This is a genomic window from Enterobacter sp. fkY84-1 (genome assembly GCF_052974705.1).
Map to the genome: position 1 here is coordinate 3425741 of NZ_CP169393.1, position 115343 is coordinate 3541083.

Consider the following 115343-nt stretch of genomic DNA (forward strand, 5'->3'; position numbering starts at 1 on the left):
TTGCTGTGATTGTACCCTACGTCCTGCGGGGATTTATGATAAATATGAACGGAGAGCCCTCAATTTTTTGTGACGGCCAGCAATATTTTGAAATAACCCTACGAACGGGTGAGTTTTATTTTATTGGCTGAGTTTATTGGATTTTTAAAGTTAATGGACATCTATGCTTAAATGATGAAAGAATATTCAGCGTACAGTTGTGAGTCGATTTAAGAAGACGTATTAATCCAGACAATTCCTGAATGTGTTATATTCCACTTAAGGATATATCTTCGAATTTACTGAACATTTAATTATCAGAACATCAAAAGGATTCACCATGGTTGTGATGTACGGCATTAAAAATTGCGACACCATCAAAAAAGCCCGCCGCTGGCTGGACGCTAACAGCGTGGAGTACCGCTTCCACGATTACCGTGCCGACGGGCTCGATGCAGAATTTCTGCATAGCGCTATTCGCGAACTGGGTTGGGAAGCCCTGCTGAACACCCGCGGCACCACCTGGCGTAAACTGGACGACTCTCTGCGCGCCAGCATCACCGATGCCGACAGCGCGGCAAAACTGATGCTCGAGATGCCGGCAATTATCAAACGCCCATTGCTCTGCGCGCCAGGGCAGCCTATGCTGCTGGGTTTCAGTGAAACCCTTTATTCCGACTTTTTTCGTTGAGGTGTAGTTTATGTCATGCCCGGTCATTGAGCTGACTCAGCAGCTTATTCGCCGTCCTTCCCTTAGCCCGGACGACGCAGGTTGTCAGGCTCTTATGATTGAACGCCTGCGTGCCATCGGTTTTACCGTTGAACGCATGGATTTTGGCGATACCCAGAACTTCTGGGCGTGGCGCGGACAGGGCGAAACGCTGGCCTTCGCCGGGCATACTGACGTCGTTCCCGCCGGTGACGCGGATCGCTGGATTAACCCGCCGTTTGAGCCGACCATTCGCGATGGCATGCTGTTTGGTCGCGGCGCGGCAGACATGAAAGGCTCTCTGGCGGCGATGGTCGTGGCGGCAGAGCGCTTTGTGGCGCAGCATCCGAATCACAAAAACCGCCTCGCGTTTTTGATCACCTCCGACGAAGAAGCCAGCGCGCACAACGGCACCGTGAAGGTCGTCGAAGCGCTGATGGCCCGCAACGAGCGCCTCGACTACTGCCTGGTCGGTGAGCCGTCCAGTACCGAAGTGGTGGGTGACGTCGTCAAAAACGGACGCCGTGGCTCGCTGACCTGTAACCTGACCATTCACGGCGTTCAGGGCCACGTTGCGTATCCGCATCTCGCCGATAACCCGGTTCACCGCGCCGCGCCAATGCTGAGCGAGCTGGTGGCTATTGAGTGGGATAAGGGCAACGAGTTCTTCCCGCCGACCAGCATGCAGATAGCAAACGTCAAGGCCGGTACCGGCAGCAATAACGTGATCCCGGGGGATTACTTCGTCCAGTTCAACTTCCGCTTCAGCACGGAACTGACCGATGAGATGATCAAGGCGCGCGTTATCGCCCTGCTGGAAAAATATCAGCTGCGCTACACCGTGGAGTGGTGGCTTTCCGGCCAGCCGTTCCTGACGCAGCGTGGCAAACTGGTGGATGCGGTGGTGAACGCCATCGAGCACTATAATGAAATTAAGCCACAGCTGCTGACAACGGGTGGTACCTCAGACGGACGCTTTATCGCCCGTATGGGTGCTCAGGTTGTCGAACTGGGGCCAGTGAACGCAACCATTCATAAAATAAATGAGTGTGTCAATGCGGCAGATTTACAACTGCTGGCCCGTATGTATCAACGTATTATGGAGCAAATCGTCGCCTGACGAACGCTCTGAGAGGAATAGCGAATGGATTGGCTTTCAAAGTACTGGTGGGTTCTGGTGTTGGTTTTTCTGGTCGGCGTATTGCTGAACGTGATTAAAGACCTTAAGCGCGTGGACCATAAAAAATTTCTCGCCAACAAGCCGGATCTTCCCCCGCACCGTGATTTCAACGACAAGTGGGACGATGACGACGACTGGCCGAAGAAGGATCAGAAGAAGTAATCGATCCGATTCCCCCTCTCCATGGGAGAGGGGGAAGAATCACATAAACTCAACAATATCATCGTCATCCGGCTTACCGCCGCTGAGCGCTTCATCAAAGTAGTGCTTCGGTACGGTATAGCGCAGATGGTCAAGCGCAAACTGCATGCTGCGGTCGTCAATGGCGTGGCCCAGATCGTCAACGATATCCAGCGTCACATCCCCACCCTCACGAATCAGCGCTTCCTGGGCAGCAACCGCATGCGAGAGCTCAATCACCCGGTCTTCACCACCGTGGATTAAGTGGATCGTAGTCTTCGTGGTTGCGCTTGTCGGTAACGTCGCAAAACGGCCGTTAAACGCGATCACCCGTGAAACCAGACCCGGCTGTGCCTTTACGCTTTCCAGCGACATGATTGACCCCTGCGAGAAGCCAATCAGCGCGGTCGCATCGGCTCCTACGCCGCTCTGCTGCTGCCAGTAGCGGATGACGTCGATAAAGGTCGGCATGATGGCGTCGATACGCGCCTGACGGTTCTCTTCCGTCACGCCCTGAACCGAGAACCACTGGCGCCCGTTCGGGCCGCATGGCTCTACGCCGCCGATGCTGACAATCAGCGCTTCCGGGAAAACGGGCGCAAACCAGCTGCCAATCTGCCCCATATTGACGGCATTATCGCCAACCCCATGAAACAGAAGCAGTAACTGTTTAGCCGGTTTGTCAGGGCTTTGAACAACAAAATGGTCATGTTTCATGGTGGTCTCCTTAATAGATGACCTGGATTCTACGCCTCCCGGCGGGAATGACCATGCCACTTTACTGAAGAAGTCATTGAAAAAATTGCCATTGCAAAATGGCTTCCTTCAACTGCTGACAGCGGGGATAATCAAGGCTTTCAAGCGCTTGCGCGGTTTCAGAGCGCAGCTTTGCCAGCAACGCTTTTAGCCCGAGCTCATCCGTTTTCCCTGCTAGTTTCCCCCGCAGGGCCGGAAGCGGCATATCAACGGTAAGCAACAACCGCGTCAGCGCGGCAACCGAGGTTGAAAACGCGCGATGGGCAAAAGCAAACCCCGCCAGCTCCCACCAGTCATCACTATTAAGGGTAGCTTCCCAGCCGTCGTCCACCGGGATCTTTTCACCGTTCCAGGCCGACAGGACGCGCATATCCCGGCATAAACGGTGATGTTCCTGCGCGCACAGCCGACGCCCGGCCTCGCTCAGCGGCAGCAGCGCCATCGCCGTGTAGCAGCCGCTGCTGGCTTCCCGATGGCTCCCCATCCGCACCAGCACAAACCCGCACCGCTGCCAGAAACGCCACAGCTCGTCGGTATAACCAAAACTCACCGACAGATAATCTTCCCCGCTGGCGCTACGGATAAGCCGTTGCCCGATGCCTTCCCGCTGGCGCAGGGGGTGAATCGCAATGCGGCTAACCCGTCGACCTTTCAGCGTCGCCGCGAGCGGAGAGCCGCCGTGCGCCGCCAGCGACTGCGCCACGAGATTCCCGCGTGGACGCCGGTATCCCGCCCACACGGCGCGGCTAAGCTCCGGTGACAACCCGCCCTCTTCCACCAGCCAGAGCGCGCCTGCAATATCAGCCCCCGTCTCTGCAACAGCAAAGTGCTGGCCGGGCGCGTCCATCATCCGGCGTAAATCGAGTGGTGACGTGCGGTAATGAGCAGCACACAGCAGTTCATATACGCTTGCCGCGCGTGCCGGGTCGCTCTCCCACATCCGCGGCGCCAGCGGCGTTATACGAACCTCACCTTCCGGTTTGCGATCGATAAGCGAATCATCAAATAACAGAGCATTTGCCACGAACCGCTCAAGCGGACATCCGGCGGCCCAGCGAATGGGGGTCGATAAGGCATAATGCCGCAGTCCGCTGAAACGGGCGCAGAACTTCAGCAGGAAGCCCCTGCCCGTCCCTTCATAGCCCTGCACCGTGGTGGTTAATAATACGCGCGTAAAGCGCGTCACCAGCTTCTCCAGCAGCGGGCCCGGGATGGCAGCCGCTTCATCGACAATCAGCCAGTCGGCCTGCAGCGTGGAGGCCAGCAGCGCATCCGGGGCCATAAAGTGGAAATGCTCGCCCGCAAAGCGCGCAATGACATCCGTTGCCCCTTTAGCCGGTGCCGTGACCACCGCACTCCCCTGAATGCTATTGAGCAGCATCCCCGCCAGCGCTGACTTTCCGCGCCCGCGCGGTGCCGTTACGGCAGCGATGCCCGCAGGCATGGTCAGAAGCGCGTCGAGGATCTCCGCCTGCTCGCGCTGCGGTGCGCCGCTGGCAGGCTGCCAGTCGGGTAAATCCGGCGTAACGGGAACGGACAAAGGACGATGCTGCTGCCAGACAATCGCATCCGAATCGGCGGCAAGCGTCCGGCAGAAGTGGTGCACAAAGTATGGAGTGGCGATCGGCTCCGCGCTGTCGCTCCAGCGCAAAGAATCGCTGTCTGGCCTGTCGGCCCAGTCAGCAAGCGGAGGAACCAGCAGCACCAGGAGGCTTCCGGCGCGCAGCGTTCCGCTGAGCGCGGCGAAGGCTGAGACGTCAAACCCGGCGCGCGCGTCAAAAACGGCGTGAAGGTATTCGCGTCCCAGCAGTCCGCTGAGGGTTTTTGAGGGAATGTCATCCAGCCACAGCCAGTCTCCCGGCAGGGTATTACCCAGGTCAGCCGCCTGACTCAACGTCCACTGCGTCTCACCGCTGAGCACCACCAGCCGACGATGACCGGTGCGCTCAAGCTCGCGTATCAGCTGTTCAAACGCCAGCATTACATCGCTTTGCCGAAGGTATTACACTGCGCCGGGTCGCCGCTGTCAAAACCGCGTTTAAACCAGCTGTAGCGCTGCTGCGAAGTACCGTGAGTGAAGCTGTCCGGCACGACGCGCCCCTGGCTCTGCTGCTGAAGACGGTCGTCACCGATCGCCTGAGCGGCATTCAGCGCCTCCTCAAGATCGCCGGATTCCAGCACGCCCTGCTGCTGCATGCTGTGGCCCCAGACGCCCGCGAAGCAGTCCGCCTGCAGCTCCATTTTAACGGACAGGCGGTTCACGTCAGCCTGCGACGCATTTTGCTGCAGCTGGCGCACTTTTGGCTCAATTCCCAGCAGCTTTTGCACGTGATGGCCGACTTCATGCGCGATAACGTAACCCTGGGCAAAATCGCCGTCAGCGCCAAGCTTGCGTTTCATGTCATCGTAAAAGGTGAGATCGATATAGACGGTGCCGTCCGCCGGGCAGTAGAACGGCCCCATCACGGACTGTCCGGTGCCGCATCCGGTGCGGGTTGCGCCCCGGTACATCACCAGCTTCGGCTGCTGGTAGGTACGCCCCATCTTCTCAAACAGCTGACCCCAGGTGTCTTCCGTTGTGGCGAGGATCACGGAGGTAAATTTGGCCGCTTCATCTTCATTCGGGCTGATGGAGCGCTGAGAATGCTGCTGTTGCAGCGGCTGACCGGTCATTAACCCGGTGAGATCGACGCCGTAATAGCCCGCGACCAGCACCACTATCAGCAGAATGATACCGCCCTTGCCGCTGGGTAAGCGGAAGCCGGGTCCGCCCATGGAAGGACCGCCGCCGCCATCACTGCGTCTGTCTTCTACATTGTCACTTTCACGACGCCCTTGCCAGCGCATAACCACCTCTAACTATTCCATTTATAATAGCTATGATCGTAGGCGGTTAACGGCAAGATTACCATAGGAAACAAAGGTAAGACGCCAAAGGATGCGAACATCCTTTGGCAAGTGAGGGAGTTAGTCGAGCTTAACGCCTAAACGGTGAGCAACCGCTTCGTACGCTTCAATCAGGCCACCCAGGCTCTGACGGAAGCGGTCTTTGTCCATTTTATCCAGGGTTTCTTTGTCCCACAGGCGGCTACCGTCCGGTGAGAACTCATCGCCCAGCACCACTTCGCCTTTGAACAGACCAAACTCCAGCTTAAAGTCGACGAGGATCAGGCCCGCGTCATCAAACAATTTTTTCAGCACGTCGTTGGCTTTGTAGGTCAGCTCTTTCATGCGCGCCAGGTTCTCTTTGTTCACCCAGCCGAAGGTTTCGCAGTAGGAATCATTGACCATCGGGTCGTGCATGGCATCGTTTTTCAGGAACAGATCGAACAGCGGTGGATTCAGTTCGATACCTTCTTCAATGCCCAGACGCTTCACCAGGGAGCCCGCCGCACGGTTACGAATAACGCACTCAACCGGAACCATATCCAGTTTTTTCACCAGACATTCCGTATCGGACAGCAACGCTTCCATCTGAGTCGGGATACCCGCTTCGGCCAGTTTGGTCATAATGAAGTGGTTGAACTTGTTGTTCACCATGCCTTTACGATCGAACTGCTCAATGCGCGCGCCATCCCCTGCTGACGTATCATTGCGGAACTCGAGCACCAACAGATCCGGGTTTTCCGTGCTGTATACGGTCTTCGCTTTGCCACGATACAACTCAGCTTGCTTCTGCATCTTCATTACTCCTGGTGTGATGATTGTGTTCAAAACTGGGGATATTATGCCACGCACACGTTTGCGTAGCACGAAAATAAAAAGGGCTGGATTCACCAGCCCTCGTATTTATTTGCTGAATGCTGCCTGGAAGACAGCGACCAGCGCATCGTTCTGCGACTGGGTCAGCGTGTGACCTTTTGGATCGATAAACTGCAGGCTACTGCGGTTATCAAGGTCACCGACCTGAATCTTGTAGTCACCGGAGGCAAGCTGAGGATCTTTCGCGCCCAGTTCCTGCCACGCGCTGTCGGAGAGCGGCTTATAGGTTGCCGTTATGCTGCCGGTTGAGCGGGTGCTGTCGGTCACTTTCATGCCCACTTTTTCCAGCGTCGCTGGCAGACGCTGCCAGGTCTGGTTAAACGGTGCACGCACCACAAGCATTGGCAGGCCGGTGTCATCCGCGCCGCTCTGGACATCGAAGGTCACACCGTTGCGGCTCTGCGCGGCGTTGGCAGCATCGGTCGCGTTTTTATCCAGGCCTGCGGCAATCACGTTCAGCATTTCGGTGCTGTAACGCTGCAGGGATGCGGCATCCGCAACCGGTTTACCCGCCTGCTCCAGGTTCAACAGCTTAACGTTAACCGCCTGCTGATAACCCTGTGGTTTAACGGAGACTTGATAACGACCGCGGTACTGCTGGTCTTCATCCAGACGGTTCCATTCGATCCAGTCGGTGGTTAACGTCTGGCTGGCATCATCGCGTTTATCGATGGTGTAGTTCTTCGCCTGAATGACGCTGACAACCTGCGGCCACAGGGTGCTACCGCGCGCGCTCTCAACCATCAGAGACGCCGTATCACCGGTGAACTGGGTACGCGCCCCGCTCACCAGCGCCAGAGGCTGTGCTGGTGGACGAATATCAAGCGCTTTACCGACCAGGCCGCTGCCGTTGGTCACGGGAATATTATAATCGCCGTTCTGAATCGGCAGGATCATACCAGCCGGTGCGTGAAGTTCAGCAAGCGGGGTCGCATCCAGATAGGATTCATCACCGCTCACCTGGCGCTTGTAGCGCGAGTCTGAACTACAGGCAGCGAGCAGCATAACAAGCGAAACACTCGCAACCTTCGCCAGGCGCGACTTCTGTACTGAATAAGCCATCAAATCTCCCTAAACTTTACAGCAAACCGGCATGCTTCAGCGCTGCCCTGACGATATCACGACCGTGGTCGGTAATCGGTGTCATTGGCAGACGCAGCGTGTCGGTTGCTACAAGCCCCAACTCCTTACATGCCCATTTCACTGGGATCGGATTGGGTTCGACAAATAATTTATTGTGCAGCGGCATCAGACGCTGATTTATGACACGCGCTTCATCAAAGTGACCGGCCGCGGCCAGTTTGCACATTTCAGCCATATCGCGCGCCGCAACGTTTGCCGTTACGGAGATCACGCCATGGCCACCGAGCTGCATAAAGTCCAGCGCGGTCGCATCATCACCGCTCAACAGGATAAAGTCGTCTGAAACCAGCTCTTTGATCTGATGAACGCGGCTTAAGTTCCCTGTCGCCTCTTTAATACCGATAATATTTTTGACTTCCGAGAGACGACCAACGGTTTCCGGCAGCATATCGCAACCGGTACGGGACGGCACATTATACAGAATTTGTGGCAAGTCAGTATGTTCAGCGATGGCTTTGAAGTGCTGGAACAAACCTTCCTGAGTAGGACGGTTGTAGTAAGGGGTCACCGTCAGACAGCCGACAATGCCGCTGTCGTTAAAACGTTTAGTCAGGCTGATCGCTTCTGCGGTGGCATTCGCGCCTGTGCCCGCGATGACCGGAATACGTCCGTCAGCCAGTTCCAGGGTCAGCATAACCACATCGCCGTGCTCGTCGTGGCTCAGCGTTGCAGATTCACCGGTAGTCCCTACCGAAACGATCGCCGAGGTTCCATTGGCGACATGGTAATCAATCAGCTTCTTCATGCTAGACCGGCAGACGTTACCTTTTTCATCCATCGGTGTTACAAGCGCGACAATACTTCCCGTGAACATGAGCCATCCTCTGTGCGAACAAGAGTCTCAATGGTACGTTTGGAACTGTAATAAAAGCAAGCGACCTGAGGCCCTCAGGCGGTTGTATGCATGTTTTTTTTATGCTTTCCTTAGGAAGACTTAACCATGCAAAGGAAGAACAGGTTTGACAACCTCATCACAACATTACCTGGTTATCACTGCGCTGGGTGCCGACAGGCCGGGTATCGTGAACACCATCACCCGCCACGTAAGCAGTTGCGGCTGTAATATTGAAGACAGCCGTTTGGCCATGCTCGGCGAAGAGTTCACATTCATTATGTTGCTTTCAGGGACATGGAACGCCATCACGTTGATTGAATCGACCCTGCCGCTGAAAGGTGCCGAGCTGGACTTGCTGATCGTCATGAAGCGCACCACCGCGCGCCCTCGCCCGGCCATGCCTTCTACCGTCTGGGTGCAGGTTGAAGTGCCTGATTCTCCACATCTGATTGAGCGCTTCACCGCGCTGTTTGACAGCCATCAGATGAACATCGCCGAGCTCGTTTCCCGCACACAGCCGGGCGACGCAAGCACGGTTCCCACGCTCTTTATTCAAATTACCGCGCACAGTCCTGCGTCACAGGATGCGTCAAATATCGAGCAAGCGTTCAAAGCCCTCTGTACAGAATTAAACGCGCAGGGCAGTATAAGCGTCGTCAATTATTCGCAGCACGAACAGGATGGAGTTGAGTAATGAATCCACTGAAAGCCGGTGACATCGCACCGAAATTTAGCTTACCGGATCAAGACGGCGAGCAAGTAAATTTGACCGACTTCCAGGGACAGCGTGTTCTGGTCTATTTCTACCCGAAAGCCATGACCCCCGGCTGCACCGTACAGGCCTGCGGCTTACGCGATAACATGGATGAGTTGAAAAAAGTCGGCGTGGAAGTGCTGGGTATCAGCACCGATAAACCAGAAAAGCTGTCACGATTTGCTGAAAAAGAGCTGCTGAACTTCACGCTGCTTTCTGACGAAGATCATCAGGTATGCGAGCAGTTCGGCGTCTGGGGCGAGAAGACGTTTATGGGTAAAACCTACGACGGTATTCACCGCATCAGCTTCCTGATTGACGCCGACGGTAAAGTTGAACACGTGTTTGACGACTTCAAAACCAGCAACCACCACGACGTGGTGTTGAACTGGCTGAAAGAAAGTGCCTGAAAGTGAGTGTCGGGTGGCGGCTTCGCCTTACCCGACCTACAAGGATAAATAGGCCGGGTAAGCGCAGCGCCACCCGGCAAAACTTACTGCTCTTCTACCGCCGGCACATCCGGCCACGCGTGGACGACCGCTTTAATCAGCGTCGCCAGCGGAATGGCGAAGAACACGCCCCAGAATCCCCACAGCCCGCCGAAAATCACCACCGATAAGATAATCACCAGCGGATGCAGGTTCACCGCTTCGGAGAACAGCACCGGTACAAGCAGGTTACCGTCCAGCCCCTGAATAATCAGATACACCGCGAAGCAGCTCCAGAACTCGGTACCCAGCCCAAACTGGAACAACGCCACGCCAACCACCGGAATGGTCACCACAAACGCGCCGATGTAGGGGATCAAAACCGAAAATCCGACCAGCACGGCCAGCAGCAGCGAGTAGTTCAGGCCGAAAATCAGGAAGCCAATCCAGGTGGCGACCCCCACCACAATCATCTCCAGCACCTTGCCGCGAATGTAGTTGGTGATCTGCTGGTTCATCTCTTCCCAGACCTGCCCCGCCAGCCCGCGGTTGCGCGGCAGAATACGGCGTACGGCGTTGAGCATCTGGTCTTTATCTTTCACCAGGAAGAAGACCATCAGCGGCACGAGGACAAGGTAAACCGCCAGCGTCAGCAGTCCGACCAGGGACGCCAGAGAGTACTTCACCACCGAATCGCCCATCGTCATGATGCGGGCGCGCATATTTTCGGCCATCGCGTCGATAATCCCGGCATCCATCAGCGCAGGATAACGGCGCGGCAGCGTGGCGGCGAAATCAGAAAGCTTATTCAGCATGCCGGGCATATCGCGGATCAGGTTAATTCCCTGTTGCCAGGCTACCGGCATCACCACAAAGGCCATCAACAGGAGAATGCCGACAAACAGCACCAGCACGATGCTGGTCGCCCAGCGGCGGGAACAGCCGATATGTTCCAGGCGCGCCGTTGGCCACTCCAGCAGGTACGCCAGCACAATCGCTACCAGCAGAGGGGCGAGCAGGCCGCTGAAGAAGAACAGGATACCGAACCCGGCGACCAGAATAACCAACAAAGCAATGGCTTCCGGGTCGCTGAACCGACGCCGGTACCACTGCATTAACATTTCGAGCATACAACCCTTCCCTGAATCGAATGGCGGGAGTGAGACGGTGAATTGTATCTAACTGTCACAAAAAAGACTTTCGCTTTTTGTATCCCGATCGCAATCCGCAAAAGCCTGATGAATGGGATTTTCTTCATGCTACAACACGGCTACACTCCCAGGGCAGCAGAGATGAACGATATGCCGGTTCATCGGTCAAACTAGCACATCTAACATACAGGACAGTGGTTATGTTCAGGCAGTTGAGAAAAACACTGGTTGCAACACTGATTGCCGCGGTGACGGTCGGTCAGGTGTTGCCCGCTTTTGCTGACTCGTCCGATACATTGCCGGACATGGGCACCACGGCAGGAAGCACGCTCTCTATTGGGCAAGAGATGCAAATGGGCGACTATTATGTTCGCCAGCTGCGCGGCAGCGCCCCGCTGATTAACGACCCTTTGCTGGTACAGTACATAAACGGGCTGGGCATGCGTCTGGTGGCGCACGCCGACTCGGTAAAAACCCCCTTCCATTTCTATTTAATCAATAATGACGAAATCAACGCCTTCGCCTTCTTTGGCGGTAACGTGGTGCTGCATTCGGCGTTATTCCGTTATTCGGACAACGAAAGCCAGCTGGCCTCGGTCATGGCGCACGAAATTTCGCACGTCACCCAGCGGCACCTGGCGCGTGCGATGGAAGACCAGAAACGTAACGCTCCCCTCACCTGGGTGGGCGCACTGGGTTCCATTCTGCTGGCGATGGCCAGCCCGCAGGCCGGGATGGCGGCGCTGACCGGTACGCTGGCCGGGACGCGCCAGGGGATGATCAGCTTTACCCAACAAAATGAGCAGGAAGCGGATCGCATCGGCATTCAGGTGTTACAGCGCTCAGGCTTTGACCCGCAGGCCATGCCGAGCTTCCTCGAAAAACTGCTCGATCAGGCGCGTTATTCTTCCCGTCCACCGGAAATTTTGCTCACGCACCCGCTGCCTGAAAGCCGTCTGTCGGACGCGCGTAACCGTGCCAACCAGATGCGCCCGGTCGTGGTCCAGTCTTCGCAGGATTTCTACATGGCGAAAGTGAGAACGCTGGGGATGTACAATTCCGGGCGTAACCAGCTCACCAGCGACCTGCTGGATGCCCTGGCGAAAGGCAACGTGCGTGAGAAAAACGCCGCGCAGTATGGTCAGGCGCTCCAGGCGATGGAAGCCAGCAAATACGACGAGGCGCGTAAAGCGCTGCAACCGCTTCTGGCGGCCGACCCGAACAACCCGTGGTATCTCGATCTGTCGACGGATATCGATCTGGGGCAGAAGAAGCCTGCCGATGCGATTAACCGCCTGAAAGGGGCGAAAGACGTCCGCACCAACCCGGTGCTGCAGCTTAACCTGGCGAACGCTTACCTGCAGGGCGGCCAGCCGGGTGAAGCGGCGACCATCCTGAACCGTTACACCTTTAACAATAAAGACGATCAAAACGGCTGGGATCTGCTCGCTCAGGCGGAAGCCCAGCTTGGCAACCGCGACCAGGAGCTCGCGGCGCGTGCCGAAGGCTTTGCCCTGGTGGGCCGCCTCGATCAGGCCATTTCCGCGCTCAGCAGCGCCAGCTCGCAGGTCAAACTCGGCAGCCTCCAGCAGGCCCGATACGACGCGCGTATCGATCAGCTTCGCGGCCTGCAGCAGCGCTTCAAGCCGTACGAGAAGATGTAATCAAGGAGAATTCACGTCATGACAGACGCCGTAAAAATTTATCACAACCCGCGCTGCTCCAAGAGCCGCGATACCCTGAGCCTGCTGAAGTCTAACGGCGTGGAGCCGGAGGTGGTGCTGTACCTCGACACCCCACCGGACGCGCAAACCCTCCGCCAGCTGCTGCATATGCTGGGCATGGGCAGTGCGCGGGATCTGATGCGCAAGAAAGAAGATCTGTATACGTCGCTTAACCTGGATGACAGCCGTCTCTCCGAGGCTCAGCTGATACAGGCGATGGTTGAAAATCCAAAGCTGATTGAGCGCCCGATTGTCGTGGCGAACGGCCAGGCGCGCATTGGACGCCCGCCGGAAGACGTGCTCGAGATCCTCTGATGGTTTCGCCCGGTGGCGCTGCGCTTAGCGGGCCTACGGGTGCCATATGTAGGCCGGGTAAGGCGCAGCCGCCACCCGGCACAACTATAGCTTCAGAATATCTTTCACAAACGGAATGGTCAGCTTGCGCTGGGCGGTAATGGAGGCGCGATCGAGCTGATCCAGCGTGTCAAACAGCGTACGCATTTCGCGATCCAGCCGCTTCAGCAGGAAACGGCCCACGTCTTCCGGCAGCTCAAAGCCGCGCTGCTTTGCGCGCAGCTGTAGCGCCTGAAGCTTATCTTCGTCCGACAGCGGCTGAAGCTTATAGATTTGGCCCCAGTCCAGGCGAGACGCCAGATCCGGCAGCCCCAGATTCAGCTGGCGAGGCGGACGATCGCCGGTGATCAGCAGCCGGGTTTTGCCCGATTCCAGAATGCGGTTGTAGAGGTTAAAGATCGCCATTTCCCACGGCTCATCCCCCGCCACGCATTCGATGTTATCGATGCAGACCAGGGAGAGATGTTCCATCCCCTCCAGCACGTCAGGGACAAACCAGGTTCGTTTATCCAGCGGCACATAGCCTACCGCATCACCGCGCGCAGAGAGCTCCGCGCAGGCGGCATGCAGCAGGTGGCTGCGCCCCGCGCCTTCGCGTGACCAGATATAGATGTATCCGCTGTGTTCCTGACGCAGCACGTTTTGCAGTGCAGCCAGTAAAGAGGGGTTATCACCCGGCCAGAAACTTGCAAACGTTTCGTCGTCAGGGAGATAGAGTGGCAGAGAGAGCTGTGCCGGTCCGTTCAGAAGTACCTCAACCAGATCTGACATAAAATCGGCATGGAGTTTAACACGGAACCTGCAAGGAGAGAACCGGGCGGATCGTCCGCCCGGTTATAGGATCAGTGTGACGCTTTTTCGTTTTCGTCAGCGTCCAGCACCACCTCTTCCGGACGGATCACGGAGATCAGCTTGAAAATCAGGCTCAGGCCCACGCCGACGATGGTTGCCAGCGCCATGCCTTTCAGCTCGGCCGCGCCGATGTGCACCTTCGCGCCGCTCACGCCGATAATCAGGATCACCGACGTCAGGATCAGGTTCTGCGCTTTGCTGTAATCCACTTTAGATTCAATCAGCACGCGAATACCGGAGGCACCAATTACTCCGTACAGCAGCAGAGACACGCCGCCCATCACCGGAACCGGGATGATCTGAATCGCTGCCGCCAGCTTGCCGACGCAGGAGAGCAGAATGGCAATGATCGCCGCGCCGCCGATAACCCAGGTGCTGTAAACGCGGGTAATCGCCATCACGCCGATATTTTCACCGTAGGTGGTGTTTGGCGTAGACCCAAAGAAACCGGAGATGATGGTGGAGAAACCGTTCGCAAACATGGAGCGGTGCAGGCCCGGATCGCGGATTAAATCGCGCTTAACGATGTTCGCCGTTACCACCAGGTGGCCGACGTGCTCCGCAATCACCACCAGTGCCGCAGGCAGAATGGTGAAGATCGCAAACCATTCGAAGCGCGGCGTGTAGAAGGTTGGCAGCGCGAACCAGTGCGCCTCGGCAATCGGGGTAGTATCCACTACGCCCATCACGAAGGAGAGCGCATAGCCTGCCAGCACGCCGATCAGGATCGGGATAATCGCCATAAAGCCGCGGAACAGCACGGAACCAAAGACCGTTACGCCCAGGGTCACCAGCGAGATGATAATGGTTTTGGAATCCGGCGACTGACCGTCAGCAGGCAGCAGGCCGGCCATGTTCGCCGCCACGCCCGCAAGTTCGAGACCGATGACGGCCACGATGGCACCCATCGCCGCAGGTGGGAACATCACGTCCAGCCAGCCGGTACCGGCTTTCTTCACGATGAAGGAGACCAGGCAGAACAGCACGCCACACATGATAAAGCCGCCCAGCGCGACCTCATAACCCAGCGGCAGCAACAATAACACCGGAGAGATAAAGGCGAAGCTCGACCCGAGATACGCCGGGATTTTGCCTTTACAGATAAAGAGGTACAGCAGCGTACCAATGCCGTTGAACAGCAGCACGGTTGCCGGGTTAATGTGGAACAGGATTGGCACCAGCACGGTTGCGCCAAACATGGCGAACAGGTGCTGCAAACTAAGCGGGATAGTCTGTAAAAGCGGCGGTCTTTCACTCACCCCGATAGCACGGCGCGTCATAGTGTTTTCCTCTGAGTAGTATCGTTGTTGGTGTTTTATTCAAAAAAAAGCCGACTATCAAAGTCGGCTTATTTATCGTTATTCGATTATTTCGTACCAAAGATCTTATCGCCGGCATCGCCGAGCCCCGGGATGATGTACCCGTGCTCGTTCAGGCCCTGGTCGATAGAGGCGGTATACAGCTCAACGTCCGGGTGCGCTTTTTCCAGTGCCGCGATCCCTTCCGGTGCCGCAACCAGCACCAGCACTTTAATGCTGCTGCAGCCCGCTTTTTTCAGCAGGTCGATAGTGGCAATCATTGAACCGCCGGTTGCCAGCATCGGGTCAACCACCAGCGCCATACGCTCGTCGATGTTGGACACCAGCTTCTGGAAGTAAGGAACCGGCTCGAGGGTTTCTTCGTTACGGTAGATCCCCACCACGCTGATGCGCGCGCTTGGCACATGCTCCAGCACGCCTTCCATCATGCCGAGACCGGCACGCAGGATTGGCACAACGGTAATTTTCTTACCTTTGATCTGCTCAACCTGCACCGGGCCGTTCCAGCCTTCGATGGTGACTTTTTCTGTCTCCAGATCGGAGGTCGCTTCGTAAGTCAGCAGGCTGCCGACTTCAGAGGCCAGTTCGCGAAAACGCTTCGTGCTGATGTCATGCTCACGCATCAGGCCCAACTTGTGTTTAACGAGTGGGTGTTTCACTTCCACAATCTTCATTCTCTTTCTCCTCTGAATGGCATCCGCAAAAAAATCGCGGGATTATACCGCTTTTTTCGGATTGCGCCATACCCATGTTGCTTGACAGGGATCAAGCAAAGACAAAAAACCGGAGACTGGTCTCCGGCTTAAGTGCGAGGTTCTGCCCGGTGGCGCTACGCTTACGCGGGCCTACGTGTAGTGTAGGTCGGGTAAGCGTTAGCGCCACCCGACAATTACAGGTTATCGCCGTTGCTCGCAATCACCTGCTTATACCAGTCGAACGACTTTTTCTTGCTGCGGTTCAGCGTGCCGTTGCCTTCATTGTCTTTATCGACAAAGATAAAGCCGTAGCGTTTTTTCATTTCACCGGTACCGGCAGATACGAGGTCGATACAGCCCCACGGGGTGTAACCCATCAGGTCTACGCCGTCTTCCACCACGGCTTTTTTCATCTCGCGGATGTGGGCGGCCAGGTAGTCAATGCGGTACTGGTCGTTCACGGTGCCGTCGCTCTCCTGCACGTCGATTGCGCCAAAGCCGTTTTCAACGATAAACAGCGGCAGCTGGTAGTGATCCCAGAACCAGTTGAGGGAGTAGCGCAGCCCCACCGGGTCAATCTGCCAGCCCCAGTCGGATTTCTGCACGTACGGGTTAGAGACCAGGCTCTTGCTCTCGTCATAGTCCAGCTGCGGGTTGTCCGCCGTCGCCTTGGTGGCGAAGGACATATAATAGCTAAACCCGATGTAATCCACGCAGCCCTGCGTCAGCGCGACTTTATCTTCTTCGGTGATATCCAGCGCGAAGCCGCGACGTTCAAAGTAGTTGAGCAGATGCTGCGGATACTTGCCGCGCACATGGACGTCGGTGAACCAGTAGCGGCGGTGCATGGCGTTCATCGCCATCATCATGTCGTCCGGCGCGCAGGTCAGCGGGTAGATGGGGCACATGGCAATCATGCAGCCGATCTGCAGGGACGGGTTAATCTCGCGCCCCGCCTTCACCGCCAGGGCGCTGGCCACCAGTTCATAGTGCGCGGCCTGGAACATCACCGGCTCACGATCTTCACCCGGCGCGTACTTCAGCCCGGAGTTGGTAAACGGCGCAAAATCTTCATGGAAGTTGGCCTGGTTGTTGATCTCGTTAAAGGTCATCCAGTACTTCACTTTATGCTGATAGCGCTGGAAAACCACTTTTGCAAAACGCACAAAGAAGTCGATCAGCTTACGGTTGCGCCAGCCGCCGTATTCCGTGACCAGGTGGAAAGGCATCTCAAAGTGGGAAAGCGTAATAACCGGTTCGATGCCGTACTTCAGGCACTCGTCGAACAGATCGTCATAGAATTTCAGACCGGCCTCGTTCGGCTCAAGCTCGTCACCTTTCGGGAAGATACGCGTCCAGGCGATGGAGGTACGGAAGCATTTGAACCCCATCTCGGCAAAGAGTTTGATGTCTTCTTTATAGCGGTGGTAGAAATCGATGGCGTCATGGTTAGGGTAATTTTTCCCCTCAAGCACGCCGTTGGTGATTTCGCGCGGTACGCCGTGCGCACCCGCCGTCATCACATCGGCAACGCTAACGCCCTTGCCGCCCTCTTTCCAGCCGCCCTCAAGCTGATGCGCCGCAACGGCACCACCCCACAGAAAATCTGCTTTAAATCCTGACATTTGCTTTCCCTCATTCTGCGTTATTTTCTGCAAAAACAATTACAGAAACCGGTTTCAGTTCGATGATGTGCAAAGGGGATAGCCGTTGCAAGCAGAACACCGAAACCGGTTTCATTTTCGTGAACAGAGTCAAGTTTGTCGCCCTGCCTAAGCCAGAGAGAAAAAAAGATCCCCGCACCGAGAATAGGCTCGCAAACGTTTGCCTGGACTGTTAGAATTGCGCCGATTTTTCTTACTAGCTATGCAATCGCGTGGGGACTTGAGCCGTGACCAACAAAACTTCTCTCAGCTACAAAGATGCCGGTGTTGATATTGACGCAGGTAATGCGCTGGTTGACCGAATCAAAGGTGTGGTGAAAAAAACCCGCCGCCCGGAAGTGATGGGTGGTCTGGGTGGATTCGGCGCACTGTGCGCGCTGCCGCAAAAATATCGTGAACCTGTTCTGGTCTCGGGTACTGACGGTGTAGGCACCAAGCTGCGCCTGGCGATGGATTTAAAACGTCACGACACGATTGGTATCGATCTGGTCGCGATGTGTGTGAATGACCTTGTGGTTCAGGGCGCAGAGCCGCTGTTCTTCCTCGATTACTACGCGACCGGCAAACTGGACGTGGATACCGCGGCCAGCGTCATTAACGGTATCGCCGAAGGCTGTCTGCAGTCCGGCTGTGCGCTGGTCGGCGGCGAAACCGCTGAAATGCCGGGCATGTACCACGGCGAAGATTATGACGTCGCGGGCTTCTGCGTCGGCGTAGTAGAAAAATCAGAAATTATCGACGGCAGCAAAGTGGCGGATGGCGATGTGCTGATCGCGCTGGCCTCCAGCGGCCCGCACTCCAACGGCTACTCCCTGGTGCGTAAAATTCTCGAAGTGAGCGGCTGCGACCCGCTGACCACCGAGCTTGAAGGGAAACCGCTGGCAGACCATCTGCTGGCCCCAACCCGCATCTACGTGAAAAACGTGCTGGAACTGATTGAGAACGTTGACGTGCACGCTATCGCCCACCTGACCGGCGGCGGCTTCTGGGAGAACATCCCGCGCGTGCTGCCGGACAACACCCAGGCCGTAATCGACGAATCCTCATGGCAGTGGCCAGCCGTGTTTAACTGGCTGCAGACCGCAGGCAACGTGAGCTCTCACGAAATGTACCGCACCTTTAACTGCGGCGTGGGCATGGTTATCGCCCTGCCAGCAAGCGAAGCGGATAAAGCGGTTAAACTGCTGACCGAAAAAGGTGAAAACGCGTGGAAAATCGGTACGATTAAAGCCTCCGATTCCGAACAGCGTGTGGTCATTGAATGAAAAACATCGTGGTGCTCATTTCCGGCAACGGAAGCAATTTGCAGGCCATCATTGACGCCTGCAAACAGAAGAAAATCAACGGCACCATTCGGGCAGTATTCAGCAATAAGGCCGACGCGTTCGGCCTTGAGCGCGCGCGGGAAGCGAACATTCCCGCGCACGCGCTGGAAGCCAGCCAGTTCGCCGGGCGTGAAGCCTTTGACCGCGAGCTGGTTCAGGAGATTGATGCCTACGCACCGGACGTCGTGGTGCTGGCGGGCTATATGCGCATTCTGAGCCCGGCTTTTGTTGCGCACTACGCCGGACGTCTGCTGAATATTCACCCTTCTCTTCTGCCGAAATATCCCGGCCTGCACACCCATCGTCAGGTTCTGGAAAACGGCGATGAGGAGCACGGCACCTCCGTGCATTTCGTTACCGACGAGCTGGACGGCGGTCCGGTGATCCTGCAGGCCAAAGTCCCGGTCTTTGACGGCGACAGCGAAGAAGACGTGACCGAACGCGTGCAGACCCAGGAACACGCCATATACCCGCTGGTGGTAAGCTGGTTTGTCGACGGGCGCCTCGAAATGCGCGACGGCGCTGCCTGGCTGGATGGCGTGAAGTTACCCCCGCAGGGCTATGCGGCGGAAGAGTAGTTTGTTATGTCGGGTGGCGCCGCGCTTACCCGACATCTACCTTGCATTACCCGATATTCCCTTCTCCAACCTTCTAAATTCCCCAACAAAAAAAATAACTGTCATACTTTTCTGGCACTGTTGGACATATCGTGGAAATGCTCGCCATAATAAGGACGAGACGGATTTACCACGTCCTGTGATTGAACTGGAGTGTGAGCTGTAATGGGTCAGGAAAAGTTATATATCGAGAAAGAGCTAAGCTGGTTAGCATTTAACGAACGTGTACTCCAGGAAGCGGCTGACAAAAGTAACCCGCTGATCGAACGCATGCGTTTTTTGGGCATCTATTCCAACAACCTGGATGAGTTCTACAAGGTTCGCTTTGCCGAGCTGAAAAGACGGATCATCATCAGTGAAGAACAGGGCCTAAACTCTCACTCGCGGCATCTGCTGGGCAAAATCCAGTCCCGCGTGTTGAAAGCCGATCAGGAATTTGACGGCCTGTATAACGAACTGCTGCTGGAGATGGCGCGCAATCAAATCTTCCTGATTAACGAACGTCAGCTTTCCGTTAACCAACAAAACTGGCTGCGCCACTATTTTAAACAGTACCTGCGCCAGCACATTACCCCGATTCTCATCAACCGCGAAACCGATCTGGTGCAGTTCCTGAAAGATGACTACACCTATCTGGCCGTAGAAATTATTCGCGGTGAATCCATTCGCTACGCGCTGCTGGAGATCCCGTCCGACAAGGTCCCGCGCTTCGTGAACCTGCCGCCGGAAACCCCGCGCAGACGCAAGCCGATGATCCTGCTGGATAACATCCTGCGCTACTGTCTCGACGACATTTTCAAAGGCTTCTTCGATTACGATGCGTTAAACGCCTACTCGATGAAGATGACCCGTGACGCCGAATATGACCTGGTGCACGAGATGGAGGCCAGCCTGATGGAGCTGATGTCCTCCAGCCTGAAACAACGCCTGACGGCCGAGCCGGTGCGCTTTGTTTATCAGCGCGATATGCCGGACGCCATGGTAGAAATGCTGCGCGAGAAGCTGACCATTTCGCGCTATGACTCCATCGTGCCGGGCGGCCGTTACCACAACTTTAAAGACTTTATTGGCTTCCCGAACGTCGGCAAGGCCAATCTGGTGAACAAGCCGCTGCCGCGCCTGCGCCATCTGTGGTTTGATAAATTCCGCAACGGGTTCGACGCCATTCGCGAGCGCGATGTTCTGCTCTACTATCCGTATCACACGTTTGAACACGTGCTGGAGCTGCTGCGACAGGCCTCGTTCGACCCGAGCGTGCTGGCGATCAAAATCAACATCTACCGCGTGGCAAAAGATTCCCGCATCATCGATGCGATGATCCACGCCGCGCACAACGGCAAAAAAGTGACCGTGGTGGTTGAGCTGCAGGCGCGCTTCGACGAAGAGGCGAACATTCACTGGGCGCGCCGTCTGACGGAAGCGGGCGTGCACGTGATCTTCTCCGCGCCGGGTCTGAAAATTCACGCCAAGCTGTTCCTGATCTCCCGTAAAGAGGGCGACGACGTGGTGCGCTATGCCCACATCGGTACCGGGAACTTTAACGAGAAAACGGCGCGAATTTATACCGACTACTCGCTGCTGACCGCCGATGCGCGCATCACCAACGAGGTACGCCGGGTCTTTAACTTCATTGAGAACCCGTACCGCCCTGTCAGCTTCGACTATCTGCTGGTCTCGCCGCAGAACTCGCGCCGTCTGCTGTACGATATGATTGATAAAGAGATTGCCAATGCCCAGAAAGGGCTGTCGTCCGGCATCACCCTGAAGCTTAACAATCTGGTCGACAAAGGACTGGTTGACAGGCTGTACGCCGCGTCCAGCTCTGGCGTACCGGTTAACCTGCTGATCCGCGGCATGTGCTCGCTGATCCCGGAACTGGAAGGCATCAGCGATAATATTCGGGTGATCAGCATTGTTGACCGTTACCTGGAACACGATCGGGTCTATATTTTCGATAATGCAGGCGACAAACAGGTCTATCTCTCTTCGGCAGACTGGATGACGCGCAATATTGACTACCGAATTGAAGTCGCAACCCCGCTGCTGGATCCGCGTCTGAAACAGCGTATTCTCGACATTATCGAGATCCTGTTCAGCGATACGGTGAAGGCGCGCTATATCGACAAAGAACTCAGTAACCGCTATGTACCGCGCGGCAACCGCCGTAAAGTGCGGTCGCAACTGGCGATTTACGACTATATCAAATCACTCGAGCAACCCGATTAACCTATGCCGATAAATGATAAGACCCCACGCCCGCAGGAATTCGCCGCGGTCGATCTTGGCTCTAACAGTTTCCACATGGTCATCGCCCGTGAGGTGGATGGCGCGCTGCAGATCATCGGTCGTCTGAAGCAGCGCGTACACCTGGCGGATGGCCTTGATGAACGCAGCATGCTCAGCGAAGAGGCGATGGAGCGCGGGTTAAACTGCCTGTCGCTGTTTGCTGAACGCCTGCAGGGCTTCTCGCCCTCCAGCGTATGCATCGTGGGCACCCACACCCTGCGCCAGGCGCTGAATGCGCCAGAGTTTCTCAAGCGGGCCGAAAAGGTGATCCCCTACCCGATTGAGATCATCTCCGGTAACGAGGAAGCGCGTCTGATTTTCATGGGCGTCGAACACACCCAGCCGGAAAAAGGGCGCAAGCTGGTAATCGACATCGGCGGCGGTTCTACGGAGCTGGTGATCGGCGAAGACTTTGAGCCTCGCCTGGTGGAAAGCCGCCGTATGGGCTGCGTCAGCTTCGCGCAGATGTATTTCCCGGGGGGCACCATCACCCGCGAGAACTTCCAGCGTGCGCGTATGGCGGCTGTCCAGAAACTGGAAAACCTGGCCTGGCAGTACCGTATTCAGGGCTGGAACGTGGCGCTGGGCGCGTCAGGCACCATCAAAGCGGCGCATGAGGTGCTGCTGGCAATGGGTGAAAAAGACGGGTTCATCACGCCCGAACGCCTGACGCTGCTGACCGACGAAGTGCTGAAGCATAAAAGTTTTGACGCCTTAAGCCTGCCGGGGCTTTCCGACGAGCGTAAGGCGGTCTTCGTGCCGGGGCTGGCCATTCTCTGCGGCGTGTTTGATGCGCTGGCCATTAAAGAGCTGCGCCTGTCCGACGGCGCGCTGCGCGAAGGCGTGCTGTACGAAATGGAAGGCCGCTTCCGCCATCAGGATATTCGCAGCCGCACCGCGCAAAGCCTGGCCAACCAGTACAACATCGACCGCGAGCAGGCGAAGCGTGTGCTGGACACCACGGTGCAGATGTATGAACAGTGGGAAGAGCAGAATCCGAAGCTGGCGCACCCGCAGCTTGCCGCGCTGCTGAAATGGGCCGCGATGCTGCACGAGGTGGGGCTGAACATCAACCATAGCGGGATGCACCGCCATTCGGCCTATATTTTGCAAAACAGCGATCTGCCTGGCTTCAACCAGGAGCAGCAAACCATGATGGCGACCCTGGTGCGCTATCACCGCAAAGCCATCAAGCTCGACGACCTGCCGCGCTTCACGCTGTTTAAGAAAAAGCAGTTCCTGCCGCTCATTCAGCTGCTGCGTCTGGGCGTGCTGCTCAATAACCAGCGTCAGGCGACCACCACGCCGCCCACGCTGAAGCTGAAAACCGACGACCATCACTGGACGCTGAGCTTCCCGCACGACTGGTTCAGCCAGAACGCGCTGGTCCTGCTGGACCTGGAAAAGGAGCAGCAGTACTGGGAAGCGGTCACCGGCTGGCTGCTCAAAATCGAGGAAGAGAGCGCCGACGTCGCCGCGTAACGGTTCAGGCGTCCGCGCAGGACGCCTCTGTTTCCAGCAGTGACTCAAGCGGTGCCGGTCTGCCAATCAGATAGCCCTGCACATAATCGATACCTAGCGCGTGAACCGCGCTACGTATCTCTTCGGTCTCGACATATTCCGCCACCACCAGCATCTTTTTCATGCGCGCCAGATGGCAGATAGACGCCACAATCTGATAATCCAGGCTGTTGTTGACGATATTTCGGATGAAGTCGCCGTCGATTTTAAGAATATCCGCGTCCACGCTTTTTAGCCGCGCGTAGCTTGCATAGCCGGTACCAAAATCATCAATCGCAATGCGTACCCCCATTTTCTGCAGCTGACTGAGGATATGCTGCGCCTGCTCGGCGTTGCAGAAGTTGCTGCACTCCGTCACTTCAAAGATCAGCTGCCACGGCTCAATAGCGTATTTCGCCAGCACGCGGCTCACCTCAAGCGGGAACTGCACCCGGCACACTGTTGAAGGCGCCAGATTAATAGCAAAGCGCTGGCCGGGCAGTCTTTCCCGATGCGCGGCCAGGAAGCGCAGCGTATGCTCAAGCACCCACAGATCCACCCGGGAGGACAAACCAAACTCCTGCGCGACAGGCAGGAACTGATCGGGGGAGATCAGTATCCCATTGGTGTCCGGCATCCGCAGCAGGACTTCGTGATAGCAATCGCCACGCAGGCCGCGAACGGGTTGAACCAGCAGGATGAATTCGTCGTTGTCGAGCGCCTTCTGCAGGCGGCTCATCATCGCGACTTTATCCTTCAGGCTGCGCTGCAAATGGACGGCACCGCGCTGCTGAAGATTTTCCGGGTGATTAGAGGAGAGTGACAGATCGGCCACCACCGCCAGCTCCCCCAGCACCAGATAAAGATGGTTAACCGGGGACCGGACATAGCAGTAGCTTACGCCAACCTGCTGCTGCAGCGGCATGCCGTCCCAGACAAAGCGGAACTGCTTGATATGCTCGTCCAGGGCGTCAATCCGCTGCTGGTGCGATTCCGCGTTGAGCCGCACCGCCATGTCATATCCGGTGAGGTGATACACCTGCTCATTGGGCTGGAGCGTAGCGTTAACCCACTGCGCCAGCTGCTGTTTGTACTGAATACGCAGCTGCACGCCGTAATTTCGGCCCAGAATTTCCAGCTCCGGAATGCGCAGCAGGCATAGCGCCGACCACGGATTCTTCGCCAGATCGCGCGACAGCGCCCGCAGGTTAGGCATATGGACAACCGGATCGAGCAGTGCCAGCCTGCGGGCGTGTTTGTTCACCGCGCGCTGCCGGGTCGCCAGCATCGACATATAAATCACCACAAACGAAAAGACCAGGTAACTGGAAGAGGTGATCGCCAGCTGAATATCGTACCCCGCGTTCACTGGGATATAGCGGTAAAAATAGTGAATGGACACCAGCAGTATCGGGGTCCAGATCAGCGAAATCAGCTTATAGCCAAAACGCATCGCGCCCCAGAGCATCACCGGCATCAGCAGCGACAGGGTATAGTTAGTGGTGAAGATGGAGCTGTTTTCATTTATCGGGAGCAGCAGCAGCGACAGCAGCCCGCCAAGCGCAATCGCCCAAAGCAAAAACTCCGCGGCCGTCACCTTTTTATCTATCTGGAAACGGATCTGCGAGAGAAGACTTTTGATATAGCGCGGATGACGGATCAGGCGGATCAGCAGATAGCTCAACGGCACGCCCGTCAGCCCGCTGACCAGCAGCGCCTGGTAGTTAATGAGCGTACGAATGTTAAGAGGGTTCAACCCCGCGAGGCTCTGGCGACTCTCATACACGCCCAGATACACCGCAAACTGAAACAGCACCAGAAACAGCGTCGCGGGGCAGATAACCTGCCAGAAGATGCGCTGCGCCATCAGCCGGATGTCGCCGTACGCTGTCATATTGCGTCTGGGCGCAAACACCCGGTAGCCGCCCCAGCTGAGGACTAAAGGGACAATAAAATGGAGCACCCCGGCAACCGTTTCGAACATCCCGACCGACGGGTAATAGCGGATAAACAGCGACAACACGATCCCGGGAAGGGCTTCCAGGCCAAAGAACATCATTAGCGAGAGCAAAAAGGAGAGCGGTAAATAATAAAGCGCCGCGATACCGTCCCCCAGCTGCGTGAACGTATTTGCCACGCTCAGCACGGGAAGCAAAACCACCGGTAATAGTAGCGGCAATGCCCACCAACGGTATTTATTGTTTTTCAGGAAAGCGAAAATCTTCATAGATGCCCGGTTAAACCCCTTTTTCTCCAGAGGGAAAATAAAGACAGGCATCCAACCTGACCTGGCGCCACCCCGCGATGTGCAGAGTGAACAGTGTGGAGGAGGGATTTTAAATATCAGAGCCGGGAATCCGTTGACTTAAATCAAACTATTTCACGCAAATAAGCCTTGCAGAAGAATTTTGTGAAATAATTTTCTTCATATTATCAATATGGTAAATGCAATTATTAATTTCAATAACAATAGTTAATGCAAACGTTGACGGTTATTTACACATCACAGAATTGACCCCATCTTCCCGCTGTGCCTTAATATCCTTATCGCCCGGGAGGGCTTATCCAGGAAAAACAGAGTGAGTCAGGTCACGCGTATGCGCAAACGACATCGATTTAACACCCGAATGACCCGCATCATACTGCTTATCAGTTTCCTGTTTTTCTTTGGCCGCTTCGTTTACTCTTCGATTGGCGCCTGGTACCACCATCAGGACAAAACCCAGTCACAGCAATCCAGCCTGACCGTCGACACCGCTGACCGCTAACCCCCCGAAGGATGTTGTACGAGCCGAATAAGGGCCGCGATCCCTTTGCTGAGGATTTTATCCTGCCGCATCACCACCGCCAACTGCCGCTGCAGCATGGGCGTCAGCGACATCACGCATAGCCCCTCGCGATCGGCATCCTGTTCTACCGCCATTCGCGGCACGATGCTGTAGCCCAGCCCCGCGCGAACCATGCGTTTGATCGCCTCGATGCTGCCAAGCTGCATCACCGGCGCGATCGCTAAACCCTGGGCGGCAAACCAGCCGTCGATCAGCGCCCGGGTCCCACTGCATGATTCAAAGGCAATCAGCGGATGAACGTGCAGCGCGGCTGGGGTGAAGTCCCTGAATGCAGCCTGCTGTTCCCTTGAGGCGATAAAGACAAACTCTTCGTCCATCACCGGCATCACGTCCAGCGCTCTGCCACTCACCGGCAGCGTGACCAGCCCCATATCGAGACGGTTCTCTTCGATAGCTCTGACGATGTCGAGGGTGTTGCCCGTCGTGACCCCCACGCTCAGGAGCGGATAGTCGCGGCGTAGCTGCTCCAGCAGCGGCGGCAGAAGATGGATGCAGGCCGTTGCCCCCGTGCCAAGGGTAATGGTGCCGCTTACGTCGTGGCTAAACGCATTCACGGCCCGGATGGCGTCATCCACCACCTGCTGAATACGCTCCCCGTGCGCCAGCAAGGTTTCTCCGGCAGCCGTCGCCTTAATCCCTCGTCCGGTACGCTCCACCAGCCGCGTTTGCAGAAACTGCTCCAGCTGGCGTATTTGCAGGCTGACGGCGGGCTGGGAGAGGCCCAGCACGTCCGCTGCCGCTGAAAAACTGCCGCGCTGGATCACCAGACGGAAGGTGGCGAGATAGCCCAGATTAAGCGTCGTCATTCAAAGTTTCTCTTATACCGCGCATAAGGTTACGGCCCTGCCAGCACAATACCGCGCCCGTTATGCTCAGGACAACTGCATAGCGGAATGAAAAATAATGGAAACACCTGCCCTGCCACACCGCCTCGCCCTCACGGCCGGGTGTAATCAACTCATCAACTGGGGGATCTCGTTTTATATGCCCGGCACCTTTGCGCTGGCCATTTCAGCCGACCGGGGATGGTCATCACCGCAGATTTACCTCGGCCTGACGCTGGCGATGCTGGTGATGGCGGTAGTATCCCCTTTTGTCGCCCGCCTGCTGGCACGCTTTGGCGGTCAGAAGGTGGTGATGGGCGGAACGCTGCTGATCGCCGCAAGCTGTGCCTGTATGGCGTATACCCGGACGCTTTATGGATGGTACGGCGCCTGGCTGGTCGCAGGCGTGGGAATGCGCCTGTCGCTGTACGATGCGCTCTTCGCCGCGCTGGTCAACCTCTACGGACAACAGGCGCGAAGAACAATCTCGCGCGTCACGCTGGCGGGCGGGCTGGCCTCCGTCGTCTTCTGGCCGCTGGGCGATGCGCTGCTTCACGTGATGCGCTGGCAGGACGCATTACGCATTTATGCCCTGCTTGGCCTGCTGAGCGCGCTGCTGATCCGCACGCTTCCCCGGCAGCGGCTGACGGTGACGACGGAAATCGCCGCACCGCCGCTGAACAACGAGCGCCGAAACGGCTGGCTTTATGCCGCCTTCATTGCCCTCATCACCTTTGTCTCTAACGGCACCTCCACCCATCTGCCGGAGTTTATTGCCCACTACGGTCTGCCGGTCGCTATCGGCATGCTGTGGGGAATCGGCCAGACGGGCGCGCGCTCGCTGGAGGTGCTGGCGGGGGCTCGCTTAACGCCCTTCACGTTAACGCTTTTTACCGCTCTCGCCATGCCGCTCTGTTTTCTTGTTGGATTGAGCAGCGCCCTGTTTGTCTGGTGTGCGGCCGGTTTTGTGCTGGGCTATGGCGCCATCAACGGGCTGGTTACCCTTGTCAAAGCCACCCTCCCGCTGGAACTGTTTAGCGCGGAAAGCTATGCCCGCCGCACGGGCATGCTGCTTATCCCCGGTCAGCTTATGGCCGCAGCCTCACCGTATGCCTATGCGTGGCTAAATAAAATGCTGGGGATCGCGGGTGCAATGGGGGTGTCAACGGGGCTGACGCTGCTGATTGCCGGGCTGGCGATAGCCATTGTGCGCCGTCCCGGGAGGCAAACTGTATCGCACTGTATCCCGCGGGCCACGGTGACAAACGGGTACAAAACGCCCCCTCCGGCAAATATCTCCGATACATAAAAATGGTTTTCTTTCCCTGTCGCCATTGAGAACTGATGAGGAGAGAGAGCAATGATTCGTCGCTACGTAATTTTCCCCCTGCTTGTCCTGGCATCCGTCGCAGGTGCCCAGGCCACACCTCTGGACAATCTGAGCGCCGCGGACGTTAACGGCCCCGCCGCCGTTGCCCCGCTGGCGCAGCCGCAGCCGCCTGCAAAACTGATCGTCGATCCGCCGCTTGCCGGGCCGCTGAGCAAAGGCGCGGTGTTTATCCAGTACCGCGCCGAAAACCTTCGCATCGAGCCGGTATTCGGGCCCGACGCGCTCAAGGTCACCCCGCGCATCGGGCACATTCACGTGGTGGTGGATGACGCGCCGTGGCACTGGGCTGACACCAGCGGAGAGCCGGTGATCCTGGTGGGGCTGCCCGCCGGTAAACACAAGGTGACGATAATTCTGGCCGACCCGACGCACAAGCCGCTCGACCACAAAACCGTTGAATTCACCGTCCCGCCCCACGCGGCGGTCCACCATTTTTAAGGAGTCTGAAGATGAAAGCACTGTCTGTAGTCACGGCAGGCCTGCTGGCGCTTTCCGCCGGCGCCTTTGCACAGAGTAAAACCAGCGTCGTGCTGGTCCACGGCGCGTTTGCCGACGGCAGCAGCTGGAATAAGGTCATTACCCTGTTGCAGAAACAGCACGCAGAGGTCATTGCCGTCCAGCTGCCGCTCACGTCGCTAAAAGATGACGTTGCCGCCACAAAGCGGGCCATCGCCCGCGCGCAGGGTGACGTAGTGCTGGTGGGTCACTCCTGGGGCGGCACCGTGATTAGCGAAGCGGGCAACGATGCGCGGGTAAAATCGCTGGTGTATGTGGCGGCTTTCGCGCCGGACTCCGGCCAGTCGACGGCGGACCTGGCAGGAAGCTACCCTGCACCGCCGGGCAGCGCGGGCATTGCTAAAACGGCGGACAGCTATTTATACCTGCCGACGGAAGCCGTCAGGAAGGATTTCGAGCCTGACGTGAAGCCAGCCATTCAAGATACGATTGCAGCCACGCAGGGGCCAATTAAGGCCGAGGCGTTTGGTGAAAAGGTCGCCCACGCGGCGTGGCATGATAAACCGAGCTGGTATGTGGTGAGTCAGAATGACCGGATGATTAACCCGGCGCTTGAACGCGCGATGGCGAAGACGATCCACGCTAAAACCACCGAGGTGGCGGCGAGCCACGTGTCGATGGTGAGCCAGCCACAGATCGTTGCCCGGACGATTGAGCAGGCGATTGAAGCAAAGTAATTTTTTGCGAATTGTAGGCCGGGTAAGCGCAGCGCCACCCGGCAAAAAACAGCCTCAGCGCCCGCCATCCGCGGGATAATCCCGATTAATCCACGCGTGGTCCTCTTCCCAGGTGAACATCCATTTGCGCACCGGCCCGGCCATCACGTTGAGATAATAGCTGTCATACCCGGCCATCGTCGCCACCGGGTGGTATCCCTTCGGCACCATGACCACGTCACGGTTGTAGACCGCCATACACTCATCCAGCGCTCTGTCGTCGGTGTAAACCCGCTGCATGCAGAACCCCTGTTCCGGGTTGAGGCGATGGTAGTAGGTCTCCTCCAGGTAAGTCTCCCGGGGCGGGTTATCCGTGTCGTGCTTGTGGCTCGGGTACGAGCTGGTGCAGCCCTCGTTGGTCCAGACCTCCACCACCAGCAGGCTGTCGGCGGGCTTATCTTCCGGCAGAATGTTGTGCACGTAGCGCTGGTTGTGGCCCTTGCCGCGCGCCTCAGCGTCGATATCCTGCGGCGCAATCAGCCGCGTCGGATACGTGCCCTTGCCGGGGGCGGCGCAGACCGCCAGCTCGAGCCTCGTCAGCGCCTTCACCTGCACCGTCTCCTGCGGGGTAACGTACACCGCCCACGGCTTGATGCGCTCGAACGGGCTCATCCGCTCGCCGATGTCGTTAAACTGCGCGGAAGGCGTGCTGATGGAGGCGCGTCCGGCGACCAGCACCAGGCAACGCTCTTCGCTGACGGCGGGCAGCGTCAGCTGCTGCCCCTCATGTAGCTCATACGCCTCAAAGCCGACGTATCCCCACCCTGCGCGTTCCGGCGTGACGGACTGAGTGCGCCCCTCCGCGTTTGGCTGTTGCCAGCGTGATAACAGACGTGACATGTCACCTCCTCAAATCAGTCCGGCGTCGCGCGCCAGGCGGCTCAGGTTGTTATACCCCAGACGGGCGTAGGTCAGCGGATGGGCAACCGCCGGGTCCTGCTCCGCCTCCACCACCAGCCAGCCGTGATAGTCCTGCGCCTTCAGCAGCCGCATGATCGGCGGGTAATCCACGCAGCCGTCGCCCGGCACCGTAAACACGCCGCTCAGTACCGCATCAAGGAAGCTGGTTTTACGGTTTTTCACGTCCGCCAGCACGTCGGCACGCACGTCTTTGCAGTGAACGTGGTTGATACGCGACGCCCAGCGCTGCGCCACCGCCAGCGGATCGGCCCCGGCAAAGGTCAGGTGACCGGTGTCCAGCAGCAGTCCAACCTCTTCGCCGGTGTGGGTCATCAGGTTGTCCACGTCGTCAGCGGACTCAATCACCGTCCCCATATGGTGGTGATAGGCAATCTGCACCCCCTGCTGGTGGGTGTAGCGGGCAAATTCCGTGAGCTTCTCGCCATACTCCTTCCAGCGTGCCTGCGGGAAACGCGGGCGCAGATGCACCGGGGTCTGCTGCTCGCCGTGAATGCAGCCGCTCACTTCCGCAAACACCAGCACCTTTGCACCCAGCTCGCGCAACAGCGTCAGGTGGGACTGCACGGCGGCGATTTCCTCCTCCACGCTGCGCTCCAGCAGTCGGCCGGAGTACCAGCCGGAGACCAGCTGCAGGTCGTGGCGCTGCAGGATGGGGCCAAGCAGCCGCGCTTCGCGCGGGAATTTATTGCCCAGTTCGAACCCTGCAAAACCGGCCTCTTTACCTTCGCTCAGGCAGGTCTCCAGCGGCGTCTCTGCACCCAGAGAAGGCAGATCGTCGTTCGTCCACGTCAGCGGGTTAATGCCCAGTTGTACACTCATTGTCGTCTCCATTATGCGTGTCCGCGCTCGCGCCACCAGGCGATAAGCTGCAGGTAGTTGTCCCGGATGCGCGCCACCAGCTGCGCATCGTCAATATCGTGCTTCAGCCACGCGCGGGAGGCATCGCCGAACAGCGTGCGCCCTACGGCGAAGCCTTTAACCAGCGGCTGCCCCGCTGCGGCCCTGAAGTCGGCGCGCAGCTGTTCTGCAGGGGCATCCAGGCCGAGGATCACCACCCCGCGGCAGTGCGGGTCCCGGCGCTCGATAATCTCGCTCAGCGCCGTCCAGCCCTCCGCTGAGAGCGGCGGCAGCTTCCACCAGTCCGGGTAAATGCCGAGGTTGTAGAAGCGGGAGATGGCGCGCAGGTAGAGCTCGTCGCTGCGCGGCATGGTCGCAGGCAGGATCACCTCCAGCAGCAGCTCGTGCCCGGACTGACAGCAGGCGTGGTACACCTCAGCGATTTTCTGCTCCTGCTCCAGGCGCAGGCCGTGAGCATCTTCCGGGTGGAAAAAGACCAGGCACTTCACCACGTGCTCCTGCGGCCAGCTGATAAGCTGGGTGCCGATGTTGCCGTGCTCCATCTCCAGCGGACGCGAGCCCGGCAGCTCAATGGGGCGACCAATCCACCACCCCTCGCCGGTGATGGCGTTCAGCGCGTCCTGTCCAAAGGTGCCGTCGCACAGCAGGCCGGCTTTGCCCTCCAGCCCGGCCCGGCTCGCCGCCTCGCGGCTGGCCTGCAGGATCAGCTGCTTGAGGGCAGGAATACGTTTGAGCGACGCGCCGCACTGCAGCGCCATATCCTCAAGCTGGCTGCGGTGGTCGAACGCCATTACGCACAGCTCCGGCCATTCGCGGCGACGGGTGGTCACCCGGTGCAGATGGTTCAGACGCGGGTCGAGATCCGGGCGCGGCACATCCGCAGCGCGAGAGAGATAGTCATCCAGCTCGATTTTGCTCGGCATCGCCGGGGCGCAGCCGTGGCGCGAGACCACCAGCGCGCCGCAGGCGTTGGCATAGCGACACGCCTGCTCCCAGCCCTCGTCGTTCAGGTAGCCGCGCAGCAGGCCGGACATAAACGCATCCCCCGCGCCGAGGACGTTCAGCACCTCCACGCGCACGCCGGTCACCGTCAGGCCGTCGTCCAGCCGGGGCGGAATGGCGTCGGTATACACCGAGCAGCCGAGCGCACCGCGCTTGCAGACCAGCGTGGCCTGGCTCACCGCACGCACCTGCCCCAGCGCCTGCAGGGTCTCCGTGCTGCCGCCCGCGATATGGAACTCCTCCTCGGTGCCGACAATGACGTCGAAGAGGTGCAGCACCTCCTGCAGCTCGCGAGTGACCTTATCCGCGGCGATAAAGCGCGTTTCGCCGTCGCCTAAGGAGGTCAGCCCCCACAGCACCGGACGGTAGTCGATGTCCAGCACCGTGCGCACGCCGTGACGGCGGGCATAGCCCAGCGCCGTCAGCACCGCCTCGCGGGTCTGAGGATGAGAAAGGTGAGTCCCGGTGATGGCAAGACACCGTGCGGAGGCAATGTAGCTTTCGTCCACATCGCTGGCCGTAATGGCCATATCCGCGCAGTTATCGCGATAAAAAATCAGAGGAAAGGTGTCCCGGTCTTTAATGCCGAGTAGCACCAGCGCCGTGAGGCGGTCTTTATCGGTAATCAGATGGCTGGTATCGCAGCCCACCTGGCTGAGCTCTTCGCGCAGGAAGCGGCCCATATGCTCGTCGCCGACGCGCGCCAGCATCGACGAGCGCAGCCCCTGGCGCGCGGTGCCGTACGCCACGTTGCCGGACGAGCCGCCGAGGTATTTGGCGAAGCTCGACACATCCTCCAGACGGGCACCAATCTGCTGACTGTAGAGGTCTACCGCCACGCGGCCCATGCATATCACATCAAACTGCTTTTCCACGTTGATACCTCATCAGACAATATCGTTCACGTTCAGCCAGCGGCCTTCCCGGTGCGAGAGCGCGATCGCGTCCAGCACGCGCGACACCTTCCAGCCCTCTTCAAAGTCCGGCCACATCGGCACGTCGGCGGCAATCCCGTCCACCAGGTCGCGCACCTCCACCGTTTTTTGATCGTTAAAGCCTATCCCGTGGCCTGCGCCCATGCAGAACGCGGCGTAGTCGGGGTGTGCAGGGCCGACGAGTAAGGTGCGGAATCCCTGACGGTTAACCGGATCGTCATGCAGATAGAGCTTCAGCTCCGCCATGCGCTCCTGGGTGAAGCTGATGGCGCCTTTCGTCCCGGTAATGACGTACGACAGCCCCATCTTGCGGCCGCAGGCGACGCGGGAGGTTTCAATCACACCCTGCGCCCCGCCCGCGAAGCGCACCATCGCGTGGGCCTGATCCTCGTTTTCGACGGCAACCATGTCCGACGAGCCGGCCTTCGCCGGGCGTGCCGGGACCACGATCTTCAGGTCGCCGCAAACCTGCTCAATCTCCCCGACCAGGTACTGGGCCATATTGACGATATGCGCCGCGAGGTCGCCCAGCGCGCCCAGCCCGGCGGTCTCTTTAAAGCAGTGCCAGTGAATGGGCGAGCGCGGGTCGGCCATATAGTCTTCGTTGTGGGTGCCGTAGAAGTGGATCACCTCGCCAATCTCGCCGCGGGCGATAATCTCCTTCGCCAGCTGCGCCGTCGGGTTTTTCATGTAATTGAACCCCACCAGCGTTTTCACCCCGGCCCGCTTCGCGGCGTCGACCATCTCGCGCGCGTCGTGGGCGTTCAGCGCCAGCGGCTTCTCTGAGTAGACGTGCTTGCCGTGGCGGATCGCCTCCAGCGCCATCTCTTTATGCAGATGGTTGGGTGAGCAAATATCCACCACGTCGATCGCCGGGTCGGCCACCAGTGCCCGCCAGTCGCCAGTGGAGCGGTTGAAGCCAAACGCCTGCGCGCGCGCTGCCGCCAGCTCCGGCGTGACTTCCGCCACCATCTCGCGCACCAGCCTGCCGCGCAGGTTGAACACCGTCGGGGCCTGGGCATAGGCGATAGCGTGCGCCTTGCCGATATACCCGGTGCCAATCAATCCAATACGAACCTCTTTCATCGTGATCCTCACAGTGCGCCGCGACGGCTCTTGGCGTAGGTATCAAACGCCACCGCCAGAACGATAATTAATCCGGTGATAATCTGCTGGTAGTAGGCCGAGACGTTCATCAGCACCAGGCCGTTAATCAGAATCCCCATGATGATGGAGCCAATAATGGTTCCGCCGATGCGCCCGTAGCCGCCCATCAGCGAGGTGCCGCCAATCACCACAGAGGCGATGACGCGCAGCTCAAAGGAGATCCCGGCCACCGCCTCGGCGCTCCCCAGACGCGCGCTCAGAATGAAGCCCGCCAGCCCCGCCAGGCAGCCGATCAGCACGTAGACGCTGACCAGCACGCGCTTGACGTTCACCCCCGCCAGGCGCGCTGCCTCCGGGTTACCGCCGATGGCGTAGACGAAGCGGCCCCAGCGGGTTTTATGCAGCGCCAGATAGCCGCCGAGGGCGACGATGGCGAAGATCCAGATCGGAATGGAGATGCCGAGCAGCTCCCCGCGCCCCCACCAGCGGTAGCCCTGATCGAAACCGGCGATCGGCGCGCCGTCGTTGATCACCAGCGTCAGGCCGCGCCAGATGGTCATCCCGCCGAGGGTGACGATGAACGGCGGCAGGCGCAGGCGGGTCACGCCCAAACCGTGCAGGAAGCCAATCGCCGTGCCCATCGCCAGACAAATCCCCAGCCCAATCAGCCAGCTCATGCCGCCCCAGGCGTTCGGGTCGACGGTGGTGAAGTTGTCGCCCTTAATCACGTACGCCGCGGTCATGGCGCAGACCGCCAGAATGGAACCCACGGAGAGGTCAATCCCGGCGGTCAGGATGACGAAGGTCATCCCCACGGCCATGATCCCGTAGATGGAGACTTCGGTCAGGATGTTGAAAATATTGCGTTCAGAGAAAAAGTTGCTGTTCTGCGACTGGAAGAAGATCAGCAGCAGGATCATGAAAATCAGCACCCCGAAGCGCTCGAAGAAGGCGATGGGATCGATGCGTCCGGCGCGTTTGACCGGGGCCTGCGTTTTAGAAATCATCTGCGTCATGAGAAACTCCGTTATGCCGCGTTCAGGGCGTTGTGGTTGATGGCCATCATCGTCATCAGCCGTTCTTCGTTAGCGTCGTCACCGTGGATCTCGCCGGTCACTCGCCCTTCGCTCAGGGTAATGATCCGGTCTGACACCGCCATCACTTCAGGCAGATCGGAGGAGATCACGATCACCGCCACGCCCTTTTTTGCCATGTCAAACAGCACCTGGTGCACTTCCGATTTGGTCCCCACGTCGATGCCGCGCGTCGGCTCATCGACGATCAGCACCCGCGGGTTGAGCGCCATGCAGCGCGCGAGGATCACTTTTTGCTGGTTACCGCCGGAGAGCTTGCGCACCTCCTGCGCGCTGTTGACCATCTTGATCTGCAGCGCCTTGCGGTAGGACTCGATCAGATCGTCCTCTTTGCGGGTGTTCACGAACCAGCGCCACTGCAGCAGCGAGGAGAGGCACGAGAGCGACAGGTTGTCGCGAATCGACAGTCCCAGCACCGCCCCCTCTTTTTTGCGGTCTTCCGGCACCAGCGCCACGCCCTGGTCAAGGGCATAGAGCGGGTCGCGCGGCTGGTAGGGCACGCCGTCCAGCTCAAAGCTGCCCGAGGTAAACGCGTCCGCGCCAAAGAGGCAGCGGGCCACCTCGGTGCGCCCGGCGCCCACCAGTCCGGCAATGCCTAAGACCTCCCCGGCGTGGACGTGGAAGCTGATGTCGTGCAGGGCGATGCCGTGCGGATCCAGCGGCGGCTTTTCGCGGCTCAGCCCCTTCACCGCCAGGCGGACGGGTTTGTCCTCATGATGCGTTTCGCTGGCGGGACGGCGGTTAAAGGCCACGTCGCGCCCGACCATCAGGCGGATCAGCTGTTCGACGTTGGTCTCCGCCACCGCGCCGGTGCCAGTGAAGCGGCCGTCCTGGAAAACGGTGAAGCGGTCGCAGAGCTGGAAAACTTCGTGCAGACGGTGGGTAACGTAAATAATGCTCACGCCACGGTTTTTAAGCTCGCGCACCACGCGGTGCAGGCTTTCGACCTCGCTGTCGCTCAGCGCGGCGGAGGGTTCGTCCATAATGATGAGCCTGGCGTTGAGGGTCAGCGCCCGGGCGATCTCCACCATCTGCTGCTGGGCCACGCTCAGGCGGGCGACCGGGGTGGTCGGCGCAACGTTCAGCTGCAGATAGTCGAGAATGACCTGCGCCTCCTGATTGACCGCCTTTTCGTCGACGATCAGATTACGTTTACGCGGCTCGCGCCCGAGAAACATGTTTTCCGCGACGGTCATGTTGGGCAGCAGGTTGAATTCCTGATAGATGGTGATAATGCCCTTGTTCTGCCGTTCCACCGGGGAGTCGTCCACCGGCAGCGTTTCGCCGTTGAACCAGATCTCCCCGCGGGTTTGCGGCTGCGCCCCCGCGAGCGCCTTCAGCAGCGTGGATTTACCCGCCCCGTTTTCCCCCAGCAGAGCGTGGATCTCGCCCGCGCCGACGGTCAGCTGGGCGCTGCTTAACGCCCAGACGCCGGAAAAGCTTTTTGCCAGGTCGGTCACTTTCAGTAAGGGTTGCGACATCGGTCTGCTCCTCCTTTAGAGTGAGCCGCCGCGCCAGCGGCGGCTGCGGATAAATCAGTTACCGGCCTCACCGATACGCTCAGCCTGCTGCAGGTTCTCTTTGGTGATCAGCGTCGGCGGGTAGTCGGCCCCGGTGATGGCCTTCTTCTCGCGCACGTTGGCCACCAGCTGGCTCATCGCCGTCTGCACTGCAAAGCCCGGACGCTGATCCGCCGTCACCGCCAGCCAGCCATCGCGCACGCGGGCCAGCGCTTCCGGCACCGCATCAAACCCGGTGACCAGAATTTCACCCGGCTTCACGCCCTGGCTCTGCAGGGCTTCAATCGCCCCCAGCGCCATGTCGTCGTTGGCGGAGAGGATCACCTGCGGGCGTTTCGGCAGCGAGGGCAGCACGCTTTCCACGATGCGCATCCCTTCAGAACGCATCCAGTTGCCCGTCTGATCGGCGACGATCTTGTACTTATCCCCGCCCGCCTTCAGGCTGTCGCGGATCCCTTTGGTGCGTTCGATGTTGGAAGAGGAACCCGGCTGGCCGGTGAGCAGGATGATCTCTGCCCCGTCGGGGAATTTGGTTTTGACGAAGTCGCCAATCGCCTGACCGCCCTTGTAGTTGTTGGCGCCAAAGTGCGGCACCTTCTTCTGGCTGTCGACGGAGCGGTCAAGGGTGACCACCGGCAGCTTCGCATCCTGAATTTCATCCACCGCGCTGGAGACCGCGTTCACGTCGTTCGGGGAGACGATAAAGCCCTGCGCCCCGCGGGTGATGGCGTTTTCCAGGTCAGCCACCTGCTTCGGTGAACTGCCCTGCCCGTCCAGCACCTGAAGCTTCACGCCCATCTCTTTTGCGGCTTTTACCGCCGTGCGCTGCATGTGAACTTCAAACGGCATGGCCAGGTTTGGCGTACTGAACACAATTTGCTCGTTTTCGGCGAGGGCGGCCCCGGACGTCATGGCGATGAGGGCGGCTACGATCAGTTTTTTCATTATTATGTCTCTCTGTGTAGGGTGGTTGTGTTTAGAGGACGATCTCGCGCTGGCTGCGCAGCGATTCCAGCGCTTTATCCGCGAGGTACAGCGCACGTTCACCATCATCGCCGCTGCAGTCAGGCACCGCTTCGCCGCGCAGGACCGCAACAAAGTGTTCCCATTCCGCGGCGTAAGCGGATTTGTAGCGCTGCAGGAAGAAGTGTTCCGGCAGCGCGCTGGTGCAGCCCTGTTTGCCGTAGTGCTGCACCTGGTTTTCAAGAATGTTGCCCGCGCAAAGCAGCCCTTCGGAGCCGTGCAGTTCCAGGCGCTGGTCGTAGCCGTAAGATGAACGGCGGCTGTTAACGATGGTCGCCATCGCGCCGGAGGCATATTTCAGAACGATAAACGCGGTATCGATGTCGCCTGCCTCGCCAATCGCCGGATCCACCAGGTTGCTGCCCTGGGCATACACCGACACCGGCTCTTCGCCCATGATGAAGCGCGCCATGTCAAAGTCATGAATGGTCATATCGCGGAACATGCCGCCGGAGACGCGCACGTACTCCGCGGGCGGCGGAGACGGATCTCGGGAGATGATGAGCAGCGATTCCGGCTTGCCGATGCGCCCGGCCTGCGCGTCGGTTTTCACGCGGCGGAACTGCGGGTCAAAGCGGCGGTTAAAGCCGATAAACAGCGGCACGTCGTACTCTTTGACCACCTTCAGGCAGTCGCGCACGCGGGCGAGGTCGAGGTGTACCGGCTTTTCACAGAAGATGGCCTTGCCGTGGCGGGCGGCCATTTCAATCAGATCCGCGTGGGTATCGGTGGCAGAGGCGATCAGCACGGCGTGAACGTTAGGGTCGGTCATCGCTTCATCCAGGCTCTGCTGGCGGGCCTGATACTGCGTGGCGAGGCGGGTGGCAAATTCCTGATTCGGGTCAACCACGGACCAGAGCGTGGTCGCGCCGTGGCTGGCGATGTTAGCTGCATGTACCTGGCCAATTCGGCCAGCGCCCAGTAAAGCAATGTTAAACATAACGGCTCCCGGTGTTGGTGAATGCTGTGAACTAACGACTCTATAAATAAAACATTTATTTCATTTTTATAAATAGTGAAAATTATGTTTTTGAGTGCGGGTTAACACTTTTGAGATGAATGAGATAAATTTTGTTATCAATCTCACAACACAGGTGAACGTGCGGCACCTCCCCTCACCCCGGCCCTCTCCCTCAGGGAGAGGGAGTAAAAAACCACACCGAGCCGTCCCCTCTCCCTGAGGGAGAGGGTTAGGATGAGAGGAAAACAAAAATGAAATGAAAATTTCGTTACTTCGGGAAAACTCAATACTGACGGGCTTTTTTCACCTGCGACTGCGTTTGCTCCGCGGCCTCACGCACGGCAGACGACTCTGCCACCTGCGCATCACCGGTTCGCCACCAGGAGGCGTAGTCGTGGGTCATGGTCTTCGGCAGCACCTTGATGTCCAGCAGCGTCGGGCCAGGATGGGCGCGGGCCGCCTCCAGCGCCGCCAGCAGGCTTTGCTCATCGTTTACCCGCCACGCGCGGCAGCCGTAGCTTTCCGCATTTTGCGCAAAATCGACCTTCACCAGCGGCCCGTCAAGCCGTCCGGTTTCCGGGTTGCGATGGCGGTTTTCCGTGCCAAAGCTGCCCATGCCGTGCCCCATCTGCAGGTTGTTAATGCAGCCGAAGCTGGCGTTATCAAACAGCAGAACGGTGACCTTAATGCCCTCCTGAACGGCGGTTTGCAGCTCGGAGTGCAGCATCATGTAGGAGCCATCCCCCACCATGGCGTAAACCGGCTGCTCATGTCGGGCAAGCTTCGCGCCGATGGCCGCCGCAATCTCGTAGCCCATGCAGGAGTAGCCGTACTCCAGGTGATAGCTGTCCGGCGTTTTGACCTGCCAGAGGCGCTGTAAATCGCCCGGCAGCGAACCGGCCGCGCCCACCACGATGGCGTTATCTTCCACATGCTGGTTGATTAGCCCCAGCACCCGCGTCTGGGTCAGGCGGGTATTGAGCGTCTCGCCATACTCCGCCAGCTGCGCGTCCAGGTGCCCCGCCACTTCGGGCGCGTCGTCCGGACGCCACTGGCGATCCCACAGGCGACGGCACTCGTCGCGCCAGGCGGATTTCGCCTCAGCGATCGCCTCTCCCCAGCCGCTGCGGTAATCACCAAGCGCGTGGGTCAATGCCTCGAGCCCGGTTTGAGCGTCGGCAATCAGCGCCGTGGCGTCCAGCTTCAGGGCGTCAAACTCGGCCACGTTCAGCAGCAGGAATTCCACGTCCGGATGGGAAAAGAGCGCCTTGGAGCCGGTGGTAAAATCGGTCAGGCGCGTGCCGATGCCGATCACCAGGTCGGCCTGCGGCGCGAGCTGGTTGGCCGCCATCCCCCCCGTCACCCCTACGCCACCGAGGTTAAGTGGGTGGTCACTTACCAGCGCCCCCTTTCCGGCCTGGGTTTCGGCAAACGGCAGCTGCAGCGTCTCGACAAAGTCGCGAAACGCCTCATGCGCGCCGGAATAGCGCACGCCGCCGCCGCACACCACCAGCGGGCGACGCTTGCGGGCGATCAGCGCCCGCGCCTGCGCCAGACGCTGCGGATCGGGCGGACGGCGCTCGATGTGGTGCACACGACGCGCGAAGAAGCTCAGCGGGTAATCCCACGCTTCCCCCTGCACGTCCTGCGGGAGGCAAATCGTCACCGCACCGGTATCTGCCGGGTCAGTAAGCGTTCGCATCGCGCTGAGCATCGCGCTCATGAGTTGCTCCGGGCGGTTAATGCGGTCCCAGTAGCGGGAGACCGGACGGAAGCAGTCGTTGGTGCTGATGCTCAGATCGTGATACTGCTCGATCTGCTGCAGCACCGGGTCCGGCTGGCGGCTGGCGTAGATATCGCCCGGAAGCAGCAGCAGCGGGATGCGGTTCGCCGTGGCGGTTGCCGCCGCCGTAACCATATTGGCGGCACCCGGCCCGACGGAGGAGGTGACGGCAAAGATGCGCTGACGGCGGTGCTGTTTGGCGAATCCCGTCGCCATATGGGCAATGCCCTGCTCGTTGCAGCCCTGCATAACCTGCAGATGGCCCGGATCTTGTTCCAGCGCCTGGCCGATACCCAGCACGTTGCCGTGCCCAAAGATCGTCGCCACACCCTCCACGAAGGGCGTTTCGTTGCCGTCAACGCTGACGTACTGTTGATTCAGGAACCGGACCAGCGCCTGGGCCATGGTCATACGTTCGGTTTGCATAAAATCTCCTGTCAGCCCAGCGTCGGCATGGAGAACGCAGCGCCTGTCTCCTGCTGCATTTCCGGCCAGCGTGCGGTGATGGTTTTCATTCGGGTGTAGAAGCGCACGCCGTCATTGCCGTGGACGTTGAGCGCGCCGAAGATGGAACGCTTCCAGCCGCCGAAGCTGTGGAACGCCATCGGCACCGGGATCGGCACGTTGACCCCCACCATGCCCGCCTGCACCTCTTCGCAGAAGCGACGCGCGCAGCCGCCGTCGCGGGTGAAGATTGCCGAGCCATTACCATATTCATGGCGGTTAATCAGGTCCACCGCGCTGGCGTAATCTGCTACGCGCACCACAGAAAGCACCGGACCAAAAATCTCTTCTTTATAGATGGTCATCTCCGGGGTGACGTTATCGAACAGCGTCGGCCCGACGAAATAGCCCTGCTCGTGGCCCTTCACGCTGAAGCTGCGACCGTCCACGCGAAGCGTCGCCCCCTGCGCTTCTCCGCTGTCGATGTAGCCCAGCACCTTGCTGCGGTGCGCGGAGGAGATGAGCGGCCCCATTTCGTTTTCCGGCGACTGGTCCAGGCCCGGCCCGACGCGCAGCGCGGCAATCTGTTTTTCCAGCCGGGCGCAGAGGTCATCGGCGGTGTTATCGCCCACCGCCAGTACCACTGAAAGGGCCATGCAGCGCTCGCCCGCCGCGCCGTAGGCCGCGCCCATGATGGCGTTGGTCGCCATCTCCATGTCGGCATCCGGCATTAAAATGCAGTGGTTTTTCGCACCGCCCAGCGCCTGACAGCGTTTCCCGTGGGCGGAGGCGGTCTGGTAAATGTATTCGGCAATCGGCGTGGAGCCGACAAAGCTCACCGCCTGCACGCGCGGGTCGGTCAGGAGCACGTCAACGGACTCTTTATCGCCCTGCACCACGTTGAAGACGCCGTCCGGCAAGCCGGCCTCTTTCAGCAGCTGCGCCAGCGCGAGCGCGAGCGAAGGGTCTTTTTCCGACGGCTTCAGCACGAAGGTATTCCCGGTCGCCAGCGCAATCGGGAACATCCACATCGGCACCATCGCCGGGAAGTTAAACGGCGTGATCCCGACGCAGACGCCGAGCGGCTGCATCAGCGAGTGGCTGTCGACGCCGGTCCCGACGTTCGCCGAGTGTTCGCCCTTTTGCAGATGCGGAATACCGCAGGCAAACTCCACCACTTCCAGGCCGCGGGTCAGTTCGCCCACCGCGTCGGAGAAGACCTTGCCGTGCTCTTCGCTGATGAGGCGGGCCAGACGTTCCATATTCTCTTCCAGCAGCGCTTTGAAGCGGAACATCACACGCGCGCGCTTAAGCGGAGAATGACGCGCCCACGCCGGAAACGCCTGCTGTGCGGCGGCAATCGCCTGCTCCGTTTCCTGTGCCGTACTCATCACCACCTGACGGATCTGCTCGCCGGTGGCCGGGTTGAAGATCGCCTGAACGCGCTGGCCTGAACCGGTGACACATTCGCCGTGAATAAAATTCGCTACCGTCTCCATCCTTAACCTCTCGCTGTTGATACGTGACTTGACCTGAACACTGTGTACTGAACACTATATATGAAACAAATATTCCATTTTAAGTTGAAATAAAATAAATGATGATTATTGTGATCAAGGATGGATTTTTATGTTAACAGCCAGCACCACTGACGCCGCGTGCGCTATTAAGGGTTCTCGGGCGAGGAAATGACTGAATCTTCTGTTTCATTTTTGCTGCCAGATGGATGGCCGACATTTAAAAGACGCGGTTTTGCGTTTAGAATCATATGACTGTATTTGGGGGATAACATGACGACAGCAACCAGCCTGAACGAACTGCAGCAGCAAATCCGCGATCGCTACGATAGCCTGAGCAAGAGGCTGCAGCAGGTCTCCCGCTACGTGCTGGACAACACCAACAGCGTGGCGTTTGATACGGTTGCCGTTATTGCCGAGCGCGCCGACGTGCCGCCCTCGACGCTGATCCGCTTTGCCAACGCCTTTGACTTCACCGGCTTCAACGAAATGAAACAGCTGTTTCGCATGAACCTGGTGGAGGAGACCGCCAGCTACAGCGACCGCGCCCGGCTGTTCCGCGAGATGGAGAGCGAGGCCGTGCCGGAAACGCCGCTCGATATCCTGCAGGAGTTTGCCCGCTCGAACGCGCAGGCGCTGCAGCAGCTGGCCGCCCGCGCCGAGCCGGAGATGCTGGAGCGCGCGGTACAGCTGCTGGCCGACGCCGACACCATCTACATCGCCGGACTGCGTCGATCCTTTAGCGTCGCCGCGTACCTCACCTATGCTCTGAGCCATCTGGAGTGCCGCCCTATCCTGCTCGACGGCATGGGCGGGATGCTGCGCGAGCAAATCAGCCGCATTAAGGCGCGCGACATCGTGGTGTCGATAAGCTTCTCGCCGTACGCGGAAGAGACGGTGATGGTCAGCGAAACCGCCGCCAGCGTCGGCGCGCGGCAGATTGTGATTACGGACAGCCAGATCAGCCCGCTGGCGACGTTCAGCGATCTCTGCTTTGTGGTGAAAGAGGCGCAGGTGGATGCGTTTCGGTCTCAGTCGGCGACGCTGTGCCTGGTGCAATCGCTGGTGGTGGCGCTGGCGTATCGGTTGGGTGGCGGGGATAAATAACCCACGGTACCGCTCAACAGGCCGGGTAACATAAACCCGCTACCCGGCATAATCGCCGTTTCCGGTGTACATCCGCCCGATCTTAGCGGTTTTCGATCTCAGGACACTCAGGATAGCTGACCGAAGCGAGGGCATTTAGACGCTGCCCCGTAATCTGTAACACCCGCAGCAAAAGCATGATGCCGCGGCGGGTATCAGGGTCGTTGAGCATAGTAAACACCTGACGAAGCGAGATATCCCCTTCCCGGTTAACCTGCTCCCCCCACGCCATGCGTAGCGCGGTTCCCCCTTCCCAGCCGACGGTCACGACATCGTCAAAAACGCCAGCCAGTTTTTCGACCATCGCGTTATCGGCCATTTCCAGCAGGTCTGCGACGACGGCAAGCAGATCAACCAGATTATTCAGGCGATTGCCCGCCATAAGCGGGGCAAGGCTTTTTAGTAACTGTTCCTGGTCACTCATCAGAACATCCCCCTCACGACGCCCCAATACAGTCCACGGTTAAAACCGTTTCGCAGCATGCCGCCGAGTTTTGTCGCCGGCATGGGGGTCACGTCATTGCGATAGTCATATACCAACGGCATGCCGGCCCAGAGCCCCATCTGCGCGACGGCCTGAACCCGTCCATCATAATGATTACCGCTTCCGGGTGGTCTGCCGTAGAGCTCCGCCACAATGTTATCCGCGATGATGGGCGCCTGGTTGTGGCACGAGCCCCCGGCTTTACTGATCGGCAGGTCAACGGTATCGCCGATCACATATACCCCTTCTAACCCGTAGACGCCCAGCGTCTGGTGATCCGTCGGCAGCCAGCCTTCACCGTTCTGAACCTCGCTAAGCCCGGTATCACGCACCGCGTCGACTGCCCGGATGGGAGGCGTTGCCATCAGGATGTCGAAATTCTGTGAATCGCCCTCGGCGGAATAGGCAATTTTGCTGTCAGGATCGACATGGCTTAAGGTAAAACCACGCTGATGCTGTATTCCTTTGGCGGCAAAAATATCGCCAAGCGCCTCCCCCACCGGACGTTGCAGGAACAGGCAGTTTCGCAGCAACTGCGCGACGGTCGGATAGGTATAAACAATCTCAACCTGATTACGTACGCCGCGCTGACGCAAATAGTCATCAACCATCAGCGTGGTTTCAATGGGGGCGATGCCGCACTGGTGGGGCACATTCGGTGTTTCAGGGAAAGAGACGGTAATAAATATTCGCCCCTTTTTAAGGGTGGCGAGCTTATGCGCTAGCTGTCTTGCCGCCGCATATTGATAAAAATGATCGCCCGCGTCGGCAAGGCCAGGGATTTTTTGTGTAAAAGGTGTGCAGCCGGTGGCGATAACCAGCAGGTCCCAGTCGTAATGTCGCTTACTGGCCCCGTACAGTCGACGCTGCTTAAAATCGAAAGATTCAATCCTGTCGGTAATAAATTGAATTTCCGGACTCAGTAATTGCCGTTCAGGCCGGGCCAGTTCATGGTGATGGAAGAGGTTAAAGGCGACGTACATAAAGGCGGGTTTGTAGTAGTGCACTGGTGATTCGGAAATCAGTACCAGCTCTACCTGACCGGCAGCAATTTCACGTCGTAATTTCCTGGCCAGCAGGTTGGCAACAATGGTTCCTCCCGTGCCGCCGCCGACAATCATTATGCGGTTTTTCATTCCTTTATTCGCTCATGGTAGTGAATGGGAATTCACGTAACCAGACCGCTTCACTGTTACGCTCAGCTAAAGCGTAGTAACAGAGTAATATTCCGCAACATAACCACTAACAAGAAATTTAATTTTGACAACCCGATCAGCATTTATAATATACACTACAAAATATAATTTATATCTCTATAACGTAGCCTTTCACTGTGGTCTCTTTTCATCGCCATTATTCGCCAAACAGCAGCGTTGTGTACTTTTTAGATACCGCCCCGGAGCGCTGTCCGTTCGCGCCATAATAGCGATCTTCACGGCACAGTCGCTCCTTCACATCGCAGAAAATACCGTTGGCAAAGGTGAATTCAGTCAGATCGACATTGCTCGACGTGAACACCTCGTTTGCAGCAGCCTTCTTACCGATATAGGTCTCTGTCAACGCGCGGGATAATCCCTTGTCATTAGCGCATACATATCGGTCACAGAGCACGCCTGATACTGGCGACTTGAGCCTGGCGGGGGTCCTGGCCTGGGCGGACATGGCGGACACGGCCAGCAGCGCGGCCACAGAGCATGCGAGTATTGATTTGTTCAAGATGATAATCTCCGTTGGTTAATGAGTGTCGGCTTTACGCCGGGCGCGGTGGAACCATCATGAGGGTGAACACCCATGGAGAGTTCTGAGTTTCAACAGGAAACAGCCCGTATGGCTTTTCGTCGACTGAAACGTCGTCTAAAGTTCGGCTCGGAGGCAATTGTAAGGGCCCTATCCCGGTGAGTCATGCGATTTTAAAGAGCTGAACTAATATGCTGTATACGGGGTGGGTTTGTGGGGCGGGTTAGGTCCGCTCTGAGCGAAAAGTGGAAGTTCGCAAGTATCCTCACCACAGATAAGTAGCCTTTACTTACAATGTAATGTGTTAGCTAATGTAATAGGAGCTGAGCAGTGAATTATGAATGGATGCTTTAGTTCATATTTGGGAGCATATTACTGTAAAAAAACCGGCTTACACCGGTTTAAACTCGCTCGCGAGAATCATTTACCAAAAATTTTACGCAAAATTAAAAATACTAATTCACTCCATTTCTCTTTTGGCTAATTCTTCCCATTCGTCGATTGAGTTATTATAAGGAAATACCTCTTTAACTATGAAAGGAATGTAGCTTTCTTCAGCATTGTGATGTATTTCATTACTGATATTACTTGTGATTCCGAATTTTACGTCAGGATCGTTTTCAGAGAAATGTATATGAAAAGGTTGTTGACCTAAAGCCTGTCTAATTTTATTTGCCTGTTCTGATGGAAGGACTTTAAGTAGCTGTTTGAATGTTTTTTTGTTAAAGTCCAGAGAAATGGCCATATCAATATCTCCGGGTATTGTAGATATGCACGTGTATGACCGTTCGCTCAATCGACTAATAAATTTAGTGTTTATAGCTGGGGCACTAAAAGAACCATCTTTAACCAAACCCATTTTTCGAATGTGAATTCCAAAATCAGGCGCATAATTCAAAACATCCGGATTGGCTTTAATATCTGGATTTAATATCCTAAATAATTTCCCCCAGTGATTACCAATGTCTTTTAAAGAAAATCTGAGTATTGGGTGGAGTTCCCGTATGCTATATAGAACAAATTCATTCCCATTGCACAATGCATACATTTCTGCCCTTATTTCTGGATGTATAGCATAACTATAGGCTTGCTCAACGTGCATGCTTTTGGTTATTTTTTCATTAGGAGCCTTTGCATCAAGAATCCAATATGGTCGGTCGTTAGAAAGAAAAACATAATCCGGTACTATTGAAATCTTTCTTGGCTGTGAACCTATTGAGACAAATGGATGTGTAAGCGTTTTGCTCCTGATTACACGGCTATCTCCCGATGCTTTATAACCAAGAGCTTTAATAATTGGTAAAATCAACTCTTCTCTGACTGAATCCTCTTTAAATTCATCAGAGCTTAGTAAGTTAAAATCAAAATCATCAAACATATCCCCCCCCACATATATTTATTTGACAAAAGATGTATAATTCAAATTATTCAGAGCCATTGTAAATCACTATAGAATAAAAAGATAATTTCAAGTGGAGGTATTATCTAATTTTTTTGATTTATAGCACAAAAAACGACCTCTACAGGTTGTTTACTACTATAGTTAAAGCTGATCAGATTTAGGCAGTCAGTCCAAGATGCTCTCTTCAACATGGCCTAGGTTTTTTTACCGTCGAAGAAGATAATTGTGTCCATAGCATGATGCTTTCAAGTGGTATGATCTCTTTCTCAGTGATTCATGCAGTATGGGCCTAGCAACCTCCGCTTCTGGCACGAAGCGGACCAGGCAACTGAGCTGAAGGTCTGCTGTGAGCGAGATGCTGACGTTGTACTCATCGAGCAATGGGGTTGTCCCCGCTTAATTGTATAGAATACTTCCTTTCACAAGCAGCTGAAACGTTGTTGCTGAGCATACATATCAAGTTGATATAGGCTGGCTATTCGACAAGAACTACAAAAATTAAAAAAAACACAACCCCTTGAATTTTAAATGCTAATATCTGAAAAAGATAGCCTGTATTAATGACGTGGTAGTTTCCCATGAACACCACTTAACGATCCACAGTTTTATTCCAAATTATACATAAATACTTGATACAGCCATTCCCTCTGAAGGGGTTGTATCGAATAACTCATAATTGGTAAGTAATACTTTCAGCTGATAATCTGAAATGGTGCTTAAAACATCAGAGGAAAAAAATAAAGACTCTTTATTTTTCAAAATAAACATCCAGAAAAACAAGCTAAGATTATATTTTTCATCAACTATCATAGCATCATAATTTTCTTTATTATTTTCCTTAGCAATAACCATAAATGCTTGATTATTAATTGGGAAATAAAATATAAAGTGTGGCTCACCAGGACTGCCATCCTCCAATGGAATATCAATCATGATAGAGAAACAACTTCTAACATATTTTACTTCCATTATATTATATTTTAATGCTGTCGATTCTTCAATTTTGCTATAAATTTTATTATACAAGGATTCATACCTATTAATATTATCCTTCATTATTTTAACTTTTTTATTCATATCAATGAAAAACTCATTTGCTTCAGCGAGAGAAATTAAATCTATATCTTCTTGTTCATTAATATATTCTGAGCATTTATCATTCCACTTTTCACTCAGGTCATCTTGCAAACTTATCTTTAACCTCAGATCGAATATTTGTTTTTTCAACACTCTCATGGCACTCAAATTGACAAATTTAGCATTTACTGATGTTCCTTGATCTACTTCTCTAAAAATATCCTCATCATGCTTTTTACAATACCCAGGAAATGAAGATATATTGTCTATATGCCTTGCCTTAAAGATACATTTAGTTGGGTTTGAATTAACATCTGATACGAAATGATACATTTCATTGCTAGCATTTGCTAACGGTGCTAATACAGCTGACTTTGAAATAACATGTGACTGTATAGCCGGTTCAGTACAGTCATGATGACAACATTTATATTGGTACTCTTTCTTTATTTTTTTCTTTTTCTTTTTCTCTATGTTGCTTAACAATTCTCTTGCTCTTGATTTAATTTTTGGCGTTGGATTATCTATTACGTGCTGATATATATAAGGTTTTACTGTGTCCGATAAGTCATTTATTAAAACATTAACATCAGTCCATGTTAAATCATTATAGTTTTCCAAGAGGATTTTTATGTTTTTTTTATCATTAATAGTCATATTAAATTAACCAGAATAAAAAATTCTCCACATCAGGCTTAATGGCCTGCCCATTCATGACCCAATCAATAAAATAATGTTGAAAATGAAATTATTTTATTGTTCTAGGAATTTACCATACACCACATAAGTATTCAATGTATTAAACTCATGCTGCTATATACCGTTAAATCCCTCGAGTGCATATTATATATTTATGCCAAGACAATACTTATGTCAATTAATATAAATCCCCTCCGCTATTTAGCAGTTATTAGCACGATTCTTGGTTAGTGCTCCCAGTAATCCTACAGGTGTTTGCAACTACAACTCACACAAACATTTTCCAGCAAAAAAGCTAAACTTCCGCTTCTGGCACGGAGCGGACACTGGGTTTACCCTTTCGGTAAAACTTAACTGGAAGATTTCGATACGACACCAGACCCGCTAAACAACATGCGGATACCGAGGCCTATCATGACAACACCTGTAAATCGTTCCTGCCATTTGATAAAGCCAGGGTGTTTACTTAGCCAGTTTCCAAATGTCCCTGATGCCATCGCGACTGACCCCAGGGAAATAATTCCTGCCAGCTTCTGGATACTACCCAGAACAAGCAATTGCAGCCAGACAGGCCCCGCAGCAGGATCAACAAACTGAGGAAGAAAAGCAAACATGAACAGCAGGGATTTTGGGTTAGTCAGGCTGTTCAGGGCGCCTTCCTTAACGGCACTCCAGTCAGAAATTTTGGCCGTTTTTCGCAGCCGCGTATCTGTGCCTGAAGTCGCAATCATTTTTATGCCCAGCCACATCAGATAAGCCGCACCAGCCCACCTTAACAGATCTAGTGCAACCGGCCAGGCATGAACAACGGCTACCAGCCCCAGGACAAGAAAAGAAACTTGCACAAAACCCGCTACAAATACATTACCCAGTACCGTAAACAGTGCAATACGTCTTCCCTGACCGACGCCTCTGGCGATAGTTAGCATCATGTCTGGCCCCGGAGAAATCTCCAGAAGCGTCAGCGCGAGAAGAAAAGTGATAAACGTTTCGATGGAAGGCATCTTGGTTGAGTCCGGATAAATATTTCTGCTACGTTACCTCAGTCCGATTCGAGCCGAAAGTGGAATATACTGCAGCGTCTGCTGCAGGCACAGAGCAGACAGAGCAGATACAGAAGCATGATGTCCACTGTAAGCGAGATGCGAACGCTGACCTTTCATATTTGTACGATTTACACTCTGGCCTGATCTGACGTATGTATCATAGATACAGGAACTCACTAGCATGATCGGAGATTGCATATGCTGATATATAACGTTTTTGGACGGCATATTGGCGTTCAACGTAAGCATGATCGGTGGCTGGTATTTCGTGCTGACCTGACGGAGAGAAAGTTTTCTCGACTCTATGACATCGCTATTCCTGACGATATGACTTAAGGCGAGATTGCCGGCTGGCTGGGTGACATTTTCCATGAATCCGCAACCGATCGTCATCCAAATGTGGAACGCATCGAATAAGGATTTAATGGATAGCATTACGTTGCGCCCGCACCTGGCACTCACCTGACATGATGTTGCCAGCCATGGCCCAAAAAAAAGCCCGCAATCCGCGGGCTTAGAGATAATTTAGAACCTGTTAGTACCAGACGTATCCGGTTGGGAAATCATTCCCACTCAATCGTAGCCGGTGGCTTACCGCTGATGTCATACACCACGCGGGAAATGCCGTTCACTTCGTTGATGATGCGGTTAGACACTCGGCCCAGGAAGTCATACGGCAAGTGCGCCCAGTGCGCGGTCATGAAGTCGATGGTTTCTACCGCACGCAGGGAGACAACCCAGTCGTACTTACGGCCATCGCCCATTACGCCGACGGAGCGAACCGGCAGGAACACGGTGAACGCCTGGCTTACCTTGTTGTACAGGTCAGCTTTGTGCAGCTCTTCGATGAAGATCGCGTCCGCACGACGCAGCAGGTCGCAGTACTCTTTCTTCACTTCGCCCAGCACACGCACGCCCAGACCCGGGCCCGGGAACGGGTGACGGTAGAGCATGTCGTACGGCAGACCCAGTTCCAGACCGATCTTGCGCACTTCGTCTTTGAACAGCTCGCGCAGCGGTTCAACCAGACCCATCTTCATCTCTTTCGGCAGGCCGCCCACGTTGTGGTGAGATTTGATGACGTGCGCTTTGCCGGTGGCGGAGGCCGCAGACTCGATCACATCAGGATAGATGGTGCCCTGCGCCAGCCATTTGACGTCGTCCAGCTTCAGCGCTTCTTCGTCGAACACTTCCACGAACACGCGACCGATGATCTTACGTTTTGCTTCCGGATCGTTCTCGCCTTTCAGCGCGTCCAGGAAGCGCTGCTCGCCTTCCACGTGAACGATGTTCAGACCGAAGTGGTCGCCGAACATGTCCATAACCTGCTGGGCTTCGTTCAGGCGCAGCAGGCCGTTGTCCACGAAGACGCAGGTCAGATTTTTGCCGATAGCGCGGTGCAGCAGCATCGCGGTCACGGAGGAGTCCACGCCGCCGGAGAGGCCGAGGATCACTTTGTCATCGCCAACCTGCTGGCGGATACGCTCAACGGCGTCGTCGATAATTTTTGCCGGGGTCCACAGGGCTTCACACTGGCAGATGTCGCGCACGAAGCGCTCCAGCATGCGCATACCCTGACGGGTGTGGGTTACTTCCGGGTGGAACTGCACGCCGTAGAAGCGTTTTTCTTCGTTCGCCATGATGGCAAACGGGCAGCTTTCGGTGCTGGCAACGGTCACGAAGTCAGACGGGATAGCGGTGACTTTGTCGCCGTGGCTCATCCACACGTCCAGCAGCGGTTTGCCGTCTGCGGTCAGGGAGTCTTCGATACCACGCACCAGCGCGCTGTCGTTAACCACTTCAACCTGCGCATAGCCGAACTCGCGCTCGCTGGAGCCTTCTACGTGGCCGCCCAGCTGCATGGCCATGGTCTGCATACCGTAGCAAACGCCGAATACCGGCACGCCAGCTTCGAACACGTACTGCGGCGCGCGCGGGCTGTTTTCTTCGGTGGTGCTTTCCGGGCCGCCGGACAGGATGATGCCGCTTGGATTGAATTCGCGAATCTGTGCTTCCGTGACATCCCACGCCCACAGTTCACAGTAAACGCCCAGTTCACGCACGCGACGCGCCACCAGCTGAGTGTACTGAGAACCAAAGTCCAGGATGAGAATGCGATGTTTATGAATGTTTTCCGTCATTGACGCTAATTCCGAGGCAAGTGAAACAAAAACAGAGCGCCCGGCATGAGCCGGGCGCGGAAACTTATCAGGAGCCCAGACGGTAGTTCGGGGACTCTTTGGTGATCGTCACGTCGTGAACGTGGCTCTCCTGGATACCCGCACCGCTGATGCGTACGAATTCCGCTTTAGTACGCAGCAGGTCAATGGTACCACAGCCGGTCAGACCCATACAGGAGCGCAGGCCGCCCATCTGCTGGTGGATGATCTCTTTCAGACGGCCTTTATAGGCAACGCGACCTTCGATACCTTCCGGCACCAGTTTGTCTGCGGCGTTATCGGTCTGGAAGTAACGGTCAGAGGAACCTTTGGACATCGCGCCCAGGGAGCCCATACCGCGATAAGATTTGTAAGAACGGCCCTGGTAGAGTTCGATTTCACCCGGGGATTCTTCGGTACCGGCCAGCATAGAGCCTACCATCACCGCCGCTGCGCCCGCAGCGATCGCTTTCGCGATATCGCCAGAGAAGCGGATACCGCCGTCAGCGATAACCGGAATACCGGTCCCTTCCAGCGCTTCAACCGCGTCAGACACGGCGGTGATCTGCGGAACGCCCACGCCGGTCACGATACGCGTGGTACAGATAGAGCCAGGGCCGATACCCACTTTCACCGCGCTGCAGCCAGCGTCAGCCAGCGCGCGAGCGCCTGCGCCAGTGGCTACGTTACCGCCGATGATCTGCAGGTCAGGGTATTTAGCACGGGTGTCACGAATACGCTGCAGAACGCCTTCGGAGTGGCCGTGAGAGGAGTCAATCAGCAGGACGTCAACGCCCGCGGCAACCAGCGCGTCAACGCGCTCTTCGTTACCGGCACCTGCGCCTACCGCAGCGCCTACGCGCAGACGGCCATGCTCGTCTTTACAGGCGTTAGGCTTACGTTCTGCTTTCTGGAAATCTTTAACGGTGATCATGCCGCGCAGGTGGAAGTTGCTATCAACAACCAGCGCTTTTTCAACGCGTTTTTCGTGCATTTTTGCCAGCACCACGTCGCGGGTTTCACCTTCGCGAACGGTAACCAGACGCTCTTTTGGCGTCATGTACACGCTGACAGGCTGGTTCAGGTCAGTCACGAAACGCACGTCACGACCGGTAATAATACCAACCAGCTCGTTCTCTTCGGTCACCACCGGGTAACCGGCGAAGCCGTTACGCTCGGTCAGGGCTTTCACTTCGTGCAGGGTGGTGGTTGGCAGAACGGTCTGCGGATCGGACACGATGCCGGATTCATGTTTCTTCACGCGGCGAACTTCTTCCGCCTGACGTTCGATAGACATGTTTTTGTGAATAAAGCCAATGCCACCTTCCTGTGCCAGGGCAATAGCCAGGCGCGCTTCAGTCACGGTGTCCATTGCCGCAGAGAGCATAGGAATGTTCAGGCGAATGGTTTTCGTCAACTGCGTGCTGAGATCGGCAGTATTCGGCAGAACAGTGGAGTGAGCGGGAACGAGGAGGACGTCGTCAAACGTCAGTGCTTCTTTAGCGATACGTAGCATGGGCAATATCTCTGACCTGGGTGGTTAAATATTGCCGTGGCATTATACAGAGCGTAACCGATTGCATCTACACTTTTTTATAAAAAAGCTTGCGATTGCCTCTCAGCAGGTTACTATCGACTGAATAACTTGCTGATTTAGAATTTGATCCCGCTCACATGTTATCCTCTCAATCCCCCTCAATTTATACCGTCAGCCGCCTGAATCAGACGGTGCGTTTGCTGCTTGAGCAGGAAATGGGGCAGGTCTGGATCAGCGGTGAAATCTCTAACTTCACGCAGCCCTCCTCCGGCCACTGGTACTTTACGCTAAAAGACGATACCGCCCAGGTGCGCTGCGCGATGTTCCGCAACAGCAACCGCCGCGTGACGTTCCGTCCTCAGCACGGCCAGCAGGTTCTGGTGCGCGCCAATATCACCCTGTATGAGCCGCGCGGTGATTATCAGATTATCGTCGAGAGCATGCAGCCTGCGGGCGAAGGCCTGCTGCAGCAAAAGTACGAACAGTTAAAGGCGAAGCTCTCGGAAGAGGGACTTTTCGACCAGCAGTTCAAAAAGCCGCTACCCTCGCCTGCCCACTGCGTGGGTGTCATCACCTCGAAAACCGGTGCAGCACTGCACGATATTTTACACGTTCTGAAGCGTCGCGACCCTTCCCTGCCCGTCATCATCTACCCGACCGCTGTTCAGGGTGACGATGCGCCGGGCCAAATTGTGCGCGCCATAGCGCTGGCGAACGCGCGTCAGGAGTGCGACGTCTTAATCGTCGGACGCGGCGGCGGCTCGCTGGAAGATCTGTGGAGCTTTAACGACGAGCGCGTGGCGCGGGCAATCTTTGCAAGTCAGATCCCCGTGGTGAGCGCCGTCGGCCACGAAACGGACGTTACGATCGCCGATTTTGTCGCGGATCTCCGCGCGCCGACGCCGTCCGCGGCGGCAGAGGTGGTCAGCCGCAACCAGCTGGAGCTGCTGCGTCAGATCCAGAGTGCACAGCAGCGTCTTGAGATGGCGATGGACTACTACCTCGCCAATCGGACCCGGCGCTTTACCCAGCTTCATCACCGTCTCCAGCAGCAACATCCGCAGCTGCGTCTGGCGCGTCAGCAAACCGTGCTGGAGCGTCTGCGCCAGCGCATGAACGTGGCGATGGACACGCAGATCAAGCGCGCGGTGTCGCGCCAGCAGCGCGTGACGCAGCGTCTGAACCAGCAGAACCCGCAGCCGAAAATTTATCGCGCGCAAACGCGGATTCAACAGCTGGAGTACCGTCTGGCGGAAACTCTCCGCGCGCGACTGAGCACCACCCGGGAACGCTTTGGCAATGCGGTGACCCACCTTGAAGCGGTCAGCCCCCTCTCCACGCTGGCGCGCGGCTATAGCGTGACGACGGCGACAGACGGCAAGGTGCTGAAGCAAACTAAACAGGTGAATACCGGCGATGTGCTGACGACGCGTCTGTCAGACGGCTGGGTAGAAAGCGAAGTGAAATCAATTAAACCGGTGAAAAAGACGCGTCAGCGTAAAACCGGATAATTCTTCGCCGGTTACTTACTATACTGCTGCTATTCCCTTTTTTAATAAGGAGAGCAGCATGCCCCATCTTTATAGCGTGATTCCCCCGTATATTCTTCGCCGTATTATCGAAAGCGGTTCCGAACCGCAGCAGCGCTGTGCCCGCCAGACCTTAACCCACGTCCAGACGCTGATGGCCCATATGCCGGGCAAACCCGCCGCGCCGCACGTGAATAAAGCTGGACAGCTGGAGCGTGATATCTACGACGCGAAGCAGACTCAGGAGCTGCCTGGTACGCAGGTGCGTTATGAAGGTCAGCCGTCGAACGGCGATGTGGCGGTAGACGAAGCGTACGAGTATTTGGGTATTACCCATGATTTCTTCTGGAAGGAATATCAGCGCGATTCGCTCGATAACAAAGGGCTTATTTTAACCGGCACCGTTCACTACGGTCGGGAATATCAGAACGCCTTCTGGAACGGTCAGCAGATGGTATTTGGCGACGGCGACGGGGAAATATTTAACCGCTTTACCATCGCCATAGACGTCGTGGCGCATGAGCTGAGCCACGGCGTGACCGAGACCGAAGCCGGGCTTATCTACTTTGAGCAGTCCGGCGCGCTGAACGAGTCGCTGTCGGACGTGTTTGGCTCACTGGTGAAGCAGTACCGTCTGAAGCAAACCGCCGATAAAGCAGACTGGCTGATTGGTGAAGGGCTGCTGGCAAAAGGCATCAACGGCAAAGGGCTGCGCTCGATGTCTGAACCGGGCACCGCCTACAACGATCCGCTGCTCGGCAAAGACCCGCAGCCTGCACACATGAAGGATTTCATCAAAACGCGCGAGGATAACGGCGGCGTGCATCTAAACTCCGGCATCCCCAACCGGGCATTTTATCTGGCCGCGACGGCGATCGGCGGTTACGCCTGGGAAAAAGCGGGGTATGCCTGGTACGACACGGTTTGCGATCGCAATCTGGCGCAGGATGCGGATTTTGAGGCCTTCGCAAAACTGACGATAGCGCACGGAGAGAAACGCTCCGGCGGCGACGTTGGGGCGGCCATAAAACAAGCCTGGGAACAGGTGGGAGTGTTGTAAATGCAGGTTCCGGAACTGACGGATGACGCCGTGGTTGAGCTGGCCCGGGAAGGCGGCGTCGCTTATATTCCCAAGCTGAGCGGCCAGCGCACCATCGCGCTCTCCTCGCTCAATGAGGCCCAGCGCCAGCGCCTGGTCAGCATCCTGGAGCAGGCCTTTCCGCGCGGTCAGGCGCCGGGACAGGCCTCGTCACCCGGCAGCGGCGACCAGCGCTATTTCCGCATCCAGATTATCTGGACCGGGCAAAATCAGGCGCACTATGCCGATATCATCGTGCTGGTGCCGGAGCAGGAAGCACCCGAGTCGCTGGTCGAGCTGTGGCAGAAAGGCGAAGGCTGCGTGTGCGATTAACCTTCGGCCCGAACAAACTCCACGCGTTTTTTAGAGATAAGACCGTGGCCGTTCTGGCAGAAGTAGTCCACCGCCCCGCAGGCTTTTAAGACCTGGAGTGGCTGATGGCACTCCGGGCAGCGGGCTTCAAGCGCAATATCCTTATTACAGCTCTCGCAGTGTGCCACCCCGTTCAGGGGCTCAAGCGGTGCCTGGCAATCCGGGCAGGTAATCGTCATGGTGACTCCTTAAAAGCATTCTGGTCTGCGATCATTTTACCACGTCGCGTTCAGTGCGGGCCACGCAGCTGTTGCTGCAAGGTCAGCAGCAGCTCAACCTCCTCGATTCGGCGACGCGTCGTGCGGCTCACCTCGTGCGGATCCCGTTCAAAAAGACTGTTGGTGCCCAGAATGTGCCCGGCAAGACAGTGCTCGTAGAGTGTCCCGGGGATATGCCAGCGCTCAATATCCTTACCCTCAATCAGCTCAAGCACATCCTCCGCGCAGCGCCGGTCGTAGCTAATGATGCGCCCGTCGCGCAAACAGAGCCGTAATCCTTTTTGCCCGCCCGCGGGTCCCGCGTATTTGTTCAGCCAGATATCCACCGGCACGCCGCTGATGCGGCCCTGAAGATGCGCCTCGCCCTCCGCCGTGGACAGGTCGCCTTTTGCGATAGCGCGGCCCAGGCGGTCTTTAGCCGTGACGACCTGCAGGGTCATATCATCACTTCCGCCCAGATAACGCACCGTTTCGCGCAGCATCGCCAGCACGTGCGTACCGATATCCAGAATCACGCCGTCCGGGTGGCGAAGCGTACGCGCGTCCGGGTTTGCCAGCAGCACGTTGAGCTTTTCGATTTGGGGAAGCGTGGCGACGATCGGTTTTTCAATCACAATCCGCGGAACGGCAGAGGCTATGGCCTGTTCCAGCACCTCGAGGTGGTGCAGCGATGCGGTGGTAATAAAGAGAGTATCAAGCGGTACGGCGAGAAGTTCCGTAAGCGAAGCGCAGCGCGTAACGCCTTCAGGCTGCCTGGTGGGGAGAACATCAAATCCAAAACAATGAACCGCGTGACCATAAAGGCGACGTAAGGCGGGAAGATACGCGGTTTCCACGACCGCACCAAGACCGACAAATCCTAACTGCATAGTTTCACCTCAGGGAATCGATGCCGGGGCATAACGCCTGCCCCGGCATGCTGAGGTTTAAGAGGCGTTAGCTGCCGGTTTAGTCTGCGCATTTTCCAGCATGCGGCGTACTGGAACAATGAGGACGATCAGTACCGCGGCACAAATCAGCAGCGCGACGGAGCAGCGCGCAAAGAGATCCGGCAGCATATCCAGCTGGTCGGCCTTCACGTGGCCGCCAATCAGACCCGCCGCCAGGTTACCCAGCGCGCTCGCACAGAACCACAGCCCCATCATCTGGCCGCGCATTCTCTCCGGCGCCAGCAGCGTCATGGTCGCCAGGCCAATCGGGCTGAGACACAGCTCGCCGAGCGTCAGCATCAGGATACTGCCCACCAGCCAGAACGGCGATACGCCCGCCCCACCGCTGCTCAGCACGTTCTGTGCCGCCAGCATCATCAGGCCAAAGCCCGCTGCGGCACACAGGATACCGATAACAAACTTGGTGATGCTGCTCGGACGAATGTTCATGCTCGCCAGCTTCGGCCACGCCCAGCTGAACACCGGTGCCAGCAGGATGATGAACAGGGCGTTGATTGACTGGAACCACACCGCCGGGATTTCGAAATCGCCGATCATGCGGTTAGTGTAGTCGTTGGCAAACAGGTTGAACGAGGTTGGCTTCTGCTCGAACGCGGACCAGAAGAACGCCGCGGAGATCAGCAGAATAAAGCAGACCAGCAGTCTGGCGCGCTCTTTACGGTTCAGTCCTGCAAAAACAAACAGATAAATAAAGTAGAGGGCAACGGATGCCGCAATCACGTAGACCAGCACGCTGGCTACCGCGACCGGGTTAATCACAATCACACCCTGCGCAATCAGCGTCACGATCGTTGCCACGCCTGCCGCCAGCGCCAGCAGCCAGGCGCCCACGCCGTTACGCTTCACCACCGGGCTGTTCCAGGTGGAGTCGAGGCCGACTTCGCCGTCATAGCGTTTCATTGCCGGAACGGCAAACACGCGGAAGATAATCAGCGCCACCAGCATCCCGATACCGCCAATACCAAAGCCCCAGTGCCAGCCGTGGGTTTTGATCAGCCAGCCGGAAATCAGCGGGGCAATGAACGAGCCCATGTTGATGCCCATATAGAACAGCGAGAAACCGCCGTCACGGCGCGCGTCGCCTTTTTTATACAGGGTACCGACCATTACCGAGATACAGGTCTTAAACAGCCCGGAGCCGAGCACGATGAACATCAGGCCGATAAAGAACAGGTTATTGCCCATGATGGCCGAGAGCGCAATCGACAGGTGACCGAGCGCAATCAGGATCGAACCGTACCAGACGGCTCTCTGCTGGCCGAGCCAGTTATCCGCCAGCCAGCCACCCGGCAGCGCGGCCAGGTACATGGTGCCGGCAAAGATACCGACAATCGCCGAGGCGTTTTCACGCGCCAGGCCCATCCCGCCGTCATAGACGGTGGCGGCCATAAACAGGATCAGTAACGGACGAATGCCGTAAAACGAGAAACGCTCCCACATCTCGGTGAAGAACAGGGAACCGAGCGGATACGGATGGCCGAAGAACGTTCGGCTTTCTTTTTGATTAACAGAGGATTGCATAATTCTCCCGAAAGGTATGTCGTCGTGCTTGTAAACACCAGCAGGTACGCCGGCCAGTTACGTATCTGGCCGATTTTTTACATGCGGCGAAAAGTTGGTTAACCATTTGATAACCAGGCGCTAGTTTTGTCTAGTACCGGACCCTGGACTTTAAGATGAAAATTCGACGATTGTCTACTTTCTTAGATTTAAACTTGGTTAAAAGTGAATAGTGATTGACTTCACACAGAGAAAACCGGCGGTATGATTGGGCAAAAAAAAGCCCGCGATCATCGCGGGCTTTCGTGAGAGCAGCAAAGCTTATTTGCTTTTCTTAATGTGAAAAAACATTAAAACATCAACGTATTGTTTTTAATGAACTTTTAAATTCTCATAACATGTATGTGTACACCCTTGGGTACACAAAAAAGGACCATCGATAACTTTTAGAGGTCTAGTTGACCGATGGCACCATCTGAACCCAAAGACATAATGCGAATTACTTTCTAACTACCTTGTGAAGCTAAAAATGCAAGGGATACGCATTTTTGTTTCTTCACAAACTGTGTTTCTTCAGCTTCGATTGGCAGCATATATAAAATATCTAACGGTAATTCGGCGCCAGCATGTTTCATTTCACCTTTAAGTTTATGCAAAGCATCACCTGATGGTCCAATAATCAATATATCGTAATCACAACCCATCCCTAAAAGGGACGAACCAAACATAAAACTCTCATACAATGCCAATGTCTTGCAGTTATTTAACAGATGTTTTGCAACTTCACTCGCGGTCATTATTTTTGAGTGATCAACGCTTTTAACTCCGGCCATTTCATTACCTCACAGCCAAGTTCACTTCCTGCCTCATAGGCATTTCGAGCAGGACTACCATTGGGATTTATATTCCACAAAATATCAACATGGCCAAATTTCTCCCAGAAAGTGCGCACAGAATCGGCAGTCGGTTCGTATTCAGTTAACATACCTACTCTTAACTTTCGAGTATTTGCTAAAGTAATAATAAATACACGATCAAACTGTCTCTCTATTTCTTTTACTACTCTCATCTGCGTTATGAGCCGATACGAGAAAAAGTAATCTTTATGGGAGGCAGTATTGAGAGTGTCATCAGACAGTGCGCTGTAAAAGGTTCCAGCATTCCCCCATCCTATTTTAGCTGATGTAAGATAGCTTATCGCCTCTCCAGTCCATACACACTCTTTTCTATACCCACATATAAAATCCACATCCGGGAAATCTTGATGGTATTTCTGAGCAATTTCCAAACTAATTTCTTCTGAAGCCGAAATTACTGCTAATACATCAGGTCTATTGCGAAAAGAAACTCTGATAGCATCTCCATTCACATGTACTGCAGACCCTGAATCTCCCAGTTCATCATTAATATATTTAATCGCATAATTTACTTGCCAATTCATGCTAATATTCCATCCATTTCTCTTGGATACCTTATGGCTTTACCAGAAACGCCACAGACATGACGTTCTGTAAGCCCACGAACGTGCTCAAGGTACTGCGCAAAAATATCTCTCTCATCAGGTGTCATATGACATCTGTTCAGGCCTAAAATAGCTTGAATTCGATAATGATTAGGTAAAATGACACTACGCATTCTTTGAGACCATAACTCCGCCGTTTCAGACTCAGGATCATAGGTAAAACACTCTCCTTCACTAGGCGCAAATTTTGCCCAAAGAGCTTTATTTTCATCCATAGCGGCTAAAACAGCCTCTCTGGCTTGCTCTCTGTTTTCATAGCGAACAATGCCTTGCCGATTTGCCAAAGCGACAAGGTGGTTTGTCTTCCAGTCTAGAAGGAGGCTTCTGGGATACGCCTCAGGAGCCTTGTCGATGATAGTGTGGCAATTAGGGCATAGTAAAAGAAGGTTTTCAAAAGAGTCTGCTTCAAATCCTTCTTCTGGTCTCTCCTCATGCCGAGGCCCCTTATCACCATGGGGAATGACATGTGCCATTTCTCCGATATGTTTGTAACCTCCCATCTCCTGAGGAAACAGTGGTTTATGGCAATCAGGATGCTGACAATGCCCTGCTGATGCAGAAAACAATTGTAATTTAATTTCATTTGGGATGCTTTTACGGGGTGCCATCATCTCTTCCCTAAAATCTTTTAAAATGAACTAAAAAATTTTCACCTTAACAGTTTATCCATTGATTAAAGAAAACCATTTATCAGAAGTATACATTTGCCCCTACCATGAGTTGTAAACAGTCCAAGAAACTGACTAATGCACTTTTCTAGAAACAATGATATTCAAATCAACTCTTCAACATGTAATGGTTAAAGAATAACAATAATTACAATTTCATTATCTTGAACTAACACAAGCTTTCAATAATTGTTTATTTTTATCTGGATTCACTCAATGAAGCAACTGTAACTTAGACTCCCCTGCTCCGTTCCTCCCACTCCTCCTGCCTTTGTGGGGGTAGCAGGAGCTTCAGACCAACCAGGCTAATAGACTGCTGCCATAGGTCAGCCTAGTCTCCACACATTTTTGCTTTTTTCCCCGCTAAAACCTTAACATTCCTTAACATCACCACTTTACACTTTTCGACTAAGTCCTGACTTAATGCGGTTTTCAGCGTGGTTTACACTTTCCATTTTTTTGCGCAAAACCTTAGGATTTCTTAGGATCTGCGCAATTTTTGTGCAAAAACCCTGGCATTTCTAAGCATCAAAGGTTGATACTTTTTACGAAAAATTTAGGGATTTTCTGGCACATACCGAAGCTCTTCATAGCGAAAAACCAGTAATCACAAGGTCTGTAGGCTGGTTTACTCTTTTCATTTTTTGCCCCAAAACCTTAGAATTCCTTAGCATGCCAACTTGACACTTTTCTCCTGAAAGCCGCCTTTGACCTAAATAATTCTGTATATTTTAGGTTCGTATTTTGCCTAGAGACCGCGATAGCAAGAGTCAGAGAGTAGGTTTACCACTTTGGATGGGTGTTTTGATTGAGGCGACTCAGAGTTAAAACCTTTCCCTCTCGGCAATGGCTTACAGCGTACATTTCAACACTAACTTTCATCCTCCCCCATGTGTTCGTGGAAGCGCTTTAAACGAGCTTCATCTGTTTCAGTTGGCGTACACAATGCCTTCAGCCCCTTCACTGACCAACGGTCCCGCTCCGGATCTATATGGTCTCCTTTGCCTCGTAATTTCATCCTCAGGCAATCTGCCAGGATAAAATCTTGTATGAAGGCTATAGCATTGCCCAGCTGGTGGAACCCATGGAAATAGTGCTCGCAATCGCCGGGTTCGTGATGAAGCCTGACAACCTCTTCTCCGTCTTCATCACACAGATACTCTATATCGTATGAAATTAGTTGGGTGGCGGCTTCCTGCAGCTGTTTCGCTTCTTCCTGGCTTTGCGCCGCAAGAAACTTATCCTGATTGGTATGAATCCATTTAATTACCTGCGAAGCAGACAGGACCAGGTAGTCCTTCCTCTCAGAATGTTCGTTGCCATGCTGCATTTGTTTGGTAGCTTCAACGTCAATCTTGTTACCGGACATCACTACTTCGCCCTTGGCTACCCATCCATAAACTGTCTGGCGGCTAACTCCACAATGATGGGCATAAGCAGTTTTTGTTAAAAGCATTTCATAATCTCATTTTTTGAGATAAGTTAATAAAAAACCTAATGATGAGTGATTTTTTATGGATCCGTTATTATCTCAAATATTAATTAGTGGTACTGGAGAAGCTGTTAAAGTAATGACTGAAAAACTCCTTTCTTCCAACTGGTTGAGAGGAACTGAGGAAAGTATAGGAATAGTAGAACAGCTCGATAATCCTGAAGTACGTTCAAAGTATATTGAGAAACATGTTTCAAATGCTCTCCGCATGCGAACACTCCACCAGCGTGAGCATGACATCTTGCTTAATGAAATATACTTCCCCTTAACAATAAAAAACATCGCAAATGATGATAACATAACCATAAATGATGACTGTATTATATCGCACTCCCGAATATTAAACATCATAGGTATTGCAGGGCAAGGTAAAAGTACCATATTAAGAAAACTGTTCCAAAATGAAATAAACTCTGGCAACAGAATACCTTTTTTTCTCGAACTTAGAAGGATAGAAAAGGGATCAATTTTAGAATTCTTCAAGCTAACGATTGAATCGCTTGGAATTGATATTAATCGTAAAGAAAATCACGTAGAGCTTTTGCTTCAGTCGGGTAAAATTGTTTTGATGCTCGATGGCTTTGATGAGGTTAAAGCTAGTTCAAGACTTGAGATTTTATCTCAAATAAAAGAATTGAATGTTAGATATAACTGTCCTGTTATAGTTACCAGTCGACCAGAAACTGAAATATGCAGGGAAACATCTATTAACAATCTTATGGTGAAAGAGTTAGATGAAGAAAGCCAACTCGGCATTTTGAAAGTTCTTTCCACTGAAGCAGAATATAATGAAATATCTAGTGTAATTATCGACAACGCTCAACTTAAAGAAACACTTAAAACTCCAATCCTTATTAATCTTTTATATGTATGCTATCCGTACTGGGATGAGTTACCAAGTAACGTAGTAGAGTTTTACAATAAGCTTTATATAACACTATACTTGAAACATGACAGAATGAAGTCATGGGCCAGAGAACGAAAATCATCCTTAAATACTGATGATTCCCTTTGGTGCTTTTCTGCTCTATGTTACTTTTCCATGAAAGATGAAGTATTTGAGTTCGATACGAAAACACTAGCCAAATATGCGAGGAAAGCACTCAATGCGGCAAGCATTGATACTAGACAGTGTGAGGATTTTGTCGATGATATAATTAACATTACTTGTTTGATACAGCAAGATGGTTTAGACCGCTTTGTTTACTTACACAAATCAGTGCAGGAATACCATGCAGCCTATACTATCAGTAATCTTCCTAAAGAAATAAAATTGAAATTTTATGAATCAATTTCAGAAAGCTTAGCATCAAATGACAAATTTGATAATGTGCTGAACTTTCTACATTACATTGATAAAGATGTCTTTCAGGAACAAATCTCAATAAAATTCTTTGAAAAGCTTGGCTTGGCAGACATAGCAAACGCTGACCTTGAAACCGTCTGTGAACTTATATTACAGAAGGCGAGGGGTTTGAGTATATATGCTGAACCCACAAGAAATAACCAGTTAACCTGGCAAGAGGTGGAAGTAATATCGCAAGTGTTTGGAATCGATGCGTTATACATTATGACTGGTGGTCCTCGATTCTATAGTGAGTCTATTGATGACCCAATACTTGAAGTAGCGAATATTGATTTCGAAAAAGCAGAAATTGAAAGGTATGAATATTCAATAGTTACCACCCCGCTTGCTAAAAAATTAAATTTGAAAAGATACAAGGTAAATCTTGCAAGTTTTATTTTAGAGCATGATTTACATAATGAAGTTGCACACAGACTAAAGAGAAGGGCCGAAGACTATTACCACTCAGTATATACCCCATTAATCAAAGCCAAGCAAAAAAGGAAAAAAGCACTGTATAAAGAATTTGAAATAAAGCGCGAACTCTAAATCATTGGCATTATTAAACTGAAAGATAGGCTAAAGAAAACAATCTACTTAGCCTATCTTTTGCTTACAGTTCCACCCTCAATGGTTTTGCAAAAGCTATTATTAGATACTTCATAAATAACCTTTATCTTTGATATGATTTTATGAAAGGCATCTAAAATTATCGCAAATCAAAGACTAGAATACTGCAGAAAGATAACAATTGTTGACTTGCTTGCATAAGTTAAATATTTTCACTATCCAGCATATATTGAAAAAATTAAAACTTATCAGTCCTAGTCATATTCACAGCCTGATGTATGTCCTTCAACTGTTCCTGTTTGATACGCCTCACCAGCCCATCCGCATCCACGCAACCAGCGGTTATGTTTGACGAGAGTAATACTCCGCTGCAAGTTCTGAAACGTGGACAGCGTTCTTTTCAGCTTCAATTTTTGCTATCGCCTCAGCCTTGCGTTGTTGATTCTCTGCAGCCATGTCATGCCCAAGAGCGACACGTGCTGCAAGTTCTTTAGCAATCTCCCTTGCTTTAGCAAGCTGGATAACAGAATAAGAACCAATCATCAAGGTCCGAGGCGTGCCGGTAAGTTTGTATCGAAAACACCAGTATGGAGTTTTGTCTTCTTTGCGAAAGCGGAGATAAAGTCCTTCGCCATCGGACCTCCCCTCGAATCGTTCGCCACTCTGATCCACGCTCGGATCTGCATATCGGTAAGTTTTGGCATGCACGTATACCTGGCAATCTACTCGTACATCTAAAAGTGTACCCAAAACGACATAACAGAATGCTGGGTACACCTAAAGGATGCACTTTCTTGTATTCTTATGACAGCTCCTGAAAACAAAAAAGCCCGAAATATTCGGGCTTTAGGATGCTTATAATAGCTAGCAAATCACTATGAAGCTTATTTGCTTTTCTTAATGTGCTTGATCAGGCGCTTACGCTTACGCATCTGGTTTGGCGTCAGGGTGTTGCGCTTGTTGGCAAACGGGTTTTCCCCTTCCTTGAACTGAATACGGATAGGCGTGCCCATCACGTCCAGCGATTTACGGAAGTAGTTCATCAGGTAGCGCTTGTAGGAATCCGGCAGGTCTTTCACCTGGTTGCCGTGAATCACCACGATTGGTGGGTTATAACCACCAGCGTGGGCGTATTTCAGCTTCACGCGACGACCGCGCACCAGCGGCGGCTGATGGTCTTCCGCAGCCATATTCATAATACGGGTCAGCATGGCGGTGCTCTGACGACGGGTGGAGCTGTCGTAAGCTTCGCGCACGGATTCGAACAGGTTACCCACGCCACTGCCGTGCAGCGCAGAGATGAAGTGCACGCGGGCAAAGTCGATAAAGCCCAGACGGAAGTCGAGGGTCTCTTTCACCTGCTCACGAACCTCGTTGCTCAGGCCATCCCATTTGTTGACTACGATAACCAGTGAGCGCCCACTATTGAGGATAAAGCCGAGCAGAGAGAGGTCCTGATCGGAGATACCTTCGCGTGCGTCAATGACGAGCAGCACGACGTTGGCATCTTCGATCGCCTGCAGGGTTTTGATAACGGAGAATTTTTCCACCACATCGGTGATTTTCCCGCGCTTACGTACCCCGGCAGTGTCGATGAGGACATACTCACGCTCATCGCGCTGCATCGGGATGTAGATGCTGTCGCGGGTGGTGCCCGGCATGTCGTAAACGACCACGCGCTCTTCACCCAGAATACGGTTAGTAAGTGTAGACTTACCTACATTTGGACGGCCCACGATAGCCAGCTTGATCGGCAGATCCTGCGGGTTGAAGTCGTCTTCAGGCTCTTCTTCTTCGCCCTCTTCTCCGTCTTCAAACTGTGCCCAGTATTCAGCGTCTTCGTCCACCTCTTCCGGCGGGTTCACTTCGTCAACCCACGGCAGCAGAACGGTTTCCAGCAGGCTGGTGACGCCACGGCCATGCGATGCCGCGATAGGATAGATGTCGCCCAGGCCCAGAGACCAGAAATCCGCGATGGCCTGATCGGCATCGATGCCGTCGGTTTTGTTCGCCACCAGGAAGGTTGGCTTTTCGCGTGAACGCAGGTGTTTAGCGATAGCGGAGTCCGCCGGCATCAGGCCAGCGCGTGCATCCACCATGAACAGCACCACGTCCGCTTCTTCAATCGCCAGCAGCGACTGTTCCGCCATGCGGGTTTCCACGCCGTCTTCTGTGCCGTCAATACCACCGGTATCAATACAGATGAACTCGCGTCCTTCCACCTCTGCACGACCGTACTTACGGTCACGCGTCAGCCCCGGGAAATCCGCAACCAGCGCATCACGGGTGCGTGTTAAACGGTTAAAAAGAGTGGATTTTCCAACGTTAGGGCGCCCGACAAGCGCGACCACAGGTACCATGTTTGAAGCCTCATAAAATTCAAAATAACGTCGCTTTCGCGGCGTTTTTAAAAATGTCAAAACGGCTCCTGAGTGAACAGGAGCCGTTTAGTATACTACAACCGCCGGGTAATTAACGCGTGATCGCGTACAGCGTGCCGTCTTTTGCCTGAATCAGCAGTTTGCCGTCGGCCACAACCGGGTCGGTCAGGAAACCGGAGCTGTCGACTTTTTGCTGCGCAACAAAGCGGCCGTTATCCGGATCGATCCAGTGCATATACCCTTCGCTGTCGCCGACAACCAGGCTACCGTTGTACAGCGCTGGCGCAGTCAGCAGACGGTGCAGCAGGTCGCTTTGCGTCCACAGCGTCACGCCGCCTTCGGTACTGAGGGCCAGCAGACGGTCGTTCTGGTCAACCATATAGATGCGGTTACCCTCAACGATGAAATCATTTACCGAGCCCAGCTCACGTTTCCACATGATCTGGCCGCTGCGCAGATCCAGCGCGGTCAGGTTGCCGTTGTAGGCCAGCGCGTAAACCACACCGTTAACGATAACCGGCGTTGTGTCCACGTCGCTCAGACGGTCAATTTCCGTTGAGCCTGTGGCCTGAGAGATACGCTGCTGCCAGATCATCTGGCCCTGCTGCATCAGCACGGCGCTCACGCGACCGTTGTCACCGCCCACAATGGCAGCACCAAATGCGGTAGCCGGGGCAGATTCGCCGCGCAGAGAGAGCGCAGGCATATCCAGGTTAACGGTCCATTTCACCAGACCGTCCGCTTCGTTCAGCGCCTGCAGCTGACCGTTGCTGGTATGAATCAGCACCAGCCCGTCGCTTACTACCGGACGCGACAGGGATTCACCCGCCACGGTTGTTTGCCAGGCAATGGAGCCGTCGCTGCTGTTCAGGGCATAAACCTGCGCTTTTTCACTGCCCACGTAGACGTGGCCACCGGCAACGGTCAGGCCGCCAGACAGCAGTGCCGGCTTACGGGAGAACCAGCCTTCTTTTTCCGCCAGGTTAACGGACCACACTTCTTTTCCGTCATCCGCGTTCACCGCTTTCACGGTACCTTTGCGGTCAGCCGCATAGACAACGCTGTCTGCATACGCTGGATGAAGGTTGGAATAGAAATCACCAATCCCACTGCCCACGGAGACATCCCACGCGGTGGATGGGGTAAACTGGTTTTCAACCGTCGGCAGTGGGGACATTTTCACAACGTCTTCTTCGCCACTGAACAGTGAACAACCACTCAATAACGTAACAGAAAGCAGTCCTGGCAGAAGTAATTTACGCAATTGCATCGGGTCCCTCTCAGACGGACAAATTATTTATTTTCATCTGCATCATTTCGCTCAGCGCAGGTGAAGCATTGCTCTCTACGCCAGCTTGCCACGCTTTACGCGCGCCCGCTTTGTCACCTTTGCTCAGCAGTGCTTCACCGCGCAGATCGGCAACGATGGCAGCAAAACCTTCGCCTTTGATGGTATCGAGCGTTTTCAGCGCATCGTCAGCTTTCTTCTGCTGAACCTGAATACGTGCCAGGCGCAGATTGATCACCGCTTTCAGGTTTTCATCACTGGCGGCAGCAAGGCCCTGAGACAGCTGTGCTACGGCTTTATCCAGTTCGTTCTTATCAACGTACTGCTGAGCCACTTCCAGCGCAGCCAGTGCACCGTAGGTGTTTTTGTTGTCAGCCGCAAATTTTTCTGCCGCCGTCAGCGTTTGCGGCTGATCGGCACGAATTGCGCTCACGGTATTTTCATAGGACAGGGACGCGCCGCGCGCGGAATCCGCCTGATGATTGTTCCAGTAACGCCAGCCTACCAGCGCACCGACACCTAAAATAACCCCAACAACCAGCGCTTTGCCGTTTTCAGCAAAGAAGCGTTTAATCGCGTCGACCTGATCGTGTTCGTTCTCGTAAATTTCCACGCAGTCCTTCTCCTTAGCCCAATAGAGTGCGCAAGTGCGCCGCAACGCCGTCCTGCGTTACCGTTGTCTGCTCACCAGAGCGCAGGTCTTTCACCACCACTTCGCCGTTGGCCACTTCGGACTCACCCAGCACCAGTGCGATACTTGCGCCCCACTTATCGGCACGAGCAAACTGTTTTTTGAAGTTGCCGCCGCCATGGTTGGTCATCAGCTTAACGCCCGGCAGCGCATCGCGCACGCGTTCGGCAAGCTGCATTGCCGCAGACTGCGTTTCCGCGCCTGAGGCCACCAGGTATATATCGACAACGGAATCTGCTTTAAATTCCGGATTAACTGCCTGAACCAGCAAAACAAGTCGCTCAAGACCCATCGCGAAGCCTACAGCAGGTGCTGCGCGACCGCCAAGTTGCTCAACCAGACCGTCATAACGACCGCCCGCGCACACGGTGCCCTGAGAGCCGAGGCTCGTGGTCACCCACTCAAACACGGTACGGTTGTAGTAGTCCAGACCGCGTACCAGGCGCTGGTTTACGGTGTAGGCGATGCCAGCCGCTTCAAGCAGCTTGCACAGGCCCGCGAAGTGTTCGCGAGATTCTTCATCCAGATAATCACCCAGCGCAGGCGCATCGTTCAGCAGTGCCTGAACATCTGCGTTTTTGGAATCCAGAACGCGCAGCGGGTTGCTGTACATGCGACGTTTGCAGTCTTCGTCCAGCTTCTCTTTATGCTGTTCCAGGAACGCCACCAGCGCATCGCGGTAGTTAGCGCGCGCTTCCAGAGAACCGATAGAGTTCAGCTCGAGGGAAACGTGATCGGCAATACCGAGCGCACGCCACCAGCGGGCGGTCAGCATAATCAGTTCAGCGTCGATGTCCGGGCCCTGCAGGCCAAAGACTTCCACACCCAGCTGATTGAACTGGCGATAACGCCCTTTCTGAGGACGTTCGTGGCGGAACATCGGGCCGATATACCACAGGCGCTGCTCCTGATTGTACAGAAGACCATGTTCGATGCCGGCGCGTACGCAGCCCGCCGTCCCTTCCGGACGCAGGGTCAGGCTGTCGCCGTTGCGGTCCTCAAAGGTGTACATCTCTTTTTCAACCACGTCGGTGACTTCACCAATCGCGCGTTTGAATAACGGGGTCTGCTCTACAATCGGCAAACGGATTTCGCTGTAACCGTAGCTGCCGAGCACCTGCTTCAGCGTGCCTTCAATGCGCTGCCAGATGGCGGTTTCGCCAGGCAGATAATCGTTCATGCCGCGGATGGCTTGAATGTTTTTTGCCACGTTTATTCTCTTTCTATATACAAAAAAAACCCAAAGAATGGGTTCAATCATACATGGGAAGCTCGCGGCTTCCCATCACGTTATTTTTCAACCTGCTGAACGTTGATACGCTGTGTCTCGTCCATCATGGCGGCTTTCGCGCGGATGCGGGCTTCAAGCTGGTCGATCATGTCGCTATTATCCAGACGATCTTTACGAACGCCATCTTCATAGAGACCACTTTTCTTGTTACCGCCGGTCACGCCGAGGGTTGACACCAGTGCTTCACCCGGACCGTTCACCACGCAGCCGATGATAGAGACGTCCATCGGGGTGATAATGTCTTCCAGACGTTGCTCCAGGGCATTCACCGTCCCTATCACATCAAACTCCTGACGCGAACAGGTTGGGCAGGCAATGAAGTTGATCCCACGCGCGCGAATACGCAGCGACTTCAGGATATCGAAACCGACCTTGATCTCTTCGACCGGATCGGCCGCCAGCGAGACGCGCAGGGTGTCACCGATCCCTTCAGAGAGCAGCAGCCCCAGACCGATCGCGGATTTTACCGAGCCGCTACGCAGGCCACCCGCTTCGGTGATCCCGAGGTGCAGAGGCTGGTCGATCTGCTTTGCCAGCAGGCGATAAGATTCTACGGCCAGGAACACATCGGAGGCTTTTACGCTGACTTTGAACTGATCGAAGTTGAGACGATCGAGATGATCGACGTGACGCATCGCGGATTCGAGCAGCGCCTGTGGCGTCGGCTCACCGTATTTTTCCTGCAGATCTTTTTCCAGCGAACCGGCGTTAACGCCGATACGGATAGGAATATTTTTATCGCGGGCGCAGTCCACAACCATGCGGATACGCTCTTCGTTACCGATGTTGCCCGGGTTAATACGCAGACAATCGACGCCGTATTCGGCCACTTTCAGTGCGATGCGGTAGTCGAAGTGAATATCCGCCACCAGCGGAACGCTGACCTGCTGTTTGATCAGTTTGAACGCCTCAGCGGCATCCATGGTCGGGACGGAGACGCGAACAATGTCCGCGCCTACACGTTCTAATGCTTTGATTTGATTGACCGTCGCTTCCACATCGGTGGTGCGCGTGTTGGTCATCGACTGAACGGCGATAGGTGCCCCATCGCCGATTGGCACATTCCCAACGTAAATCCGTTTCGATTTTCTACGTTGAATCGGAGCCTGGTTATGCATGAAAAATCTCCCGCGTTGCCCGTCTGTTACTGTGCTGCTGATTGTTCGGCATTAACGGTAAGACGTGCAACCTGGTTAGTTCTGATAAAGCGGCTCAGGTCGACAGGTTTTCCTTGATACTGGATCTGTACCGCTGCCGGAGCGCCGATTTTAAGTTTATAGGGAGCCTGGCCTGTTAGGTTTAACGTGCCATCTTTGCGCTGCAGGCCGCTGAACAGTTTTTTACCTGTCGCGTCAGTGACTTCCAGCCAGCAGTCGGCGCTGAAGTTCATTACCAGCGCATTAGGGTCGGCTGCTGTTGTCGCCGTACCCGCCGGGCTGGTTGGCAGAGACGCTGCGGTATTGTCTGCAGGCTGAGTAGCTGCAGGCGCGTTCGCCGCCGTATCAACATTTGCCTGAGAAGGGGCAACCACCGCATTTTGATCCTGAGCCTGCGGCGCAGCGGTGTTAGCCGTTGCTGCTGGAGCCTGCGCAGCATTGGTCGCTGTCGCATCTGGCGCTGCGGTCTGTGGCTCGCTGGAAGTCGCTGCACCGTCGGTATTCAGCGGCACGCTCTGGGCGTTATCCGTTCCGGCCTGGTTGAGTTCGGCGGAGGATTGATCGGCCATGGTGGTGATCTCTTCCTGCTGCGCCTTGTGGTTTTGCCACCACCATGCTCCGGTCAGACCGATCACCACAAACAGCACCAGCCAGGTAAAGCTCATCAGCCAGCCATCACGTTTTTTACGACGTTTCCCCAGGGAGAAGGTCTGCATCGGCGCAACTTTTGCTGCACGGACCGGCGCCTGCTTCTCCATCATTGGCAGTAATTCGTTTTCGGGGATGTGCACCAGTTTTGCGTAAGAGCGGATATAACCGCGCAAGAACGTTGAAGCCAGATCGGCAGGCGCCTTATCTTCTTCAATATCGCGAACCGTGGAAACCTTCAGGCACAAGCGTTCCGCAACGGCTTGCTGGCTGAGTCCGAGTTGTTCACGGGCGTTGCGAAGACGAACGCCAGTGGAGAGTGCTTCATGTTGGTCGTGAGTGGCTTCAGTATTCATTCGCTACAACTACTGGTACGTGAAAAATAAGGGTTCAGGCGCCGGTGAGTCACAATGCCACCCGCACCGCGAAACTTCTGGTCAGTTAACCTTGAACAGAGAGTATAAGACTGTCAGCCCGGAGATGACAGTACAGCCCTGCCCGTACGGCTAAACTGTTGTTACGTCGTTACATACTGCCCGAAAGTAGGATGAAACGCACCGTAATTATTGATCAGTCTTCACGAATCTGACTGATTATTCAGTAAGGTTATGTCTCACGGCGCAGATAATGCGCCGCGAGTGCATAATAATCAAACAGCTTTAACCGCGATCGTCTCGCCCTGCATGCGTTTACGCAGGGTACGCTTGGTACGGTCAATAACATCACCAGCCAGCTGTCCACATGCGGCATCAATATCATCACCACGTGTTTTACGCACGATGGTGGTGAAACCATACTCCATCAGCACCTTGGAGAAACGGTCGATACGGCTGTTCGAGCTACGGCCATACGGCGCGCCCGGGAACGGGTTCCATGGGATCAGGTTGATTTTACATGGCGTATCTTTCAGCAGTTCAGCCAACTGATGCGCATGTTCGGTGCCGTCGTTGACGTGGTCCAGCATCACGTACTCGATGGTCACGCGGCCTTGGTTGGCGTTGGATTTCTCCAGGTAGCGACGTACTGCGGCGAGGAAGGTTTCGATATTGTACTTTTTGTTGATCGGCACAATTTCGTCACGAATTTCATCGTTTGGTGCGTGCAGGGAGATCGCCAGCGCGACGTCAATCATGTCGCCGAGCTTGTCCAGCGCAGGCACAACGCCTGAGGTCGACAGCGTGACGCGACGCTTGGACAGGCCAAAGCCAAAGTCATCCAGCATGATTTCCATCGCCGGAACGACGTTGGTCAGGTTCAGCAGCGGTTCACCCATCCCCATCATTACCACGTTGGTGATAGGGCGCGTGCCGGTGACTTTTGCCGCGCCCACGATTTTCGCGGCACGCCAGACCTGGCCGATAATTTCTGAAACACGCAGGTTACGGTTAAAGCCTTGCTGCGCGGTTGAGCAGAATTTGCACTCCAGCGCACAGCCAACCTGGGAGGAGACGCACAGCGTCGCGCGGTCTTCTTCCGGGATGTAGACGGTTTCAACGCGCTGATCGCCGACCGCAATCGCCCATTTGATGGTGCCATCCGCGGAGCGCTGCTCTTCCACCACTTCCGGTGCACGGATTTCAGCCACTTCTTTGAGCTTATTGCGCAGGACCTTGTTGATGTCAGTCATGTCATCAAAATTGTCGCTGCAGTAATGGTACATCCACTTCATGACCTGATCGGCACGAAACGGCTTTTCGCCCATCTCTTTAAAGAACTCGCGCATCTGCTGACGGTTCAGATCCAGCAGGTTGATTTTTCCATTTTTATTGGGAACCGCAGGAATGGCGACTTCGGAGGTATTCACTAATTCAGACATAATATTTACCGGCCTCGTTGTTACACGTTATGGCCCATGGAGGGTTGAATAGAAACGCCCCGGAAAGCGGTCTGCTCGTCCGGGGCGTTGCATTGTACAAAGTCTGGCGCAGGGATGCCACGTCTGGACGCGGCATTTACGAAAATAATGTGTAAACGAAACCGTTAAATTAACGGGTACGTGGACACACTTCGCCTTCTGCGAAGAAGAAAGCGATTTCGCGTGCAGCAGATTCAACAGAGTCAGAACCGTGGGTGCCGTTCTCGGTGAAGCTGTCAGCGTAGTCAGCGCGCAGAGTTCCTGCCAGCGCGTTGTCCGGGTTGGTTGCACCCAGCAGATCGCGGTGACGCTGTACGGCGTTTTCGCCTTCCAGTACGGATACCACGATTGGACCGGAGGTCATGAACTCAACCAGGCCGTCAAAGAATGGGCGACCTTCGTGCTCAGCGTAGAAGCCGCGCGCCTGCTCAACGGTCAGGTGCAGCATTTTGGTGCCAACAATTTTGAACCCTGCAGATTCAAAGCGAGCGAAGATGCTGCCAATAACGTTTTTTGCCACCGCGTTTGGTTTGATGATGGAAAAAGTACGTTCAATAGCCATGATAACCTCTGTCAATGTTCTGTTGTTTTGCATACCTGAGTATGGTGTGGCGCGGATTATAATGAGCAATGGCGCCATTGCCTATGGATTCAGGTAACATTTTTTTAAAATAAGACGAGTTTTAGCAACAGCTCACATCAGAAAGCTGTTTTCAGGTCACTGAAGCGTAAAATTCACCGTCGCGACCTGCCCGGTCTCATCCATAACGAGTAACTGATAATCGCCCGACTTATCAAGCTGTAATGTGTAAACGCTTCCTTTCACATTCAGCGGTTCACCGTTCAAAAACCACCAGCGCTCACCGCTGTTGCCGGTCGCCTGAAGCGGCAGCGAAACGCGGGATTCCCCCGGCAGACGTTTAATAACGGCCCCTTCACGCACGCCGGTCAGAATGAGTGGCGCAGGTGCGTCCTGCAAGAGTGGAGGACAAATTCTTGATGAAGGCGGAATCCGTACCGCACGACGCTCGGTTGCAGGCAGCCACGGCTCCAGCGGCAGCGGCCATACATCCAGGACTTTTTCAGTAGCATCCGGGCAATCTGCGGCCACGCGTTTGCCGGTTTTATCCAGCCAGACCGGGAAACGGATCCCGCGTATGCCCTCCTGTTCGGGCAGGAGCAGCGTGGGCGGTTCACTGCCTTCCAGCAGCCAGGTCGACAGGCGACGTCGACAGTTTTCGCTGCCTTCCGGTAGCGACTGGCCGCCCGGCCAGCAGATCACGCCCCGCCCGACGCTTGCCGGACGCGGATCGCGCGGCAGACGGGCTTCGTCTACCGTTGAGCGCGACTGAAGCAGGTTATTGACCTGGTTTAATAGCGGAACCGCGCTGGCAAACCCGAACTGTCCCGCCACGGGCGTGCCGTCCGGTCGTCCGGTCCAGATGCCTATCACATAACGGGCATTCAGACCGATGGCCCAGGCATCACGGTAGCCGTAGCTGGTACCGGTTTTCCACGCCAGCGGCGCAACCTGCGGTAGCGCATTATCCGGCAGCGGCTGCGCTTCATTGGCCAGAATACGGCGAATAATCCACGCCGAGCCCGGTGATAACAGCGGACGTTCAGTTAGCGGATCGCCTGGCTGCAGGCGCAGCCTACCCGCCTTACCGTGTCGGGCAAAAGCACTGTAGGCAGCGGCGATATCTGCCAGCCGCGCGCCTGCCCCGCCGAGGATCAGAGACAGATTCGGCTGCGCCCCCGCAGGCAGGATCAGCGGCAAGCCTGCGTTGCTCAGCATCCCGGCAAATCGTTTTGGTCCGTAGGCTTCCAGCACCTGAACGGCAGGCAGGTTGAGGGAACGTACCAGCGCTTCACTCATGCTGACCGGTCCATGAAACCCGCTGTCAAAATTCCCGGGCCGATAGTCACCGGTTTTTCTGGGAACGTCCTGAAGCAGCGAGGCGGGATGGATCAGGCCATCATCCAGCGCCATGCCGTAGATAAAAGGTTTTAACACCGATCCCGGCGATCGGATCGCATTGACCATATCCACATGGCTAAAACGCGTGTCATCGTTGATATCCACCGATCCCACCCAGCCGCGCACTTTCATATCGGTATGATCGACCACGATCATCGCCAGCGAGCTGCGTGCCGGCAGGCGGGACTTCCAGTTCATCGCCAGCTCTTCCAGCTGCAGCTGCAGTCCGGCATCCAGCGTGGTGACAATTTTCGTGTCGCGACTTTTGCCGAGCATCATGCGTGCAAAGAGCGGCGCCAGCTGCGGCATCTGCCGGGGCGCCAGCCATACTGATTCTTCACGGGACTCTTTGACCTGCTTTGCGGACCAGACGCCCTGCGTCGCCATGCGGTCGAGCACTTTATTGCGCGCCGCTTCGGCCCGTTCAGGCCAGCGATCCGGGCGTAAACGACTCGGTGCCTGCGGCAGCACCGCCAGCAGCGCCGCGTCGGAATAGCTGAGCTGCGACGGCGGCTTGCCGAGATACGTCCAGCTTGCCGCACCCACGCCCTGCAGCGTACCGCCAAATGGGGCGCGATTGAGATAGAGCGTGAGGATTTCGCGTTTGGAAAGATGCCACTCCAGCTGCATGGCACGCCAGAGCTGGCGAATTTTACCGCCAAAGGTGCGCGGATGCGGGTCCAGCAGTCGCGCGACCTGCATGGTGAGCGTGCTTCCGCCAGAGATGACTTTCCCGGAACTGAGATCCTGCCAGGCGGCACGCAGGACAGAAAGCGGGTTTACGCCGGGATGATCCCAGAACCAGCGATCTTCGTACTGGATCAGCGCCTCAAGATAACGGGGAGAGACCTCTTCGATCGTAACCGGATAGCGCCAGATCCCGTCGCTATCGGCAAAACGCCAGAGCGGCGTGCCCTTCTCATCCACCACCACCCGGGCAGGGTTAACCTCTTTCAGCGGCAACGGCCACAGGCGGTCGGCGGCGACAATCAGCCCCCATAAAACGAGAAGCGCTCCCGCCAGCCACAGCCAGCGGGAGCGTGTCAAACGTGCCATTCGCATATTACGGAACAACAATCAGCGGGCCACTGGCCGCACCCGTTGCCCGCCACTGCGGCACATACATAGACTCGACCATCGGAACCGGCACCTGGTAGGTTCCCGGCGTCACGGCGCGCGCCAGATAAACCAGCGTAACCGGCTGACCTTCATTTACCGGCACGGCCGCCACAAAGCGGTCGTCGCGGAATTCCATATGCTGAATGTCCGCCTGCTGCATTTGGCTGAGCAGGTTCTGCACTTCGCTACCGCTGTCCTGCAGGCTGGCGCTGCTGCTTGCCAGATTCTGGTTTTCCAGCTCCAGACCCGCAGGGAGGAGATCAACCACCAGCGCGTCCGGGACGTTCTGGCTGGCTTTGACTTCCAGCCATACCAGCACCAGCTCGCCGCTCTTCAGCGAAGAGAGCGATTTCGTGCTGCCGTCCGTAGCCAGAATATGGCGTTCAACCTGCAGCACGTTCGAGCTCGGCTGAGGAGCATAGTCAGGATAACCGGTGCTATCAAGGCGTACCCACAGCGGTGAAGTACCGGTATTGGTTACCTGTAGCGCGCCAAGCTGGTCGCCGTTCACGTTTTGTACCTGGGCTTTATCGCCACCTGATGCGGAATCTGACAGGGAAGTTTTCGCCTGCCACGCACCCGACAAGGTTTGCAGCGAACGACCGGCCAGGAACAGCGCATTGCTCTCCTGAGTGGACAACCAGCGCTGGCTGAAGGCCTGCTCAGACAGGGCATTCAGCAGCGTATTTTGCGCATCCGGCAGCAGCTTGTACTCCTCCAGAAGAGAGAGCATCAGCGCGTTATCGCGAAGCTGGCTGCCGTAATCGGCCATCCAGGTTTTGCTGTCGTTGCGCGGCGTTTTGAGCGCCAGATCCAGCGCCTGCTGGCTGCGCGGGGCATCGCCCATCAGCTTGAGCGCCATGCCCAGCTGCATCAGCGGCAGGCCGGACGCCGCCTGAGCGTGACGATCCCAGATTTCACGCAGCGCGCCCAACGGCGCTTTTTGCTGACGTGCCAGCACCAGCGCGGCATAGGCCTGCACGGCGAACTTGCTGGCCTGCGTATCGTCGCTGTAGCGAATAGACATCATGCCCGGGTCCTGCAGGTAGCGCAGCAACCGGCTATTGGCATTATTCACCGCATCGGCAGGCACGCTGTAGCCCTGCTCGCCCGCACGGACCAGGAAGTCGGTCACGTAGGCCGTCAGCCAGTACTCTTCCGGACCGTTTTTATCCCACAGCGCGAACCCGCCGTCTTCACGCTGCATCTGCAGCAGACGGGAAATACCGATATCAATGGCGGCACGGCGTTTATCGTCCGTATCACCTTTGATGCCAAGCGCCGTAAGCTGCGCCGCGTTGGTGTAGAGCGACGGGAACAGACCGCTGGTGGTCTGCTCCAGACAGCCATACGGATAGGCCTGCAGTTCGCGAATATAGCGCGCCAGGTTGAGCGGTGGTTTGCCGCTCAGCAGCAGTTGCCCCTGCAGGGTGGCAGGAGAGAAACCGTTGCTGTGCTGCGCCGGTGCAGTCCAGGATTCGCCAGGGTTCAGCATGGCACCGGTATTGACCGTCTGCGCCGGGAACGCCGGACGCACGCCGATTTTCCAGCTCTTCTGCTGCGGGGCGAAGGTCTCGCCCGGAAGCTGCAGGCCGGTCACCTGCGCGGTCACTTCACCGTCACCATAACCGTCCAGCGCGCGTACCGGAATAAACAGCGTGCTGCGCGCCCCCGGTGGCAGCTGAACCGGCTGAGGCTGCGCGCCTTCCAGCGCCAGTTTGCCTGTCGCGTTCAGGGCGATATTCAGCGTTTGCGGCTGGTCGGTCAGGTTAGTGATATCCAACGTCAGCCGCGAGGTATCTCCGCTTGCCAGGAAGCGCGGGGTATTCAGCTCGGTAATGACCGGCGCGGCCACGATAGTCTTGCTTTCGCTGCTGCCGAAATCCTCTTCCGTCCAGGCCTGCGCCATCAAACGCAGCTCACCGTTGAAGTCTCCAATCGGCAATGTAATTGTGCCTTCCCCGTTGGCATCCAGCGTGACCGGCTGTGCCTGCTGGGCAATGATGGTAACGTGGTTCACCGGCGGTTTGCCGCCGCGCTTCAGTTCATCCCCATCGCCACCGAAGCGCAGCGCGGCCAGACGGCCCTGCCCTTCAATGACCTGGCCGTAAATATCGTAGATATCCGCGCCGTAACGCTTCTGACCAAAGAAAGCCTGCCACGGATCCGGCGTGACGTAATCAGTAATATTCAGCACGCCGCTGTCCACCGCCGATACCAGGACGTTCACCTTCTGCGGCACGGCCCCCTCTTTCACGCTGGCTTTCACCTTCACCGAGAGCGTCTGGTTTGGACGCATTTTCTGCGGGTTATCGAGCGCAATATTCAGGCGGCGATTTTCGTCACCCATCGGCAGATGCAGCAGGCCGACCGCGCGTTTCGGCGTGGCGGATTTGGATTTATCTCCGGGACGTACCACCAGCGTACTCAGGTAGAGGTCGTGACGCTTCCAGGCCTTGTCGACCGGGATAGCGAGATCCAGTCCGTTTGCCGGTACGTCGATCTCTTTCCACCACAGCGGCCCTTCGCTGGACTCGATCATCGCATAGCCCTTGCCTGCGGCTGGCGCGGCAATGTGCAGGTTGATGGTGTCGCCTGGCTGATAGGCTGGCTTATCCAGTTTCAAGGTCACACGGTCAGGGCGTGCCGCGCCGGTGCCGTCGCTGTTATCCTGCCAGCTGTACCCCGCCCAGAAGCGCACGCTGCTGACCATCTCATCAGGCGCTTTCACCTCCAGACGATAAGAGCCCCACTCCACCGGGAAGGTGACTTTACCCGTTTCATCGGCCTTAAGTGTCAGCTCCTGCTCGCCTTCGACCAGATCTTTCTGATCGAACTGAGACTGCCAGCCTTCGCTCTCAGACCAGTTCCAGAAGTAGTCCCGACGCTCGCGAATCAGACGAACCTGTAACCCGGAAACGGCCTTTTTCGCGCCGCTGGCATCGGCATACACGATGTCGAAGCTGGCGTTGCCGTTCTCATCAACAATCGGCTGGTTGACGGTCGTATCGGTGCGGTAGTCGTAAACGGCTTTACTGGCGAACTGAGGGCGAATACCCGGCAATTCCGCTGCGGGCCAGATAGCCTGCTCAGCACGACGCGTCACCGGACGACCGCCCGACTCCAGCAGGCTGGCCTGCAGGATCAGCTGCAGCGGAGAGTGCACCTCTTTCCACTGGCTTTCGGTAGAAACCTGCCCACGTCCCTGCTCGTCCAGCGTAAGCTGCACTTCATCCAGGCTGCGGCTCAGGTTCTCTTCAGCGATATCACCAAACTGGAAGCCCGGCAGCGCGGCCACCGCGTCACGCAGCGGACGCAGGAAGAGCTGGCCCTGCAGAGAGTTACCGTTGGCCGGAGCGCCATACAGGTAATAGCCGACCACGTTAAAGTCCACGTTATCCTGCGGTGAAACCGGCGTTTTTTGTCCGCTCAGGTTGAGCGCCATACGCTCTGGCATGAAGTCTTCAACGTGGAAGTCCCACAGACGCTGCAGGTTATCGCCCGTGTTGGCGCGGATATGCCACATGCCGGTCTGCGCCCCGCTGTCCAGCGGATAGTTGAAGCGATAGAGACCGTTCTCCGGCTTGACGACGATGGTACGCGCGACCTGTCCATCCGGACGCAGCACGTCGAGCTTCACGGGCTGATCGGGAAGTGGCTTACCGTCACTGTCGCGCAGCAGGCCGTTGAGGATCACCGTTTCGCCCGGGCGGTAGAGATCGCGTGGGCCAAACATAAAGAACTGCTTGCTGTAGCCCGGACTCCCTGCGATATCAAACTCCGCCAGATCAAGAGCCGGCAGCTTGAGGTCAAGCAGCGTGGTCTGGCCGTCTTTACTGGCCAGGATCAGCGCGGCCTCTTTGTCGGTCTCAAGTTTTGCGTGGCCATCGCCGTCGCTTTTCGCTTCGGCAAGGGTCTGCCCTTTATCGTTCAACAGGGTGACGGTGACGCCAGACTGCGCCGCACCGTTCTCCAGACTCTGGGTGAAGATGTCCAGGCGATTATGATAACGGTGAGCGGACAGGCCAATATCGCTTAAGGTAAAGAGCGTCGCGGCGTTACTGTAGTTGTAGTGCCCGGCCTGGTTCATGACCGCGATATAAACGCCAGACTGCTGGAGCGGTTTAATATCCTTCAGGGGCAACAGTAATTTTTCGCGCGTGTTGCGCGCCGGATTAAGATCGAATCGACCGGTATAAACCAGCTCCGCCATCTTCAGCAGGTTGTCGGATTCCCAGTTGGTCAGCGAGTTACGGTACTCCCACTGGCTGACAAGGGAAGCCAGCGATTCCGGCTTCACGCGGTAGAAGTTGACGTCAACATTGTTGACGTTGAGCGCCATTACTGGCAACCCTTCCACCACCTTACCCGGCAGCAGCGAGCCGCGGCTGGCAAAACCAACGGTGGGTTCAACGTCCCGGGTGGTCAGGGCTTTCTCATAATCAATGCCGAACGTCGCCTTGTTCAGCGCCTGCAGGCCCCGTTCAACGGTGACGACCAGGTTGCGGTTGGGCTCCAGATGGCGCAGGCGAAGCTCTTTCAGGTTAGGCGCAAGTTCCCACGCCCCGTCAACTTTGCCACTTTTTTTGTCCACGACATGCACGGTTTTCGCGAAATCCTGATCGGGATTCAGCGGAACCGAGAATGTCAGCACCAGCGTGGCGGCACCGTCGAGCTGAACTTCAGAGGCATCCAGCAGGGTCAGCGCTTTTCCCTGACTCTGGGCGGCGAGCTTAGCCAGCGTTTCAGCATTTGGCTTTTCCGCGGCTTTTGGTGTGGATGCGGTGGATGCCGCGGGAGCCGCAGCCTGAGATTTATCGTCGCTGTTATCACAGCCGACAAGCGTAAACGTGGTAAGCAGCGCAAGAGAGAGCGCGGCTAAGCGAAACGGTTTCATCCTTTGTCCCTGGCCCTGAGGGGGCCTGTTGGTCGTCGTCCGGATAAGTATTATCCGCAAGTTTCATTAATTCAAAAAGTCCAATTTTAGAATCTGGAAAGCGCCTCGCAGAATGGCAACACGCCGCTACGCCGTGATGGAACCGCGATCACAGCCCCAAACGTCACATGTTACCTTTCACGTCATTTGTTTTTAAAACAAGAGGATAGCTGGATAAGCGTCCCTGAAGGCTGCTAGTTTTATAACCATGACGCACCCCGAGTGCGCGGTTCAATAAGAGAGAAAGCCATGAAACGAGCCGTGAACGCCCTACAAAATTTCGGAAAATCATTGTACGGACCGGTGCTTATCTTACCGATCGTCGGTCTGTTTATCGCCTTTGGTAACGTGCTGGGTAACGGTAATCTCGCTGAATACCTGCCCTTCCTTGGCCATTCGCTGATTCAGCATCTTGGTCAGCTTATCGCGAAATCGGCCGTGTCGGTGCTGGTGAACCTGGCGCTAGTGTTTGCCGTTGGTATTCCGATTGGTCTGGCGACGCGCGATAAAGGCTATGCGGCGCTGATTGGGCTGGTCACCTTTGTCGTATTCATCAACGCCATGAACGTCACGCTGCAGCTGCAGGGCGCGCTGGCGCCTGCAGCCGAAATGAAGGCGGCCGGGCAGACCATGGTGCTGGGCGTCCAGGTGCTGGAGATGGGCGTTTTCGCCGGGATCCTGACCGGGGCGCTGTCGGGATACCTGTACAATAAATATTCCGGCGTACAGTTTAACGGTGCGATGGCGATTTACTCCGGCCACTGTTTTGTCGCCATTGTAATGCTTCCCGTCTCCATGCTGCTCGGCGTGGTGATGAGCGAACTGTGGCCGTTTGCCCAGCACGGCATTAGCGCCCTGGCGCTGGCCATCAAAGGCTCCGGACCATTTGGCGTGGCCATCTACGGCTTCCTGGAACGCATTCTGGTCCCCACTGGCCTTCACCATCTGGTCTATACCCCATTCCTCTATACCGAACTCGGGGGCACGCAGGAGGTCTGCGGCACGGTCTATCAGGGCGCGCGCAATATCTACTTCGCCGAAATGGCCTGCCCGCAGGTGAAGCAGCTCAGCAGCACGGTGGTGTGGGACGCCCGCGGCATCAGCAAGATGTTTGGCCTGCCCGCCGCGGCGCTGGCGATGTATATGACCGCCAGGCCAGAGCGTAAAGCGGCGGCGAAAGCGATTCTGATCCCGGCGGCGCTGACCTCGCTGCTGGTCGGCGTCACCGAGCCGATTGAATTCTCCTTCCTGTTCGTCGCCCCGCTACTGTTCGTGGTGCACGCGGTGCTGACCGGCATCGGCATGATGCTGTTCTCCCTGCTGGGCGTTCACGCCATCGGCGCCAACGGGATTATCGACTTCATCCTCTACAACCTGCCGCTCGGCACGGCCAAGTCCAACTGGCCGATGTACATCCTGGTCGGGCTGATCATGTTCGCCCTCTACTTCGTGGTGTTCCGCTTCCTGATCCTGCGCTTCAACATGAAAACGCCGGGCCGTGAAGATGAGGACCAGGAGACGCGCCTCTACAGCAAGCAGGAGTACCAGGCGAAGGGCAATAACGACGGTCTGGGCAAGTCCATCGTGGTGGGGCTGGGCGGCCGGGAAAATATTGAAGTGGTGGACAACTGCTACACCCGCTTACGCGTCACGGTAAAGGACGTCGCCATTATCGACGAGCCGCGTCTGAAGGCGACCGGCGCGAAAGGGATTATCAAACAAGGTAACAACGTTCAGGTGGTCTACGGGCTGCATGTCAAAAAAATGCGAGAAGCCGTTGAGACGTTTCTCTGAAAGGAGCTAAAGATGTTTACACCCCCATTCATTCTGTCGATTGCCGGCGGCGGCAGCACCTACACGCCGGGCATTGTGAAAAGCCTGATGGTGCGCCTGCAGGATTTCCCGCTGGCCGAAATTCGCCTGTACGATATCGACGAGGCGCGTCAGAACACCATTGCGCCGGTCGTCGAGAAGGTCATTCGCGACCACAGTCAGCACATCAAATTTACCGTCACCAGCGACCCGGAAGTGGCCTTCAGCGGCGCGCATTTTGTCTTCGCCCAGATGCGCGTCGGCCAGTACAAAATGCGCGAGCAGGATGAGAAGATCCCGCTGCGTCACGGCGTGGTGGGCCAGGAAACGTGCGGCCCCGGCGGGCTGGCCTACGGCCTGCGCACAATCCTGCCGATGGTGGAGCTTATCGATCTGGTCGATCGCTACGCGCATGAAAAAGCCTGGATCGTGAACTACTCCAACCCGGCGGCGATCGTCGCGGAGGGCGTGCGCCGTCTGCGGCCAAATGCGCGGGTGCTGAACATCTGCGATATGCCGGTGGCCGCCATGCGCAATATGGGGGCGATTCTGGGTGTCGATCGCCGCAAGCTGGAAGTGGACTACTTCGGCCTGAACCACTTCGGCTGGTTTACCCGCGTGCTGGTGGACGGCGAAGACAAGCTCCCGGCGCTGCGTAAGCATATCGCGAAGTTTGGCCTGCTGACGGAAGATGCGGCTAAAACCGATCCGCAGCATTCCGACCCCTCCTGGGTGAAAACCTGGCGCAACATCAAGCCGATCATGGACAATTTCCCCGAGTATCTGCCGAACCCGTATCTGCAGTATTACCTGATGCCGAACCAGATTGTGGCGCACCAGAACCCGGACTATACCCGCGCCAACGAAGTGATGGACGGGCGCGAGAAAAAGCTGTTCGCCGCCGCCGAAGAATATCAACGCACCGGAATTTTACCGGATGCCTTCCACGTGGGCGTCCACGGCGAGTTTATCGTCGATGTGGCCTGCTCGCTGGCCTTTAACCTGCGAAGCCGCCATCTGGTGATGGTGGAAAACCGCGGGGCGATTACCAATTTGCCGTACGATGCGGTGGTGGAAGTTCCCGCTTATATCACCTCCGAGGGCCCAGAACCGATCCGTATTGGTCAGGTGCCGCTGTTCCATCAGACGCTTTTGCAACAGCAGCTCGCATCTGAACAGCTGCTGGTGGAGGCGACTATCGAAGGCAGCTATGAGAAAGCCTTGCAGGCGTTTACCCTCAACCGCACCGTGCCGACCATGGAACATGCAAAAGCCATTCTGGATGAGATGATTGAGGCCAACCGCGACTACTGGCCAGCGCTGCAAAAAGCCTGGCAGGACGGCGAACCGGTGAAAAAATAGGGGCTTGCTCGCGAGTTGAACGTGGTTTGCTTGTCGGTGTCAGAAAAAACACCGACAATCCTTTTTTACGGAAAAGAATGGAGGCAACCCATGTCCACCTCATATTTTGTCGCTGCCGACTGGCTGATTGAGCACGGCGACGATCCGGAAGTTCAGATTATCGACGCGCGTATGGCCCCTCCGGGACAAGAGCATCGTGACGTGCCCGGTGAATACCGTGCCGGGCATCTGCCGGGTGCGGTATTTTTTGATATTGAAGCCCTCTCCGATCACACCTCTCCCCTGCCGCACATGCTGCCGCGCCCGGAAGCGTTTTCCGTGGCGATGCGCGAGCTGGGCATCAGCAAAGACAAACACCTCGTTGTCTATGATGAAGGTAACCTCTTCTCCGCGCCGCGTGCGTGGTGGATGCTGAAAAACTTCGGCGTGGAAAAAGTCTCGATTCTTGCCGGCGGGCTGGCGGGCTGGAAGCGCGACGAGCTGCCGCTTCAGCAGGGTGATGTCACGCTGCCGGAAGGTGAATTCGACGCGACCTTTGACACCCACGTGGTAAAACGCCTGACCGACGTGCTGGTCGTGAGCCATGAAAAAACGGCGCAAATCGTCGATGCCCGCCCTGCTCCTCGCTTCAATGCCGAAGCGGATGAACCGCGTCCGGGGCTGAAGCGCGGGCATATTCCGGGCGCGCTGAACGTGCCGTGGGGCGATCTGGTATTTGAGGGCGAGCTGAAAACTACCGACGAACTGCGCGCCATTTTTGACCGGGCAGGGGTTGATTTACATCGTCCAGTGATTGCCAGCTGCGGTTCCGGCGTAACGGCCTGCGTGGTCATTCTGGCGCTCGCCACGCTCGGCGTAAGCGACGTCACGCTCTACGACGGCGCCTGGAGCGAATGGGGTGCGCGAGACGATCTGCCTGTCGAACCCGCGAAATAATGGATAACCGCCTGGCCACGCTGTTAACGCGCGGAGCGTCATTGACCCGCGCGGAGTATCGCGTCCTCGCCCACCTCACGGAGCATCCGCTCCTGGTGGGCAATATTACGGTTCGCGAGCTGGCACAGGCGACGTTCGTTTCTACCGCCACCATTATGCGGCTGTGCCAGAAGCTGGAGTTCAGCGGCTTTAGCGAGTTTATCTGGCACTGCAAGCAGTTGCTCACCGACACGCCGCACATTGCCGTTCAGGGGCAATCGCCCCCTGAGCTCCCGGCGCTGTTTAATCAGTTTATCGCCAACTATCAGCACACCTTTCAGTGGGTCACCCAGGACAAACGCCAACAGTTTGCTAACCTGCTGCGCCAGAAAGAGAGTTTCTTTCTCTACGGGGCCGGGTTCTCTTATCTGTTTGCGGAGTACCTGACCAAGAAGCTGCAGGTGCTGGGCAAAACGGCGTTTATCTCCGGACCGGGCGACAGCCGGAACATTTTTCTCAGCAATGCCGCCCGCTATCAGGTGTTTATTGCCGTCTCGCGCAGCGGCGAAACGGAACAGGTGCTGGATAAAGCACGGATAGCCAAAAATGTCGGCATGACCATCGTCGCGTTTACCCGCGCCTCGGCCAACACGCTGGCGGAGATGGCCGACGTGCACTTTGCGCTCTATGACGAAGCGGTACACTACGCCGCCGAAGCCGCAGGGGTGACGTCGTTTGAGTCGAATCTGGTGCTGCTGATGGATTTACTGCTGCTGGAAGCAACGGGGTGATATTCACCCCGCTGAAATCAGATGATGCGGTTGGTTTTGAGATCGCGCAGGAACCCGCCCCAGCGACGCTCATAGAACGGCGTGATGTGCTCGGTAATAAAGTGGCTGATGCCCTTCTCACCGTTTTTCACCTGACAGATATCAATTGGTTCATCGCCCGGTAGCGTGTCGGTCGCCACGCTGCCCGCCGCCTGAACGATCTCGTCGAAATCGCCATCGGCTTCAATACCGATCAACAGCACCGGCTTTTCGTCCGCGCGCTCTTTGATGGAGCAGAGAAACGCGCGCCTGACGGGCTTGAGCGTTTTGAACAACGTCGTCAGAGAATCAATCATCTGCGCGGGCGGCTCGGCCACTTCAGACAGCAGCAGCGTTTCGCCCCCTTCCAGCACTTCCTGCGTGCTGAGCGGGTTGCCCTCTTCGCCAATCAGGTGGCTGATTTCACGCGGCGTAAACTCTTTCCCGGTCGGCAACTTGGCGTTGAGGAACAGCGTCTGGCCGAGCGTCATTTCAAACAGGGTACGCACCGGCATCACCACGAACGCCTGTTCGTCTTCAACCGCTTCCTGCAGCGCTTCCAGCGAGGTGAAGAACGGGATCACCGACGTGCCGTCGTCTTTCTCCCAGTGCAGCAGATCCAGCGCGCTGTCTTCCACGACCTGCTCACCTTCCGCGGCGGTACCTGGTACCCAGACGGTGGACTCCAGCAGCGTGCGGAAAAATGCCGGACGGTGGGCGGGCTCGGTCGCCGCCTGTTCCAGCAGAGTCTCTAATTCGTTTTTGGTATCTGACATAGTTTGGCTACTTCAAAAAACGCCGGGTGGCGCTTCGCTTACCCGGCCTACAAAACCGTAGGTCCGTGCAAGCGCAGCGCCGCCGGGCAATATGATGACTCCGAAGGCGCGCGTAAGCGTAGCGCCACCCGGCTAAAAAGATTACTCAGCCGTCAGCAGGTTCGCTACGGTACGCACGCCCAGACCGGTCGCGCCCGCGGACCACTGCTCAACCGCCGCTTTGCGGTACGTTGCGGAGCAGTCAATGTGCAACCAGCCTTCATGGTAGTTCTCAACAAAGTGAGACAGGAAGCCTGCTGCGGTGCTTGCCCCCGCCGGGTACGCCGCGCTGGCGGTATTGTTCAGTTCGGCAAAGTTGGACGGCAGCTGGCTACGGTGGAACTCGGCCAGCGGCAGACGCCAGAACGGTTCGTTTTCCGCCGTAGCGCTGGCCAGCAGGCGTGCGGCCAGCTTGTCGTCAAAGCTGAACAGCGCGTGATAGTCGTTACCCAGCGCGGTTTTCGCCGCACCGGTCAGAGTCGCCATGTCGATGATCAGCTCAGGCTTCTGGGCAGACGCGTCGATCAGGCCATCGGCCAGCACCAGACGGCCTTCGGCGTCAGTGTTCATCACCTCAACGTTTTTGCCGTTACGGTAGCGAATGATGTCGCCCAGCTTGAAGGCGTTACCGCTGACCATGTTGTCCGCGCAGCACAGGTACAGCTTCACGCGCTTTTTCAGACCGCGGGTGATGGCAAACGCCAGCGCACCGGTGATGGTGGCCGCGCCGCCCATGTCGGACTTCATGGAGTCCATGAACGCGCTCTGCTTCAGGCTGTAGCCGCCGGTGTCGAAGGTGATACCTTTACCTACCAGGCAGGCAAAGACAGAGGCGTCTTTATCGCCGGTTGGGTTGTAGTCCAGCGCCAGCAGCACCGGTGGACGCTCAGAACCACGGCCCACGGTGTGGATACCCATGTAGTTCTGCTCGCGCAGGTCTTCACCCTTGGTGATGCGGTAGGACATCTTGTCGCCCGCCACGCCGCACAGCAGGTCAACGGCGCGCTGCGCCAGCTGCTCAGGGCCTAACTCTTCCGCCGGAGCGTTAATGGTGTCGCGTACCCAGTCGATGATTTGCAGACGGCTTTCCAGCTCTTTCTGACCGGCTTCGTCGAGGTTCGCCCACTCAATTTTGCGGGTGCCTTTCGGCCCTTTGTAACCCGCCCAGAACGCCCAGCTGCGGTCGGTGTCCCAGCCTTCGCCTTCCAGCGAGACATGCTTAATGCCCAGACCGTCAATTTTACGCGCGGCGCGCTGGATCAGGCCCAAATCATCGTTGCCCGTCAGGTGCAGGGTAATACCGTCGTTGTTGATGCTGTAGCTGGCTTTCTCGCCCCAGCGCGCGTCAGCGGGCTGCGTAGAGAGCGTAATCTTCATCGCTTCGGTCATTTTATTTTTCCTTATTAGCAACTAGCAAACGGGCCGCCTGAAGGCAGCCCGTTTTGTTATTTATTCTGCTTCATCTAACCAGACTAACAGAATCGCCTCCAGAATTTTTTCATTGGATGCGTTTGGATCGTCGTCGAAATCTTCCAGATCGCAGATCCACTGATGCATATCGGTGAATCGTACGGTCTTCGGATCGAGATCCGGGTTCGCGTCGTAGAGCGCTTCGCCGATTTCACGGCTGTCTGTCCACTTCAGTCCCATATTAATGCTCGCGTGCGTGGTTGATGGTGTAGCGTGGGAACTCCACGACCAGATCTTCATCGGTCACCGCAGCCTGGCAGCTTAAGCGGCTGTCTGGCTCCAGACCCCATGCTTTATCCAGCATGTCGTCTTCGTCTTCGGTGCTCTCGGCGAGAGAGTCAAAACCTTCACGCACGATGCAGTGGCAGGTGGTGCAGGCACAGGATTTTTCACAGGCGTGTTCCACTTCGATACCTGCACGCAGGGCAACATCGAGAATGGTTTCACCGGTCTTCGCTTCCAGAACAGCGCCATCCGGACAGAGGTCCGCATGAGGCAAAATTACAATCTTTGGCATATTAAACCTCGTCCACGGACTGGCCTTTCAGCGCGACGCGGACAGATTTGTCCATGCGGCGAGCAGCAAAGTCCTGGGTTTGTTTATCAACGTTTTTAATGGCTTCTTCTATTGCGTCAGCGTCATTACCTTCGGCCACGGCGCTTAAGCGCGCGGCAGCGTCGTCAATCACCTGACGCTCAGCGGCGCTTAACAGCGCGGCGTCGGCAGCGAGCGCGCCGTTCAGGCTCTCCAGCACGCGTGCGGCTTCCACTTTTTGTTCCGCCAGCATACGCGCCTTCACATCCTGCTCGGCGTAGCTCATTGAGTCCTGAATCATAGAGGCGATTTCGCCATCGGTCAGGCCGTAGGACGGCTTCACCTGAATGGACGATTCCACGCCGGTGGATTTTTCCATCGCCGTGACGCTCAGCAGGCCGTCGGCATCCACCTGGAAGGTGACGCGAATATGCGCCCCGCCCGCAGGCATCGCCGGAATTCCGCGCAGCGCAAAGCGCGCCAGAGAACGGCAGTCCTGCACCAGCTCGCGTTCGCCCTGCATCACGTGGATGGACATCGCGGTCTGGCCGTCTTTAAAGGTGGTGAACTCCTGCGCGCGCGCCACCGGAATGGTAGTGTTACGCGGGATCACTTTCTCCACCAGGCCGCCCATGGTTTCTAAGCCCAGCGACAGCGGGATGACGTCCAGCAGCAGCATTTCGCTGTCCGGCTTGTTGCCGACCAGAATATCGGCCTGGATCGCGGCACCTACGGCAACCACTTTGTCCGGGTCGATGGAGGTCAGCGGCGTGCGGCCAAAGAATTCGCCCACGCGCTCGCGCACCAGCGGCACGCGGGTCGAACCGCCCACCATGACCACTTCCAGCACCTCGTTCGCCTCAACGCCCGCATCTTTCAATGCGCGACGGCAAGCCAGCAGGGTGCGTTTAACCAGCGGGGCAATCAGATCGCTGAACTGATCGCGGGTGATATCACCCTGCCAGCCCGCAACATTGACGGTAACCGTCTGCGCATCGCTCAGGGCGATTTTGGCGTCGATGGCCGCATCCAGCAGTTCACGCTGTACGCGCGCATCGCTGCGATCGCTGATGCCCGCCTGCTCGCGGATGTAGTCCGCCAGCAGATGGTCGAAGTCATCACCTCCCAGCGCGGAATCCCCGCCGGTCGCCAGCACTTCAAATACCCCGCGGCTCAGGCGAAGGATAGAGATATCAAATGTCCCGCCGCCGAGATCGTAAACCGCGATCACCCCTTCCTGACCGGAATCGAGGCCGTAGGCAATCGCCGCCGCCGTCGGTTCGTTCAGCAGACGCAGCACGTGCAGGCCCGCCAGACGCGCGGCGTCTTTGGTGCCCTGACGCTGTGCATCATCAAAGTAGGCAGGAACGGTGATCACCACGCCGTCCAGATCGCCGCCGAGCGTGGCCGTGGCACGCTCCGCCAGCGCTTTGAGGATGTCAGCAGAAACACGAATCGGGTTCAGCAGACCGGCCGCGGTCGCAATCATCGGCAGGCCGTTTTCACTGGCCTGCAGCTGATACGGCAGATGCGGGTAGCGGGTCTGAATATCGGCCAGCGAGCGGCCCATCATGCGCTTGACGGAGCTGATGGTATTCGCCGGATCGCGCGCGGCGTTAGCGCGGGCGTCATAGCCTACCGCGTGACCCTGCTGCTGGTAGTGGACCACGGAAGGCAGCAGATGGCGCCCCTGCTCATCAGCCAGCGTTTCCGCCTGGCCGCTGCGCACGGTCGCCACGAGGGAATTGGTGGTGCCCAGATCAATACCCACCGCCAGACGACGCTGGTGCGGTGCGGCACTTAAGCCAGGCTCACTAATTTGTAATAAGGCCATAATTGCTTCCGAAATTAAAAATCGAGCAGCTTTTCTTCGAGTTGTTCAGCACTGCTTCGCAGTTTATCGAGAAAACGGAGTTTGCGCACAGTGTCTGCCGCCACGTCCCAGGTCTCGTTGTTCAGTTGCTCCACCATCTGCTGATGGCGGGTATCGAACATGCCCTTCACGCGCGTGATGAAGCTTTCCAGACGCGCTTCGTCTTTGGCCTGTTCAATCTCATCCAGCTCTTCGCGCAGCTCCAGCTGCTCCATCAGAAACGCCGTGTCGCGCACGGTGTGCTGTTCGCTCGCCAGATCAAAACCGTGGAGCGAGAGCAGATACTCAGCGCGCGCCAGCGGATGGCGCAACGTCTGCCAGGCCTGGTTGATGGTCGCGGATTGCGACACCGCAGCCAGCTGCTCTGCCTGAGTACCGCTCGCGAATTTGTCCGGATGGTACTGACGCTGCAGATCCTGAAAACGGATCGTCAGCGCCTGGAGATCGATCGGGTATTGAGCGGGTAGTCCGAAGAGAGTGAAGTAATCCATAACAATCTCAGGGGTAGCCTGTTAGAACAAACCCCACGCGTAGCGGGTAACGCCACGGTGGGGTTTCGGATGACGCGCGGTTAAACGTGGAAGCTTTCGCCGCAACCACACTCGTCTTTGACGTTCGGGTTCGTAAATTTGAACCCTTCGTTCAGGCCTTCTTTGACGAAGTCCAGCTGAGTGCCGTTGAGGAATTGCAGGCTTTTGCCATCGACCACCACCTTCACGCCCTTGTCTTCAAACACGATGTCGTCAGACGCCGGCTCGTCAACAAACTCCAGTACGTAAGCCATACCAGAACAGCCGGAGGTACGTACGCCCAGTCGCAGGCCAAAGCCTTTACCACGGTTCGCCAGAAAAGAGCTTACTCGCGCGGCAGCGCTGTCGCTAAGGGTAATCGACATACTCAAACCTCAATTATTTTGCTTCACGTTTGCTTTTGTAATCCGCAATGGCGGCTTTGATCGCGTCTTCTGCCAGAATTGAGCAGTGAATTTTCACCGGTGGCAGTTCGAGTTCTTCAGCAATATCCGTGTTCTTGATTGCCTGTGCTTCGTCCAGAGACTTGCCCTTCACCCATTCGGTGACGAGGGAGCTGGACGCGATAGCAGAACCGCAGCCGTAGGTCTTGAAGCGCGCGTCTTCAATGATACCTTCATTGTTGACTTTAATCTGCAACTTCATTACGTCGCCACACGCTGGCGCACCGACCATGCCGCTACCAACAGATTCGTCGCTGTTGTCAAAAGAGCCAACGTTGCGCGGGTTTTCGTAATGATCGATGACTTTTTCGCTGTATGCCATGATTGAATTCTCCTTATGTACCGATTAGTGATGTGACCATTCAATGCTGTTCAGATCCACGCCCTGCTTGAACATTTCCCACAGTGGAGAAAGGTCGCGCAGACGGCCAATAGAGTTGCGAACCAGCTTGATGGTGTAGTCAATCTCTTCTTCGGTAGTGAAACGACCTAAAGAGAAACGGATAGAGCTGTGTGCCAGCTCGTCAGTCATACCCAGCGCGCGCAGCACGTAGGATGGCTCAAGGCTTGCAGACGTACAGGCAGAACCGGAAGAAACCGCCAGGTCTTTCAGCGCCATGATCAACGACTCGCCTTCAACATAGTTGAAGCTGACGTTGAGGATGTTCGGTGCGCCCTGCTCGAGATCGCCGTTCAGATACACTTCTTCCATATCTTTCACGCCGTCCCACAGACGGTTACGCAGCGTGCGCAGGCGTGCCATCTCGGTTTCCATCTCTTCTTTTGCAATGCGGTAGGCTTCGCCCATGCCCACGATCTGGTGAACAGGCAGCGTACCGGAACGCATGCCGCGCTCGTGACCACCGCCGTGCATCTGTGCTTCGATGCGGATACGCGGTTTACGACGAACGTACAGCGCGCCGATGCCTTTCGGGCCATAGATTTTGTGGCCGGAGAAGGACATCAGGTCAACTTTCAGCTGGCTCAGGTCGATAGGCAGTTTGCCCACGCTCTGGGTCGCGTCCACGTGGTAGATGATACCGCGCGCGCGGCACATTTCGCCGATGGTCGCGATGTCTTGTACCACGCCGATTTCGTTGTTGACGTGCATGATGGAGACCAGAATGGTGTCATCACGCATGGCCGCTTCGAGCTCTTTCAGATCGATAATGCCGTTGCTCTGTGGCGCCAGATAGGTGACTTCGTACCCTTCACGCTCCAGCTGGCGGCAGGTGTCCAGCACGGCTTTGTGTTCGGTTTTGCTGGTGATAATGTGCTTGCCTTTTTTCTGATAAAAGTTGGCTGCACCTTTGATCGCCAGGTTGTCGGATTCGGTCGCACCGGAGGTGAAAACAATCTCACGCGGGTCGGCACCCACCAGGTCAGCAATCTGATTACGGGCGATATCAACCGCCTCTTCAGCATGCCAGCCAAAACGGTGTGAACGGGAAGCTGGGTTACCAAAGTTTCCGTCCAGGGTCAGACACTGCATCATTTTCTCGGCAACACGCGGGTCCACCGGCGTGGTTGCGGAGTAATCGAGATAAATCGGTAATTTCATTGCTCTTTAAACTCCGTACATCGCTTCAATGCAAGGAATCAGGCAACCGGCTGGATGTACGACCGAGTACACGGGGCGAGTCTACGCCCCGGCCTGATTCTGAAATACTTATCGTTTTATTACGCGCGTAATTTGACGTCGATAGCGTCCTGCGCGCGGGTGCTGCGTTGGGAATCATGGCTGTGCTGACGGCCCGAAACATCCAGAACTTCCTGGTTATTCACCAGCTCCCCGAGGGTGATGTTGTTCAGGAAGCCGGTCAGACGGTCGCTCAGATCGCGCCACAGCGCGTGGGTCAGGCATTTATCGCCGCCCTGGCAGCCGCCTTTACCCTGGCAACGGGTCGCGTCAACGGATTCGTCAACGGCGCTGATCACTTCGCCAACTGCAATACTGCCCGCGTCTTTACCCAGCAGATAACCGCCGCCTGGGCCACGAACGCTGGAAACCAGTCCATTTTTACGCAGTCTGGAGAACAGCTGTTCCAGATAAGAGAGGGAGATCCCTTGTCGTTCAGAAATATCAGCCAACGGAACCGGGCCCGCTTCGGAGTTGAGCGCAACGTCCAGCATCGCGGTCACGGCATAACGCCCTTTAGATGTCAGTCTCATGTCTTACTTAACCTCAAACTCGCCCCTGCCCGGGGTTTTTTATTGTAAAATGGGGTATTGCATAGCAGGGCCAAGTCTGACATTCCTGACTAAAATGGTCAACTATTTACTTGACTGTTTTAGTCAGGTATTTAACCTTCTGTGCCGTTTTTTGTCGGGTGGCGCTTCGCTTACCCGACCAGCGGTTTTGTAGGCCGGATAAGCGAAGCGCCACCCGGCGAACAGACGACACTACTCTTTATTTTTCTGCTCAATCGACGCCAGGATCCCGCGCAGGATGTTCAGCTCCTGGCTTTCCGGACGCGCGCGGGTGAACAGACGGCGCAGCTTGTTCATCACCTGACCCGGGTGGCCTTCGCGGATAAAGCCGGTCGAGAGCAGCGTCTGCTCCAGGTGACCGTAGAAACGCTCAAGGTCGTCCACCAGCGGGTAAGCCGTCTCTTCTTTAGGCTCAACCTCTTTTTCCTGCGTTGCCAGCCACGCCATACGCACTTCATAGGCGATAACCTGCACCGCCATCGCCAGGTTCAGCGAGCTGTACTCCGGGTTTGCCGCAATCGCCACGTGATAATGACACTTCTGCAGCTCGTCGTTGGTCAGGCCAACGCGCTCGCGGCCGAACACCAGCGCAACCGGTGCTTGTTCAGCCTCAGAGACACTTTTCAGGCCGCATTCACGCGGATCGAGCATTGGCCACGGCAGCGTGCGCGAACGCGCGCTGGTACCGACAACGAGGCTGCAGCCGGCCAGCGCTTCGTCAAGGGTATCGACGATCTGGGCGTTGCCGATCACGTCGCTGGCTCCGGCCGCCAGGGCGATGGCCTGCGAGTCTGGCTTCACCAGCGGGTTAACCAGCCACAGGTTCGTTAAGCCCATGGTTTTCATAGCGCGGGCAACGGAGCCCATGTTGCCGGTGTGCGATGTTTCGACCAGCACGATTCGAATGTTTTGCAGCATAATTTTTAATGTCTGGATTCAGTGTCTGAAGAATATTCGGGCATATTATCATAAACGGGAGACATAATCCGATCCCGCTGCTATACTCTGCGCCGATTTTCCTGTTCTTTAACATCCAGTGAGAGAGACCGATGCATCCGATGCTGACCATCGCCGTGCGCGCAGCGCGCAAGGCGGGTAATGTAATTGCCAAACACTACGAAACGCCAGACTCCGTAGAAACCAGCCAGAAAGGCAGCAATGATTTCGTGACGAACGTCGATAAAGCCGCAGAAGCGATTATTATCGAAACGATCCGCAAATCTTACCCACAGCACACCATCATCACCGAAGAAAGCGGTGAACATGAAGGTACCGATCAGGATGTTCAATGGGTTATCGATCCACTGGATGGCACCACCAACTTCGTCAAACGCCTGCCACACTTCTCTGTGTCTATCGCCGTACGCATTAAAGGCCGTACTGAAGTCGCCGTTGTGTACGATCCAATGCGTAACGAACTGTTCACCGCGACCCGCGGTCAGGGCGCACAGCTGAACGGCTACCGTCTGCGCTGCAGCAACGCACGCGATCTGGACGGCACCATCCTGGCGACCGGTTTCCCGTTCAAGGCGAAACAGCACGCGACCACCTATATGAATATCCTCGGCAAACTGTTCACCGAATGCGCCGACTTCCGTCGCACCGGTTCTGCTGCGCTGGATCTGGCCTACGTTGCCACCGGCCGCGTTGACGGTTACTTCGAACTCTCACTGAAGCCATGGGATTTTGCAGCGGGCGAGCTGATCGCGCGTGAAGCAGGCGCCATTGTTTGCGACTTCACCGGCGGCCATAACTATATGTCTACCGGCAACATTGTTGCGGGTAACCCACGCGTTGTTAAAGCCATGCTGGCCAACATGCGTGATGAACTGAGCGATGCGCTGAAGCGTTAATCCAGTTTGTTAAGCCCGGTGGCGCTACGCTTACCGGGCCTACAAAATCCCTCAGTACGCTAGAAAGGCCGCAATCCCCTTCCCACCGGCACCGCGCTCATCCACATCGTCACCGCCGCCACCAGCAGAATCACTCCCCCCGCCAGCGCAAGCGTTGTCCACCCTATCTGTCGCCACAGCACCGGCGTTTTACTGCCGCTGAGTTTGACCGCCAGCTGACGGAAGCTGTGAACCAGCAGCGCTAAAGACGAAATGGTGAGAGAGGTTCCAGCCGCCATCGACAGCGCGGACAGCATGCCCCAGCCGAACACGCCGATGACCTTACTGAACAGCAGCACCATAATGGCACCCGAGCACGGGCGCATCCCCATCGAGAGAATAATCATCAGCCGGGCGCGCCAGTCGTCGCCGTTCTGTAATTGTTCCTGCGTGGGCAGATGCTGATGACCGCAGCCGCAGTGTTCATCATGAACGTGGTGCGGCGTAAAGGATTTGAACGTGGGCTTTTTCAGCAGCGCGCGCAGTTTTTTCAGCGCCCGCCAGCAGAGGATCAGCCCCAGCACGCCCACCAGCGCATAGCTGCCCTTCTCCAGCCAGAAGCTGCTCATGTGCAGCTGGCGCGCCGGAAGCTGTAACAGCGAAAGCACCACCACGACCAGCGCAATCGCCACGCCGCCCTGAAGCAGCGAAGAGGCCAGCGTCAGGCCGATGCTCGATTTCAGCTTAGACGGATGGGTGGCAAGCCAGGTGGTGATGACGACTTTGCCGTGCCCCGGCCCCAGCGCGTGCAGAACGCCATAGACAAAACTGAACGCCAGCAGCGAGCCGCCCGCTTTGGCCGGGTTCTCGGCCACCGCCTTCAGCAGTCCGCTCATCTGCTGGTTGACCTCACGCTGCCAGATAATGCTTTTCATCATCACCTGCGGCCAGGCCTGCCACAGCCACAGCGCCCCACAAACCGCGAACAGCAAAAAGAGCGCCAGCGGCCAGAGGTGTAGCCAGCGGCGAGACTTCCGAACTGGAGAGGAGATCACTGACATTGTAACGTCACCTCCTGCGCGAACTGTTTACCCAGCTCCATGTCCTCAGGCGGGGCATCTGCTTTATCCAGCGAGATCGCAAAGTTCAGCGTCTCTTCGCTGGGTTTCGGGGTGTGTACGCCAATTTTGCAGCTTTTTTGCAGCGCGTCCGGCAGCCGTACGTCGCTGTCTTTGTCATAGCGCATGTCGACATAGTAGGTAGGGTCAAAAGTGGAAAAGCGGTACGTTTGCCCGGCCAGCGGCTGAGGATGCGCCAGCGGAAGCACGAACGTCAGCACCGCCTGATGCCCGTCACGCATCATCCCGTATTCCGTTGGACGGTTCTGAAATTTGACCTTTTGTCCGTTATGCCAGAATTCGGTGAAGTAGTGCTGGCCGAGCACGTTGGCCATTACTTCCGCCGCCAGCTTTTTCCAGATGTCGTCGCCGGGCTTCGCGTTTCCCGCATCATAGAGCAGGTCAGCCGAGGTGATTTCGTCCATCGTCCAGCGCATTTTCAGGCCGCTCAGCTGCGTGCCGTCGGTGACCAGCTCGGTCTGGAGGCCAATAAAACTGTGAGGGTGGGCGCTGGCGGTGAAGGTGATAACCGCCAAAAATAACGCCATCGCACTTTGTTTAACTGTTTGCATCAATTCCTCACGTCAAAAATTCTGTGATGTTCCCCTGCAATCCTGAGTGAAAGGCCTGCCGGCGCGCTTTTCAGCGCTCATCCTTTAGCTATTCTTATCAAACATTCACACTGGATACCCGACAGATGATGACGACGCTTGAAATTCCATCTGTGCTTTCCAGTTCGCAGCGCCGCTGCCAGGTGCTTTTGATGCTTTACCTGCCCGATGCTGCCGTCACCGCACAGAGCATAATCGCTGCCAACGGCGTGGACGACGCGATGGCACGGCAAGATATAGCCGAGACGCGCGATGAAATCCAGCGCTATCACCGGCTGGATATCGTCACGCACCACGACGGCTGCTACCGGATTGAAGGCACAGCCCTGAATCAGCGTTTATGCCTGCTGCACTGGCTGCGCCGGGCGCTGCGGCTTTGTCCGCAGTTTGTCTCGCACCAGTTTACCCCCGCATTAAAAACCGCGCTTAAACAACTCGGCATCGCGCGCCCGCTTTACGACGATGCGAACCTGCGGGCGCTGATCGGCTTCTGCTCACGCAAGCTGCAGCGCCAGTTTGAATGCCGCGATGTGCAGTTTTTACAGCTCTATCTGCAATATTGTCTTATTCAGCACCAGCTCGGGAATACGCCGCAGTTTTCGCATGCCCAGCGCAGCTGGACCCAGTCGCGGGGAGAGTATTTTACGGCGCAGGAGATTGTCCGCCACTGGAAGCGGCGCGTGCCACAGGGCGCGCACGTGGATGAACAGCTGTTTCTGGCGCTGCTGTTTATGATGCTCCGCACGCCCGATCCGGTGCTCGATAAGCACCAGCAGGATCAGCGTCTACGCCGGGCCATCGTGCGCATGGTGGCCCGTTTTCGCTCGCAGACCGGAATGAACTTCAGCGATGAGCAGGGGCTGACCGATCAGCTGTATATCCATCTGGCTCAGGCGCTGGACCGTTCGCTGTTTGAGATCGGCATCGACAACAGCCTGCCGGAGGAGATCCATCGCCTTTATCCCCGGCTGTTACGCACCACGAAAGAGGCGCTGTTTGAGCTGGAGGCAGAATTCGGGCTGCGTTTTTCCGACGAAGAGATGAGCCTGGTGGCGGTAATTTTCGGTGCCTGGCTGATGCAGGAGACCGATCTGCATGAAAAACAGGTGATCCTGCTGACGGGAGACGATAAAGCCAGTGAGGAGCAGATCGAACAGCAGCTTCGCGAGCTGACGCTGCTGCCGCTCAACATACGCTACCTGACGCTGCAGGCCTTTCAGAAAGAGGGGGCGCCGCGCGAAGCCGCGCTGGTTATCACCCCCTACCCGACGGCCCTGCCGCTGTTCTCGCCGCCGCTGATCCATGCCGTTGAGACACTGAACGCGCAGCAGCAAGAACATATTCGCGCCATGCTGGAATCATAGCGACGCGCGGGCGGCCACTTTAGGTCGAACAACAATGGCGGGCAAGGCAACGAGCGCCATCACCCAGAAGACGCCGTGCCCCAGATGCTGATAGAGGAACCCCGCAAACACCGTCATGATCGCGATACTGCCCCCCATTGCCACTGCCGAATAGACGGCCTGCAGGCGAATCACGTCCCCGCCCTCGCGCGCAGCGATATAGCGCATGGCCGCCAGATGGCACACGGTAAAGGTGCCGCAGTGAAGAATTTGCGCCACAATCAGCCACGGCAGATCGGTCGTCCAGCCCATAATCCCCCAGCGCGCCACGCCGCACACGGCGGAAAGCAGCAGCAGGTCACGCGCGCCAAAGCGACGGAACAGTTTTTTGCTCAGGGCAAAGATAATGACTTCGGCCACCACGCCCAGCGACCACAGATAGCCCACGGCGGAAGCGGAATATCCTGCCCCCTGCCAGTAGATGGCGCTGAAACCGTAGTACGCCGCATGTGCCCCCTGAAGGAGGCATACGCACGCCAGAAAACGCCAGCTCTGTGCGACCAGACTCCGCCAGGCGGGCCAGCCTGCGCTCTCCTGATGGCGGCTTTCCCCCTGCGGCATCACCGACGGTCGCAGCAACATACCCAGCAGCATTGAGGCAATACCGATGCTCAGCAGGGCAAGAATGGCGCGGTAATCGTAAAGGCTGACCAGTTTGCCCACCAGCGCCGAGCCAATCACAAAGGCGATAGAGCCCCACAGGCGCACGCGACCGTAGTCCATGGTGATCTGTTTCTGCCAGGTGTTCGCCAGGGCATCCGTCAGCGGCACCAGCGGTGAGAAGAACAGGTTAAAGCCGACCATCACCACCATCAGCCAGGCAAACTGGTGGCTGACCCAGAAACAGGCCACAAAGACCAGGGTCAGCAGAGCCAGAATGCGTACAGCCTTGATCAGTAAGGAGGGATCGCTGACGCGCGGGGCGATCAGCAGGCTGCCGAGGAAACGCGCCACCAGCCCGGCCCCCAGCAGGACGCCGATGGTCTCGGGCGTGAGGCCGATACCCTTAAGCCAGACGCTCCAGAAAGGCAGAAAAATGCCGTAGCTAAAGAAATAGGTGAAATAACTGAGCGCCAGCCAGCGCGTGGAATGCAAGACCATGAATCCCTCCCGAAATCGAGGCCATAGTCTGGCGAGAATATAAAAATTAAGCAAGTAGATAGCCTGCTATAAATTAACGAAAAATTAACATCTTGTGCAGTCGTCTGGCTTATGGCAGGGAATGAAAATGTGTATTACGTTTAAATTACTCCACTTGCAGAGGTATTTCTGCCATGAACTCACTACGTTATCTCGATTTTGGTCAGTCGCGTCATCTGCTGCTGCTCATTGGCCGCATCGCGCTTGTCGTGCTGTTTATTATCTTTGGTTACCCGAAACTGACGGGGTTTAGCGGTACCGTACAATATATGACCTCGCTGGGTACGCCGATGCCCATGCTCGCGGCCATTATTGCGGTGGTGATGGAAGTGCCTGCCGCTATTCTGATCGTACTGGGCTTTTTCACCCGTCCTCTCGCGGTTCTCTTTGTCTTCTATACGCTGGGCACGGCGATTATCGGTCACCACTACTGGGATATGACCGGTGATGCAGTCGTACCGAATATGATTAACTTCTACAAAAACGTCAGTATTGCTGGCGCCTTTATTTTGCTGGCGATTGTGGGGCCAGGCGCCATCTCCCTTGACCGGCGTTAAGCCATAAAAAAAGGCCGCATGCGCGGCCTTTTTTATTTCTGCAGGGCAGAGGAATTATGCGTATACCGGGAAGCGCGCGCAGATATCCAGAACTTTACCCTTAACGCGCTCGATAACCGCTTCGTCATTGATGTTGTCCAGAACGTCACACATCCAGCCAGCCAGCTCTTTCACTTCCGCTTCTTTGAAGCCGCGGCGAGTCACGGCCGGAGAACCGATACGGATACCGGAGGTCACGAACGGGCTCTTCGGATCGTTTGGCACGCTGTTTTTGTTCACGGTGATGTTGGCGCGGCCCAGGGCAGCGTCAGCTTCTTTACCGGTCAGGTTCTTATCAACCAGATCCAGCAGGAACAGGTGGTTTTCAGTCCCGCCGGATACCACTTTGTAGCCACGGTTCAGGAACACTTCCACCATCGCTTTGGCGTTCTTAGCAACCTGCTGCTGGTAAACCTTGAACTCTGGCTCCATCGCTTCTTTCAGCGCGACCGCTTTTGCCGCGATAACGTGCATCAGCGGGCCGCCCTGCGCGCTTGGGAACACCGCGGAGTTCAGTTTTTTGTACAGCTCTTCGTCACCGCCCTTCGCCAGGATCAGGCCACCGCGTGGACCCGCCAGGGTTTTGTGGGTGGTGGTGGTCACAACGTGCGCATGCGGAACCGGGTTAGGGTAAACGCCAGCGGCAATCAGACCGGCAACGTGCGCCATGTCGACGAACAGGTACGCACCGATGCTGTCAGCGATTTCACGCATTTTTGCCCAGTCAACGATACCGGAGTAAGCAGAGAAGCCACCGATGATCATCTTCGGCTTGTGCTCTTTAGCCTGCTTCGCCATGTCTTCGTAGTCAATTTTACCGGACTCATCAATACCGTAAGGGATGATGTTGTACAGTTTGCCGGAGAAGTTAACCGGGGAGCCGTGAGTCAGGTGGCCGCCCTGCGCCAGGTTCATACCCAGAACGGTATCGCCCGGCTGCAGCAGCGCGGTGTAGACCGCGAAGTTAGCCTGGGAGCCAGAGTGCGGCTGGACGTTTGCATAGTCAGCGCCAAAAAGTTCTTTCGCACGATCGATAGCCAACTGCTCAACGATATCAACGTACTCGCAACCGCCGTAATAGCGTTTGCCCGGGTAACCTTCAGCGTATTTGTTGGTCAGCTGAGAACCCTGCGCCTGCATCACGCGCGGGCTGGTGTAGTTCTCGGAGGCGATCAGTTCGATGTGCTCTTCCTGACGTACTTTTTCCTGCTCCATAGCCTGCCACAGTTCGGCATCATAATCGGCAATGTTCATTTCACGCTTTAACATCCGCATCTCCTGACTCAGCTAACAAGTAAATTTTGGCCTGAAAAGGCAGTCCTGTTGGACGACGGGCAACAGTATAACTGATTAGTTCTGTGATAACAGGTCTTGACAAACGATTTTACGCAAACGTTTTCCTACCCGCCACGCAAGGGTTTGAGGAATAAAGCGCTCGCCCTTTCCAGCGGATTTCTTTTCAGGTTTGTGATGCATATTTTTCATCTTGCAAAGAACCATTTACAACGCAGGGGTATTTTTTATAAGATGCATTTAAAATACATCATTTAAATAACATCAGAAGGACGCGCTCATGCTCGACGCTCAAACCATCGCTACCGTAAAAGCCACTATTCCCCTGCTGGTGGAAACCGGCCCTAAACTCACCGCCCATTTCTACGATCGCATGTTCACGCACAACCCGGAGCTCAAAGAGATTTTCAACATGAGCAACCAGCGTAACGGCGATCAGCGTGAAGCGCTGTTCAACGCCATCGCGGCTTACGCCAGCAATATTGAAAACCTGGCTACGCTGCTGCCCGCGGTGGAAAAAATCGCGCAGAAACATACCAGCTTCCAGATCCAACCCGAGCAGTACAACATCGTCGGCACTCACCTGCTGGCGACGCTGGACGAAATGTTCAGCCCGGGTCAGGAGGTGCTGGACGCGTGGGGTAAAGCCTACGGGGTGCTGGCAAACGTGTTTATCAACCGTGAAGCACAGATTTACAGCGAAAACGCCAGCAAGAACGGCGGCTGGGAAGGCACCCGCGCATTCCGCATCGTTGAGAAAACGCCGCGCAGCGCGTTAATCACCAGCTTCGAGTTTGAGCCGGTGGACGGTAAACCGGTGGCCGATTACCAGCCAGGACAGTATCTGGGCGTGTGGCTGAAGCCTGAAGGTTTCCCGCATCAGGAGATCCGCCAGTATTCTCTTACCCGCAAGCCAAACGGCAAAGCCTACCGCATTGCGGTGAAGCGTGAGGACGGCGGTCAGGTTTCCAACTGGCTGCACAACGAAGCTAACGTGGGCGACGTGGTCAATCTGGCCGCGCCAGCGGGCGACTTCTTCATGGCCGTTGAAGCAAATACCCCGGTCACGCTGATCTCTGCGGGTGTCGGCCAGACGCCAATGCTGGCGATGCTCGATACGCTGGCAAAATCACACCACGGTGCGCAGGTTAACTGGTTCCATGCCGCCGAAAACGGCGACGTGCACGCCTTTGCGGATGAGGTGAAAACGCTCGGAGCCTCCCTGCCGCGTTTCACCGCGCATACCTGGTATCGTCTGCCGACGGAAGCGGATCGCGCTGCCGCGCAATTTGACAGCGAAGGGTTGATGGATTTACGCCAGCATGAAGGTGCGTTCAGTGCACCGGAGATGCAGTTCTACGTCTGTGGACCGGTGGCGTTTATGCAGTATGCCGCGAAGCAGCTGGTTGAGCTGGGCGTGAACAAAGACAACATTCATTACGAATGTTTCGGGCCGCATAAGGTGCTGTAATGCAAAAAGCCCCTCGTTTGAGGGGCTTTTTTTCGTCGGGTGGCGGCTGCGCCTTACCCGGCCTGGAAAATGTTTAAATCGCGGCGTCGTCTTCTTCGCCGGTACGGATACGGATCACGCGCGCCACGTCAAAGACGAAGATTTTACCATCGCCAATCTTGCCGGTCTGCGCCGTGCGGATAATGGTGTCCACACAGGTATCGACGATATCGTCGCTGACCACGATTTCAATTTTCACTTTCGGCAGAAAGTCCACCATGTACTCTGCGCCACGGTATAGCTCGGTGTGGCCTTTCTGACGACCAAAACCTTTCACTTCCGTCACGGTCATCCCGGTGATGCCGACTTCCGCCAGCGCTTCACGCACATCATCCAGTTTGAAAGGTTTAATAATCGCATCAATCTTTTTCATGGTGGGTCCTTAAACTCTTGCCTGTAAGCTGCTTCGTAATCGGTTGCTCACAGTACCATACGGCATTACTCTTTAAAATCGTTTGCTTCCAGCTCATGGCGTGACAGCAGTTTATAAAACTCGGTGCGGTTGCGTCCGGCCATGCGCGCCGCGTGGGTCACGTTGCCTTTGGTGATCTGCAATAGCTTGCGCAGATAGTTCAGCTCGAACTGGTTACGCGCTTCGGCAAACGTCGGCAACGCCGTGTTTTCCCCTTCCAGCGCCTGCTCCACCAGCGCGTCGCTGATGACCGGTGAGGAGGTCAGCGCCACGCACTGCTCAATCACGTTGACCAGCTGACGGACGTTACCCGGCCAGCTTGCGGCCATCAGCCGCTTCATCGCATCGGTGGAAAACGCGCGCACGAACGGTTTATGGCGATCGGCCGCCTGTCGCAAAAGATGGTTCGCCAGCAGCGGGATGTCTTCCGCACGTTCGGCCAGCGCCGGGATCTTCAGGTTGACCACGTTCAGGCGGTAGTAGAGATCTTCGCGGAACTCGTTGCGGGCCATCACTTTTGGCAGATCGCGGTGGGTAGCGGAGATAATTCGCACGTTAATATCGATATCGCGGTTGCTGCCCAGCGGGCGCACTTTGCGCTCCTGCAGCACGCGCAGCAGCTTGACCTGCAGCGGCGCGGGCATGTCGCCAATTTCGTCCAGGAACAGCGTGCCGCCTTCCGCCGCCTGGAATAGCCCTTCACGGCTGCTTACCGCGCCGGTGAATGCGCCGCGGGCATGACCAAACAGTTCGGATTCAAGCAGCTGCTCCGGGAGCGCGCCACAGTTAATCGCAATAAAGGCGTTCTTGCTGCGCGGGCTGGCGTTATGAATTGCCTGCGCGAGGATCTCTTTCCCGGTTCCGCTCTGGCCGTTGATGAGCACGCTGACGTCCGACTGCGCCACCATCCTCGCCTGTTCCAGCAGGCGCAGCATCACGGGGCTGCGCGTGACGATAGATTCCCGCCAGGCTTCATCCCCCGCCGGAGCGGCATGTTCCAGCGCGCTGTCGATAGCCTTATACAGTGCGTCTTTGTCCACCGGCTTGGTCAGGAAGCTGAACACCCCCTGCTGCGTCGCGGCAACCGCATCCGGGATCGACCCGTGCGCGGTCAGGATAATCACGGGCATACCCGGCTGCTGCTTCTGGATTTCCGCGAACAGCTGCAGGCCGTCCATTTCATCCATCCGCAGGTCGCTTATCACCAGATCGATTTTCTCGCGGCTGAGAATTTTCAGCCCCTCCAGCCCGCTTTCCGCGGTCACGACGCTGTAGCCTTCACTCACCAGACGCATTCCCAGCAGCTTTAACAGCCCGGGATCGTCATCCACCAGTAAGAGATGGGCTGGTTTACGGCTCGTCATGCTTCACATCCTCTTGTTTCGGCGTATCGCTGTCCGGCGCAGCGGATGAACTCCCCGGCTGATATTTACGCGACGAGAGCTGTCTTTCGATATCGGTCAGGTTCTCCAGCTTGCGCGTCGTGGTATCCAGCTGGGTACGTAAATGTTGCTGCTGTTGACGCAGCGTATCCAGCTCGCTGTCGGTTGACTGTTGCAGCTTGCTGTAGCGGGAGCGCTCTTCAGAAAGCTGAAGCTGTAGCGTCTGTCCCTCGCGCCAGAGCTGGTATACCGGGCGGATCTGTACCGGAAGATTGACCACAAACGTGTCCAGTCGGGTCACGTTGGTGCGGCGTTCGACGGGAGTGATTTTCGCATCCGCCAGCAAAATCCCACGCTTGAACGCGTCCTGCCAGGTATCATCATCCAGCATCGCCGCTTTCGCGCGGGCATCAACCGGCGCCAGACGCTGGGCGCAATCTATCCCGCGCAGCCAGAACAGCGGGTTACTTTCGACGTCATGGCCTGAGAGGTTCCAGATGTCGTCACAGCGGGTTGAGAGGAAATCAGCCAGCTGGTTATCGGGCCATTTATCTTCTTGTTTATCGCTAATCGCACTTTGCGGCACATGGGAAACACACCCTGCCAGAAATAAACAGGGCAGGCTCAGGCGAAGCGTGCTGCGGGAAAACACCGCGCGTACGGCGCGGGAAAAGACGTGTGACATACTCACCAGACATAGATTCATTTTATTGATTTTTCCGGCTCAGGGGCAGTTCAATACGGAAGCAAACATCCGAGCGTTCGTCCGTGGCGATGTTAAGCTCACCCTGCATGCGTCGTATGCAGTCCCGGGCGATGCTTAAGCCCAGACCACTGCCTTTCACCGCACCTTTCCGCTGATGACTCCCCTGGAAAAAGGGCTCGAAGATCATGGTTTTTTCGTCATCGGGGATCGGGGTGCCGGTGTTAGCGACGTCTATAAACACCCGGGAACCCTTCGTATAGCTTCGGATATAAATGTTACCGGATTCAGTACCATAGTGCACCGCATTGGAATAAAGATTATCCAGCACGCTCATTAGCAGCATGGGTTCAGCAAGACAGGTCGGCGCATTCAGCTCTACACCGGTATGCATCATTTTAGCTCTTGCTGGCAGGCTATGGGCGGAGATCACCATATCCACCAGCGGTTCAATGTCGACGTTTTCCAGCACGACCGCCCCGTCAGCCAGCTTGCGGTTGTAATCCAGCAGCTGCTCAATCAGCTTCTGCAGATTGCGGCTGCTGTTATCCAGGATCTCGACAATTTCTTGCTGTTCAGGCGTAAGCGGCCCAGCCACTTCGTCCGCCAGCAGCTCCGTCCCTTCGCGCATGCTGGCCAGCGGCGTTTTAAGCTCATGGGAGATATGGCGCAGGAACTGATGACGCTGTGATTCAAGCCACGCCAGGCGCTCGGACAGCCAGATAATACGCTGACCGACGGAACGCAATTCGCGGGGACCTTTAAAAGCGACCGTATCCCCGAGCGATTTCCCCTCCCCCAGGCGGTTGATCATCCGCTGGATACCCTTCACCGGGCCGATGATCATGCGGGTAAAGAGCAGCACCAGCCCGAGGCTCACGAGGAACAGCACCAGCGCCTGCCAGCCGAAGAACTGGCCGCGCTCGGCAATCTCCTGCTGAAGCTGCTGGCCGCGAGAGAAAATTACCGTGCGGGTTGACTGCACCATCTCGGTATTGGCGTTGGCGAAGGCTTCCAGGCGCGCGGCGGCGGCGGCATCGGGTCCACTGTTGTGGCACTGCAGCTGCGCAAGATCGTTCAGATCCTGACGTAACGCCTGATACAGCTTGTCGTCAGGCAATACGCCGGCGTGGGCGTCCAGCATTTCGCTGTAGCGCTTGCGCTGACTCTGGTACACCTTCTCCAGCGTACGATCGTCAAGCACGCAGTACTGACGATAGCTACGCTCCATCTCAAGCGCGGCGTTGGTCATGGCTTCACTGCGTCTGGCGTCAATAAGCGTCGTGCGGTTCGTCAGTGCCGCCTGGGCACTCAACGCGTTCAGGCTTTGCCAGGCCTGCCAGGCAAGGATCAGCAACGGCAGCAGGATCAGCAGGAAGGCCATCATCACGAGCTGTCGCAGGGAACGGGGAAAAACGGGCCAGCGTTTCAACGCATTACTCTCTTAATGGGGATATACGCAGAGCGTAACTGAGTCTGCCCTTCAGATACAACAAAGCCGGGTAAAAACCCGGCTTTGTCATGGAATGAGGCGGTGCCTAACTCGACGTTTCGCCCTGGCCTGATAAAGCATCGCTATGATCAGTAGTTGGACGGCAGGCACCTTTTTGTGCGTCATTCGAAGTTTATGTAGCGCGTCCCGAAGGGGCTGACATAAGAAGGTGAATGAGCCACTGGTTAATATTATGCAACACCCATGCCAAAATGCAAAACAAAATATTAACACATTGAAATATATGATTTTTACTCGTTTAACCGGTTCATTATCGGTTGAATGATTTCCAGCTAAGTGTCGCTGTTCAGCAACACCTTAACGGGAACCTTTCCTGTCACATATAAATCAATAGGTTAAATGTCTCCTTTTGGAGACACTCAAACCAAAGGGTTGTCGCGATTTTGCGACAGAGACAAAAAAGCCCGGTGGCGCTCGCGCCTACCGGGCCTACAGTCAGGATGCTGAAACTTAACCCAGCTGCTTACGGGCGTTGCGGAAGATGCGCATCCACGGGCTGTCCTCGCCCCAGTTTTCCGGGTGCCAGGAGTTGCTCACGGTGCGGAACACGCGTTCCGGATGCGGCATCATGATGGTGGCACGACCGCTTTCGCTGGTCACCGCCGTAATACCGTTGACGGAACCGTTCGGGTTAGCCGGATAGGTTTCTGTTACCTTGCCGAAGTTATCGACAAAGCGCAGCGCTACCAGACCTTTGCTCTCCAGCTGAGCCAGATGCGCAGCATCACGCACCTCTACCTGACCTTCACCGTGGGAAACGGCGATTGGCATCTGTGAACCGACCATACCCTGCAGCAGCAGAGACGGGCTCTGGGTCACTTCCACCAGGCTGAAGCGTGCTTCGAAGCGGTCAGACTGGTTACGCACAAAGCGCGGCCAGGCTTCGCTGCCCGGGATCAGCTCGCGCAGGTTAGACATCATCTGGCAGCCGTTACACACGCCCAGCGCCAGCGTCTGCGGACGGTGGAAGAAGGTTTCGAACTCGTCGCGCACGCGGCTGTTGAACAGAATGGACTTCGCCCAGCCTTCGCCCGCGCCCAGCACGTCGCCGTAGGAGAAGCCGCCGCACGCCACCAGCGCCTGGAAATCTTCCAGACCGGTACGTCCGGCCAGCAGATCGCTCATGTGGACGTCGATAGCGTCAAAGCCCGCGCGGTGGAAGGCAGCCGCCATCTCAACGTGGGAGTTAACGCCCTGCTCGCGCAGCACGGCCACTTTCGGACGCGCGCCGGTCGCAATGTACGGCGCGGCGATGTCTTCGTTGATGTCGAAGGAGAGCTTCACGTTCAGGCCTGGATCCTGATCATTGGCCTTCGCGTTGTGCTCCTGATCGGCACATTCCGGGTTATCACGCAGGCGCTGCATCTGCCAGGTGGTTTCCGCCCACCACATGCGCAGCGTGGTGCGGCTTTCGCTGAACACGGCGTGACCGTCAGCTTCAATGACGAAGCGGTCGCCCTGAACGGCTTTACCCAGATAGTGCACGCAGTCAGCCAGGCCATGCTGCGCCAGAATCGCTTCAACCGCATCGCGATCCGCCGCACGCACCTGAATCACGGCGCCCAGCTCTTCGTTGAACAGCGCCGCCAGACGGTCTTCGCCAAGCGTCGCGATGTTCGCTTCCACGCCACAGTGGCCGGTGAAGGCCATCTCTGCCAGGGTCACCAGCAGGCCGCCGTCGGAACGGTCGTGGTAGGCCAGCAGCTTACGCTGCGCCACCAGCGCCTGAATCGCGTCGTAGAAGCCTTTCAGCTGCGCCACGTCGCGCACGTCGGCTGGCTTATCGCCGAGCTGACGGTAAACCTGCGCCAGCGCGGTAGCGCCCAGCGCGTTGTGGCCTTTACCCAGGTCAATCAGCAGCAGGGCGTTGTCTTCGGTCGCCAGCTGCGGCGTAACGGTGTGACGCACGTCTTCCACGCGGGCAAACGCGGTGATGACCAGCGACAGCGGAGAGGTCATCTCGCGCTGCTCGCTGCCTTCCTGCCAGCGGGTTTTCATCGACATGGAGTCTTTGCCCACCGGAATGGTCAGGCCGAGGGCAGGACACAGCTCCTCGCCCACCGCTTTCACGGCTTCATACAGGCCCGCGTCTTCGCCAGGGTGGCCGGCAGCGGCCATCCAGTTGGCGGAAAGCTTAATACGTTTGATATCGCCAATCTGCGTCGCGGCGATGTTGGTCAGCGCTTCACCGACGGCCAGACGGGCAGAGGCCGCGAAGTCCAGCAGCGCGACCGGGGTGCGTTCACCCAGCGCCATCGCTTCGCCGTAGTAGCTGTCGAGGCTCGCGGTGGTCACGGCGCAGTTCGCCACCGGGATCTGCCACGGGCCGACCATCTGGTCACGGGATACCATACCGGTCACGGTACGGTCGCCGATGGTCACCAGGAAGGTTTTCTCCGCCACAGCTGGCAGGTGCAGCACGCGATTGACGGCTTCAGCCACGGTAATGCCCTGGCGATCCAGCGCTTTGCCCGCCGCTTTACGGGTCTGCACGTCGCGGGTCATCTTCGGCGTTTTACCGAGCAGGACGTCGAGCGGCAGATCGATCGGCTGGTTGTCGAAATGGGTGTCGCTCAGAGTCAGGTGCTGCTCTTCGGTCGCTTCACCGATGACGGCATACGGCGCGCGCTCGCGGCGGCACAGCTCGTCAAACAGCGGCAGCTGATCCGCCGCAACAGCCAGCACGTAGCGCTCCTGGGATTCGTTACACCAGATCTCCAGCGGGCTCATGCCAGGCTCATCGCTCAGGATGTCGCGCAGGTTGAAACGGCCACCGCGGCCGCCGTCGCTCACCAGTTCCGGCATGGCGTTGGACAGACCGCCCGCGCCCACGTCGTGGATAAAGAGGATCGGGTTAGCATCGCCCAGCTGCCAGCAGCGGTCGATCACTTCCTGGCAGCGACGCTCCATCTCCGGGTTGTCACGCTGCACGGACGCGAAGTCGAGATCCGCATCAGACTGGCCGGAGGCCATCGAAGAGGCCGCGCCGCCGCCCAGACCGATATTCATCGCCGGGCCGCCGAGCACGATCAGCTTCGCGCCGACGACGATCTCGCCTTTCTGCACGTGATCGGCACGGATGTTGCCGATCCCGCCCGCCAGCATGATCGGTTTGTGGTAGCCGCGCAGCTCTTCGCCGTTGTGGCTGTCCACTTTCTCTTCATAGGTACGGAAGTAACCGTTCAGCGCCGGACGACCAAATTCGTTGTTAAACGCCGCGCCGCCCAGCGGGCCTTCGGTCATGATATCCAGCGCGGTCACAATGCGCTCTGGCTTGCCGAAATCTTCTTCCCACGGCTGTTCAAAGCCCGGGATACGCAGGTTGGAGACGGAGAAACCGACCAGACCCGCTTTTGGTTTTGCACCACGACCGGTCGCCCCTTCGTCACGGATTTCACCGCCGGAGCCGGTCGCCGCACCCGGCCACGGGGAGATCGCCGTCGGGTGGTTGTGGGTTTCCACTTTCATCAGTATATGCGCGGGCTCCTGATGGAAGTCATAGCGCCCTGCTTCGCGATCGGCGAAGAAGCGGCCCACCTCAGAACCTTCCATCACCGCGGCGTTGTCTTTATAGGCAGACAGCACGTGGTCAGGCGTTTGCTCCATGGTGTTTTTGATCATTTTGAACAGCGACTTTGGCTGCTGTTCGCCGTCAATAATCCAGTCGGCATTGAAAATCTTGTGGCGGCAGTGCTCCGAGTTCGCCTGCGCGAACATGTAGAGTTCAATGTCGTTCGGGTTACGGTTGAGCTTAACGAACGCATCCTGCAGGTAGTCGATTTCGTCTTCTGCCAGCGCCAGGCCGAGACGCAGGTTGGCGTCAATCAGCGCCTGACGGCCCTGTCCCAGCAGGTCCACGCTCTGTACCGGCGCAGGCTGATGGTGGGAGAAAAGCTTCTGCGCGTCATCAAGAGAGGCAAATACGCTCTCCATCATGCGGTCGTGCAGTTCAGCCGCAACCGCCTGCCACTGCGCGTCGCTCAGGGTAGAGGCTTCCACGTAGTACGCCACGCCGCGCTCCAGACGGTTAATCTGGCTCAGGCCACAGTTGTGGGCGATGTCGGTGGCTTTGGAAGACCAGGGGGAGATGGTGCCCGGACGCGGCGTCGCAAGGATCAGTTTGCCGGTTGGCGTATGGCTGCTGAGGCTTGGGCCATACTTGAGCAGGCGTTCCAGCTGTACGCGCTCCTCTGCATTCAGGGGGGCATTCAGGTCAGCAAAATGGACATACTCAGCGTAAATATTGCTTACCGGAAGGTCGGCCGCCTGAAAACGTGCCAGCAGTTTGGTAATACGGAAGGCAGACAGTGCAGGCGAACCACGCAGAATTTCCATCATAAGTCTCTCGTCTTCGAAGCGCCGGGGCGCTTTCAGTGTGCGCAAGGGGGGAAAACGGGCGTCATTATAGAGAATCCTGAGCGCCGACGAAACCGTTTGCGTCGAAATAAAATTGGCAAAGAGATTTAACAATAGATGTGACCTGTCTCTCTAATTGGTTGCCAAGTGGCGCAAGTTTACGCAAAATGCCGCTCATTCAATGGCAAACCTTATTGTTAACATGGCTACAGCAGACTGAGGCAACCGGCGTCGCAGAGAATTAACTAATTGAAAAAATTAAAGATTAATTATCTGCTCATCGGCATTGTAACGTTGCTGTTGGCAGTGGCCCTCTGGCCTTCCATCCCCTGGATCGGCAAAGCCGAAAACCGTATCGCCGCCATTCAGGAGCGGGGGGAATTGCGCGTCAGTACCCTCAACTCTCCGCTGATTTACAGCGACATCAACGGCAAAATCATTGGACTGGATTATGAACTGGCACAGCAGTTCGCCGATTACCTTGGCGTAAAGCTGAAAATCACCGTCCGCCAGAATATCAACCAGCTGTTTGACGACCTCGATAACGACGATGCCGATATGCTGGCCGCCGGGCTGGTGTATAACAGCGAGCGCAGCAAAAACTATCAGCCAGGCCCGACCTACTACTCCGTTTCGCAGCAGCTGGTTTACCGCGTCGGGAGCCTGCGCCCGCGCTCGCTGGCGTCGATTAACGATCGGCAGCTGACGATTGCCCCCGGTCACGTGGTAATTGACGATCTGCGCGAGCTCAAGGAGAAGAAATATCCGGACCTGAGCTGGACGGTGGATGCGAAACTCGGCACGACGGAGCTGCTGGAGCAGGTAAAAGATCAGAAAATCCCCTACACCATCGCCGATTCGGTCGCGATCAGCCTGTTCCAGCGCGTGCATCCTGAAATCGCCGTGGCGCTGGACGTCACCGACGAGCAGCCTGTGACCTGGTTTACTCAGCTCGATGACGATCAGACCCTCTCTGCCGCGATGCTCGATTTCTTCAACACCATGAATGAAGACGGTACGCTGGCGCGCCTGGAGGAGAAGTACCTCGGGCATGGTGATGACTTTGACTACGTTGACACCCGCAGCTTCCTGCGTGCGGTAGACAGCGTCCTGCCGGACCTGCAGCCGCTGTTCGAAAAATACGCCCAGGAAATTGACTGGAAACTGCTGGCGGCTATTTCGTATCAGGAATCCCACTGGGATACCCAGGCCACGTCTCCGACTGGCGTACGTGGTTTGATGATGTTAACTAAAAATACCGCGCTGAGCCTCGGCGTCAATGACCGTACCGATGCGGAACAGAGCATCAGCGGCGGCGCGCGCTACCTGCAGGATATGATGGCCAAAGTCCCGGAAACGGTGCCGGAAGAGGAGCGGATCTGGTTCGCGCTGGCGGCCTACAATATGGGCTATGCGCATATGCTGGATGCGCGAGCGCTGACGGCCAAAACGAAAGGCAACCCGGACAGCTGGTCAGACGTAAAACAGCGCCTGCCGCTGCTGAGCCAGAAGCCATGGTATAACAAGCTGACGTACGGCTACGCGCGCGGGCATGAAGCCTACGCCTACGTGGAAAATATCCGTAAATATCAGATTAGCCTGGTCGGGTATCTGCTGGAGAAAGAGAAAGAGGCGACAGAGGCCAAACGGCTGGCCCAAAGCTACCCTGTCGTGGCGCCGGACGAGCTTAACCGTCCGTCGGCTTCAATTCTGCCTTTTGCTGCTTTTTCTGCTGACGGCGCATTCGAAAGAAATCGCTTAATAGCCCCGAACACTCTGGTGCAAGCACCCCGCCGATAGTCTTTACCTGGTGGTTCATCCCCGGGTGACCCAGCACGTCCATCAGCGAACCGGCCGCGCCGGTTTTTTCATCCCGCGCACCGAAGACCAGAGTCCCGATCCGGCTGTGCACCATCGCCCCGGAGCACATCACGCACGGCTCCAGCGTCACATACAGCGTGGTATCAAGCAGGCGATAGTTTTGCAGCACCAGACCGCCCTGACGAAGCGCCATGATTTCGGCGTGCGCCGTCGGATCGTGGCGGCCAATGGGACGGTTCCACCCTTCACCAATCACCTGGTTATTATGGACCAGCACGGCGCCCACGGGCACTTCGCCCTCGTCCCAGGCACGCTGAGCGAGCGTTA

98 protein-coding genes and 2 pseudogenes (1 of these 100 cut by a window edge) are annotated in these 115343 nt (G+C 56.2%); 30 read left to right on the forward strand and 70 right to left on the reverse strand.

The annotated features are described in order from the left end of the window. The first annotated feature begins 319 nt into the window (after positions 1-319). From ACEPLT_RS16340 to ACEPLT_RS16350, 3 genes are read left to right on the forward strand one after another with little or no spacing between them, the layout of a single operon-like run. A complete protein-coding gene (locus tag ACEPLT_RS16340; protein WP_008501625.1) occupies positions 320-670 on the forward strand; it encodes an ArsC family reductase in 351 nt (116 codons plus the stop codon). Between the two features lie 10 nt (positions 671-680). After that, positions 681-1808, forward strand: a complete 1128-nt coding sequence (gene dapE / locus ACEPLT_RS16345; protein ID WP_023294260.1) for a succinyl-diaminopimelate desuccinylase — start codon at positions 681-683, stop codon at positions 1806-1808. 24 nt (positions 1809-1832) lie between these two features. Further along, the gene (locus ACEPLT_RS16350) at positions 1833-2030 is read left to right on the forward strand and encodes a YpfN family protein (protein ID WP_008501627.1); all 198 of its coding nucleotides are present in this window, start codon (positions 1833-1835) and stop codon (positions 2028-2030) included. A gap of 39 nt (positions 2031-2069) precedes the next feature. Here the strand turns inward: ACEPLT_RS16350 and ypfH are convergent, their stop codons facing one another. From ypfH to dapA, 6 genes are all read right to left on the reverse strand, one after another. Continuing rightward, positions 2070-2765: an esterase gene (ypfH, locus tag ACEPLT_RS16355; protein WP_232929039.1), complete on the reverse strand. Its 696-nt coding sequence runs from the start codon at positions 2763-2765 to the stop codon at positions 2070-2072. Positions 2766-2838: 73 nt separating this feature from the next. Further along, positions 2839-4785, reverse strand: a complete 1947-nt coding sequence (locus ACEPLT_RS16360) for a tRNA(Met) cytidine acetyltransferase TmcA (protein WP_232929037.1) — start codon at positions 4783-4785, stop codon at positions 2839-2841. Next, positions 4785-5651: a KPN_02809 family neutral zinc metallopeptidase gene (gene ypfJ / locus ACEPLT_RS16365; protein WP_032675300.1), complete on the reverse strand. Its 867-nt coding sequence runs from the start codon at positions 5649-5651 to the stop codon at positions 4785-4787. Before ypfJ ends, ACEPLT_RS16360 begins: the two co-directional genes overlap by 1 nt. A gap of 120 nt (positions 5652-5771) precedes the next feature. After that, complete coding sequence (gene purC / locus ACEPLT_RS16370; protein ID WP_008501631.1) at positions 5772-6485, reverse strand: phosphoribosylaminoimidazolesuccinocarboxamide synthase; 714 nt, start codon at positions 6483-6485, stop codon at positions 5772-5774. Between the two features lie 108 nt (positions 6486-6593). Further along, positions 6594-7628: an outer membrane protein assembly factor BamC gene (bamC, locus tag ACEPLT_RS16375; RefSeq protein ID WP_021241807.1), complete on the reverse strand. Its 1035-nt coding sequence runs from the start codon at positions 7626-7628 to the stop codon at positions 6594-6596. Positions 7629-7644: 16 nt separating this feature from the next. Further along, on the reverse strand, positions 7645-8523 hold the full coding sequence (gene dapA, locus ACEPLT_RS16380; RefSeq protein WP_008501633.1) for a 4-hydroxy-tetrahydrodipicolinate synthase: 879 nt from the start codon (positions 8521-8523) through the stop codon (positions 7645-7647). Between the two features lie 145 nt (positions 8524-8668). Between dapA and ACEPLT_RS16385 the strand changes: the two genes are divergently transcribed. Together ACEPLT_RS16385 and bcp are read left to right on the forward strand one after the other, a co-directional pair. Continuing rightward, positions 8669-9238 (forward strand): glycine cleavage system transcriptional repressor, encoded by a 570-nt coding sequence (locus ACEPLT_RS16385; protein WP_023325845.1) that lies wholly within the window; start codon positions 8669-8671, stop codon positions 9236-9238. Beyond that, the gene (gene bcp / locus ACEPLT_RS16390; RefSeq protein ID WP_008501635.1) at positions 9238-9708 is read left to right on the forward strand and encodes a thioredoxin-dependent thiol peroxidase; all 471 of its coding nucleotides are present in this window, start codon (positions 9238-9240) and stop codon (positions 9706-9708) included. The genes ACEPLT_RS16385 and bcp overlap by 1 nt, the downstream gene beginning before the upstream one ends. 83 nt (positions 9709-9791) lie before the next feature. Here the strand turns inward: bcp and ACEPLT_RS16395 are convergent, their stop codons facing one another. Then, on the reverse strand, positions 9792-10856 hold the full coding sequence (locus tag ACEPLT_RS16395; RefSeq protein WP_032675302.1) for an AI-2E family transporter: 1065 nt from the start codon (positions 10854-10856) through the stop codon (positions 9792-9794). Between the two features lie 221 nt (positions 10857-11077). Here ACEPLT_RS16395 and bepA point away from each other — a divergent pair, with 221 nt between their 5' ends. Both bepA and arsC read left to right on the forward strand, forming a co-directional pair. Further along, a complete protein-coding gene (gene bepA, locus ACEPLT_RS16400) occupies positions 11078-12541 on the forward strand; it encodes a beta-barrel assembly-enhancing protease (protein ID WP_021241809.1) in 1464 nt (487 codons plus the stop codon). A gap of 18 nt (positions 12542-12559) precedes the next feature. Then, the gene (gene arsC, locus ACEPLT_RS16405) at positions 12560-12916 is read left to right on the forward strand and encodes an arsenate reductase (glutaredoxin) (protein WP_032675303.1); all 357 of its coding nucleotides are present in this window, start codon (positions 12560-12562) and stop codon (positions 12914-12916) included. Positions 12917-13000: 84 nt separating this feature from the next. Here the strand turns inward: arsC and ACEPLT_RS16410 are convergent, their stop codons facing one another. The 4 genes from ACEPLT_RS16410 to ACEPLT_RS16425 all read right to left on the reverse strand — a co-directional run bounded on the left by ACEPLT_RS16410 (position 13001) and on the right by ACEPLT_RS16425 (position 17446). After that, entirely contained in the window at positions 13001-13702 is a 702-nt protein-coding gene (locus ACEPLT_RS16410; RefSeq protein WP_213014348.1) for a DnaA inactivator Hda, read from the reverse strand. 95 nt (positions 13703-13797) lie between these two features. Beyond that, entirely contained in the window at positions 13798-15087 is a 1290-nt protein-coding gene (uraA, locus tag ACEPLT_RS16415) for a uracil permease (protein WP_032675304.1), read from the reverse strand. Between the two features lie 86 nt (positions 15088-15173). Beyond that, complete coding sequence (gene upp, locus ACEPLT_RS16420; protein WP_008501641.1) at positions 15174-15800, reverse strand: uracil phosphoribosyltransferase; 627 nt, start codon at positions 15798-15800, stop codon at positions 15174-15176. Between the two features lie 215 nt (positions 15801-16015). After that, positions 16016-17446 carry a 6-phospho-beta-glucosidase gene (locus tag ACEPLT_RS16425; RefSeq protein ID WP_232929034.1) on the reverse strand — a complete coding sequence of 477 codons (1431 nt, stop codon included), beginning with the start codon at positions 17444-17446 and terminating at the stop codon, positions 16016-16018. A 266-nt stretch (positions 17447-17712) separates the two neighbouring features. Between ACEPLT_RS16425 and purM the strand changes: the two genes are divergently transcribed. The 4 genes from purM (at position 17713) to ppx (ending at position 23195) form a co-directional block, all read left to right on the forward strand. After that, positions 17713-18750: a phosphoribosylformylglycinamidine cyclo-ligase gene (gene purM / locus ACEPLT_RS16430; RefSeq protein WP_032675306.1), complete on the forward strand. Its 1038-nt coding sequence runs from the start codon at positions 17713-17715 to the stop codon at positions 18748-18750. Continuing rightward, positions 18747-19388: a phosphoribosylglycinamide formyltransferase gene (purN, locus tag ACEPLT_RS16435; RefSeq protein WP_032675307.1), complete on the forward strand. Its 642-nt coding sequence runs from the start codon at positions 18747-18749 to the stop codon at positions 19386-19388. Before purM ends, purN begins: the two co-directional genes overlap by 4 nt. A gap of 204 nt (positions 19389-19592) precedes the next feature. Further along, entirely contained in the window at positions 19593-21653 is a 2061-nt protein-coding gene (gene ppk1 / locus ACEPLT_RS16440) for a polyphosphate kinase 1 (protein WP_008501645.1), read from the forward strand. Positions 21654-21656: 3 nt separating this feature from the next. Next, positions 21657-23195 (forward strand): exopolyphosphatase, encoded by a 1539-nt coding sequence (ppx, locus tag ACEPLT_RS16445; RefSeq protein WP_008501646.1) that lies wholly within the window; start codon positions 21657-21659, stop codon positions 23193-23195. A gap of 4 nt (positions 23196-23199) precedes the next feature. Here ppx and ACEPLT_RS16450 read toward each other — a convergent pair whose 3' ends face one another. After that, a complete protein-coding gene (locus ACEPLT_RS16450) occupies positions 23200-25440 on the reverse strand; it encodes an EAL domain-containing protein (protein ID WP_232929032.1) in 2241 nt (746 codons plus the stop codon). A 352-nt stretch (positions 25441-25792) separates the two neighbouring features. Here ACEPLT_RS16450 and ACEPLT_RS16455 point away from each other — a divergent pair, with 352 nt between their 5' ends. Continuing rightward, complete coding sequence (locus ACEPLT_RS16455; RefSeq protein WP_021241815.1) at positions 25793-25981, forward strand: YfgG family protein; 189 nt, start codon at positions 25793-25795, stop codon at positions 25979-25981. Here the strand turns inward: ACEPLT_RS16455 and ACEPLT_RS16460 are convergent. Beyond that, positions 25978-26868 (reverse strand): LysR family transcriptional regulator, encoded by an 891-nt coding sequence (locus ACEPLT_RS16460; RefSeq protein WP_232929030.1) that lies wholly within the window; start codon positions 26866-26868, stop codon positions 25978-25980. The genes ACEPLT_RS16455 and ACEPLT_RS16460 overlap by 4 nt on opposite strands. Positions 26869-26965: 97 nt before the next feature. On the opposite strand from ACEPLT_RS16460, the gene ACEPLT_RS16465 reads away from it, so the two are divergent. The 3 genes from ACEPLT_RS16465 to ACEPLT_RS16475 are packed head-to-tail and all read left to right on the forward strand — an operon-like array spanning position 26966 to position 29469. Next, positions 26966-28195, forward strand: a complete 1230-nt coding sequence (locus ACEPLT_RS16465) for an MFS transporter (protein ID WP_032652960.1) — start codon at positions 26966-26968, stop codon at positions 28193-28195. 51 nt (positions 28196-28246) lie between these two features. Next, a complete protein-coding gene (locus tag ACEPLT_RS16470) occupies positions 28247-28714 on the forward strand; it encodes a DUF6130 family protein (RefSeq protein ID WP_032652962.1) in 468 nt (155 codons plus the stop codon). An 11-nt stretch (positions 28715-28725) separates the two neighbouring features. Then, the gene (locus ACEPLT_RS16475; RefSeq protein WP_447088287.1) at positions 28726-29469 is read left to right on the forward strand and encodes an alpha/beta fold hydrolase; all 744 of its coding nucleotides are present in this window, start codon (positions 28726-28728) and stop codon (positions 29467-29469) included. A gap of 54 nt (positions 29470-29523) precedes the next feature. Here ACEPLT_RS16475 and iolB read toward each other — a convergent pair whose 3' ends face one another. From iolB to ACEPLT_RS16525, 10 genes are all read right to left on the reverse strand, one after another. Further along, complete coding sequence (gene iolB, locus ACEPLT_RS16480) at positions 29524-30348, reverse strand: 5-deoxy-glucuronate isomerase (protein ID WP_055321486.1); 825 nt, start codon at positions 30346-30348, stop codon at positions 29524-29526. 9 nt (positions 30349-30357) lie between these two features. Beyond that, positions 30358-31248, reverse strand: a complete 891-nt coding sequence (gene iolE, locus ACEPLT_RS16485) for a myo-inosose-2 dehydratase (RefSeq protein WP_232929027.1) — start codon at positions 31246-31248, stop codon at positions 30358-30360. 11 nt (positions 31249-31259) lie between these two features. Next, positions 31260-33164 carry a bifunctional 5-dehydro-2-deoxygluconokinase/5-dehydro-2-deoxyphosphogluconate aldolase gene (locus ACEPLT_RS16490; protein WP_039266839.1) on the reverse strand — a complete coding sequence of 635 codons (1905 nt, stop codon included), beginning with the start codon at positions 33162-33164 and terminating at the stop codon, positions 31260-31262. Between the two features lie 12 nt (positions 33165-33176). Continuing rightward, positions 33177-34310 (reverse strand): Gfo/Idh/MocA family protein, encoded by a 1134-nt coding sequence (locus tag ACEPLT_RS16495; protein ID WP_232929025.1) that lies wholly within the window; start codon positions 34308-34310, stop codon positions 33177-33179. Between the two features lie 8 nt (positions 34311-34318). Beyond that, the gene (locus tag ACEPLT_RS16500) at positions 34319-35347 is read right to left on the reverse strand and encodes an ABC transporter permease (protein ID WP_008502116.1); all 1029 of its coding nucleotides are present in this window, start codon (positions 35345-35347) and stop codon (positions 34319-34321) included. A gap of 11 nt (positions 35348-35358) precedes the next feature. Beyond that, entirely contained in the window at positions 35359-36906 is a 1548-nt protein-coding gene (locus ACEPLT_RS16505; protein ID WP_021241823.1) for a sugar ABC transporter ATP-binding protein, read from the reverse strand. 54 nt (positions 36907-36960) lie between these two features. Next, positions 36961-37890: a sugar ABC transporter substrate-binding protein gene (locus tag ACEPLT_RS16510; RefSeq protein ID WP_008502118.1), complete on the reverse strand. Its 930-nt coding sequence runs from the start codon at positions 37888-37890 to the stop codon at positions 36961-36963. Positions 37891-37921: 31 nt separating this feature from the next. Further along, the gene (gene iolG / locus ACEPLT_RS16515) at positions 37922-38908 is read right to left on the reverse strand and encodes an inositol 2-dehydrogenase (protein ID WP_023294280.1); all 987 of its coding nucleotides are present in this window, start codon (positions 38906-38908) and stop codon (positions 37922-37924) included. A 304-nt stretch (positions 38909-39212) separates the two neighbouring features. Next, positions 39213-41138, reverse strand: a complete 1926-nt coding sequence (iolD, locus tag ACEPLT_RS16520; RefSeq protein ID WP_232929021.1) for a 3D-(3,5/4)-trihydroxycyclohexane-1,2-dione acylhydrolase (decyclizing) — start codon at positions 41136-41138, stop codon at positions 39213-39215. 11 nt (positions 41139-41149) lie between these two features. Beyond that, a complete protein-coding gene (locus ACEPLT_RS16525; RefSeq protein WP_232929018.1) occupies positions 41150-42655 on the reverse strand; it encodes a CoA-acylating methylmalonate-semialdehyde dehydrogenase in 1506 nt (501 codons plus the stop codon). A gap of 291 nt (positions 42656-42946) precedes the next feature. Between ACEPLT_RS16525 and ACEPLT_RS16530 the strand changes: the two genes are divergently transcribed. Further along, positions 42947-43780 carry a MurR/RpiR family transcriptional regulator gene (locus tag ACEPLT_RS16530; RefSeq protein WP_023344667.1) on the forward strand — a complete coding sequence of 278 codons (834 nt, stop codon included), beginning with the start codon at positions 42947-42949 and terminating at the stop codon, positions 43778-43780. Positions 43781-43862: 82 nt separating this feature from the next. Here the strand turns inward: ACEPLT_RS16530 and ACEPLT_RS16535 are convergent, their stop codons facing one another. The 6 genes from ACEPLT_RS16535 to ACEPLT_RS16560 all read right to left on the reverse strand — a co-directional run bounded on the left by ACEPLT_RS16535 (position 43863) and on the right by ACEPLT_RS16560 (position 50222). Further along, a complete protein-coding gene (locus tag ACEPLT_RS16535; RefSeq protein ID WP_023617688.1) occupies positions 43863-44243 on the reverse strand; it encodes a DUF1641 domain-containing protein in 381 nt (126 codons plus the stop codon). After that, the gene (locus ACEPLT_RS16540) at positions 44243-45439 is read right to left on the reverse strand and encodes an NAD(P)/FAD-dependent oxidoreductase (protein ID WP_032675322.1); all 1197 of its coding nucleotides are present in this window, start codon (positions 45437-45439) and stop codon (positions 44243-44245) included. Before ACEPLT_RS16540 ends, ACEPLT_RS16535 begins: the two co-directional genes overlap by 1 nt. A gap of 217 nt (positions 45440-45656) precedes the next feature. Further along, positions 45657-45992 (reverse strand): YcgJ family protein, encoded by a 336-nt coding sequence (locus tag ACEPLT_RS16545; protein WP_316461406.1) that lies wholly within the window; start codon positions 45990-45992, stop codon positions 45657-45659. A 508-nt stretch (positions 45993-46500) separates the two neighbouring features. Beyond that, entirely contained in the window at positions 46501-47418 is a 918-nt protein-coding gene (locus ACEPLT_RS16550; protein ID WP_050595306.1) for a type I restriction enzyme HsdR N-terminal domain-containing protein, read from the reverse strand. 639 nt (positions 47419-48057) lie between these two features. Further along, positions 48058-49176, reverse strand: a complete 1119-nt coding sequence (locus ACEPLT_RS16555; protein WP_162790830.1) for a hypothetical protein — start codon at positions 49174-49176, stop codon at positions 48058-48060. Between the two features lie 392 nt (positions 49177-49568). After that, the gene (locus tag ACEPLT_RS16560) at positions 49569-50222 is read right to left on the reverse strand and encodes a LysE family translocator (RefSeq protein ID WP_032675326.1); all 654 of its coding nucleotides are present in this window, start codon (positions 50220-50222) and stop codon (positions 49569-49571) included. A gap of 240 nt (positions 50223-50462) precedes the next feature. Here ACEPLT_RS16560 and ACEPLT_RS16565 point away from each other — a divergent pair. Beyond that, positions 50463-50681 (forward strand): annotated as a pseudogene (locus ACEPLT_RS16565) (DUF7661 family protein). A gap of 146 nt (positions 50682-50827) precedes the next feature. Here the strand turns inward: ACEPLT_RS16565 and guaA are convergent. After that, entirely contained in the window at positions 50828-52405 is a 1578-nt protein-coding gene (gene guaA / locus ACEPLT_RS16570) for a glutamine-hydrolyzing GMP synthase (protein ID WP_008502126.1), read from the reverse strand. A 67-nt stretch (positions 52406-52472) separates the two neighbouring features. Beyond that, positions 52473-53939 (reverse strand): IMP dehydrogenase, encoded by a 1467-nt coding sequence (guaB, locus tag ACEPLT_RS16575; protein ID WP_008502128.1) that lies wholly within the window; start codon positions 53937-53939, stop codon positions 52473-52475. 158 nt (positions 53940-54097) lie between these two features. On the opposite strand from guaB, the gene xseA reads away from it, so the two are divergent. Genes xseA through ACEPLT_RS16590 form a run of 3 tightly spaced genes read left to right on the forward strand, consistent with a single transcriptional unit; the run spans position 54098 to position 56900 of the window. Then, the gene (gene xseA, locus ACEPLT_RS16580; RefSeq protein WP_032675328.1) at positions 54098-55471 is read left to right on the forward strand and encodes an exodeoxyribonuclease VII large subunit; all 1374 of its coding nucleotides are present in this window, start codon (positions 54098-54100) and stop codon (positions 55469-55471) included. A 58-nt stretch (positions 55472-55529) separates the two neighbouring features. Continuing rightward, the gene (locus ACEPLT_RS16585; protein WP_232929016.1) at positions 55530-56549 is read left to right on the forward strand and encodes a M4 family metallopeptidase; all 1020 of its coding nucleotides are present in this window, start codon (positions 55530-55532) and stop codon (positions 56547-56549) included. Then, positions 56550-56900, forward strand: coding sequence for a protealysin inhibitor emfourin (locus tag ACEPLT_RS16590; RefSeq protein WP_232929014.1), 351 nt, complete (start codon positions 56550-56552; stop codon positions 56898-56900). It begins immediately after the preceding gene. Here the strand turns inward: ACEPLT_RS16590 and ACEPLT_RS16595 are convergent. The 7 genes from ACEPLT_RS16595 to ACEPLT_RS16625 all read right to left on the reverse strand — a co-directional run bounded on the left by ACEPLT_RS16595 (position 56897) and on the right by ACEPLT_RS16625 (position 63253). Next, positions 56897-57118: a zinc ribbon domain-containing protein gene (locus ACEPLT_RS16595; protein ID WP_023294288.1), complete on the reverse strand. Its 222-nt coding sequence runs from the start codon at positions 57116-57118 to the stop codon at positions 56897-56899. The genes ACEPLT_RS16590 and ACEPLT_RS16595 overlap by 4 nt on opposite strands. Positions 57119-57168: 50 nt before the next feature. Continuing rightward, positions 57169-58026 (reverse strand): oxidoreductase, encoded by an 858-nt coding sequence (locus tag ACEPLT_RS16600; RefSeq protein WP_447088288.1) that lies wholly within the window; start codon positions 58024-58026, stop codon positions 57169-57171. A gap of 57 nt (positions 58027-58083) precedes the next feature. Beyond that, positions 58084-59628 (reverse strand): peptide MFS transporter, encoded by a 1545-nt coding sequence (locus ACEPLT_RS16605; protein ID WP_008502133.1) that lies wholly within the window; start codon positions 59626-59628, stop codon positions 58084-58086. A 485-nt stretch (positions 59629-60113) separates the two neighbouring features. Then, positions 60114-60440 carry a hypothetical protein gene (locus tag ACEPLT_RS16610; protein WP_232929010.1) on the reverse strand — a complete coding sequence of 109 codons (327 nt, stop codon included), beginning with the start codon at positions 60438-60440 and terminating at the stop codon, positions 60114-60116. After that, on the reverse strand, positions 60404-61048 hold the full coding sequence (locus ACEPLT_RS16615; protein ID WP_232929008.1) for a hypothetical protein: 645 nt from the start codon (positions 61046-61048) through the stop codon (positions 60404-60406). The genes ACEPLT_RS16610 and ACEPLT_RS16615 overlap by 37 nt, the downstream gene beginning before the upstream one ends. Further along, complete coding sequence (locus ACEPLT_RS16620; protein ID WP_248214101.1) at positions 61045-61740, reverse strand: HNH endonuclease; 696 nt, start codon at positions 61738-61740, stop codon at positions 61045-61047. The genes ACEPLT_RS16615 and ACEPLT_RS16620 overlap by 4 nt, the downstream gene beginning before the upstream one ends. Before the next feature lie 928 nt (positions 61741-62668). After that, complete coding sequence (locus ACEPLT_RS16625) at positions 62669-63253, reverse strand: hypothetical protein (RefSeq protein ID WP_232929003.1); 585 nt, start codon at positions 63251-63253, stop codon at positions 62669-62671. A 58-nt stretch (positions 63254-63311) separates the two neighbouring features. Between ACEPLT_RS16625 and ACEPLT_RS16630 the strand changes: the two genes are divergently transcribed. Beyond that, the gene (locus ACEPLT_RS16630; protein WP_232928996.1) at positions 63312-65183 is read left to right on the forward strand and encodes an NACHT domain-containing protein; all 1872 of its coding nucleotides are present in this window, start codon (positions 63312-63314) and stop codon (positions 65181-65183) included. Between the two features lie 369 nt (positions 65184-65552). Here ACEPLT_RS16630 and ACEPLT_RS16635 read toward each other — a convergent pair. From ACEPLT_RS16635 to ACEPLT_RS16685, 11 genes and pseudogenes are all read right to left on the reverse strand, one after another. Then, positions 65553-65908: pseudogene (locus ACEPLT_RS16635) on the reverse strand (Arm DNA-binding domain-containing protein); the annotation flags it as partial. A gap of 180 nt (positions 65909-66088) precedes the next feature. Beyond that, the gene (gene der / locus ACEPLT_RS16640) at positions 66089-67564 is read right to left on the reverse strand and encodes a ribosome biogenesis GTPase Der (RefSeq protein WP_061714918.1); all 1476 of its coding nucleotides are present in this window, start codon (positions 67562-67564) and stop codon (positions 66089-66091) included. Between the two features lie 112 nt (positions 67565-67676). Continuing rightward, complete coding sequence (bamB, locus tag ACEPLT_RS16645; protein WP_232928994.1) at positions 67677-68855, reverse strand: outer membrane protein assembly factor BamB; 1179 nt, start codon at positions 68853-68855, stop codon at positions 67677-67679. Positions 68856-68865: 10 nt separating this feature from the next. Beyond that, positions 68866-69486 carry a YfgM family protein gene (locus ACEPLT_RS16650; RefSeq protein ID WP_008502136.1) on the reverse strand — a complete coding sequence of 207 codons (621 nt, stop codon included), beginning with the start codon at positions 69484-69486 and terminating at the stop codon, positions 68866-68868. 13 nt (positions 69487-69499) lie between these two features. Beyond that, positions 69500-70774 (reverse strand): histidine--tRNA ligase, encoded by a 1275-nt coding sequence (gene hisS / locus ACEPLT_RS16655; RefSeq protein WP_032622984.1) that lies wholly within the window; start codon positions 70772-70774, stop codon positions 69500-69502. A gap of 80 nt (positions 70775-70854) precedes the next feature. Continuing rightward, complete coding sequence (gene ispG / locus ACEPLT_RS16660) at positions 70855-71973, reverse strand: flavodoxin-dependent (E)-4-hydroxy-3-methylbut-2-enyl-diphosphate synthase (RefSeq protein WP_008502138.1); 1119 nt, start codon at positions 71971-71973, stop codon at positions 70855-70857. A 26-nt stretch (positions 71974-71999) separates the two neighbouring features. Continuing rightward, positions 72000-73016, reverse strand: a complete 1017-nt coding sequence (gene rodZ, locus ACEPLT_RS16665) for a cytoskeleton protein RodZ (protein ID WP_032675331.1) — start codon at positions 73014-73016, stop codon at positions 72000-72002. Positions 73017-73309: 293 nt separating this feature from the next. After that, positions 73310-74476: a bifunctional tRNA (adenosine(37)-C2)-methyltransferase TrmG/ribosomal RNA large subunit methyltransferase RlmN gene (locus ACEPLT_RS16670; RefSeq protein ID WP_014171168.1), complete on the reverse strand. Its 1167-nt coding sequence runs from the start codon at positions 74474-74476 to the stop codon at positions 73310-73312. A gap of 169 nt (positions 74477-74645) precedes the next feature. Continuing rightward, positions 74646-75077, reverse strand: a complete 432-nt coding sequence (gene ndk / locus ACEPLT_RS16675; RefSeq protein WP_003860625.1) for a nucleoside-diphosphate kinase — start codon at positions 75075-75077, stop codon at positions 74646-74648. 156 nt (positions 75078-75233) lie between these two features. Beyond that, positions 75234-77558, reverse strand: coding sequence for a peptidoglycan glycosyltransferase PbpC (gene pbpC / locus ACEPLT_RS16680; RefSeq protein WP_032675332.1), 2325 nt, complete (start codon positions 77556-77558; stop codon positions 75234-75236). Position 77559: 1 nt separating this feature from the next. Continuing rightward, on the reverse strand, positions 77560-82512 hold the full coding sequence (locus ACEPLT_RS16685) for an alpha-2-macroglobulin family protein (protein WP_032675334.1): 4953 nt from the start codon (positions 82510-82512) through the stop codon (positions 77560-77562). Between the two features lie 288 nt (positions 82513-82800). On the opposite strand from ACEPLT_RS16685, the gene ACEPLT_RS16690 reads away from it, so the two are divergent. From ACEPLT_RS16690 to ACEPLT_RS16705, 4 genes are all read left to right on the forward strand, one after another. Next, entirely contained in the window at positions 82801-84345 is a 1545-nt protein-coding gene (locus ACEPLT_RS16690; RefSeq protein ID WP_248214103.1) for a PTS transporter subunit EIIC, read from the forward strand. Between the two features lie 12 nt (positions 84346-84357). Further along, on the forward strand, positions 84358-85725 hold the full coding sequence (locus ACEPLT_RS16695; protein WP_045908553.1) for a 6-phospho-alpha-glucosidase: 1368 nt from the start codon (positions 84358-84360) through the stop codon (positions 85723-85725). A gap of 90 nt (positions 85726-85815) precedes the next feature. Next, positions 85816-86661 carry a 3-mercaptopyruvate sulfurtransferase gene (sseA, locus tag ACEPLT_RS16700; RefSeq protein ID WP_032675337.1) on the forward strand — a complete coding sequence of 282 codons (846 nt, stop codon included), beginning with the start codon at positions 85816-85818 and terminating at the stop codon, positions 86659-86661. Beyond that, positions 86661-87431, forward strand: a complete 771-nt coding sequence (locus ACEPLT_RS16705; protein WP_232928988.1) for a MurR/RpiR family transcriptional regulator — start codon at positions 86661-86663, stop codon at positions 87429-87431. Before sseA ends, ACEPLT_RS16705 begins: the two co-directional genes overlap by 1 nt. 17 nt (positions 87432-87448) lie before the next feature. Here ACEPLT_RS16705 and sseB read toward each other — a convergent pair whose 3' ends face one another. The 11 genes from sseB to trmJ form a co-directional block, all read right to left on the reverse strand. Next, positions 87449-88225 (reverse strand): enhanced serine sensitivity protein SseB, encoded by a 777-nt coding sequence (gene sseB, locus ACEPLT_RS16710; RefSeq protein WP_032648693.1) that lies wholly within the window; start codon positions 88223-88225, stop codon positions 87449-87451. Between the two features lie 141 nt (positions 88226-88366). Further along, positions 88367-89653: an aminopeptidase PepB gene (gene pepB, locus ACEPLT_RS16715; protein WP_032675339.1), complete on the reverse strand. Its 1287-nt coding sequence runs from the start codon at positions 89651-89653 to the stop codon at positions 88367-88369. Between the two features lie 60 nt (positions 89654-89713). Then, positions 89714-89914, reverse strand: a complete 201-nt coding sequence (gene iscX, locus ACEPLT_RS16720) for a Fe-S cluster assembly protein IscX (protein WP_003860650.1) — start codon at positions 89912-89914, stop codon at positions 89714-89716. Position 89915: 1 nt separating this feature from the next. Beyond that, positions 89916-90251: an ISC system 2Fe-2S type ferredoxin gene (gene fdx / locus ACEPLT_RS16725; RefSeq protein WP_003860652.1), complete on the reverse strand. Its 336-nt coding sequence runs from the start codon at positions 90249-90251 to the stop codon at positions 89916-89918. Between the two features lies 1 nt (position 90252). Continuing rightward, the gene (hscA, locus tag ACEPLT_RS16730) at positions 90253-92103 is read right to left on the reverse strand and encodes a Fe-S protein assembly chaperone HscA (RefSeq protein WP_232928986.1); all 1851 of its coding nucleotides are present in this window, start codon (positions 92101-92103) and stop codon (positions 90253-90255) included. A gap of 14 nt (positions 92104-92117) precedes the next feature. After that, entirely contained in the window at positions 92118-92633 is a 516-nt protein-coding gene (gene hscB, locus ACEPLT_RS16735) for a co-chaperone HscB (protein WP_008502155.1), read from the reverse strand. 80 nt (positions 92634-92713) lie between these two features. Continuing rightward, positions 92714-93037 carry an iron-sulfur cluster assembly protein IscA gene (iscA, locus tag ACEPLT_RS16740; RefSeq protein WP_008502156.1) on the reverse strand — a complete coding sequence of 108 codons (324 nt, stop codon included), beginning with the start codon at positions 93035-93037 and terminating at the stop codon, positions 92714-92716. Between the two features lie 13 nt (positions 93038-93050). Then, positions 93051-93437 (reverse strand): Fe-S cluster assembly scaffold IscU, encoded by a 387-nt coding sequence (iscU, locus tag ACEPLT_RS16745; RefSeq protein WP_003860661.1) that lies wholly within the window; start codon positions 93435-93437, stop codon positions 93051-93053. A 24-nt stretch (positions 93438-93461) separates the two neighbouring features. Continuing rightward, positions 93462-94676, reverse strand: a complete 1215-nt coding sequence (gene iscS / locus ACEPLT_RS16750) for a cysteine desulfurase (RefSeq protein WP_008502157.1) — start codon at positions 94674-94676, stop codon at positions 93462-93464. A gap of 119 nt (positions 94677-94795) precedes the next feature. Further along, positions 94796-95287 carry a Fe-S cluster assembly transcriptional regulator IscR gene (iscR, locus tag ACEPLT_RS16755; RefSeq protein WP_008502158.1) on the reverse strand — a complete coding sequence of 164 codons (492 nt, stop codon included), beginning with the start codon at positions 95285-95287 and terminating at the stop codon, positions 94796-94798. 231 nt (positions 95288-95518) lie between these two features. Continuing rightward, positions 95519-96244, reverse strand: coding sequence for a tRNA (cytosine(32)/uridine(32)-2'-O)-methyltransferase TrmJ (gene trmJ / locus ACEPLT_RS16760; protein ID WP_008502159.1), 726 nt, complete (start codon positions 96242-96244; stop codon positions 95519-95521). A gap of 131 nt (positions 96245-96375) precedes the next feature. Between trmJ and suhB the strand changes: the two genes are divergently transcribed. Further along, complete coding sequence (gene suhB / locus ACEPLT_RS16765) at positions 96376-97179, forward strand: inositol-1-monophosphatase (protein ID WP_003860668.1); 804 nt, start codon at positions 96376-96378, stop codon at positions 97177-97179. A gap of 59 nt (positions 97180-97238) precedes the next feature. Here suhB and ACEPLT_RS16770 read toward each other — a convergent pair whose 3' ends face one another. Further along, positions 97239-98219: a nickel/cobalt transporter gene (locus tag ACEPLT_RS16770; RefSeq protein WP_232928984.1), complete on the reverse strand. Its 981-nt coding sequence runs from the start codon at positions 98217-98219 to the stop codon at positions 97239-97241. Next, positions 98210-98848, reverse strand: coding sequence for a DUF1007 family protein (locus ACEPLT_RS16775; RefSeq protein WP_126289470.1), 639 nt, complete (start codon positions 98846-98848; stop codon positions 98210-98212). Before ACEPLT_RS16775 ends, ACEPLT_RS16770 begins: the two co-directional genes overlap by 10 nt. 125 nt (positions 98849-98973) lie before the next feature. Between ACEPLT_RS16775 and csiE the strand changes: the two genes are divergently transcribed. Continuing rightward, positions 98974-100251, forward strand: a complete 1278-nt coding sequence (gene csiE, locus ACEPLT_RS16780; RefSeq protein ID WP_008502162.1) for a stationary phase inducible protein CsiE — start codon at positions 98974-98976, stop codon at positions 100249-100251. On the opposite strand, the gene ACEPLT_RS16785 is transcribed toward csiE, so the two are convergent. Beyond that, positions 100246-101391 carry a 3-phenylpropionate MFS transporter gene (locus tag ACEPLT_RS16785; protein WP_008502163.1) on the reverse strand — a complete coding sequence of 382 codons (1146 nt, stop codon included), beginning with the start codon at positions 101389-101391 and terminating at the stop codon, positions 100246-100248. The two genes, csiE and ACEPLT_RS16785, sit on opposite strands and share 6 nt — an antisense overlap. 173 nt (positions 101392-101564) lie before the next feature. Here ACEPLT_RS16785 and ACEPLT_RS16790 point away from each other — a divergent pair, with 173 nt between their 5' ends. Further along, the gene (locus ACEPLT_RS16790; protein WP_023615984.1) at positions 101565-101987 is read left to right on the forward strand and encodes a DoxX family protein; all 423 of its coding nucleotides are present in this window, start codon (positions 101565-101567) and stop codon (positions 101985-101987) included. Positions 101988-102041: 54 nt separating this feature from the next. Here the strand turns inward: ACEPLT_RS16790 and glyA are convergent, their stop codons facing one another. Continuing rightward, positions 102042-103295, reverse strand: coding sequence for a serine hydroxymethyltransferase (gene glyA / locus ACEPLT_RS16795; RefSeq protein WP_008502165.1), 1254 nt, complete (start codon positions 103293-103295; stop codon positions 102042-102044). 304 nt (positions 103296-103599) lie between these two features. Between glyA and hmpA the strand changes: the two genes are divergently transcribed. After that, entirely contained in the window at positions 103600-104790 is a 1191-nt protein-coding gene (gene hmpA / locus ACEPLT_RS16800) for an NO-inducible flavohemoprotein (protein ID WP_023325880.1), read from the forward strand. 73 nt (positions 104791-104863) lie between these two features. On the opposite strand, the gene glnB is transcribed toward hmpA, so the two are convergent. From glnB to purL, 5 genes are all read right to left on the reverse strand, one after another. Next, on the reverse strand, positions 104864-105202 hold the full coding sequence (gene glnB, locus ACEPLT_RS16805; RefSeq protein WP_003860685.1) for a nitrogen regulatory protein P-II: 339 nt from the start codon (positions 105200-105202) through the stop codon (positions 104864-104866). A 65-nt stretch (positions 105203-105267) separates the two neighbouring features. Continuing rightward, positions 105268-106605: a two-component system response regulator GlrR gene (gene glrR / locus ACEPLT_RS16810; protein ID WP_021241871.1), complete on the reverse strand. Its 1338-nt coding sequence runs from the start codon at positions 106603-106605 to the stop codon at positions 105268-105270. Continuing rightward, the gene (gene qseG / locus ACEPLT_RS16815) at positions 106592-107329 is read right to left on the reverse strand and encodes a two-component system QseEF-associated lipoprotein QseG (RefSeq protein WP_045335340.1); all 738 of its coding nucleotides are present in this window, start codon (positions 107327-107329) and stop codon (positions 106592-106594) included. The genes glrR and qseG overlap by 14 nt, the downstream gene beginning before the upstream one ends. Position 107330: 1 nt before the next feature. Next, positions 107331-108758, reverse strand: a complete 1428-nt coding sequence (gene qseE, locus ACEPLT_RS16820; protein ID WP_025912831.1) for a two component system sensor histidine kinase QseE/GlrK — start codon at positions 108756-108758, stop codon at positions 107331-107333. A 531-nt stretch (positions 108759-109289) separates the two neighbouring features. After that, positions 109290-113177, reverse strand: coding sequence for a phosphoribosylformylglycinamidine synthase (gene purL / locus ACEPLT_RS16825; RefSeq protein WP_135345418.1), 3888 nt, complete (start codon positions 113175-113177; stop codon positions 109290-109292). A 267-nt stretch (positions 113178-113444) separates the two neighbouring features. Between purL and mltF the strand changes: the two genes are divergently transcribed. Next, complete coding sequence (gene mltF / locus ACEPLT_RS16830; protein ID WP_214573787.1) at positions 113445-114995, forward strand: membrane-bound lytic murein transglycosylase MltF; 1551 nt, start codon at positions 113445-113447, stop codon at positions 114993-114995. Here mltF and tadA read toward each other — a convergent pair. Continuing rightward, positions 114883-115343: the 3' portion of a tRNA adenosine(34) deaminase TadA gene (gene tadA, locus ACEPLT_RS16835; RefSeq protein WP_008502172.1), read on the reverse strand. The gene runs 79 nt beyond the window's last position; only the last 461 of its 540 coding nucleotides appear in the window; the start codon falls outside the window, past its right edge; its stop codon occupies positions 114883-114885. The genes mltF and tadA overlap by 113 nt on opposite strands.

Coding starts and splice junctions, on each gene's coding strand:
- xseA (WP_032675328.1), top strand. CDS start 54,098: ATGTTATCCTCTCAATCCCCCTCAATTTATACCGTCAGCCGCCTGAAT.
- bamB (WP_232928994.1), bottom strand. CDS start 68,855: ATGCAATTGCGTAAATTACTTCTGCCAGGACTGCTTTCTGTTACGTTA.
- ACEPLT_RS16495 (WP_232929025.1), bottom strand. CDS start 34,310: ATGAAAGAGGTTCGTATTGGATTGATTGGCACCGGGTATATCGGCAAG.
- ACEPLT_RS16610 (WP_232929010.1), bottom strand. CDS start 60,440: ATGGCCGGAGTTAAAAGCGTTGATCACTCAAAAATAATGACCGCGAGT.
- purC (WP_008501631.1), bottom strand. CDS start 6,485: ATGCAGAAGCAAGCTGAGTTGTATCGTGGCAAAGCGAAGACCGTATAC.
- guaB (WP_008502128.1), bottom strand. CDS start 53,939: ATGCTACGTATCGCTAAAGAAGCACTGACGTTTGACGACGTCCTCCTC.
- ACEPLT_RS16500 (WP_008502116.1), bottom strand. CDS start 35,347: ATGACGCAGATGATTTCTAAAACGCAGGCCCCGGTCAAACGCGCCGGA.
- iscA (WP_008502156.1), bottom strand. CDS start 93,037: ATGTCGATTACCCTTAGCGACAGCGCTGCCGCGCGAGTAAGCTCTTTT.
- glrR (WP_021241871.1), bottom strand. CDS start 106,605: ATGACGAGCCGTAAACCAGCCCATCTCTTACTGGTGGATGACGATCCC.
- ACEPLT_RS16470 (WP_032652962.1), top strand. CDS start 28,247: ATGATTCGTCGCTACGTAATTTTCCCCCTGCTTGTCCTGGCATCCGTC.
- ACEPLT_RS16620 (WP_248214101.1), bottom strand. CDS start 61,740: ATGATGGCACCCCGTAAAAGCATCCCAAATGAAATTAAATTACAATTG.
- iscR (WP_008502158.1), bottom strand. CDS start 95,287: ATGAGACTGACATCTAAAGGGCGTTATGCCGTGACCGCGATGCTGGAC.
- pbpC (WP_032675332.1), bottom strand. CDS start 77,558: ATGCGAATGGCACGTTTGACACGCTCCCGCTGGCTGTGGCTGGCGGGA.
- hmpA (WP_023325880.1), top strand. CDS start 103,600: ATGCTCGACGCTCAAACCATCGCTACCGTAAAAGCCACTATTCCCCTG.
- pepB (WP_032675339.1), bottom strand. CDS start 89,653: ATGACCGAAGCGATGAAGATTACGCTCTCTACGCAGCCCGCTGACGCG.
- ispG (WP_008502138.1), bottom strand. CDS start 71,973: ATGCATAACCAGGCTCCGATTCAACGTAGAAAATCGAAACGGATTTAC.
- ACEPLT_RS16600 (WP_447088288.1), bottom strand. CDS start 58,026: ATGCAGTTAGGATTTGTCGGTCTTGGTGCGGTCGTGGAAACCGCGTAT.
- ndk (WP_003860625.1), bottom strand. CDS start 75,077: ATGGCTATTGAACGTACTTTTTCCATCATCAAACCAAACGCGGTGGCA.
- ACEPLT_RS16535 (WP_023617688.1), bottom strand. CDS start 44,243: ATGAGTGACCAGGAACAGTTACTAAAAAGCCTTGCCCCGCTTATGGCG.
- iolG (WP_023294280.1), bottom strand. CDS start 38,908: ATGTTTAACATTGCTTTACTGGGCGCTGGCCGAATTGGCCAGGTACAT.
- suhB (WP_003860668.1), top strand. CDS start 96,376: ATGCATCCGATGCTGACCATCGCCGTGCGCGCAGCGCGCAAGGCGGGT.
- dapE (WP_023294260.1), top strand. CDS start 681: ATGTCATGCCCGGTCATTGAGCTGACTCAGCAGCTTATTCGCCGTCCT.
- ppx (WP_008501646.1), top strand. CDS start 21,657: ATGCCGATAAATGATAAGACCCCACGCCCGCAGGAATTCGCCGCGGTC.
- ACEPLT_RS16465 (WP_032652960.1), top strand. CDS start 26,966: ATGGAAACACCTGCCCTGCCACACCGCCTCGCCCTCACGGCCGGGTGT.
- ACEPLT_RS16505 (WP_021241823.1), bottom strand. CDS start 36,906: ATGTCGCAACCCTTACTGAAAGTGACCGACCTGGCAAAAAGCTTTTCC.
- fdx (WP_003860652.1), bottom strand. CDS start 90,251: ATGCCAAAGATTGTAATTTTGCCTCATGCGGACCTCTGTCCGGATGGC.
- iolD (WP_232929021.1), bottom strand. CDS start 41,138: ATGCAAACCGAACGTATGACCATGGCCCAGGCGCTGGTCCGGTTCCTG.
- iscX (WP_003860650.1), bottom strand. CDS start 89,914: ATGGGACTGAAGTGGACAGACAGCCGTGAAATCGGCGAAGCGCTCTAC.
- ACEPLT_RS16360 (WP_232929037.1), bottom strand. CDS start 4,785: ATGCTGGCGTTTGAACAGCTGATACGCGAGCTTGAGCGCACCGGTCAT.
- ACEPLT_RS16775 (WP_126289470.1), bottom strand. CDS start 98,848: ATGCAAACAGTTAAACAAAGTGCGATGGCGTTATTTTTGGCGGTTATC.
- ACEPLT_RS16525 (WP_232929018.1), bottom strand. CDS start 42,655: ATGGAGACGGTAGCGAATTTTATTCACGGCGAATGTGTCACCGGTTCA.
- dapA (WP_008501633.1), bottom strand. CDS start 8,523: ATGTTCACGGGAAGTATTGTCGCGCTTGTAACACCGATGGATGAAAAA.
- upp (WP_008501641.1), bottom strand. CDS start 15,800: ATGAAGATTGTGGAAGTGAAACACCCACTCGTTAAACACAAGTTGGGC.
- ACEPLT_RS16590 (WP_232929014.1), top strand. CDS start 56,550: ATGCAGGTTCCGGAACTGACGGATGACGCCGTGGTTGAGCTGGCCCGG.
- hscB (WP_008502155.1), bottom strand. CDS start 92,633: ATGGATTACTTCACTCTCTTCGGACTACCCGCTCAATACCCGATCGAT.
- ACEPLT_RS16770 (WP_232928984.1), bottom strand. CDS start 98,219: ATGTCAGTGATCTCCTCTCCAGTTCGGAAGTCTCGCCGCTGGCTACAC.
- ACEPLT_RS16460 (WP_232929030.1), bottom strand. CDS start 26,868: ATGACGACGCTTAATCTGGGCTATCTCGCCACCTTCCGTCTGGTGATC.
- ACEPLT_RS16685 (WP_032675334.1), bottom strand. CDS start 82,512: ATGAAACCGTTTCGCTTAGCCGCGCTCTCTCTTGCGCTGCTTACCACG.
- sseA (WP_032675337.1), top strand. CDS start 85,816: ATGTCCACCTCATATTTTGTCGCTGCCGACTGGCTGATTGAGCACGGC.
- iscU (WP_003860661.1), bottom strand. CDS start 93,437: ATGGCATACAGCGAAAAAGTCATCGATCATTACGAAAACCCGCGCAAC.
- ACEPLT_RS16540 (WP_032675322.1), bottom strand. CDS start 45,439: ATGAAAAACCGCATAATGATTGTCGGCGGCGGCACGGGAGGAACCATT.
- ACEPLT_RS16605 (WP_008502133.1), bottom strand. CDS start 59,628: ATGCAATCCTCTGTTAATCAAAAAGAAAGCCGAACGTTCTTCGGCCAT.
- ACEPLT_RS16475 (WP_447088287.1), top strand. CDS start 28,726: ATGAAAGCACTGTCTGTAGTCACGGCAGGCCTGCTGGCGCTTTCCGCC.
- ACEPLT_RS16560 (WP_032675326.1), bottom strand. CDS start 50,222: ATGCCTTCCATCGAAACGTTTATCACTTTTCTTCTCGCGCTGACGCTT.
- bamC (WP_021241807.1), bottom strand. CDS start 7,628: ATGGCTTATTCAGTACAGAAGTCGCGCCTGGCGAAGGTTGCGAGTGTT.
- ACEPLT_RS16615 (WP_232929008.1), bottom strand. CDS start 61,048: ATGAATTGGCAAGTAAATTATGCGATTAAATATATTAATGATGAACTG.
- ypfJ (WP_032675300.1), bottom strand. CDS start 5,651: ATGCGCTGGCAAGGGCGTCGTGAAAGTGACAATGTAGAAGACAGACGC.
- ACEPLT_RS16630 (WP_232928996.1), top strand. CDS start 63,312: ATGGATCCGTTATTATCTCAAATATTAATTAGTGGTACTGGAGAAGCT.
- qseG (WP_045335340.1), bottom strand. CDS start 107,329: ATGAATCTATGTCTGGTGAGTATGTCACACGTCTTTTCCCGCGCCGTA.
- ACEPLT_RS16705 (WP_232928988.1), top strand. CDS start 86,661: ATGGATAACCGCCTGGCCACGCTGTTAACGCGCGGAGCGTCATTGACC.
- hscA (WP_232928986.1), bottom strand. CDS start 92,103: ATGGCCTTATTACAAATTAGTGAGCCTGGCTTAAGTGCCGCACCGCAC.
- ACEPLT_RS16450 (WP_232929032.1), bottom strand. CDS start 25,440: ATGAAGATTTTCGCTTTCCTGAAAAACAATAAATACCGTTGGTGGGCA.
- arsC (WP_032675303.1), top strand. CDS start 12,560: ATGACAGACGCCGTAAAAATTTATCACAACCCGCGCTGCTCCAAGAGC.
- ACEPLT_RS16510 (WP_008502118.1), bottom strand. CDS start 37,890: ATGAAAAAACTGATCGTAGCCGCCCTCATCGCCATGACGTCCGGGGCC.
- rodZ (WP_032675331.1), bottom strand. CDS start 73,016: ATGAATACTGAAGCCACTCACGACCAACATGAAGCACTCTCCACTGGC.
- ACEPLT_RS16530 (WP_023344667.1), top strand. CDS start 42,947: ATGACGACAGCAACCAGCCTGAACGAACTGCAGCAGCAAATCCGCGAT.
- ACEPLT_RS16690 (WP_248214103.1), top strand. CDS start 82,801: ATGAAACGAGCCGTGAACGCCCTACAAAATTTCGGAAAATCATTGTAC.
- guaA (WP_008502126.1), bottom strand. CDS start 52,405: ATGACGGAAAACATTCATAAACATCGCATTCTCATCCTGGACTTTGGT.
- ACEPLT_RS16340 (WP_008501625.1), top strand. CDS start 320: ATGGTTGTGATGTACGGCATTAAAAATTGCGACACCATCAAAAAAGCC.
- ACEPLT_RS16790 (WP_023615984.1), top strand. CDS start 101,565: ATGAACTCACTACGTTATCTCGATTTTGGTCAGTCGCGTCATCTGCTG.
- ACEPLT_RS16785 (WP_008502163.1), bottom strand. CDS start 101,391: ATGGTCTTGCATTCCACGCGCTGGCTGGCGCTCAGTTATTTCACCTAT.
- bepA (WP_021241809.1), top strand. CDS start 11,078: ATGTTCAGGCAGTTGAGAAAAACACTGGTTGCAACACTGATTGCCGCG.
- bcp (WP_008501635.1), top strand. CDS start 9,238: ATGAATCCACTGAAAGCCGGTGACATCGCACCGAAATTTAGCTTACCG.
- iolB (WP_055321486.1), bottom strand. CDS start 30,348: ATGTCACGTCTGTTATCACGCTGGCAACAGCCAAACGCGGAGGGGCGC.
- glyA (WP_008502165.1), bottom strand. CDS start 103,295: ATGTTAAAGCGTGAAATGAACATTGCCGATTATGATGCCGAACTGTGG.
- glnB (WP_003860685.1), bottom strand. CDS start 105,202: ATGAAAAAGATTGATGCGATTATTAAACCTTTCAAACTGGATGATGTG.
- uraA (WP_032675304.1), bottom strand. CDS start 15,087: ATGACGCGCCGTGCTATCGGGGTGAGTGAAAGACCGCCGCTTTTACAG.
- ACEPLT_RS16395 (WP_032675302.1), bottom strand. CDS start 10,856: ATGCTCGAAATGTTAATGCAGTGGTACCGGCGTCGGTTCAGCGACCCG.
- ACEPLT_RS16555 (WP_162790830.1), bottom strand. CDS start 49,176: ATGACTATTAATGATAAAAAAAACATAAAAATCCTCTTGGAAAACTAT.
- ACEPLT_RS16670 (WP_014171168.1), bottom strand. CDS start 74,476: ATGTCTGAATTAGTGAATACCTCCGAAGTCGCCATTCCTGCGGTTCCC.
- ppk1 (WP_008501645.1), top strand. CDS start 19,593: ATGGGTCAGGAAAAGTTATATATCGAGAAAGAGCTAAGCTGGTTAGCA.
- purN (WP_032675307.1), top strand. CDS start 18,747: ATGAAAAACATCGTGGTGCTCATTTCCGGCAACGGAAGCAATTTGCAG.
- der (WP_061714918.1), bottom strand. CDS start 67,564: ATGGTACCTGTGGTCGCGCTTGTCGGGCGCCCTAACGTTGGAAAATCC.
- ACEPLT_RS16585 (WP_232929016.1), top strand. CDS start 55,530: ATGCCCCATCTTTATAGCGTGATTCCCCCGTATATTCTTCGCCGTATT.
- ACEPLT_RS16625 (WP_232929003.1), bottom strand. CDS start 63,253: ATGCTTTTAACAAAAACTGCTTATGCCCATCATTGTGGAGTTAGCCGC.
- ACEPLT_RS16550 (WP_050595306.1), bottom strand. CDS start 47,418: ATGTTTGATGATTTTGATTTTAACTTACTAAGCTCTGATGAATTTAAA.
- ypfH (WP_232929039.1), bottom strand. CDS start 2,765: ATGAAACATGACCATTTTGTTGTTCAAAGCCCTGACAAACCGGCTAAA.
- sseB (WP_032648693.1), bottom strand. CDS start 88,225: ATGTCAGATACCAAAAACGAATTAGAGACTCTGCTGGAACAGGCGGCG.
- trmJ (WP_008502159.1), bottom strand. CDS start 96,244: ATGCTGCAAAACATTCGAATCGTGCTGGTCGAAACATCGCACACCGGC.
- ACEPLT_RS16595 (WP_023294288.1), bottom strand. CDS start 57,118: ATGACGATTACCTGCCCGGATTGCCAGGCACCGCTTGAGCCCCTGAAC.
- iscS (WP_008502157.1), bottom strand. CDS start 94,676: ATGAAATTACCGATTTATCTCGATTACTCCGCAACCACGCCGGTGGAC.
- ACEPLT_RS16425 (WP_232929034.1), bottom strand. CDS start 17,446: ATGTCAGGATTTAAAGCAGATTTTCTGTGGGGTGGTGCCGTTGCGGCG.
- ACEPLT_RS16695 (WP_045908553.1), top strand. CDS start 84,358: ATGTTTACACCCCCATTCATTCTGTCGATTGCCGGCGGCGGCAGCACC.
- ACEPLT_RS16350 (WP_008501627.1), top strand. CDS start 1,833: ATGGATTGGCTTTCAAAGTACTGGTGGGTTCTGGTGTTGGTTTTTCTG.
- iolE (WP_232929027.1), bottom strand. CDS start 31,248: ATGAGTGTACAACTGGGCATTAACCCGCTGACGTGGACGAACGACGAT.
- csiE (WP_008502162.1), top strand. CDS start 98,974: ATGATGACGACGCTTGAAATTCCATCTGTGCTTTCCAGTTCGCAGCGC.
- purL (WP_135345418.1), bottom strand. CDS start 113,177: ATGATGGAAATTCTGCGTGGTTCGCCTGCACTGTCTGCCTTCCGTATT.